Annotated in this window: 84 protein-coding genes (1 of these 84 running past the window's edge); 49 read left to right on the forward strand and 35 right to left on the reverse strand. The window is 40.3% G+C overall.

Annotated elements, in window-relative coordinates; genetic code table 11:
• Positions 1 to 40: the 3' end of a bifunctional methylenetetrahydrofolate dehydrogenase/methenyltetrahydrofolate cyclohydrolase FolD gene (gene folD / locus FHK89_RS02700; RefSeq protein WP_230656489.1), read on the forward strand. 812 nt of this gene lie to the left of the window's left edge; 40 of the gene's 852 nt are visible here — the last part of the coding sequence; its start codon lies off the left edge, out of view; its stop codon occupies positions 38 to 40.
• A gap of 49 nt (positions 41 to 89) precedes the next feature.
• Positions 90 to 3,011, forward strand: a complete 2,922-nt coding sequence (locus FHK89_RS02705) for an AAA family ATPase (RefSeq protein WP_230656491.1) — start codon at positions 90 to 92, stop codon at positions 3,009 to 3,011.
• Between the two features lie 105 nt (positions 3,012 to 3,116).
• Here FHK89_RS02705 and corA read toward each other — a convergent pair whose 3' ends face one another.
• Positions 3,117 to 4,277: a magnesium/cobalt transporter CorA gene (corA, locus tag FHK89_RS02710; RefSeq protein WP_230656660.1), complete on the reverse strand. Its 1,161-nt coding sequence runs from the start codon at positions 4,275 to 4,277 to the stop codon at positions 3,117 to 3,119.
• A gap of 202 nt (positions 4,278 to 4,479) precedes the next feature.
• Complete coding sequence (locus FHK89_RS02715; RefSeq protein WP_230656493.1) at positions 4,480 to 4,866, reverse strand: DUF2237 family protein; 387 nt, start codon at positions 4,864 to 4,866, stop codon at positions 4,480 to 4,482.
• Positions 4,867 to 5,636: 770 nt separating this feature from the next.
• On the opposite strand from FHK89_RS02715, the gene FHK89_RS02720 reads away from it, so the two are divergent.
• The 7 genes from FHK89_RS02720 to FHK89_RS02750 all read left to right on the forward strand — a co-directional run bounded on the left by FHK89_RS02720 (position 5,637) and on the right by FHK89_RS02750 (position 12,098).
• Positions 5,637 to 6,899, forward strand: a complete 1,263-nt coding sequence (locus FHK89_RS02720; protein WP_442966552.1) for an ATP phosphoribosyltransferase regulatory subunit — start codon at positions 5,637 to 5,639, stop codon at positions 6,897 to 6,899.
• A gap of 84 nt (positions 6,900 to 6,983) precedes the next feature.
• Positions 6,984 to 8,273, forward strand: coding sequence for an adenylosuccinate synthase (locus FHK89_RS02725; RefSeq protein ID WP_230656499.1), 1,290 nt, complete (start codon positions 6,984 to 6,986; stop codon positions 8,271 to 8,273).
• A gap of 127 nt (positions 8,274 to 8,400) precedes the next feature.
• On the forward strand, positions 8,401 to 8,847 hold the full coding sequence (locus tag FHK89_RS02730; protein WP_230656502.1) for a MaoC family dehydratase: 447 nt from the start codon (positions 8,401 to 8,403) through the stop codon (positions 8,845 to 8,847).
• A 73-nt stretch (positions 8,848 to 8,920) separates the two neighbouring features.
• Complete coding sequence (locus FHK89_RS02735) at positions 8,921 to 10,009, forward strand: ribonuclease Z (protein WP_230656505.1); 1,089 nt, start codon at positions 8,921 to 8,923, stop codon at positions 10,007 to 10,009.
• Between the two features lie 338 nt (positions 10,010 to 10,347).
• Positions 10,348 to 10,860, forward strand: a complete 513-nt coding sequence (locus FHK89_RS02740; protein ID WP_230656508.1) for a hypothetical protein — start codon at positions 10,348 to 10,350, stop codon at positions 10,858 to 10,860.
• 298 nt (positions 10,861 to 11,158) lie between these two features.
• A complete protein-coding gene (locus FHK89_RS02745; RefSeq protein ID WP_230656510.1) occupies positions 11,159 to 11,488 on the forward strand; it encodes a hypothetical protein in 330 nt (109 codons plus the stop codon).
• A gap of 151 nt (positions 11,489 to 11,639) precedes the next feature.
• Positions 11,640 to 12,098 carry a hypothetical protein gene (locus FHK89_RS02750; RefSeq protein WP_230656513.1) on the forward strand — a complete coding sequence of 153 codons (459 nt, stop codon included), beginning with the start codon at positions 11,640 to 11,642 and terminating at the stop codon, positions 12,096 to 12,098.
• A 193-nt stretch (positions 12,099 to 12,291) separates the two neighbouring features.
• Here FHK89_RS02750 and FHK89_RS02755 read toward each other — a convergent pair whose 3' ends face one another.
• The 9 genes from FHK89_RS02755 to mrdA all read right to left on the reverse strand — a co-directional run bounded on the left by FHK89_RS02755 (position 12,292) and on the right by mrdA (position 20,254).
• On the reverse strand, positions 12,292 to 12,717 hold the full coding sequence (locus FHK89_RS02755) for a ClpXP protease specificity-enhancing factor (RefSeq protein WP_230656516.1): 426 nt from the start codon (positions 12,715 to 12,717) through the stop codon (positions 12,292 to 12,294).
• 126 nt (positions 12,718 to 12,843) lie between these two features.
• A complete protein-coding gene (locus FHK89_RS02760; protein ID WP_230656519.1) occupies positions 12,844 to 13,482 on the reverse strand; it encodes a glutathione S-transferase N-terminal domain-containing protein in 639 nt (212 codons plus the stop codon).
• Positions 13,483 to 13,696: 214 nt separating this feature from the next.
• A complete protein-coding gene (locus FHK89_RS02765; protein ID WP_230656522.1) occupies positions 13,697 to 14,413 on the reverse strand; it encodes a cytochrome c1 in 717 nt (238 codons plus the stop codon).
• Entirely contained in the window at positions 14,413 to 15,618 is a 1,206-nt protein-coding gene (locus tag FHK89_RS02770) for a cytochrome b (RefSeq protein WP_230656662.1), read from the reverse strand. The genes FHK89_RS02765 and FHK89_RS02770 overlap by 1 nt, the downstream gene beginning before the upstream one ends.
• Positions 15,619 to 15,641: 23 nt before the next feature.
• The gene (gene petA / locus FHK89_RS02775; RefSeq protein ID WP_230656525.1) at positions 15,642 to 16,226 is read right to left on the reverse strand and encodes a ubiquinol-cytochrome c reductase iron-sulfur subunit; all 585 of its coding nucleotides are present in this window, start codon (positions 16,224 to 16,226) and stop codon (positions 15,642 to 15,644) included.
• Between the two features lie 273 nt (positions 16,227 to 16,499).
• The gene (gene rpsI / locus FHK89_RS02780; RefSeq protein WP_230656528.1) at positions 16,500 to 16,889 is read right to left on the reverse strand and encodes a 30S ribosomal protein S9; all 390 of its coding nucleotides are present in this window, start codon (positions 16,887 to 16,889) and stop codon (positions 16,500 to 16,502) included.
• A 10-nt stretch (positions 16,890 to 16,899) separates the two neighbouring features.
• Positions 16,900 to 17,328, reverse strand: a complete 429-nt coding sequence (gene rplM / locus FHK89_RS02785; protein WP_230656530.1) for a 50S ribosomal protein L13 — start codon at positions 17,326 to 17,328, stop codon at positions 16,900 to 16,902.
• A gap of 212 nt (positions 17,329 to 17,540) precedes the next feature.
• Positions 17,541 to 18,278: a 16S rRNA (guanine(966)-N(2))-methyltransferase RsmD gene (gene rsmD / locus FHK89_RS02790; RefSeq protein ID WP_230656534.1), complete on the reverse strand. Its 738-nt coding sequence runs from the start codon at positions 18,276 to 18,278 to the stop codon at positions 17,541 to 17,543.
• A 2-nt stretch (positions 18,279 to 18,280) separates the two neighbouring features.
• Complete coding sequence (mrdA, locus tag FHK89_RS02795) at positions 18,281 to 20,254, reverse strand: penicillin-binding protein 2 (protein WP_230656537.1); 1,974 nt, start codon at positions 20,252 to 20,254, stop codon at positions 18,281 to 18,283.
• Positions 20,255 to 20,793: 539 nt separating this feature from the next.
• On the opposite strand from mrdA, the gene FHK89_RS02800 reads away from it, so the two are divergent.
• The 7 genes from FHK89_RS02800 to FHK89_RS02830 all read left to right on the forward strand — a co-directional run bounded on the left by FHK89_RS02800 (position 20,794) and on the right by FHK89_RS02830 (position 28,253).
• Positions 20,794 to 22,125 carry a hypothetical protein gene (locus FHK89_RS02800; RefSeq protein WP_230656539.1) on the forward strand — a complete coding sequence of 444 codons (1,332 nt, stop codon included), beginning with the start codon at positions 20,794 to 20,796 and terminating at the stop codon, positions 22,123 to 22,125.
• A gap of 85 nt (positions 22,126 to 22,210) precedes the next feature.
• Positions 22,211 to 24,316, forward strand: coding sequence for a heme lyase CcmF/NrfE family subunit (locus FHK89_RS02805; protein WP_230656543.1), 2,106 nt, complete (start codon positions 22,211 to 22,213; stop codon positions 24,314 to 24,316).
• Complete coding sequence (locus tag FHK89_RS02810; RefSeq protein WP_230656547.1) at positions 24,309 to 24,914, forward strand: DsbE family thiol:disulfide interchange protein; 606 nt, start codon at positions 24,309 to 24,311, stop codon at positions 24,912 to 24,914. Before FHK89_RS02805 ends, FHK89_RS02810 begins: the two co-directional genes overlap by 8 nt.
• 32 nt (positions 24,915 to 24,946) lie before the next feature.
• On the forward strand, positions 24,947 to 25,531 hold the full coding sequence (locus tag FHK89_RS02815) for a cytochrome c-type biogenesis protein (protein ID WP_230656550.1): 585 nt from the start codon (positions 24,947 to 24,949) through the stop codon (positions 25,529 to 25,531).
• Positions 25,531 to 26,832 carry a c-type cytochrome biogenesis protein CcmI gene (ccmI, locus tag FHK89_RS02820; RefSeq protein ID WP_230656552.1) on the forward strand — a complete coding sequence of 434 codons (1,302 nt, stop codon included), beginning with the start codon at positions 25,531 to 25,533 and terminating at the stop codon, positions 26,830 to 26,832. The genes FHK89_RS02815 and ccmI overlap by 1 nt, the downstream gene beginning before the upstream one ends.
• A 106-nt stretch (positions 26,833 to 26,938) precedes the next feature.
• The gene (gene adk / locus FHK89_RS02825; protein ID WP_230656664.1) at positions 26,939 to 27,589 is read left to right on the forward strand and encodes an adenylate kinase; all 651 of its coding nucleotides are present in this window, start codon (positions 26,939 to 26,941) and stop codon (positions 27,587 to 27,589) included.
• 121 nt (positions 27,590 to 27,710) lie between these two features.
• On the forward strand, positions 27,711 to 28,253 hold the full coding sequence (locus FHK89_RS02830) for an alpha-ketoglutarate-dependent dioxygenase AlkB (protein ID WP_230656554.1): 543 nt from the start codon (positions 27,711 to 27,713) through the stop codon (positions 28,251 to 28,253).
• A gap of 70 nt (positions 28,254 to 28,323) precedes the next feature.
• Here FHK89_RS02830 and secB read toward each other — a convergent pair whose 3' ends face one another.
• From secB to rsgA, 4 genes are all read right to left on the reverse strand, one after another.
• Positions 28,324 to 28,779, reverse strand: coding sequence for a protein-export chaperone SecB (gene secB, locus FHK89_RS02835; protein ID WP_230656556.1), 456 nt, complete (start codon positions 28,777 to 28,779; stop codon positions 28,324 to 28,326).
• Positions 28,780 to 28,979: 200 nt separating this feature from the next.
• Positions 28,980 to 29,243, reverse strand: a complete 264-nt coding sequence (gene grxC, locus FHK89_RS02840; protein ID WP_230656558.1) for a glutaredoxin 3 — start codon at positions 29,241 to 29,243, stop codon at positions 28,980 to 28,982.
• A 166-nt stretch (positions 29,244 to 29,409) separates the two neighbouring features.
• A complete protein-coding gene (locus tag FHK89_RS02845) occupies positions 29,410 to 29,841 on the reverse strand; it encodes a rhodanese-like domain-containing protein (RefSeq protein WP_230656666.1) in 432 nt (143 codons plus the stop codon).
• Between the two features lie 253 nt (positions 29,842 to 30,094).
• Entirely contained in the window at positions 30,095 to 31,204 is a 1,110-nt protein-coding gene (gene rsgA, locus FHK89_RS02850) for a ribosome small subunit-dependent GTPase A (RefSeq protein ID WP_230656560.1), read from the reverse strand.
• Between the two features lie 159 nt (positions 31,205 to 31,363).
• Here rsgA and orn point away from each other — a divergent pair, with 159 nt between their 5' ends.
• Entirely contained in the window at positions 31,364 to 31,954 is a 591-nt protein-coding gene (orn, locus tag FHK89_RS02855; RefSeq protein ID WP_230656562.1) for an oligoribonuclease, read from the forward strand.
• 2 nt (positions 31,955 to 31,956) lie between these two features.
• Here the strand turns inward: orn and FHK89_RS02860 are convergent, their stop codons facing one another.
• The 4 genes from FHK89_RS02860 to FHK89_RS02875 form a co-directional block, all read right to left on the reverse strand.
• Positions 31,957 to 32,382: a DUF3368 domain-containing protein gene (locus FHK89_RS02860; RefSeq protein ID WP_230656564.1), complete on the reverse strand. Its 426-nt coding sequence runs from the start codon at positions 32,380 to 32,382 to the stop codon at positions 31,957 to 31,959.
• A gap of 83 nt (positions 32,383 to 32,465) precedes the next feature.
• Complete coding sequence (locus FHK89_RS02865; protein WP_230656566.1) at positions 32,466 to 32,735, reverse strand: UPF0175 family protein; 270 nt, start codon at positions 32,733 to 32,735, stop codon at positions 32,466 to 32,468.
• Positions 32,736 to 32,790: 55 nt separating this feature from the next.
• Entirely contained in the window at positions 32,791 to 33,729 is a 939-nt protein-coding gene (locus FHK89_RS02870) for a UDP-2,3-diacylglucosamine diphosphatase (RefSeq protein ID WP_230656568.1), read from the reverse strand.
• Between the two features lie 27 nt (positions 33,730 to 33,756).
• Positions 33,757 to 34,263: a peptidylprolyl isomerase gene (locus FHK89_RS02875; protein ID WP_230656570.1), complete on the reverse strand. Its 507-nt coding sequence runs from the start codon at positions 34,261 to 34,263 to the stop codon at positions 33,757 to 33,759.
• Positions 34,264 to 34,469: 206 nt separating this feature from the next.
• Between FHK89_RS02875 and FHK89_RS02880 the strand changes: the two genes are divergently transcribed.
• The 5 genes from FHK89_RS02880 (at position 34,470) to FHK89_RS02900 (ending at position 38,912) form a co-directional block, all read left to right on the forward strand.
• Complete coding sequence (locus FHK89_RS02880) at positions 34,470 to 34,844, forward strand: hypothetical protein (RefSeq protein ID WP_230656572.1); 375 nt, start codon at positions 34,470 to 34,472, stop codon at positions 34,842 to 34,844.
• Between the two features lie 131 nt (positions 34,845 to 34,975).
• Positions 34,976 to 35,188, forward strand: a complete 213-nt coding sequence (locus FHK89_RS02885) for a hypothetical protein (RefSeq protein ID WP_230656574.1) — start codon at positions 34,976 to 34,978, stop codon at positions 35,186 to 35,188.
• Positions 35,189 to 35,207: 19 nt separating this feature from the next.
• Positions 35,208 to 36,950: a glutamine--tRNA ligase/YqeY domain fusion protein gene (locus tag FHK89_RS02890; RefSeq protein WP_230656576.1), complete on the forward strand. Its 1,743-nt coding sequence runs from the start codon at positions 35,208 to 35,210 to the stop codon at positions 36,948 to 36,950.
• A gap of 192 nt (positions 36,951 to 37,142) precedes the next feature.
• Complete coding sequence (locus tag FHK89_RS02895; RefSeq protein WP_230656578.1) at positions 37,143 to 37,547, forward strand: hypothetical protein; 405 nt, start codon at positions 37,143 to 37,145, stop codon at positions 37,545 to 37,547.
• Between the two features lie 81 nt (positions 37,548 to 37,628).
• Positions 37,629 to 38,912: a TerD family protein gene (locus tag FHK89_RS02900; protein ID WP_230656580.1), complete on the forward strand. Its 1,284-nt coding sequence runs from the start codon at positions 37,629 to 37,631 to the stop codon at positions 38,910 to 38,912.
• Positions 38,913 to 38,958: 46 nt separating this feature from the next.
• On the opposite strand, the gene FHK89_RS02905 is transcribed toward FHK89_RS02900, so the two are convergent.
• The 7 genes from FHK89_RS02905 to FHK89_RS02935 all read right to left on the reverse strand — a co-directional run bounded on the left by FHK89_RS02905 (position 38,959) and on the right by FHK89_RS02935 (position 47,737).
• Complete coding sequence (locus FHK89_RS02905; RefSeq protein WP_230656582.1) at positions 38,959 to 39,405, reverse strand: PH domain-containing protein; 447 nt, start codon at positions 39,403 to 39,405, stop codon at positions 38,959 to 38,961.
• A gap of 184 nt (positions 39,406 to 39,589) precedes the next feature.
• Positions 39,590 to 40,858, reverse strand: a complete 1,269-nt coding sequence (locus FHK89_RS02910) for a PDDEXK-like family protein (protein WP_230656584.1) — start codon at positions 40,856 to 40,858, stop codon at positions 39,590 to 39,592.
• Positions 40,859 to 41,165: 307 nt separating this feature from the next.
• Positions 41,166 to 41,636 carry a DIP1984 family protein gene (locus FHK89_RS02915; protein ID WP_230656586.1) on the reverse strand — a complete coding sequence of 157 codons (471 nt, stop codon included), beginning with the start codon at positions 41,634 to 41,636 and terminating at the stop codon, positions 41,166 to 41,168.
• Between the two features lie 505 nt (positions 41,637 to 42,141).
• The gene (locus FHK89_RS02920) at positions 42,142 to 43,248 is read right to left on the reverse strand and encodes a helix-turn-helix transcriptional regulator (protein WP_230656588.1); all 1,107 of its coding nucleotides are present in this window, start codon (positions 43,246 to 43,248) and stop codon (positions 42,142 to 42,144) included.
• Positions 43,249 to 43,295: 47 nt separating this feature from the next.
• Positions 43,296 to 44,237 carry a PP2C family protein-serine/threonine phosphatase gene (locus FHK89_RS02925; protein ID WP_230656590.1) on the reverse strand — a complete coding sequence of 314 codons (942 nt, stop codon included), beginning with the start codon at positions 44,235 to 44,237 and terminating at the stop codon, positions 43,296 to 43,298.
• Between the two features lie 174 nt (positions 44,238 to 44,411).
• Positions 44,412 to 47,342, reverse strand: a complete 2,931-nt coding sequence (locus tag FHK89_RS02930) for a DUF3427 domain-containing protein (RefSeq protein ID WP_230656592.1) — start codon at positions 47,340 to 47,342, stop codon at positions 44,412 to 44,414.
• Positions 47,339 to 47,737 (reverse strand): (deoxy)nucleoside triphosphate pyrophosphohydrolase, encoded by a 399-nt coding sequence (locus FHK89_RS02935; RefSeq protein ID WP_230656594.1) that lies wholly within the window; start codon positions 47,735 to 47,737, stop codon positions 47,339 to 47,341. Before FHK89_RS02935 ends, FHK89_RS02930 begins: the two co-directional genes overlap by 4 nt.
• Positions 47,738 to 48,086: 349 nt before the next feature.
• On the opposite strand from FHK89_RS02935, the gene FHK89_RS02940 reads away from it, so the two are divergent.
• The gene (locus FHK89_RS02940) at positions 48,087 to 48,662 is read left to right on the forward strand and encodes a hypothetical protein (protein WP_230656596.1); all 576 of its coding nucleotides are present in this window, start codon (positions 48,087 to 48,089) and stop codon (positions 48,660 to 48,662) included.
• Positions 48,663 to 48,774: 112 nt separating this feature from the next.
• Here FHK89_RS02940 and FHK89_RS02945 read toward each other — a convergent pair whose 3' ends face one another.
• Together FHK89_RS02945 and FHK89_RS02955 are read right to left on the reverse strand one after the other, a co-directional pair.
• Entirely contained in the window at positions 48,775 to 50,454 is a 1,680-nt protein-coding gene (locus tag FHK89_RS02945) for an aminotransferase class I/II-fold pyridoxal phosphate-dependent enzyme (protein ID WP_329958678.1), read from the reverse strand.
• A 269-nt stretch (positions 50,455 to 50,723) separates the two neighbouring features.
• A complete protein-coding gene (locus FHK89_RS02955; protein ID WP_230656598.1) occupies positions 50,724 to 52,166 on the reverse strand; it encodes an aminotransferase-like domain-containing protein in 1,443 nt (480 codons plus the stop codon).
• 405 nt (positions 52,167 to 52,571) lie between these two features.
• Here FHK89_RS02955 and FHK89_RS02960 point away from each other — a divergent pair, with 405 nt between their 5' ends.
• The 3 genes from FHK89_RS02960 to FHK89_RS02970 all read left to right on the forward strand — a co-directional run bounded on the left by FHK89_RS02960 (position 52,572) and on the right by FHK89_RS02970 (position 54,824).
• Positions 52,572 to 53,492, forward strand: a complete 921-nt coding sequence (locus FHK89_RS02960; protein ID WP_230656671.1) for a DMT family transporter — start codon at positions 52,572 to 52,574, stop codon at positions 53,490 to 53,492.
• Positions 53,493 to 53,739: 247 nt separating this feature from the next.
• Positions 53,740 to 54,159 (forward strand): peptide-methionine (R)-S-oxide reductase MsrB, encoded by a 420-nt coding sequence (gene msrB / locus FHK89_RS02965; RefSeq protein WP_230656673.1) that lies wholly within the window; start codon positions 53,740 to 53,742, stop codon positions 54,157 to 54,159.
• Positions 54,160 to 54,341: 182 nt separating this feature from the next.
• Positions 54,342 to 54,824: a glutathione peroxidase gene (locus FHK89_RS02970; protein WP_230656600.1), complete on the forward strand. Its 483-nt coding sequence runs from the start codon at positions 54,342 to 54,344 to the stop codon at positions 54,822 to 54,824.
• A gap of 174 nt (positions 54,825 to 54,998) precedes the next feature.
• Here the strand turns inward: FHK89_RS02970 and leuA are convergent, their stop codons facing one another.
• Positions 54,999 to 56,762 (reverse strand): 2-isopropylmalate synthase, encoded by a 1,764-nt coding sequence (gene leuA / locus FHK89_RS02975; protein WP_230656602.1) that lies wholly within the window; start codon positions 56,760 to 56,762, stop codon positions 54,999 to 55,001.
• 512 nt (positions 56,763 to 57,274) lie between these two features.
• On the opposite strand from leuA, the gene FHK89_RS02980 reads away from it, so the two are divergent.
• The 3 genes from FHK89_RS02980 to argF all read left to right on the forward strand — a co-directional run bounded on the left by FHK89_RS02980 (position 57,275) and on the right by argF (position 60,027).
• Positions 57,275 to 57,787, forward strand: coding sequence for an Lrp/AsnC family transcriptional regulator (locus FHK89_RS02980; protein WP_230656604.1), 513 nt, complete (start codon positions 57,275 to 57,277; stop codon positions 57,785 to 57,787).
• Between the two features lie 277 nt (positions 57,788 to 58,064).
• Positions 58,065 to 58,949, forward strand: coding sequence for a class I SAM-dependent methyltransferase (locus FHK89_RS02985; RefSeq protein WP_230656606.1), 885 nt, complete (start codon positions 58,065 to 58,067; stop codon positions 58,947 to 58,949).
• Between the two features lie 160 nt (positions 58,950 to 59,109).
• Positions 59,110 to 60,027 (forward strand): ornithine carbamoyltransferase, encoded by a 918-nt coding sequence (gene argF, locus FHK89_RS02990; RefSeq protein ID WP_230656608.1) that lies wholly within the window; start codon positions 59,110 to 59,112, stop codon positions 60,025 to 60,027.
• A 268-nt stretch (positions 60,028 to 60,295) separates the two neighbouring features.
• Here argF and rpiA read toward each other — a convergent pair whose 3' ends face one another.
• The gene (gene rpiA / locus FHK89_RS02995; RefSeq protein WP_230656610.1) at positions 60,296 to 60,979 is read right to left on the reverse strand and encodes a ribose-5-phosphate isomerase RpiA; all 684 of its coding nucleotides are present in this window, start codon (positions 60,977 to 60,979) and stop codon (positions 60,296 to 60,298) included.
• A 142-nt stretch (positions 60,980 to 61,121) separates the two neighbouring features.
• On the opposite strand from rpiA, the gene FHK89_RS03000 reads away from it, so the two are divergent.
• The 11 genes from FHK89_RS03000 to FHK89_RS03050 all read left to right on the forward strand — a co-directional run bounded on the left by FHK89_RS03000 (position 61,122) and on the right by FHK89_RS03050 (position 70,827).
• Positions 61,122 to 62,168: a leucine-rich repeat domain-containing protein gene (locus tag FHK89_RS03000; RefSeq protein ID WP_230656612.1), complete on the forward strand. Its 1,047-nt coding sequence runs from the start codon at positions 61,122 to 61,124 to the stop codon at positions 62,166 to 62,168.
• 160 nt (positions 62,169 to 62,328) lie between these two features.
• The gene (ilvA, locus tag FHK89_RS03005; protein ID WP_230656614.1) at positions 62,329 to 63,882 is read left to right on the forward strand and encodes a threonine ammonia-lyase, biosynthetic; all 1,554 of its coding nucleotides are present in this window, start codon (positions 62,329 to 62,331) and stop codon (positions 63,880 to 63,882) included.
• A gap of 115 nt (positions 63,883 to 63,997) precedes the next feature.
• Positions 63,998 to 64,543 carry an energy transducer TonB gene (locus FHK89_RS14935; RefSeq protein WP_230656616.1) on the forward strand — a complete coding sequence of 182 codons (546 nt, stop codon included), beginning with the start codon at positions 63,998 to 64,000 and terminating at the stop codon, positions 64,541 to 64,543.
• 76 nt (positions 64,544 to 64,619) lie between these two features.
• Positions 64,620 to 65,051: an energy transducer TonB gene (locus tag FHK89_RS03015; RefSeq protein ID WP_230656618.1), complete on the forward strand. Its 432-nt coding sequence runs from the start codon at positions 64,620 to 64,622 to the stop codon at positions 65,049 to 65,051.
• 38 nt (positions 65,052 to 65,089) lie between these two features.
• Positions 65,090 to 65,515, forward strand: a complete 426-nt coding sequence (locus FHK89_RS03020) for an RNA-binding S4 domain-containing protein (RefSeq protein WP_230656620.1) — start codon at positions 65,090 to 65,092, stop codon at positions 65,513 to 65,515.
• A 90-nt stretch (positions 65,516 to 65,605) separates the two neighbouring features.
• The gene (locus tag FHK89_RS03025; protein ID WP_230656622.1) at positions 65,606 to 66,115 is read left to right on the forward strand and encodes a low molecular weight protein-tyrosine-phosphatase; all 510 of its coding nucleotides are present in this window, start codon (positions 65,606 to 65,608) and stop codon (positions 66,113 to 66,115) included.
• Positions 66,116 to 66,158: 43 nt separating this feature from the next.
• The gene (murB, locus tag FHK89_RS03030) at positions 66,159 to 67,268 is read left to right on the forward strand and encodes a UDP-N-acetylmuramate dehydrogenase (RefSeq protein WP_442966550.1); all 1,110 of its coding nucleotides are present in this window, start codon (positions 66,159 to 66,161) and stop codon (positions 67,266 to 67,268) included.
• A gap of 107 nt (positions 67,269 to 67,375) precedes the next feature.
• Positions 67,376 to 68,212 carry a YdcF family protein gene (locus FHK89_RS03035; protein WP_230656626.1) on the forward strand — a complete coding sequence of 279 codons (837 nt, stop codon included), beginning with the start codon at positions 67,376 to 67,378 and terminating at the stop codon, positions 68,210 to 68,212.
• Between the two features lie 494 nt (positions 68,213 to 68,706).
• On the forward strand, positions 68,707 to 68,919 hold the full coding sequence (gene ccoS, locus FHK89_RS03040; protein WP_442966551.1) for a cbb3-type cytochrome oxidase assembly protein CcoS: 213 nt from the start codon (positions 68,707 to 68,709) through the stop codon (positions 68,917 to 68,919).
• 134 nt (positions 68,920 to 69,053) lie between these two features.
• A complete protein-coding gene (locus tag FHK89_RS03045) occupies positions 69,054 to 69,917 on the forward strand; it encodes a sulfite exporter TauE/SafE family protein (RefSeq protein ID WP_230656630.1) in 864 nt (287 codons plus the stop codon).
• Positions 69,918 to 70,248: 331 nt separating this feature from the next.
• The gene (locus tag FHK89_RS03050) at positions 70,249 to 70,827 is read left to right on the forward strand and encodes a hypothetical protein (protein WP_230656632.1); all 579 of its coding nucleotides are present in this window, start codon (positions 70,249 to 70,251) and stop codon (positions 70,825 to 70,827) included.
• Between the two features lie 151 nt (positions 70,828 to 70,978).
• On the opposite strand, the gene accC is transcribed toward FHK89_RS03050, so the two are convergent.
• From accC to FHK89_RS03070, 4 genes are all read right to left on the reverse strand, one after another.
• Positions 70,979 to 72,331: an acetyl-CoA carboxylase biotin carboxylase subunit gene (accC, locus tag FHK89_RS03055; protein ID WP_230656634.1), complete on the reverse strand. Its 1,353-nt coding sequence runs from the start codon at positions 72,329 to 72,331 to the stop codon at positions 70,979 to 70,981.
• A gap of 143 nt (positions 72,332 to 72,474) precedes the next feature.
• A complete protein-coding gene (gene accB / locus FHK89_RS03060) occupies positions 72,475 to 72,897 on the reverse strand; it encodes an acetyl-CoA carboxylase biotin carboxyl carrier protein (RefSeq protein WP_230656635.1) in 423 nt (140 codons plus the stop codon).
• Between the two features lie 521 nt (positions 72,898 to 73,418).
• A complete protein-coding gene (locus FHK89_RS03065) occupies positions 73,419 to 74,792 on the reverse strand; it encodes an MATE family efflux transporter (RefSeq protein ID WP_230656637.1) in 1,374 nt (457 codons plus the stop codon).
• A gap of 178 nt (positions 74,793 to 74,970) precedes the next feature.
• The gene (locus FHK89_RS03070) at positions 74,971 to 75,444 is read right to left on the reverse strand and encodes an EVE domain-containing protein (RefSeq protein WP_230656640.1); all 474 of its coding nucleotides are present in this window, start codon (positions 75,442 to 75,444) and stop codon (positions 74,971 to 74,973) included.
• A 307-nt stretch (positions 75,445 to 75,751) separates the two neighbouring features.
• On the opposite strand from FHK89_RS03070, the gene hemW reads away from it, so the two are divergent.
• Complete coding sequence (gene hemW / locus FHK89_RS03075; protein WP_442966553.1) at positions 75,752 to 77,050, forward strand: radical SAM family heme chaperone HemW; 1,299 nt, start codon at positions 75,752 to 75,754, stop codon at positions 77,048 to 77,050.
• A gap of 159 nt (positions 77,051 to 77,209) precedes the next feature.
• Here hemW and FHK89_RS03080 read toward each other — a convergent pair whose 3' ends face one another.
• Positions 77,210 to 77,362, reverse strand: coding sequence for an entericidin A/B family lipoprotein (locus tag FHK89_RS03080; RefSeq protein ID WP_230656644.1), 153 nt, complete (start codon positions 77,360 to 77,362; stop codon positions 77,210 to 77,212).
• A gap of 167 nt (positions 77,363 to 77,529) precedes the next feature.
• Between FHK89_RS03080 and FHK89_RS03085 the strand changes: the two genes are divergently transcribed.
• The 8 genes from FHK89_RS03085 to FHK89_RS03120 all read left to right on the forward strand — a co-directional run bounded on the left by FHK89_RS03085 (position 77,530) and on the right by FHK89_RS03120 (position 89,805).
• The gene (locus FHK89_RS03085; RefSeq protein ID WP_230656646.1) at positions 77,530 to 78,111 is read left to right on the forward strand and encodes a tRNA (cytidine(34)-2'-O)-methyltransferase; all 582 of its coding nucleotides are present in this window, start codon (positions 77,530 to 77,532) and stop codon (positions 78,109 to 78,111) included.
• 106 nt (positions 78,112 to 78,217) lie between these two features.
• Complete coding sequence (locus tag FHK89_RS03090) at positions 78,218 to 78,661, forward strand: acyl-CoA thioesterase (protein ID WP_230656648.1); 444 nt, start codon at positions 78,218 to 78,220, stop codon at positions 78,659 to 78,661.
• Between the two features lie 202 nt (positions 78,662 to 78,863).
• A complete protein-coding gene (locus FHK89_RS03095; RefSeq protein ID WP_230656650.1) occupies positions 78,864 to 80,621 on the forward strand; it encodes an AMP-binding protein in 1,758 nt (585 codons plus the stop codon).
• 151 nt (positions 80,622 to 80,772) lie between these two features.
• Complete coding sequence (locus FHK89_RS03100; protein ID WP_230656652.1) at positions 80,773 to 82,518, forward strand: AMP-binding protein; 1,746 nt, start codon at positions 80,773 to 80,775, stop codon at positions 82,516 to 82,518.
• A gap of 89 nt (positions 82,519 to 82,607) precedes the next feature.
• The gene (locus tag FHK89_RS03105; RefSeq protein ID WP_230656654.1) at positions 82,608 to 84,230 is read left to right on the forward strand and encodes a carboxyl transferase domain-containing protein; all 1,623 of its coding nucleotides are present in this window, start codon (positions 82,608 to 82,610) and stop codon (positions 84,228 to 84,230) included.
• 208 nt (positions 84,231 to 84,438) lie between these two features.
• Positions 84,439 to 86,196: an AMP-binding protein gene (locus tag FHK89_RS03110; RefSeq protein ID WP_230656650.1), complete on the forward strand. Its 1,758-nt coding sequence runs from the start codon at positions 84,439 to 84,441 to the stop codon at positions 86,194 to 86,196.
• A 151-nt stretch (positions 86,197 to 86,347) separates the two neighbouring features.
• Positions 86,348 to 88,093 (forward strand): AMP-binding protein, encoded by a 1,746-nt coding sequence (locus FHK89_RS03115; RefSeq protein ID WP_230656652.1) that lies wholly within the window; start codon positions 86,348 to 86,350, stop codon positions 88,091 to 88,093.
• Positions 88,094 to 88,182: 89 nt separating this feature from the next.
• Complete coding sequence (locus FHK89_RS03120; RefSeq protein WP_230656654.1) at positions 88,183 to 89,805, forward strand: carboxyl transferase domain-containing protein; 1,623 nt, start codon at positions 88,183 to 88,185, stop codon at positions 89,803 to 89,805.
• Positions 89,806 to 89,887: the final 82 nt, after the last annotated feature.

Genomic DNA, 89,887 nt, shown 5'->3' on the forward strand with positions numbered 1-89,887 from the left:
TCGGCAAACGGTTGAAGCAGCAGAAAAAGCAGCAGGTTAAATATTCTGCCAATTGGTAATGAATAGGTTTTCACCATTTAGGAAATTTAATGAAAATTTTGCATTATAACGCATTAAATGGGCAAGAAATTCCCAATTATGACAAAGTATGTCAAGCCATTGCTGATGATGATTTTGGGCGTGCTGATGTCAAAAAAATTGGTGAAAACCTATATCGTGCCAAACTCAATCGTCAAGATCGGCTATTATTTGCCTTATATCAATATCAAAGCCAAACCTATGCGTTAATGCTAGAGTGGATAAAAAATCATGACTATGCGTCCTCTCGTTTTTTGAATCGAGGCGCACGTATTGATGAAGATTTGATTGAGGTGGTAAAAACGGTACCTGATACCAAGCAAGAATTGACCTATGTCAATCCAACCCACCAAGATTTCGCATGGCTGGGCAAATGTATCTCATTTGATGATGTGCAATACTCCATATATCAAAGTGCTGCACCTTTGGTAATTATTGGCTCAGCTGGTAGTGGCAAAACCGCTTTAATGCTCGAAAAAATCAAACGAATAAAAGGGAAGGTATTATATGTCAGTCTGTCGGCATATTTAGTCAAAAATGCTCAAGATTTATACCACAGCAATCATTATAGCAATGATGCCCAGCAAGTTGATTTTTTTAGTTATCAAGAATTACTAGAAAGTATTCATATACCATCGGGTAACCCTGTAGATTTTACGGTGTTTAGAAGCTGGTTTTTGCGTCACAGACAAGGCAGTGGTATTGATGATGCCCATAAGCTGTTTGAAGAGTTTCGGGGTGTATTGACCAGTACTGATATTGACCATGGTTATCTGTCTTATGAAGATTACCACAATCTAGGTATTCGTGAGTCTATTTATCTAGACAAAGAGCGGGAACAAGTATATCAATTATTTGAAAAATATTTAAAATTTGTTGGAATTACCAACACGCATCAAGACAGTACAAATAATGATATTGAGCGTGATGACGACCAGTATTACGATACCAATTTGGTGAGTCATGTTTGGCTTAACAAATTACAACCTACCTATGACTTTGTGGTGGTGGATGAAGTACAAGACTTTACCAACATCCAGTTGTATCTTATCTTGAGATTGCTTAGACAAAGTGGGCAGTTTTTGTTGTGTGGTGATGCCAATCAAATTGTGCATCCCAACTTTTTTTCGTGGAAAAAAGTAAAATCCCTTTTTTATCAGCAAAATGAGCTGCAAGGCGGCGATGAGTTGATTCGCATTTTGCATACCAATTATCGTAATGCCCCAGAAGTCACCAATATAGCCAATCGAATTTTGCAATTAAAAAATCTACGTTTTGGCTCGATAGATAAAGAAAGCCATTACTTAGTTAATAGTAATGGACAAGTACAGGGTCAAGCCTTGTTGTGGCAAGATAAGCCAGAATTATTGCAACAACTGAACCAAAAAACCCATAGATCTACCCAATATGCGGTGATTGTTTTACATGATAGTCAAAAAACAGCGGCAAAAAAATATTTTAATACTCCATTAATCTTCTCTATCCAAGAAGCAAAAGGGTTGGAGTATGAAAATGTTATTTTATATAATTTTGTTAGTGTAGAACAAACCCGATTTTCACACATTAGTGAAGGAATTGAGCCTCAAGAATTAGATGGTAAAGAATTAAATTATAGCCGTAATAAAGATAAAGCGGATAAATCACTTGAGGTGTATAAATTTTATATCAATGCCTTATATGTGGCATTAACACGGGCGATAAAAAATGTTTATTGGATAGAAAAAAATCATCAACATCCGTTATTTAATCTATTAAAAGTATCATTGACTCAAACAGAAAACTTAGATATCCAAGACAATGCTTCAAGTATTGAAGAGTGGCAATTAGAAGCACAAAAACTTGCCATGCAAGGTAAAACAGAACAAGCTGAACAGATTTGTCACGATTTATTACAACAACAAAAGGCAGATTGGATTGTTTATGATACAAAAAAACGGGATGATTTGCTAAAAAGAGCAGTGGTGCAACAAGAAAAGAAAGCGGGTATTGAATTATTAGAATATGCCCAAGTTTATGATAACTTAAATTACTATCATCTACTCAAAGTAATGGGATTAAAAGCAGCACAACGCCCCATGTATTTTAGTCATAAAAATTTATTACACAAACATTTTTATATTTATAGTAGTAATAATACCAATAATATTGAGAAAAAAGTGGATCAATACGGTATAGAATATCGTAATATGTTTAATCGTACCCCAGTTATGAATGCCGTCTGGGTAGGTAATGCCGCGTTAGTGACTCGGTTGGTGCAAAGAGGCGCTGACATAGATGCCGTCGATAATCAAAATAATAATGCGTTGCAAATTGCCTTAAAAAACTCGGTTGTTAGTTTGCGGGATAAAAAAGAGCATGATGAAAATTATCTAGAGGGAAAAATTAAATATGCTCAATATATCTTGCCAGAAATCTATGATGATATTGCCCCTGCCAGTATCAGTTTGCAAATTAAAGGGCAGTTGGTGAAATTAGAACAGCATTTAATGGAATACTTATTGGTTCATCTGATGCTAGTAATGCTGCCTAATAAAGTTTTTCAGATAACTAAGAATAAACAATATTTTTGTCCTGTATTTACCACTGCTGATATATTACAAGCAATTAAATATATTCCGAGCAGTATTCTACCAGAATATCGGCGCAAGCGAGCTTATATTGGTAGTGTGTTATCAAAAAATGAGGCTTCACGAGATGAGCTTTACAATCGGCGTTTATTTTATCGAGTCAATCGTGGAGAATATATCCTCTATCCAAAAATGAAAATAAAAATTAAAGATAAATGGGTGTCGATTATTGATATTGAAGACTATCATATAGCAGATAAAGAAATTTACAAAAAAATGTTATGGATGAATATTTATGATAAACATTTACTTGCTATGTTATTAAATGCAAATATAAAAGGACTTAAGACAGACATGCCAGTTTAGCCATAGATTGTATGTTTCAATATTGTAAACGTTATTGTATATTTGGGTTAGCCATTAGCTATTACAATTAGCCACTTGATAGTGGTTAACTATGACAGACTACCTTTACAGCCAGCCCGACTTTTTAAATTGATGGTATAAAATAGCACACACCGTCACGATGATGACTAGAATTAAAAAATAACCATACTTCCAGTGCAGCTCAGGCATATTATCAAAGTTCATGCCATAAATACCTGCCACTGCCGTTGGCACAGCCAAAATCCCCGCCCAAGCAGCCAATTTGCGCACCACCTCGTTCTGCCCCATGTTCACCATTGCCATATAAGTATCCATCGCCACACTGAGCATCTCATTTAGCCCATTGACTGCATCCATCGCCCGCAGCAGATGGTCATTGACATCGCGGAAATATGGTTTAGAGGCGTTGGGGAATGCTGCTACTAACTCATTTTTTTTATGATTGATAAAAAAATTACAAATATCTTGTACTGGTAGCATCACCGCGCGCATGTGTACCAACTGTGATTTTAATTCATACAAACTTTTGAGCGTCTCTTTACTAAATTCATAAGAAAAAATATTGCGCTCCTGCTCACGCAAATAGCTACCAAGCCTATCAGTAATTGGCAAATAATTATCCACAATAAAATCCAAAATCGCATGTAGAACAAAAATAGGACCTAAGCGCAATTTTTCAGGATGGAGATGGCAATGATGCCGCACCGCTTGATAAGAATGGGACGCACCTGAGCGAATGGTAATGATATAGTTTTTACCCATAAACATTGCTGTTGTACCATAACAAATCACATTGCCATCCAGCTTTGCTGTGCGTACCACCACAAATATCGTCTCGTTGCCATAGCTTTCTACCTTGGCACGCTGGTGGTCGGTAAATGCATCCTCAATCGCAAGCTCATGCAAATCAAACGCCTTTTGTACCTCGGAGACTGTTTCAAGACTTGGATTATGCAGTCCTAGCCAAATAAACTGATTATTATTGGTTAGCGTCTTACTCACCTCATCAAGCCCAATCTGCTCTAAATGCTTACCAGTCTTACGTGAATAAGAATAGCAATTAATCATCTCGTCCTTGCCAGATTGGTGTATCTCTTCTAGACGATCAGCTTTTGGGTCATATATAGGCAACATGTCATAACTGGGCTCTTCACCCCCCTCGATATCACCATAAAGAAAACTATTATCTGCCATCAAATGCGAATGTCTGGCTGCCAAATGCTTATGGCTACTTTGTGTACTCATTGCCGTTGGCGTATTTTTCGCCTCCGTTAGACTCAAATCCCCCTTATCTGAACTGGTAGAACCTGACATAATCTAACCCCTAAAAATAGTTACAGTCTCATATCTAAACGAATGTCTAAAATGCACAATCTACTTTCTACTTTGATAGGCATCGGCTCAAGCGGTGATGGATTGAGCGATTTATATGGTTTGCTTGTTCTTGTTAAAGGGCAAACTCTTTTAGCGTCTCTAAATCGACCAAATTTAGCAAACTTTCATGACATGCTTCAAGTTTGAGTGGGGGTGCAACCCCATGATTATAAGCTTCCACCCAACGTAGTGCACACAAGCACCAATAATCCCCAGGTTGCAAACCACCAAAGCCAAACTCAGGAATTGGTGTAATCAAATCATTGCCACGAGCAGCAGAAAAGTTTAAAAATTCACTGGTCATCTTAGCGCATACTGTGTGTTGCCCCGCATCACGCGCACCTGTATGACAAAAACCATTGCGAAAATAGCCCGTTAAAGGCGCAAAACAACAACTGGCAAGATTGCCACCTAACACATTGCGTTGATTAAATTCAGGATCGGGTAAATTGTGACTCATAACAAATACTCGCAACAAAAAAGGAGGATAACCCAAGTAATATGCCATCTGTGCATATTGATATGTGTTATTTTAACTTGATAAAATGAAGTGGATAAAACTGACCGCAAAATAGTAACATATCCTACCCTTACATGGGATGCTTTGCATAGGTTTTATATGTATAACGTCATTTTAAAGGGGTATGAGGTTAATAAGCGTTAACGGTTAAGTCAGCATCAAGTGAAATAGAAATTGAAACGTAACTATAAAACTAGCAACAAACGCATCAAAATATTGCCTAACCCTATGACAAAAACCTTGTCTATGCTAGACTAAATAATAAGAGTGCTTCACTAATATAGCTAATATAGTCTGCCTACGATAAATCCACCACGGTGTTAGCTACGCTTACTGTGCGACTTGTACTATCTGCGCTTGCTTGCCTTGTGGTGGCATTATATTAGATTGACGATAGCAATGGTGGCAAAATAGTTTGAAAATTATACTGCCCTGAATAAATGACAGCTCTATGTTCTTATCATAATTTAGCCACTAAATAAAAAAGAGGGCGGAGATGAGAACAAACATTAAGATATTTAGGCATCATCCATGTCAATGATGTTTATAATAATATTTTACTCACAGTTTTTCTTACATACTTTATTTTACTAATAACGCTTTGGTGTTCATACTGTTGCCCATTTCTATGAGAAATGACAGAGTATAACCACACCAAACAAGGATTGATTGTGTCTGATTTTTCCGATTCATCGAATACCAATACGCCAATACCAACTGTGCCGACTACCCATTTGACTGCTGTATCTGATACTGCCAATATTTGGTTATTACCCGATGGGGTGACAGATTTGCTATCAGATGAAGCGCAAAAGCAAGAAATGCTACGTTATAAGCTCACCCAGCGACTTGTACGCCATGGTTATGAGTTGTTATGCCCACCGATGATTGAATATACCGAATCATTACTTAATAATGCGTCAGAAGACCTAAAACGGCAAACCTTTAAAATCATCGACCAGCTCACAGGTAGGCTCATGGGAGTGCGGGCGGATATTACCCCACAAATCTTGCGTATTGATGCGCATTTAAATCAGCATCAAGATAGTCAGCACATTGCCCGTTATTGCTATGCAGGTCATGTGATTCATACTTTGCCAAGTGGACTATTTGGCTCACGCACACCGCTACAATTGGGTGCAGAGATTTTTGGTTGTGCCAATATTAGTGCGGATATAGAGCTATTAGATGTGCTGATAGCATTATTTGATAGTGTCGATATTCAAGCGACTTTGCATGTGGATATTGGGCAAGTGGCGATTTTTAAACGCTTGTGCCAATTAGCCAATCTAAGCGAGGGTAACGCCCAGCATATGATGAGTTTGTATGCCAATAAAGCCTTGCCTGAGCTAAAAGATTTTTGCCAACCATTACCACTTGGTGCTGATTTTTATGCGTTGGCTGCGCAAGGGCACGACATGACATTATTACGTAGTACGCTGTCTGCTACGGTACAACAAGATAGTATCATTACCGCAGCGATGGACGAGATCAGCCATATCAAACAGCATCTTGAGCAAACGTGGCAATGTCAGGTAAGTATTGATATCACTGAATTATCAGGTTATCACTATCATACGGGGCTGGTGTTTAATGTCTATCTCAACAATGAGTCACAGCCTGTTGCTCGTGGTGGACATTTTGAGGGTATGGTGATTAGCAGTCCACAAGCTATGCAAATACAATCCCAAACCCCTCGTCCTGCCACAGGATTTAGTCTAGATTTAACCCGTCTCCAAAACTATATAGACTTGCCAATACAGTCATTGGTGGTGGTGGATTATGAAAGTTATCAAAGCCTAGCTGATGATGTAAATAGCGAAAAAGCCAAACGCCTACAAGCGAAGATAGACGAGCTACGTGGCGAGTACAAATTTAGAGTGGTTAAGCCCTTAAGTGCTGAAGATAGTCAAGCTGATATGACTCATCGTTTAATATGGGTAGAGGGTGATTGGCAGCTAGAAGCCAAATAAGTCCAAATAAGTTCAGTCTAATTTTTATTTATTCTAATTTTTATTCATTTATAACCGTTTATTTATAACTCATAAGGAACAATCATGGGAAAGAATGTTATCGTTTTAGGTAGTCAATGGGGAGACGAGGGTAAAGGTAAAATCGTTGATCTGCTGACTGAAAAAGCCTCTGCCGTCGCTCGTTTTCAAGGTGGACACAATGCGGGGCATACCTTAGTTGTCGATGGCGAAAAAACTGTGTTGCATTTGATTCCATCAGGTATCTTGCGTGAAGGCGTGACCTGCTTTATCGGTAATGGCGTGGTGCTTGCTCCTGATGCACTATTAGAAGAGATTGCTGATCTTGAAGGTAAAGGCGTACCTGTACGTGAGCGTCTGCGTATTTCACCAAACTGTCCCTTAATTCTGCCTTATCATGTGGCACTGGATCAAGCACGTGAGAAAAAACGCGGCACAGGTAAAATTGGCACAACAGGACGTGGTATTGGTCCTGCTTATGAAGATAAAGTGGCTCGTCGGGCGATTAAATTGGCAGACTTGTTCCGTCCAGACTTAGAAGAAAAATTGCGTAACTTGATTGAATATCATAACTTCCAGTTAACACAATATTATAAAGTCGATGCCATTGATTTTGATGAAACTTTTGCATTGTGTCAACAATGGAAATCTGAGCTTATTGAGCTTGTCACCGATGTTGCCGAAGGTTTAGACCAATTGCGCCGTGCAGGTAAAAACTTAATGTTTGAAGGCGCACAAGGCACATTACTAGATATTGACCATGGTACGTATCCTTTTGTCACCAGCTCTAGCACCACAGCAGGTGGGGTTTCTACTGGTACAGGTATTGGACCTTTGTACTTAGATTATGTATTGGGCATCACCAAAGCTTATACCACTCGTGTGGGCTCAGGGCCTTTCCCAACTGAGCTGTTTGATGATGTGGGTGCACACCTTGCCAAAGTTGGACATGAATTTGGCGCAACCACAGGGCGTGCGCGTCGTTGTGGTTGGTTTGATGCCGAAAGCTTGCGTCGTGCGGTGGTGTTAAATTCACTATCGGGCATCTGTTTAACCAAGCTAGATGTGTTAGATGGCTTAGATGAGATTCGCATTGGCGTGGGCTATGAGTTGCCTGAGACTGAGTGTGCAGGGGCGCATGATGGCGAGTTTTATGAGTCAGTAACACCAAAATATGAGACATTGGCAGGCTGGAGTGAATCGACTGTTGGTATCACCAATTATGATGATCTACCAGAAAATGCCAAAGCGTATATTAAGCGCATTGAGCAGTTGATTGATTGCCCAGTAGATATCATCTCTACTGGCCCTGACCGTGATGAAACCATTGTATTACGTGATCCGTATGATGCGTAAAATGTTATCTTAAAATAAGATAAATGAAAAAAAGAACGGCATATTTGTCGTTCTTTTTTATATGTGTTAGGGTCAGTTTTATTCCCTAAGATTTTTAATAGAGAAAATTAGAAAAAGGAGTAGGTTGATGGATAAAGTATACTTAGAGGACTTAAAAGTAGGCGACACATGGACAAGCCGTGAAGTAGTGATGACTGCCGATAGCATCAAAGCCTTCGCCAAAGATTACGACCCTCAGCCTTTTCATTTAGATGAAGATGCTGCAAAAGATACTTTCTTTCAAGGCTTGGCTGCCAGTGGTTGGCATACGGCATGTATCACCATGCGCTTATTGGTAGAGATGCTGCCACTTGCCGATGGACTCATTGGCGCAGAAGCAAATCTACGCTGGCCTGCACCAACAAGACCTGATGATACACTGCATGTCGTGGCAAAAATCACCGATATCAAGCCATCTCGCTCTAAGCCAGACCGTGCTATCGTCAGTTGGCAAATAGACACCTTAAATCAAAATGGTGATTGTGCGCAAAGCTTTGGTTGTAAAATGTTGGTATTTCGCCGTCAGCAATCCTAAAATATCTATCACTTATCATTTATTAATAGATGATGAATAATACAAGCAGCATACGCAATAACAGGCAAACTCCATGTTACAACTCACCTTTTTGGGAACATCTGCAGGCTTACCTACCAAACATCGTAATGTCACAGGTTTAGCCGTTGAATGTGTCAATCACTATTTGGCAGGGGATAAACAAAACAGTAAGCACAAACGCCCGTGGGTATTAATTGATTGTGGCGAAGGGACACAGCATCAGTTATTACACACCAAGCTATCATTGCACCAGCTTACTGCAATTTGTATTACTCACATGCATGGAGACCATTGCTATGGATTGGCAGGTTTGCTGGCAAGTATGGCAATGGGAGGGCGCAAAACCGAGCTGACCTTAATTGCGCCACTTGCCATGAGCAAGCTACTTGACACCCTCACTATTACTACTGAGTTATATTTTCCGTTTAACATTGAGTTTATTGCCATTGAGACTTTGCTAGACAGTCAAAATGGACAAATAGATTTCCATTTTTCTGACCAGCATCAGCTTCATATCCAAGTTACCAAACTATCACACCGTACCCCAGCTTATGCGTTTAGCCTGACTCAAAGCCTAACGCAGCGCAAGCTTGACCATCAAGCCTTAGCACAAGCGAATGTCCCCGCAGGACCTTTATGGGGCAAAATCCAACAAGGCGAGGACATTAGTATAGATGGTCGCACTTTATCTGCCGACACTCTAAGCCATATCCATACCCAAAGCATCAAAATCATCATCGCAGGTGATAACGACACTCCAGAGCTACTTAGCAAGGCTTGCGATAATGCTACCTTATTGGTTCATGAAGCGACTTATACGCAAGCTGTTCTTGAGCGAATCCAACATAAGCAGCAAACAGGACAAATGGCAATCGACCCGATGCACAGTAGCGTCCAATCCATCGCTCAATTTGCACAAAGTGTTGAGTTACCCAATCTGATTTTGACTCACTTTAGCGCCCGCTATCAGCCTTACGAAGATACCGACAGTGATACAGCCAACATGGCACACATTCGGGCTGAGGCAACTGCGTATTATCATGGCAACCTGTGGCTTGCCAAAGACTTTGCTAGCTATCGTGTTGATGATAATGGAGTAAAACTTATTTCATCTCCAGAACCTGTAGCTCATAAGTCTTGATGAGTGTTATTTTGTTCATCACAGTATAATTTGCATAAAAATTGAATCATCAGTAGCCAATCCTGCTGTCCGCTTGTATCTACTCAGTTAGGCGGGGCAGTGACACAGTTTGCTGTGTTGCTGTTGCCTCGACACCATCGCAAAACTTAGTCACTGCAACCCGCCCAGCCGAGTAGTATACCGCTACCATCAGGGCTAGCGGTCACATCGGCTATCTATTTTATATTTATCGTTGTTCAGGGTTTAGCATGTTTTACGAACAGTAGTAGTTAGGTAAATGGTGCTTGGAATGTACCTTACGAACTGATATTTAAAAATGGAAAATAGGAGGTGCGATAATGATCGACAAATTAGATATTTACGCTCAAGCAGAAATTGGAAAATCGTTAGCAGGGTTTCAACTTGGTTCAAAGTTAGAGTTATATCTACCTTATATACATGAAACAATTGATGGTAAACAATTAGGATGGAATATAAATATCCCAGCTAATAATGAAGGTATTCTACTTTATGAATGGACAGCGTCATATGGGAGTGGTTATTCTATCTTCATCAAAAAGCCAAAAATAGAGTTGCTTTTTACGGATAAAGGAAATTTAAGTCATATTATTGTAGGACAAGGATATAAAGGAGAAATATTTGATGGCGTTAAAATTGGAGATAAGCTAGCTGATATAAAGCACGATTTAGTTGTAGATAATACTGAGCCACTACATTACTTATCAGATGGTCAAGGTGGAATAATTAGGGGAATTTATTATGCAGCAGGTGGTTTAGAATTAGCAGATGATCCTGATGCGATTATTGAAACTGTTTGTGTCTATAGTCAATTCAAGATAATACTGTTATAAGGAAAACGAGTGATGGTGTACAAGTAGTACTGCGAGCGAGTTTGACGACATAACAGTTTTGTATTGAGCCGACTATATGATGATAATCTTGATTAAACATTTTTTAGTAGTATGAATAAAGTATGAGCTATATCAGGAGGCTACTTGATAAGCATGCCACTGCAACCATCATCAGCCAGTTTAGGCATGAGAGAATCTAGACAGGTTTGGTTTGATTATTATCGTCAAGTCGCTTGAGTAAACTCTCTCAATTTGAGGTCTACAGTTTTGACAGCAGGGATCATTAAGGTGGTTTAAAATGTATTCAATTATGGTAGCTTTTAAAGAAACCAAAAGCCTTGAGTTTATAATTGGTTCTGCTATGTCCTTAAGCTTTATATATCAGCCTGCTAAAACTTTGAAACTTGATGTTATATTAATGATAGATGAAGATAAATATATTACCAAAATTAGTGACATAGATAGCTTTAAAAAAGAGATATATCAATTATATGATTTTTGGATAAATCCTGATTTTAAGATAAATAACTTAAGACCAATGGAGATTTTTATAAAAGAGTTGGAGGTTTTTTGTATAAAAGTAAACTCAATACCATCTAATGAAATAGATTATATAACTTTGTTTTAGTGTGACACTAATTATCTAGCCATTAAGTAGTTAATGATAATTATTATTAACTATCTAGTAGGTATTTGAAGGAACAGCATCTGATGATTTGCTTAACCTACTTGAGAATGCAAACATACCTTGTAAATTTATTGATAAATAGGAAAACAGTATGAGCAAGAAGATGGTAAATAAAGAAGAAGCATTTGATTTATTTCAGTATTGGCTTATGGATAGTCCTGACGCAATAGAAAGAATGATGGATAGACTGTCAGCAGAAGTCAAAAATCAGCTTGATTATTCTGTTGAATCATTGGATGTTTTAGAAGCCTATCTACTAAGTCAGTATGCTAGTATTGATGAAATCAAACAAGAACCACCTGACATATTAAATGGTTACGCTATTTATGTGGGTGATACGTTTAGAAAAGTAGCAAAGTCTCTAACTAAAAGAGAGCCTATTAAATGGACTATTGAGTTAGATGATACAGATAACGCTTATTATAATATCCCCATTATAAGATTAGGTGCTTACGTTAAGTGCCCACTGACACTTGTCACGTCTAGTTTGGATAGAAGACGTGGAAATTATATTTCTACCATTTTAAAGAATTTTCTCGAGGACTCATAAAAAATATGATTTGAAAGAGTTTAACTAATTGGCTTACCGATAAGCCATTGGTTACTTAAGCCAACTTAAAACCTATACATTTGTTACCAACTTTATAGATTATTATGTCTAACAAGCCCCCTACCAATTAATACTGATAGGGGGCTTGTTCGTGATAGCATCATAAATTTATTTTAATATCTATTTTAAAAAATTACTTCAGCACCTTAAGCCCTGCTGTATTTGTCCGTTTTGGTTTTTTATCAGCCGTCGCAGGTTTATCAGATTCTTCTGGTTGATAGTGGTCGTATTCATTGGGGTCAAAGAACATGCCTTGTGAATTTTCCCTAGCATATATGCCCATAACTGCCTGCATCGGTATCCACAAATCACGAGAAACGCCACCAAAGCGCGCGCTAAAGCTAATATATTCATTATCCATGTACATATTGCCTGTTGCACGACTGGCGATATTAAGCACGATACGTCCATCTTGTATGTGTTCAGTGGGAACAACCACATTATCAATGGTTGTATTGACCATTAGGTAAGGGGTCAGGTTATTATCTTCAATCCATTCATAAATCGCACGCACCATATAAGGGCGAGTAGGGGGTAATGATAAGTCTTGTTCAGACATGGTGAGTTTCCTTATTTAAAATGATGTAGAAAATGGATAATTTTAGAGTCAACTATAAAACAAATAACTATTTAATCACCATCATCAGTAGTTAAAAATAATGGTAAGTAATTTTTAATAGTAGTTTCAAGGTAAAATTATACCACTACCTTTAGCAATGCTTAGCTGAAAGCTTTGGCGTTCAAATATGCGCTGTTGATATTCTACCAAAGCTCGGCAAAGATGACTGGGTAGCTCAATCTCCATATTACCTAAATTATATAACAGTGGTGAAAGTAGGACGTCACACCAGCCATAGTTATCTGCCATAAAGTAGCTGAATTGTGCAAACAATGGTGACAGCGTTAATAAAGTATCACTTAAGCGTTTACGAGCAATGGCAGCTTGTTTTTCATTGATGCTATCGGCGTGAGTCAATAATATGCGCCCCAGCTTTATCCAATCATTTTGAATCCGCCAAGCCAATTGCCGATGTTCGGCGCGTTTTTTGGGTGTATCGGGTAGCAGTTTATAACCATGATAACGGTCTTCAAGATACTCAAAGATGACATTGATTTCATACAATGAAAAATCACGATGCACCAATACAGGTAAAGTATTATAGGGGTTTAATTCTGCCAAATCTTCAGGGCGTTCACTGTCTAATAATGATAAGTAGTGGGGGAGTTTTTTTTCTGCTAGTAATAGACGCACCACATGGCTGTCGTATGCATTATCAGCATACAATATGAGTTGACTGTCAGGAATGTCGTTTGGGTCAATCATAAAAGGCAATATCTAAAATGATTATTAATCAAGCATCGTAACCAAAGTTGTGACGATTAGCAATAGGGACTTGTAGAATATGGTAATTGCTGGTTATCAGAAGTAATTATACAACATCTCACCAAAACTGCTTGATAAAAGAAATAGCATAAAAAAAGGCGATGAATGCATCGCCTTTTTTGTTATTGCTATATTATATTTTTAATACTCAGTATTAATCTACATCTTTCCAGAATTCTTTATTGAGTAAGTATACTGGAATGAATAAGGCAGCTAAGAATAATAATACATAGAAGCCATAGGTTTGGCGATCATGACGAGCAGGTTCACCCATCCAAGTCATAAAGTTAACTAAGTCACCAACACGGCTACGGTATTCTTCTTCACTAAGCTGAGTTTGCAAATTGTGCAGTACATGCGGCATGGCAGCATTATGTAGTACTAAGTTATTTGCACCCCAAGGACGGCTTGGATCTTCATAAAAACTTAACAAGTAAGTATAAACCCAATCCTCACCACGTAGACGAGTCTCTAAAGACAAGTCTGGGGGCGGTGCACCAAACCAACCTGCTTGGGTATCAGGATTAATATCAGCTGTGATATGTTCACCAATCTGATCTGAGGTAACCAATAGATACTTTTCTACCAACTCAGGTGGTATCTCAAGGTCTTTGGCAACTCGAGAATAGCGCACATATTTTGCTGAGTGACACCCTACACAGTAGTTGACAAACATGGTTGCACCACGTTGTAGTGAGCCTTTGTTGGTAAAGTCAACAGGGGCTTTTAGGCATGATAAATGCTCTTCTACCCCTTCAGCATTGGTAAATGTACCACAACCATGACCACCTGCTGCCATTGCTGAGTTTGCACCCAAAAGTAGTGCTGCGCCTAGCCCAAAGCCAGTTAATGATTTAATAAGTGCTTTCATTAGTGACCTCCAGTGACACGTTCAGGTGGCTGCTTGCATTTCTCAATTGAGGTATAAATAGGCATCAATAAGAAAAACAAGAAGTATAAGATAGTACAAACACGAGCCAAAAGGGTTGCAGTAGGAGTGGCTGGTGTTGCACCTAAATAACCCAAAATTAAGAAACTAATAGTAAAGATAGTTAATGCAATTTTGGACAAAATACCTTTGTAACGTATCGACTTAACAGGAGAGCGATCAAGCCAAGGTAATAGGAACAAGACAGCAATCGCACCACCCATTGCAATGACACCACCAAGCTTATCAGGAACTGCCCGTAAGATGGCATAGAAAGGTGTGTAATACCATACTGGTGCAATATGAGGTGGTGTTTTTAGCGCGTTTGCAACTTCAAAGTTTGGTGGCTCAAGGAAATAGCCGCCACCTTCTGGGAAGAAGAAAATGACACTAAAGAAAATCATAAAGAAGACAACAATACCAACCATGTCATGCACAGTATAGTATGGATGGAACGGAACGCCATCTAGTGGTACACCATTTTTGTCTTTGAGTTTTTTGATGTCGATACCATCTGGGTTGTTTGACCCAACATGGTGCAATGCGACTAAATGCACGAATACTAAACCAACCAGTACTAATGGTATAGCAACAACGTGCAAGGCAAAGAAACGGTTTAGGGTAATACCAGAGATCAGGTAGTCACCTCGTACCCATTCGGCAAGACCATCACCAATGACAGGAATGGCAGCAGGTAGGTTCAAAATTACCTGAGCACCCCAAAATGACATGTTACCCCATGGTAATAAGTAACCAAAGAAACCCTCTGCCATTAAGCATAGGTAGATACCCATACCAATGAGCCAGATGAGTTCTCTAGGCTTTTTATATGAACCATAGAGTAAACCACGGAACATGTGTAGATAGACGACCACAAAGAATGCAGATGCGCCTGTGGAGTGCATATAGCGAATTAACCAACCGCCTTTAACATCACGCATGATGTATTCAACAGAGGCAAAAGCACCTTCTGCACTTGGATTGTACATCATTGTCAACCAGATACCTGTGACCAGTTGGTTGACCAGTACCACCATCGACAACACACCAAAAAAATACCAAAAGTTGAAGTTTTTTGGTGCATAGTATTTGGACATGTGGTATTCGTAGGTTTCTGTCGCTGGGAAACGTGCGTCTACCCAGTGCATCATCTTTTTACCAATACTCATGATTATGCCTCCCCAACCGTCAAGATAGTTCCATCTACTTTATATTCTGGGATAGGTAAGTTCAGGGGGGCAGGAACACCTTTGAATACACGTCCTGCTAGGTCATATTTTGAACCATGACAAGGACAAAAGAATCCACCAAACCAATCATTACCACCCAAGTCTGCTGCACCTACTTCTGGTCTAAAGTTTGGTGCACACCCTAAATGGGTGCAAACACCTTCACAGACCAAAACTTCAGGTGTACGTGCACGCTCAGTATTTTTACAATACTCAGGCTGTACAGATGCAGCAGATTCAGGATCACTTAACAGGGGAGCTACTTTGTCCAAAGTAGCTAACATTTCGGGAGTACGACGTACAACATAGATAGGTTTACCACGATATTTCACGACAACCATTTGTCCTGGCTCAATGGAACCTATATCTTGGCTAACCGGAGCGCCTGCTGCTTCAGCCTTGGCACTTGGATACCAAGAACGGACAAAAGGTGTCCCTACCGCTGCAACACCAACTGCGCCTATAGCGGCAGTTGAGGCAATCAATACTCTACGGCGTTTAACATTAACGCCTTCGGCATGGCTCATTAAAACTTCCTCCAGATGAATGAAATGGGAATATCCCACACTGGGTTTGTAACGCTATCGAAGGATGAAAAATAAAACATAGACCCAATCGTGAGGTCTATTGATAGGTTACATTAGCTGTGCCTTTTTTTGCTAATTGTGTCTATTCTAAGCTATTTTCGTTATAAAATAAATTATACCATTAAAAAATAAAAAAACCCTTGAGTCAACAAGGGTTTTTTATGTTTTATCGTAAAAATATAAGAATATCTGCGATTTCTCGTACTTTTTGGATTAACGTTTAGAGAATTGTGGACGTTTACGTGCTTTACGTAGACCCAATTTCTTACGTTCAACTTGACGAGAGTCACGAGTTACAAAGCCAGCTGCTTTTAGTGCAGGCTTTAATGTTTCGTCTGCTTCAATCAAGGCGCGAGTAATACCGTGACGAATGGCACCTGCTTGACCATTGATACCACCACCTTTTACAGTGATATAAGCATCATAGCTGTCAGTAGCATCTAACAATTCTAATGGCTGACGTACAACCATACGAGAAGTTTCACGACCAAAGTATTCATCTAGTGGTTTACCGTTAACAACAATGTTACCAGTACCTTTTGATAAAAATACACGAGCGGTAGATGTCTTACGACGACCAGTTCCGTAGTTAGTGTTTTCCATAAGTCTCTCCTTAGATATCTAATTCTTGAGGTTGCTGTGCTGCATGCGGATGTTCAGAACCTGCATATAGCTTCAACTTCTTGATGGTTGCATAACCAAGAGGACCTTTTGGCAACATACCACGTACTGCTTTATAAAGCACTTCTTCAGGCTTATGAGCAATCAGTTTGGTAAAGTTAGTCTCTTTGATACCGCCAGGATAACCGCTGTGGCGATAGTATTTTTTGTCTTGCGCTTTTTTACCAGTGACAGCAATCTTGTCTGCATTGATAACAACAATAAAGTCGCCAGTATCAACGTGAGGTGTAAAAGATGGCTTATGTTTACCGCGTAAACGTAGCGCGATTTGAGTCGCTAGGCGACCTAGTGTTTTGCCTTCAGCATCAACGACATACCAGTCGTGAACGACATCAGCGGGTTTGGCACTAATAGTTTTCATGATGAAACCTTAAGTTTAGAGTAGTTGAGAGTAGTTGGGGGAAACGGGGCTCTCAAAAAACAGACGAGCATTATAGGACTTTGGCTATAAACTTGCAATACAATTCATGTTGATTCGGCAAAAATAAGAATAATAATCCCAAAAAATCACTATTTTGTATCTTTTTATATTTTTAGGCATATTTAATGGTGCTATTTAAAGTGATTTTTAAATTAACTTTGTTGGTTAAGTTGTATTAATGATGCATTAATTTGTCCAACTTTGGTCTGTTTGATGATGTTTATTAAGGGGAATAATTCGGCTAGGGTATCTTGCAAAGGGCGAGTATCTTCGATATAAATTAAGCTTGTGCTATCAATATATTCGGCATTTATTAGTGCTGATAAGATGGGTTGCCATAGATTAAGCGCATAGGGGGGATCAATAAAGACAAGATCAAATCTAGAAGGGCTATCAGTTTGTATGATCTGTTTATTTATAAGCTGTTTATTACTGATAAGGGTCTGTGCTTCTCCATGAATAATATGATATTGATTGGATTCAAGTTTAAGCTGAGTAGCAGATTGTTGTAAACACTGTACTTGCTGCGCATTGGTCTCAATCAATGTTATCTGTGCTGCCCCTCGAGACAAAGCCTCAAAGCCCAAAGCACCACTACCTGCACAGGTATCTAGGACTTTGGCGTCATATATATAGGGAATTAGCCAGTTAAAAATGGTTTCTTTTAGGCGATCGGGTGTTGGTCGTAGACCGTCAGCACTGATAAATTTTAGATTGTGCCGTTTATAACGCCCACCAATGATTCTGACTTGGCTGCTTTGTTGTTTATAGGAACGCTCAGTTTTGCTACTGTTTTGTTTATAGGAAGATGGTTTTATGCCTTGTTTTCTGTGTTTAGCAAAAGCTGATTTCTTTATTTTTTGATGGGCAGATTTATAAGAAGATGTCATTTTTATTCTTGGCTCCCTTCAGCTGCTGAATTTTGTGTTTCAGCTTCTGCTTTTTCTTTAGCTTCTTCAGCGGCGCGGCGAGCTGCTTTTTCTTCTGCCTTTTTGGCTCTGTTAGCAGCGATTTCTTCTGCTGTGGGTGGCAATATAGGATCTGTTGGACGTTGCAGTATCCAGTAATCGAGTAATTTACGTGCAATCGGTGCAACCCAGCCACCATGACGTCCATTTTCAACAATCACGGCAACCGCAATTTGTGGATCTTCTACTGGTGCAAAAGTGACAAATAAACCATGATCCCAATGACGTTCGTCTAAAGCTGCTTCATTGTAGCGTTGACCTTGAGCAATGGATTTGACTTGTGCGGTTCCGGTTTTGCCAGCAATGCGATAAGTTGGGGTATAAATGCGTCTTGCTGTGCCATGCGAGACAGTATTTTCCATGGCTAAGTGCATTTTTGTCCAGTCAGATTCATCACCATTAAATTCAATTTTGCCATCAGGTTTTTCAATGGGTTGTACTTTAACTTTGCCTGTAGAGTCTTTGAGCAAGTGGGGAATAATATGCTGTCCTTTATTGGCAGTCATGGCGGTGGCAGCGGCTAATTGTAGTGGTGTGGCGAGAAAATAGCCTTGTCCAATACTAACAGAGATGGTTTCACCGGGTAGCCAGTCTTTATCATAGGTATCTTTTTTCCATTTTGGTGATGGCATCACTCCAGATTTTTCATTGGGCAGATCGATACCTGTAGGTGAGCCAAAGCCAAATTTAATCATCCAGTCATGTAGACGCTGAATACCCAGTTGATATGAGAGCTTATAGTAGTAAGTGTCTACTGATTCAGTAATGGATTTGGTTAGATTAACCGTGCCATGTCCGCTTTTTTTCCAGTCACGAAAGCGATGCGTATCACCAGGTAGGGTAAAGTATCCTGGATCATAAATGGTGCTATCCCAGTTCATTACGCCATAATGAATACCGCCCAAGCCTTCAAAGGGCTTAATGGTAGAGCCAGGTGGGTACATGCCTTGTAAGGCGCGATTATATAGTGGTTGATCAGGGTCATCACGCAGATCGCCATAATCTTTAAAAGAAATACCTGAGATAAAGGGGTTGGGGTCGTAGCTTGGGTTGCTGACAAAAGCCAGTACAGCCCCATCTTTGGGATCAATGGCAACGACTGCGCCTCGTCTGCCATTGAGCTCATCTTGTGCCACTTTTTGTAATCCATAATCTAAGGTTAGGTAAATATCATTGCCTGGAATGGGTAAGGTGGCATCAAGTTTGTTTAGCACTTCACCATGTACATTGGTCTCTACTGCTTGGTTGCCCGGTTGCCCTAATAACAAGTCCTCATAGTATTTTTCAATACCAACTTTGCCAATTAGATCCGTACCTGCATAACGTTCTTTATCCAAAGTTTTGGTTTCTTTATCATTGATACGCCCAACATAGCCAATGACATGGGCAAATAGTTCATCATAAGGATAGGTGCGGGTAAGTTTGCTTTGAATACTTACCCCTTTGAAAAAAGGTTTGCGCTCACTAAACTGTGCCACTTGTTGCTCATTGAGGTCAATTTGAATGGTGACAGGGTCGTTTTTATTTTTATCAATGCGTGCCAAGATGGCGGTGATATCATCGTCACTTAAATCAAAAATAGGTGCTAATAAAGTCAACGTTTGTTTTGGATCCTCGACTTCATCAGGACTGAGCATGGCAGTAAAAACAGGCTGATTGTCTGCTAAAATAATACCATTACGATCATAGATATAGCCACGACTTGGTGGATCAGAGATGAGTTTGATGCGATTTTTATCGGATTGGGTTTGATATTGATCGTAAGCATAAACTTGTAGATAGCCATATCTGGCAACCAAAATGGATAAACCTACCAAAATAAAAAAACTGGCAAAATATATGCGGTGGGCAAATATTTTGTTTTCTTTTTCGATCTCTGAAGCTATGGGTTTTTTCATGAAAAAAATATCACTATGGAAGAGCAGCGGGGCAGGGGATGACAAATTATGGAAAAGTTAGGGTTGAGATGGTTACTTAAATAAAATAATACAAATAAAAAATGATAAAGCCTAACTTTAAAAGTGTTTATTATAGCATTAACAACCATAACGCAAACATAGCATAAGGTTTTATCAAAAAACTGACAAAATTTGCGCTAATGTTTGTGGTTGTGAACGTAGTGTAATAAATCAGCAGTGATAATTGGTATTTGTGTATTTATTTTGACCAGTATCTCAAGCATATACCTAGCACCAGTAAATATGATAAAATCTAACGTTTAAATGATTTTGCCCATAGTTTACTATGGCGACTGTCACAAAAACATATTATTAAATGCCAATAATTTATCAATAATTAGCACTCAGTTGTTTTTATTAAGGTTTTTAATATATGGCTTTCAATTATTTTTTAATCTTTCGTTTTTTAATCTGTCATGGATGCTAAGTTGTGTTCTGAACTTAGACTTTTATCATAATACGAGGCTCATCAATCAATTATGTGGTCAACAATTTGGCAAACATTATCTGAGCATCCTGAATTTATTGCGATGCTGACCATTCCGCCAGTAACAGCTTTTGTGACATGGGTGCATGTGTGGATGGCATTGCAAATGCTATTTTATCCCATCAAGTTTTGGGGTATTAAAATTGCAAATATGCCCTTTGGATTGCCCGGTATTGGCTGGCAGGGTATTGTGCCACGCAAAGCAGGCAAAATCTCTGGTGTTATTGTCGATCAGACGTTATCTAAGCTAGGCTCGTTAGATGAATTTTTTCAGGCGATGGAACCTGAGGAAATGGCAGATTTTATTACTCAGTCTGTGGATGCAAATCTTGATGAGTTAATTGATGAGATTATGAATGAGCGTTCTGAGACGCTATGGAGTAATATACCTTTTGCGGTGCGGCGGCGTATTTATGCTTATGCGCATCAAGAGCTGCCTAATATCATGCAGTCGATGGTTGTTGATATGACCTATCAGATTGAAGATTTGGTGGATATGCGGCAGATGATTGTACGCACCATGGAAAACGATCGTCGCTTGATGGTGAAGATGTTTTTGAAAGTCGGTCAAAAAGAGATTGATTTTATTTGGCATATTAGCGCTTTGATTGGATTTGTGTTTGGCATCGTGCAGATGTTTATCTTTTTAATTTTACCCCAGCACTGGACTGTGCCTTTTTTTGCTGCTATTTGGGGTTTTATGACCAATTGGATTGCCATTTGGATGGTGTTTAATCCTGTCGATCCTGTGCCTGTCCGCTATATTAAGTTTTTCCGTACCTCTAAAAGTTTTCCTTTTATCATGCCACAAATGCCACATATTGCCACTTATCAATGGCAAGGTGGTTTTATGAAACGTCAATCTGAGGTTTCAGAGGTGTTTGCAGAGATTGTGGTGAATGAGTTGGTGACTTTAGAGAACATCATGAATGAGATGATGTATGGTAGCCGAGCTGCATTAACGCGTGAGCTGATGAAAGATCATTTATACGATGTGCTGGAATCACCTATCGTCAGTACCACGCTGCGTATTGGTTTGGGTCGGCGTGAGTTTGGGCAGCTTAAAAACTCCATTATTGATAAGTCTATTGATGCCACCATGGTGCCTATCCGTGATCCAGAGCTCAATGAAAGTCGAGCCAGTAAGATATTTGGTTTATTTCGTGATCGTCTCAATGCACTGTCTTCGCATGAGTTTCAAAATCTATTGCGACCAGCCTTTCGTGAAGATGAAACCACACTGATTATTTTAGGTGGTCTCACAGGATTTTTGGCAGGTTGGTTGCATTTGGTCTTAGTGTTTTTCCCGATGTCTGGTCATTAAGTTGTTGGTTTTTAGCGTTGATTTTTAATGTTGATTTTTTCGCTTGCAGCTTTAATCAATCTAGGCACAGAGTAATAGGTAATGTATGTTAATCACAGAGTTGGGATATTTTGCCCTGATAGCAGCGATGATGTTGGCGGTGCTACAGGTAGTTTTGCCAACGTGGGGCGTTGTGCGCTCGCAAGTTTCTTTGCAGCGGTTAGCACCCAGCTTAGCATGGGCACAGCTAGTGGCGATGTTATTCTCGTTTGTAGCACTGATGGCGGGCTTTTATTACAATGATTTTAGTTTGTTGTATGTCACTGAGCATTCTAATACTTTATTGCCGTGGTACTACAAGCTGTCTGCGACATGGGGTGGGCATGAAGGCTCTTTGTTATTGTGGTTGACCATATTGGCTGCATGGTGTGCTTTGGTGTCACTATTTAGTCGAGGTTTGCCATTATCCATGCGTGCACGTGTGTTGGTGATTTTGGCAGCCATTCAGCTAATGATGTTGATGATGCTTATTTTTACTTCCTCACCCTTTGATCGCACATTACCTAATTTGCCTATTGATGGTGCGGATCTCAACCCTGTATTACAAGATCCTGGGTTGATTGTGCACCCGCCTATTTTATATATGGGTTATGTGGGTATGGCAGTTCCTTTTGCCTTTTGTTTGGCAGCATTGTGGGCAGGGCGGTTAGATGCAGTGTGGACACGCTGGTCTCGACCGTGGGCATTGGCAGCATGGGGATTTTTAACGCTGGGTATCGCTTTGGGCTCATGGTGGGCTTATTATGAGCTTGGTTGGGGTGGCTGGTGGTTTTGGGATCCTGTTGAAAATGCCTCATTGATGCCTTGGCTGGCAGGTACTGCATTGATTCACTCATTAGCAGTGACAGAAAAGCGAGGCGTGTTTAAAGCATGGACAATCATGCTGGCTATCTTTAGTTTTGCATTGAGCCTGCTGGGTACGTTTTTGGTACGCTCAGGTGTGATCACCTCAGTACATTCCTTTGCTGCTGATCCAACTCGAGGTCTTGCCATCTTAATGATATTGGGTATGGTGATTGGTAGTGGACTGCTGATGTTTGCTCTACGTGGCTGGCGATTGACAGTGGAGAGTCACTATCAATTAAAATCACGTGAGACACTACTTATCATTAACAATATTATTATTTTAATTGCTACCTTAGTGGTGCTATTGGGTACGCTATATCCGATCATTGCTGATACCTTTGATTTAGGACAGGTTTCGGTAGGGCCTCCTTATTTTAATGCGTTGTTTGTACCCTTGACATGGCTGTTGTTATTAGTGATGGGTATGGGGGCAAATATTCGCTGGAAAAAAGACAGCCGACCATTTTTGGGTGTGGCGATGGTGATTGTGATTAGCAGTGCTTTATTGGCAGGTATTGTTACCTATTTACTCACACAAAGTTTGACTGTGCAGATATTCATTACCTTAGCTTTGAGTGGTTGGGTATTGGCATGGCTAATATATGATGTGGGTGATAAAACAAAACATGCCCCATCAAGACTGCAAGGTATTAAGAAACTGGCACCCAGTTATTGGGGTATGCAGATTGCTCATATTGGGGTATTGATATCTGCCATTGGTATTGGTGTGACCAGCCAACTAAGTGTTGAAAAAGATGTGGCAATGGCAGTGGGTGATAAGGTGGTTGTTGATATTGGTATTAGCCAATATGAGTTTGAGTTACGTGAGTTTCGTCAAGTGCAAGGCAGTAACTATGATGCCACACAAGCAGAAGTTAAAGTATCTCATGATGGTCAATATGTGACAACTTTATATCCAGAAAAACGCCATTATGTGGTCAGTCAGATGCCCATGACTGAGGCAGCGATTGATGCCAGCTTATTACGAGATGTTTATATTGCCTTAGGTGAGCCAATCAGTACGCAAACTACGCTGAATGCTCCCGCAAATCATAGCGCATCATTAGATGATAAGTGGGCAGTACGTATTTATGTCAAGCCATTAGTGCGTTGGTTGTGGCTGGGTGCATTGGTGATGGCATTTGGTGGTTTGCTGTGTTTATTAGATAAGCGTTATCGCTTTAAGCCAAGTCGACGCAACAGTAAGTCAGCATCAGCGACTAAACAAGATGCGAAGTTGGTTAATGATTCTGTAAGCCAGTTATCCTCTGAAAATACGATAAAATCAGGAGTGCGTCATGTCTGAGCCTGTTATGAAAAAATCTCAAGTAAAACTGTGGTTTTTAATTCCTTTTATCCTATTTTTGGCATTTATTGTGATGATGTTTTTTCGTTTAGGGAAATCCACAGAGATTATCCCCAGTAATGCGCTAAACAAACCTGTGCCTAGTTTTAGCTTGCCATTATTAGATGAGCGTAGTTTGACAGACAATGCGCCAGTGGTGAGCAATGCGGACTTACCAAAACAGCCTTATTTAATCAATGTCTGGGGCTCATGGTGTCCGACTTGCAAAATAGAGCATCCGTATTTGATGCAGCTAAAACAAGAGGGCATACCAATCGTTGGGATTAACTATAAAGATGAGCCACAAGAAGCGTTAGCTTATTTGAGCGAGCGTGGTGATCCATTTGCCATTAATATACAAGATTTGTCAGGTGGTTTTGCCATTGATTTGGGGTTAACAGGTGCACCTGAGACTTTTTTGGTGGATAAGCAAGGTAACATTCGTCAGCATATTGTTGGCGAAATTAATGAAGGAAACTGGCAGGATAGAATTCTGCCTTGTTTGCAGACTTTAAATAACACCACTGAGCAAAGCAAAATTGCTGAGGTATGTGTATGAAACCGTACCTATTAAAAATGATCATAACTTTTATGTTTAGCATGATGATGTCAATGTCATTGCTAAGTGTGAATACAGCCATGGCAGCCATAGATGTGTATGAGTTTGATACACCGCAGCAAGAAGCACAATATCGCGGTTTGATTGCTGAGTTTCGTTGCCCTAAATGTCAAAATCAAAACTTAGCAGGTTCAGATGCGCCCATTGCACAAGATTTAAAACAAAAAACTTATGAGATGGTAAAGGCAGGACAGAGTGATGCACAAATACGTGAGTATATGTATGATCGCTATGGCGACTTTATCAGCTATAAACCACCTGTGCGTCCCTCTACGTGGATATTGTGGTTTTTTCCACCCTTGCTATTACTATTGCTTGTAATGGGTTGGGTATGGCGCACCAAGCGTCAAAGTAAGTTAGCTGTGGTAGCACCCTCAACAACTCAGCACAAACAAATGCCAGCAGATAATGCTCATCAAAATACAGATGCTGAGCAGATAGAACGTGATCATAATACAGAGCAATCACAAGTTGCTTCAAAATTGACAGTTGAAGAACAAAAAGCTTTGGCAGCTTTACTGGCAGCACATGATACGCCTGATAAAGGAGATAAGTAATGGACAGTACCGCCATATTTTCTACTTTTGGGCTTTTTGTAACCTTGGCTATTACTTTAAGCGTGGTATTGGCTTTGATTGTGCTATTGCCTTGGTTACGTCCTCGTACTGGCTTAGATAATCAATTAATCAAAGTCAATATCGATGTATTTAAAGATCGATTGGCAGAGTTAAGTGCTGACTATCAAGCAGGGGCAATAGATGCCAGTAGCTACCAAACGCAAAAAACTGAACTTGAGCGGCAGTTATTACAAGCAACTTATGAGCAAGATGACACCCTATTGCCTGCCAATAAAAAAAGCCGCTTAATTATATTAATATGGTTGCCATTATTGATGGCAATGGGTTATGTCTTGGTGGCTGATAGAAGCAGTGTGTATACGCTTTGGCAGGCAGAAGATAGTGTGGGTCAGGTAGCAGATGATTTATTAACCTCCAAAATAGATGCTCCGCCTGACTGGGCGACAAAAGATAGTGTTGCGCTTATCTCTGCCATGCAGACCAATGTATATCGTCATGCGTATGATCCTGATCGCTGGGTGCGTCTCGCAGAGTTATTTGGTTCACTGCAAGCCGATCAGCAAGCAGTGGAGGCATTGTCTCGTGCACACCGCCTTGATCCACAAAATGATGCCATTGCCACCGCTTATGCACAGAGCAGTTTTTTTGCCAATGGCGGTATGCTTGATGCAGATAGCCATAAAGTATTGCAAGGTGTGTTGATGCGTCACCCTGATCATCAAGGAGCACAAATGCTGATGGCAATGGGAGAAGCACGAGCAGGTAACTATGAAGTGGCGCAAGCTTGGGTACGTAAACTGCGTGCCAATATAGCCAATAAATCAGGTGATCACAGTGCAGCTCTTGCCAGTCTTGATGAACTCAGTGAGACCATACGTGGACAGCAGCAGATGGCAGAAACGCAAAAACAATCACAAAAATCTTATGAAGTTGCTGTTAGTGTCAATAGTAACTTATTGCCTTTGATTCATGAATCAGATGTGCTATTTGTAAGTATCCGTGATGTCAATGGTGGCCCTCCATTTGCAGCAGTGCGTTTGCCAGCAGGACAGCTACAACAAGGTGGCATAACTACTGTGCAGATTGGTGATCAAGATGCTATGATGGCAGGGCGTGATTTATCAAGTGCGATCAACCAAGGGCTAAAACTGGTTGTTTCTGCTACAATTAGTGCAAGTGGTCAGGCGATTAGCCAATCAGGTGACTTGTCAGCAACACCTATTCCCTTGCAAGATGATGGAAATCAAATTAATATCGAGATAAATCAGCAAATTCCGTAATGGATCATCAATTAAGGAGTGTATTGGAGATGGACTTCTTTGTTGATTTTTTATTTAAAATTTTATATGACTTTTTTATTACTTAAATAAAGGATAGTTTATTATGATGCGTATAATTTTGCTTGGCCCTCCTGGAGCGGGTAAAGGTACTCAGGCTCAGTTTATTTCTAAAGAGTTTGATATCCCACAAATATCGACAGGTGACATGCTACGAGCTGCCATTAAAGAAGGGACAGAGCTTGGTAAACAAGCAAAAAGTATTATGGATGCTGGTGGCTTGGTGTCGGATGATCTGATTATCAACTTGGTCAAAGAGCGTATTGCTAAGCCTGATTGTGTGAATGGCTGTATCTTTGATGGTTTTCCACGTACCATTCCACAAGCAGAAGCTTTGGTTGATGCTGGTGTAGATATTAACCATGTGGTCGAAATCAGTGTGCCTGACGATGAAATCGTTAATCGCTTGTCTGGTCGTCGTTCACACCCTGCGTCTGGTCGTGTTTATCACATCAAACACAACCCACCAAAACAAGAGGGTATTGATGATGTCACAGGCGAGCCATTAGTACAGCGTGATGATGATAAAGAAGAAACCATTCGTGAAAGATTATCTACTTATCATCAGCAAACCTCAAGCTTGGTTGGTTTTTATCAACAAAAAGCTGAGCAAGGTGGTAATGCACCAAAGTATCATAAGTTTGATGGTACACAAAATATTGATGTGGTCAAAGAACAAGTATTGTCTGCTTTAAGATAATAAAATAGTATCTATTTGACTACTTATTGATATAAAAGCCCTGTTTTTTAACAGGGCTTTTTGTTTTAATTTGCAGTGTAGATAATAATTTGTATATTTGTATAAATGATGAGAAACAATAATGAATGATGTCATACCACATATTAAATTCTATCAAGATTTTTTAGATAATAAATTAGCAGAAGACTTATTTTTACAATTGGTAGCACAGACTGATTGGCATACACAAATGGCGACAAGATATACTGCTAGTTTTGGTGTGCCTTACACTTATTCTGGTATGACATACAAAACATTAGATATGCCTAAAAAAATAAGACAGATAGCACAGGTAATATCAGACTTATTAGCACTGGATATTAATAATTGCTTATTAAATTTATTAAATTATTACTTAAACGGTAGTAGTAAAATGGGATATCATTCAGATGATACTAGCCAATTAGTTTATGGTACGGGCGTAGCCATTGTGTCGCTTGGGGCTACACGAGAAATGTATTTTAAATATAAACAGGATAATACAATAACATACCAACAACGCTTAACATCTGGAAGTCTTCTTTATATGAATGACCATGTGCAACAGCATTGGTTACATGCCATACCAAAATGTGAAACAGATAAGGGGCGTATTAGTTTGACCTTTCGGCAAATAAAGGAATAAAAAAAGACCGCTTACAGTAAGCGGTCTTTTTGCTAAATTTTCTATACTACACTAGATTACATCTACTATATTAAGCATTGCCTTCGCCATCAGCTTCTTCTAATTGCTGCTGACTTTGTGCAAATGCTTGGTCAAAGTTAACTGGCGCAAGTAGTAACTGTGGGAAGCTACCACGAGTGACGATATCACTGATAACTTCACGCGCATAAGGGAATATAACATTAGGACAGTATGCACCTAGGATTTGTGCTAACTGCTCTTCAGGAATATTTTGTAGTAAGAAAATACCAGCTTGATGTACTTCAGCAACAAAAGCTGCTTTGTTATCATTTTTTGCGGTGACGCTGACGGTTAATACCACTTGATAGTGGTCATCATCAAGTTTTTCAGCATTGGTCGCTAGATTAATGTCCAACTCAGGCTTCCATTCTCTAGTAAAAACTTCTGCACCTGGTACTTCTAGCGACATATCTTTTACATAAATACGCTCTAGTGCAAGTTGTGGTTGGGCTTGTTCTTCAGCCATGAGAAACTCCTTATAATTAATTGGTTATGAAAAATTGTTAAAAATTGGTTATTAAGGTAAATTAAAATTTATGAATTTATATTTATAAATTTCCTTACTGACTTAGTATGTTTGTGTACAAACTAAGCCAAAAAATATAAAAACAGTCCTATTAATAATCAAATAGCATATTTATGATAGTTATTGATTTTGTAAACGATTTAACCGTTTAGCATTTCATCAAGTTTGCCTTCTTGATTAAGTTTGTTGAGTTCATCAAAACCGCCCACAAAGGTTTCGCCAATAAATATTTGTGGCACAGTACGGTAGTTATTGGTTTTTTGCATCAATGCCATTCGTTCCTCACGACTCATATCATGCATACCAATTTCTTCATAATCTACCCCTTTAGACTTTAATAATTGCTTGGCATTGGAGCAATAAGGGCAGATGGGGGTGGTGTATACCTTGACAGCAATACTCATAAAAATCCTTATAATATGAATAATAAAAGTGGAAAATCTTTAAAAGTTCTATTAGCTATTCTACAGTTTGTTATGATTCTCAACAAGACCATTTATTAATATCTGTGGCTAAAGTAAAGATGGGGGTAAGCCAAATAAAATTCAACTAAATTGGGCGGTTAAAATTCTACTTTTTTAGTTTTGCTTTGCCATCTACTACTTTTCCCTTAGCTGTCTTTGCGCCAACAAGAGGCATACCAGCAGCTTGCCAACCACCAATCCCACCATCTAAACGAAAGACATTGGGTTTGCCAATCAGTTGTACTGCTGCACTTGATTGTAATCCCATATCACAAATAACAATAATCGGTTCTTCAATCGCTTTTAACTCATCTAAATGGTCTTTTAACTGAGTGAAGGGTATGTTACGGCTGCCTTGAATATGTCCTGTATTAAATTTTTTATTGGCACGAATATCCACAAGTTGTGCATTTTGTGAGTTGACCATTAGCCCAAGCGTGTTTGGTGATATTTTCTTACCACTGCTCTTGTTCTCTAAGGTAAAAAACAACACGATGAGTACACCAAGTATGCCAAATAAAAAGGGGTGATTCCCCATAAACTCAAGCCAACGATTAAAATCCAAAATATTTCTCCAAACTTAATGCTAGATGTTAACTAGGTGTTAATAAGTCGCCATTATACCGATAAGCCCAATAAATTGCACCCACTCACCTTGTTAGCATGTCATGCTAATAACATGATATAGTCAAAGAACTACTAAACAGCTACGGTGTTGCCCTCGTTTGCTGTACTAACTGTACTGTCTTCACTCGGTCGCCTTGTATCTGTTTTAGTATTCTTCGTCTATATTAATAATGCTGGGTATCTGCCTCTTCTTGTAAGGTAACCAAACTCTCAACCCGCCGTTGTAATACCTCACCCTCTGCCACCGCTTGCCATAATGCACAACCTTTGCTGTTATGGGTATGTTTACAGTCTCGAAACTTACAACGCCCTGCTAGAGGAGCAAGCTCCACAAATCCTGCCAAAATATCATCGGGGGTTAAATGCCAAATGCCATATTCTCGAATACCAGGGGTGTCAACAATACCACCTTGATTTAAATCATCAGTAACAAATGGCAGTAATCGACTGGTGGTGGTGGTGTGTTGCCCCAATTTTGAGTTGGTTGAAATGACATTGACACTTTGTTCTGAGTTGGGTAGTAAAGCATTGATTAAACTACTTTTACCAACACCTGATTGCCCTGCAAAGATAACCATTTTATTTTTGATTTTATGTTCTAAATCTTGCAAGCTTTGTTGTTTATCCTCGCTGATAATTTTAACAGTTTCAGGACAATCTACCGAAGTTTTGACAGTATCATAGCCAAGCTGTTGATACTCGGTAAGCAGATTAGCAACCTCTTTGTATTGTGCTAATGATAATAAATCGGCTTTGTTTAATACCAATAGAGGCGTCACGTCGGCATGGTGGCAAACCACTAAATAGCGGTCTATCAGATTGGGTGCAGCCATTGGTAGGGGGGCAAATACAATGGCAAGGATATCAACATTTGCAGCTACTGGCTTGAGCTTATGATAGCGGTCAGGACGAGAAATCAGCGAACGTCTAGGTTGTACCGATTCAATGCGTCCCAGCCCTGTATTAGGGTCAGCAATCCAGCGTACGTTATCGCCTGTGGCAAGCATCGGAAGGTTGGTGCGGGCATGACAGCGCCAAATATCATGCAGTTCAATGGGTTGCCAAAAGGGTTCGGGTTCGCCATCGACAACATTTGGTTTTTGTGGTTGCTTAGCAGGCAGGCTGGTGACTTGTATTTCAAGCTGTTTGCCATAATGTGCCATTACCACACCATCAATTAAATTATTGGTATTATCGTCTTGATGGGCTTGTTGTTGCTTTTCAATACGGCGAATTTGTTGTTTGGAGAGTTTGCGCTGTCGAATTAATGCCATAATATCCTAGTAGTCAGAATTAGATAATAAGAGATAATGAAAATTGATGTAGAAAAACACAAGTGTAGCGTGAAAATTTGTTAACATATAGTCCTAAAGCGTTATTCGGCATTAATTAAGTCAGTAATAGTAGATAAATCAATAAAATTAGGATTATTTATGGCAAGTCATGACCACCCAAATAAAATTAAAATCAAAAATCAAGGCAAAAAAGGGCTGGTATGGATTGATTTGGAGATGACAGGGCTTGATACGCAAACTGATGATATTATTGAGATTGCCACCGTTGTCACCGATGAGGATTTAAATATCCTTGCTGAAGGCCCAGTCTTTGCCATTAAAGTCTCTGACCAAAAGCTTAATGGTATGGACGACTGGAACACCAAACAGCATGGTCAGTCAGGTTTGATTGACCGTGTGCGCCGTAGTAACGTTACTTTGGCACAAGCCGAAGCCGAAACCATTGCGTTTTTAAGTAAATGGGTAGATGAAGGTAAGTCACCGATGTGTGGTAATTCAATTTGCCAAGACCGTCGTTTTTTAGCGCGGCAAATGCCAGAGCTTGAGAAGTTTTTCCACTATCGCAATTTAGATGTATCTTCTATCAAAGAGCTGTGTTTCCGTTGGCGTCCCGATATCTTATCAAGCTTTGAGAAAAAAGGCAGTCATCTGGCATTAGATGATATTCGTGATTCGGTACGTGAGTTAAAGCACTATCGGGAGCATTTTTTTAAGTTGATGGATAAATAAGTTTAGCTTTCATTTGCAAGGTTAAGGGTGTGGGCTATTAATGCTTCTCCAATAAAAATTGGTGATCTGCTAAGTTCATCTATAAATGGACGTATTTGTTGAATATGTCCAAATTTCTTACCAAGAAGTAGTATGCCTAACGAACCTAAAACTCTAATATTTTGTTCATTTGCATAATGTCTGCCAAGCTTTTCGTCTATCAGTATATAGTCAGCATTGAGATGATGATAAAGAGAAAAGGCACTTAATTCACCTAAATCTAAAGTCCTTTCTAATTTATGAATATCTGAATTTTGAGGTATTTGTTGTAAATAAACTTTATTTGTTAAATAAGTTTCTAAGACTGTGGCAAAAGGTTTTCCTGTGACAGTGACTTCATTAAAAACTTCTGGGGTGACATATACTTCACAAAATAATTTATCTAACAAATATAAAATAAATATAAACAGTTACAAGTTGCTAAGGCAACTAATGGTGAAGCATCGCAAATAATAATCATCAAAAAACTCAGTTATTGTGGTTGAGCAAGATGTGCTAATGCCATTTCAACTTCTTGTGTTAGCTCATCAATAGACTCATAAGTCTGCCGACTGACGCCACGTTGTTGGCATTCGGTCAAAAATTCAACTTCTTCTAAATCAGCCCACCGACAAGCCCGTTTTAGGGTGACATTGCCTTGTCGATATTGGTCAATGATAAAATTTAAGGTCATCAATCCTGCAAGGTCAGCTTGGGCAAATTGTGTTGCCATATCATTAGGAATAGAGATGGTGATATCCATATAAATTATCCTTACATATTTGTATGGTAATAAGGCAAGTATGCAATAGTTTGTATTAAATCACAAACTTTACTAATTCAAATTCGCTATGTGGTGTTGGATTGTCATCAGTACCCGTTTTAGTGTTTGTTTTGATGTCTGTTTCAATGACCACGCCAATCACTGCCTCCACAAATTGGCGTGAACTGCCCAAATTGTGTACCCGCCAATCCCCTAACACATAACGCTGCTTGTTTTTTTGAGCATGCTTATTATTATCATCAATAGTATGAATGGCAGGGCGGTGGGTATGCCCATGAATAAGATGGTTAACGCCATTAACATCGTTGCCAATAATATTGTTAATATTACTGACCGCTTGGCAAACGGCTTGCTCATTAACGTCCATGATATAAGTTGCTTTTTTGGCATTGTCTGCTTGACTTTTTAAGCGTAGCTTTTCAGCAAGCTCAAGGCGTTTTTTTAAAGGTTTGCGTAGTAAATACCACTGTACTATTGGGTGGCGCATAAACTTACGAAAGCGTTGATAGCGTTTGTCATCGGTGCAAAGGGCGTCCCCATGCTCTAGTCGATAGCCATGCTCACCAACTTGTAAATGATATGGTTCCTGTATTAACTGCCCGCCAAAGATATTGCAAAATGTTTGTCCTAACAAAAAATCCCGATTGCCATGCATCACAAAAATTTGGCAGCCTGCAATACGCAACTGCTTTAGTTTGCTTACAATCGGTGTGAGCCAATGAGATTGTTTTTGCTTATCATTTAAGCTTAAATACACATCATCACCAATCCAAGCATCAAACCAATCTCCCAAAATATATAAGGCAGTTAAGTTTGGTAGCACTAATAAGTCATCAAGCAATGCCAAAAAAGCCTGCACCAAAACACGTTGGGCAGGCTGATTATTAGATAAATGTAAATCACTGATTAGCACCTGTTTTATGTCATGCGGACGGGTGGTAAGCAGATGATTATAATTAGCAAAGTTATTCATTTAACATAAATATTAATTGCTAATAGATTATTCACTAACAATTTTAGCATGATTGATAATAACAGGCTCTTTTGGTACATCGGCATGCATACTATAACGTCCAGTTGGTACGCCTTTAATTTTATTGACCACGTCCATACCATCAGTGACTTTACCAAATACAGCATATCCATAGGGGTCAACACCACCTTTATTTAATGATGTATTATTATTGACATTGATAAAAAACTGACTGGTGGCAGAGTTTGGGTCTTGGGTACGAGCCATGGCAATCGTACCAACTTCATTTTTTAGTCCATTATCGGCTTCATTTTTGATGGGCGCATTGGTCGGTTTTTGATTCATATTGATGTCCATACCACCGCCTTGAATCATAAAGCCATTAATAACACGGTGAAAAATCGTGCCGTCATAATGGCCTGAACGTACATAATCTAAAAAGTTTTCTACAGTTTTTGGGGCTTTTTCTTCATTAAGTTCAATAACAATCGCACCATAATTAGTATCTAATTCAACAACTGGCATATCTACCATGAGTCTATTCCTTATTGGTTTAAAATGGATTTTGTGTTTAAGCCGTCTTAGTCTAACGATTTTTTTCGGCTCTGTCATGTATCAGGCTGTTACAGAGTGGGGCAAACCTGATAGAATAACAATGACCAACTTATGATGGTTTTATAAATTAGGATAAAATGAACGTCAAACAAATATTAAACAACCAAATATAACGAGGAATGACCATGAGTGAAGCAAAAAAAGTAGTATTTATCGGCTGGCACCCAGATGCGATTGATTTTAGCAAAATCCCTAATCTAACAGCTGAAAAATTAATCGCCCAATTAGAAAAAGACCGTCAACAACTCAATGAATTGGGCTATGATGCTGAAATTTTGTTTATCGACTCACCACAAACTGCTTATGATACAGTGGCTGATGCAATGAAACAAACCCCTTATGATTGTGTGTTAATTGGGGCTGGCGTACGTCTGCCAGAGCCTCACTTTTTAGTGTTTGAAAAAGTGGTCAACGCGGTACATGAATATGCGCCACAAGCTAAAATTTGCTTTAATACCAGTCCGATGGATACTGCGGAATCAGTACAGCGTTGGGTGTAAATTAGTAGCTTGGTGTTTTTGCAAAATACTTGCAACATAGGAGGGCATAACAATGCAAACTATGCAACGAAATATGCTTGCCAGAGAGTGTTAAGCAGTAGATAGAAACTGCCAAAGCTGACAACTCTCTTATGTTTACCAAGCAAGGGCAGGTGGCAAGCTGTGCCACGATTGAGCCAGCTCAACAGACTATTGCACAGCAAAGCAACCATAACGATGCAAATAATCCACAGAAAAAACGCACATTATATGATTTATTTGCAGGCTATGTGGATGATGATATAGACATTGATTTTCAAGCAGGGCGTAAAGATAATTTGTTTCAAACATTTAAGTTTGATTAATATTAGGAGCTTTTATTTAATGAGCGACACAAAAAATAGCAACAGTAATAGTAGTAACAACGAAAAAAATGACTTTATTCGTCATATTATCCGTGAGGATTTGGCAGAACAAAAGTATTCACAAATCGTTACCCGTTTTCCGCCTGAACCAAATGGCTATCTGCATTTGGGGCATGTAAAGTCAATTTGTCTAAACTTTGGTGTTGCTGAAGAGTTTGCTGGTATTTGCCATCTACGTTTTGATGACACCAACCCTACCGCTGAAAAACAAGACTATATTGATAATATTGAAAAAGATGTGCAGTGGCTTGGTTTTGAATGGGCAGGCGAGCCTCGCCATGCCTCTGCTTATTTTGACCAGTTGCATGAGTGGGCAGTTAAGCTTATTAAGCAGGGCGATGCGTATGTGGATTTGCAAACGCCCGAGCAAATCCGTGACAATCGTGGCTCATTTGGCGAAGTGGGTAAGCCCTCACCGCAACGAGATGCCAGTGTTGAAGAGAACTTGCAACGCTTTGATGACATGAAAAATGGCAAATATGCTGAGGGCGAAGCAGTATTGCGTGCCAAAATTGATATGGCAAGCCCAAATATGAACATGCGTGACCCTGTGATTTATCGGGTGATGCACCAGTCGCACCACCAAACGGGCGATAAATGGTGTATTTATCCGATGTATGATTATGCGCACCCATTATCGGACGCTATTGAAGGTATCACGCATTCATTATGTACGCTAGAGTTTGAAGACCATCGCCCATTTTATGATTGGATAATAGAAAAAGTCGGTATTGACGTGCCACCACGCCAATATGAATTTAGTCGTCTGAATGTTGATCATACCTTGACCAGTAAACGTAAGCTCAAACAGCTCGTTGATGAGGGTATTGTTAGCGGTTGGGACGACCCACGTATGCTGACCATTGCTGGTATGCGTCGTCGGGGCTATACGCCAGAAGGCTTGCGAGATTTTTGTGAGCGGGTTGGTGTGGCAAAAGCTGATGGTGTGGTGGATTTTCGCTTACTTGAATTTAGTATCCGTCAATCATTAGAAACCACGACTGCTCGTGGTATGGCGGTATTAAAGCCGTTAAAAGTAACTATTACTAACTTTAGTGAGGCGGTGCAGGATTGGGAAACTCAAAAAGCGGATAGCGTCAATGCGCGTTGGGACGAGGACAATCAGGCATTGTGGCTAACGCAACCTTGCCACCCTAATGTCGATATGGGGGAACGAGAAATCCCGTTTACTCAAACTATTTATATTGACCAAAGCGATTATGAGCTTGAGCCACCCAAAGGTTACAAACGCTTATCCCCTGAAAAACCAGAAATCCGCTTGCGTAATACCTATGTGTTGGCGGTGACTGAGCATGTGACCGATGCGGCGGGCAATGTGGTTGAGCTAAAAGCAACCATCGACCCGACCACACTGGGTAAAAATCCTGAAGACCGTAAGGTAAAAGGGGTAATCCATTGGGTATCAGCAAGTTTGGGTGTGCCTGCGACAGTGCGTTTATATGAGCATTTATTTGCCATTGATGACCCAAGCAGTGCTAGTGATGTGCATCAGGCGTTAAATAAAAATTCATTAACGGTGCTTGATGCAGTGGTTGAACCATCACTTGCCAATGCAGATGCAGGTACTCGTTTCCAGTTTGAGCGTGAGGGCTACTTTATTGCTGATAGTGAAGAGCATAGCTCAGATAAACCTGTGTTTAATCAGATAGTTAGCTTGAGAGATAGTTTTAAGCCTGCTTAGATATTAGGCAGTATTTAGAGGTTATAGACAAAAGTTATAGAGATATCCTGTTATCAACTTTGATGGCAGGATATTTTTTTATTAATAGTCTTAGCTAGAACAAAAGCTTCTAGGTTGTATGCTATTTTATAGTGGTAAGTCAGTTTTTTATAACATCTGCTTTAATAAACTTATTGATTAAGGAATAAGACAATGCCACAATTACTTGAATTCATTGATAAAATCGCGCGTGATAAAGGGCGTGATGTGCTATATGTCACCTTTGATGTATCGAAACAAACCACACAAAACCCAGAAAGATGGGCGGTACGAAAAGAGCTGATGGCGTGGCTTGATACCAATGATATTGGCTATCAACGCTGTGGCAATGTGGCTCAACTTGCGATGATGGAATCTTATGAGGGGCAGTTATATATAGATGTGCCGTTTGATGAATCTGACCCACAATATATCAAAGTCAGAGACCACCTGGAATATAGCGATGCCGTACCAAAAATTGAGGGCGTATATTTTTGGGTGCTACCATTAGAAGATGCGATGCGTAATAAACACCATGATGAGCCGGGGTTTTGGGAGGATTGGGGGGATAATTTTTAGCCCAGATGTCTTTAATCCTATGTTTAGCTTTGTGTTAAATTCTCGTATAATTTGATAACAACCAAATAGGAGACAACAATCATGCAGATGGTCACAGGACAAAAAATTAAGTTTGCTGAGCTTGGTATTAACGATATTAACCAAACGTTTACCTTGGTTGTTGAGCTAATCATGAGCCATGCTGTGATTGATGTCGCCTGTTTTGGCTTGGATACAGGGCAACAGTTGGTCAGTGATGATTATATGGTGTTTTATAATCAGCCCCAAACGCCTTGTTCTGCGGTTAGCTTACAAGAGATAAACTCACAGCATCGTTTTGATATTAATCTTAATAAACTGTCTGCTAATATTGATTATCTGGTATTAACTGCTACCATTGATGGGCAACAAACCATGCGTCAGCTTGAACATGGTAAAGTATGGCTTGAGCAAGCGGGACAAACCATTGCTGAGTATGGGTTTGATGGTAATACGTTTGATAATGAACGGGCAGTGATGTTATTGCAAGTTTATCGAAAAAGTGATGTTTGGCGGATTAATGCGATTGGTCAAGGGTTTAATGGGGGATTATCTGCTTTGGTGACCCATTTTGGGGGAGAAGTTGCTGATGATACCCCAGCCACACCGCAATTATCCTCACACAGTCAACATCAATCCCAGACTATTCAGCCTAGTCTCTCTACTTCTACTACTCCCCCATCTCTTTCATCATCGCTTAATTTAACCAAAGTGACTTTGGATAAACCTGGAAGTGAACATCGAATCAATCTGACAAAAGGCAGTGTTGATAAGCTCATTGTTGAAGCGATATGGGTAGATAATGGCGACAGTAGTGCTGATAATGATGACCTAGATTTAAGGGTAGGGATACTGCCTCAGCAAGCAAAAGAGATGATTTATATTCATGCACCACAGCAGGTTGGTAGTTTTTCTACCATGCCTTATGTCTATCATCATGGTGATGTGCAAGTAGCGAGTATTGATGAGCCTGGTAAAGAAACGGTCACCGTCAACCCTGCGATTGCCCAACATTATGGTGGTAAAGTTGCCTTAGTCTTTTCCGTTTATTCGGCAATCGGTAATGGGGTGGTGTCCATCGCCTCATTACAGCCTAAAATGCGTATGCAATATCGTGACCAAGTGGTCGAATGTGTGTTTAATATCAAAGCCTCTCCAAAGGCAAAAAGTCGTTTTGTTTATACTTATGTCATTGGTATTGCCATCATTGATGAGCATGGCATCACCTTACAGCATTCTGGTGAAACCAGTAAACGTATGAGTGAGGCAACACCACGCCTTATTTGGCATGGTGATAAAGTAGAGATGAAAATAGATGGCAAATCAATGTTTAAAACACCTGTATAGAGAATGTATACTATACAGATGTTTAAACTTTAATTGAGTCGTTAAACTAGCCATTAAACATATCAATCTCTTGTACTCTGCGACTGCCTTTACCTCTACGGTCTTCAACTGCTTGGCGGATTTGTTGCCTTAGCTGTTCACCTTGACAAATGGCTTGCAGAATAATCAAGCTATCGGTTGCATCAGAGGTAAATAAAGTCAAATTACCGCGTCCGACCAAGCGCAATAAAAATGGACGCTCATAGCGCATGTCTTTGACTCGGTATAACTCAAGCTCATCAAACTGCTGGCTAAACACCCCTGTTTTAATTTGTAGGCGTTGATTGGTCAGCGTATATTTGGTGCTTTTTAATTGAATGATTTTCCACAGTAAAATAAACAGAGGAAAAACCAACCAAAAAAATAGCACACAAAAGATATAGGTCTTTAAATTTAGAAAGTGTGAAGGTTTACCTTGCCAGATAATAGTTTCAGTAGAGTTAGCGATAGACATAAAAGCTCCTTGTTAACCTTAGTGTATAAAAAGTGCGTAAAATAAAAGAAAGATAGGTTTAAATTGGCTATTAATGAGAGGGCATAAAAAAGCCCAACAGAGATGTTGGGCTTTCCCGCAATATTATTAGGCTGTCAGGTAGACACGAACGTTCCTAAGTTTTGTAACTGTTTGTAATCTAGAGTTATTTGATACAGTTATTTTCTTTAAGTAGCTGATAAATTGCATCAACTTCATCTATGATTTTTTCTGCCATTGTACCATCCTTTATCATTTGCCAAGGTTCACTTGAGTTCCACCAGTCATGGGGTTGAAACTCATACCAACCTGCCCAATGATTACATGATTCTGGATTTTTACTAATAAATTTTTCCCGAAATAATTTTTCAGTTTTTATAAACTCTTCATTGTCTTGATTATAGCTTTCTTCTTTTGAGTATATACCTAGATGAGGGCGGTGGAAATCAGTTCCTTCAAAGTCTAAATGGATTTCTATTTTATTATTGGGGATTAGGAATATAATTTTTTCATTTTTATTCCAGATTTTTAATTTGGTTGAGGTTAATTTATAAGGGCGTTCTTTGCTATTCTTAATGGCTTCTGATAGATCATTCTTCAGCTTTTGTATGAAGTAAATTTTCATTTGTTTAAGATTATGAAAGATTTTAAAGCTGGAATCTATAGAATATTTACTATCAATCATTAACTCTAATACTGCATTTTCTTCTGTCATATCTTGTACTCCTAAAAATTTTTGTTGGATAAATTTTATAAATTGACTAAGAAACTCATTGACACTATGATTTTGGCATTCAACTTGGCAAGCCTTTAACCAGTCAATTAATTGACTAAATTTTAAAGCAGTAAATTTTTTATTTTCTATCCATGTATTGAGAGTTTCTTCATCTACACTATAGATACTGGGATTACCAGAACTATACTCTTCATTGTATTCTTTAAGATAAACCATGTGCCAATTACCACGACTGCGTATTTCAATTTCCGACGCATAGTCTTTAAGCTGGTTTTTTTGGTCACCAGCATAAGGTTTATTTTCAATACAAATTCCATAATGTTGCTCATTTACAGTACAAGATAGGTAAATATCCATACGGCGATAGGTTTGACTTGCTCTTGTACCCTCTTCTATTGTGACACTGACCTTAGATAAGTTGTCTAAAAAAGGTTGCCAATTGATTTGGCTAACTGCTTGATTTGAAATATCAGGTAGGCAATGCTCAATAAATAGCTTTAAAAAAGTCTCTTTTTGGTCATGGCTACCTTGTGGGTTAAGTAAATCCGCTAAGATATAGCTAAGTCCTGTTTCATTGGTGCTGATATAGTCAAATACACTAAAGTTTGGAGCAAGTTGGCGACCATATAATTTTTGAGCAGATTGTAGCGTTTTAATTTCTATATTGACATTCTCTAGCAGGTTTTTAACATTATTCATAGGTTTTCCTTGTTTGTTGTATTTTTGGGTGGAGATTAAAAAAGAAACCGACTGTCAGTGTCTGGTGGTTAAGTTATGAGTGGTAAGGTGTCATTTGTAAAGTGTGATGGGCTGATTGATAAAAGGGGTGGTCGCCCTGCAACACGTAAATAGTAAAGCAGTATCTTTTCTGCCCCCTGCTTTTGGTGGGGACTTGACACTCACCCAGTCGATTCCAAACTGGTTATACTAGGCATTTGCAATAAATATACTGCAAATACGGTTTACATTATTATTATCGTGTGACAAATATATCTTATATTAGCCCTTAATCTAGCAGGTCAATGTGCCAGTTGTTTTCTTGGATTGTGATATTAAGGTGACGCATTTTCATAGAAATATCATCGGCTTGTTTTTGTAGGTCAGCTACAGGAACGGTCACTTTTATATTTTCCAAGTCATGGTATCTTTCTCCAAAATATGAATCGTGGGTTTTAGTGGTAGATTCAATGGTACTGGTCAGCAATTTATGGCGATTTCTTAACGTGTCACGCTCAGTAAGAAGCTTAAGCATGGTTCTTCCATCGCTGGTTTTTGCTAGGGTATTGGTGCGGTGAATCCGTTCCATTAGGTTATCTAGTTCATCAATGATCCTATTGGCTTTGACAATCATTTCATTGGGGTCAATGTTGGGGTTGCTTTCTTTATGAACCACCGAATTTTTTTGGATTATATTTTTGGTGTCGCTTAATTTTTTTTGCAAATCACCACGAATGATTAAAGCTTTAGCAAGTTTCATTATATTGCTCCTATTTGCTTATGGTAAATGGTTTATTAATAGTTTGATAAAATCTCAATGTCAGTTGACTAAAAATAATCTGCTAAACAATTAATTAACTAAATAGTCGTTATCATAATGATAATATTGTATATATTAATAACTATATCATTGCACCCTATAAGCTGTTAAATAATCCATTGTTTAATCTTTGCTAGCTACTCATCGTAACTTATGAATTATTATAACCAATATCCTAGAAAATGAGTTTCTAGCTATAAAAATAAATCCATTTTTTTTACTTTTTTAACCCCACTCTCAACTTTATTTTATAAAATCATATATGACCCCTCCCAAACCCTCCCCTTGAAGTAAGGGGAGGACTTAAAAACCAGTTCCTCTCCCTGAGGAGGAATATAGCGAAACACTGTTTCGCCCCGACGCAAGACAAGAGCTATACTCGCGTAGTAAGGGGGAGGTTAGGAGGGGGTCTTATAAGTTGAGAGTGGCGTACTTTTTTATTTTGCTATTTTTTATCGTCCGTTTGTTGATACAACTCCATTGCCTCTTGTAGTCTTGCATAAACCGTATCGCGTACATGCGTTGGCTCTAACACTACTGCCAGTTGTGACATTCCCACTAGCCAATCTTGCAGGCGAGTGGTATTGGCAACGGTGGCAGTGACTTTTTTGTAGGTATCGTCGATATCGGTGATGGTTTGGTCAGTGGATAAAGGGCGTTCATAGAGGTGCTGGCAAGCATAATGCTGTACCTTTAATACCAATTTTATTTGAATGTCTTCAGTGGGCTCTAATTTGCCCAGTTGTTTAAGATTTTTTAATGATAGCCCATCACGAGTGACCCAGTTTGGAATAGGTGTGTCAATAAGGCGGGCAGATTGAATGCGACAGACAGCAAAGTTTCGGTGTTGTTTTAATAAAACATCATCATCAATATGGTCATCAGCAGGGTTAAAGGCAGATAGGTACATCATGTTGTCAATAAACACTAGACCATGCGGATAAACAGTGCGGGTTTTGCCTTGTTGTTGCCATTTGTTGCAATAGCAGATTTCAAGGATTTGTTGATTGAGTAGTGCTTGATGTATGGTAGCAACAACATCATTATCAAGTGTAGGAGCATGAATCACACTGGGTAGGGTGATGAGGTGTTGTTGCCATTGTCCAAGAGTACTGATATTAAATTGCTGTTTTTGTTTTTTTTCAATTTGAGCAAGTTTTTTTTCAATGGTTTGCTGTAATGAGTTGGGTAAATAATGGGTGGTATAGTTGGCTAACATTTGCCAAAAAAACAGAGTTTCATTATTGATAATATCTAGGCTAAAGTTAGGGTTCATATAAAAGCGAGGTGTTTGCCCTTTAATTTTTGTTCCCCAAGCAGGAATACGTAATAGGGCATTATTTCTACCCATTAACTCGCTAAAGATAGTGTGCAGACTTACTAGGTCATTTTCTAAGGTTTTGCGTTCGGAGTCATATTTTTCATGATTGTTACCATAAGATTGCATTAATTCTGTGAGAGTTTTGGCTTTTTCTGGTTGACGCGGTAGTTGTTGATATAACAAAAATAAGCGTTCAGATTTTTTGTAATGAGCCAGTGGATAGGCGGACATATGAGTTTCCTTTTATTGATAAAATAATAACAGTTAATAGTTAACAGCTAATCAAATCGCACCACAATCGCAGTACCATTGTCATAGGCTCTGCCTTTGGAATGATAGACTTGATTTTTCAGGTCTTTAAGCCATGTATCAAGCTTGGTATCTGCATCAATGCTTTGCCAGTCTTGGCAGGGTACAAGGTCATGAATACCATCACTACAAATTAGCAAACAGTCGCCTGCTTGTACAGTTAGCGTTTGCTGTGTACCTTCGTTGCCAATATCTTCTAGATCATTGTCATTACCAAGCATAAAGCATTCAGTTAAGCCATACAAACTGCCTGCCATACCATCTTTGTTGTAGTCATCAGGGTTAACGGCTATGCCTTGCTCGTCAGCCTTTTGCTTGACCAGTTCATTGAGTAAGTTATGGTCACGAGTTAGCCACCGCCAGCCATTTGTGTTTTGGGTGTCTGTTAGCCGTTGCAAATACACCCGACTGTCACCCATATGCGTAATGGTGATGTTATAACTTTTATTGTTGTCATTATCGTTATTGTTATTATTGTTATGAAAGCTATTAGGGCAAGCTTGTACCATAGCTAAAGTAGCACAAGCACCCAACCATTTTGGGTTAAGTTTTTTGCCATTTTTGCAGATATTTTTGGGGTTATTTATCCATTGATAAATATCATCAATGCTGACGCTGTGCTTTTGTTGCCAAAGAGTGGCAATGGCTTTTACTACCGCTTTGGCACAGTGCTGTGAATAGTTAGAGCTGGCAACGCCATCGGATACCGCAAGGCAAAATTGCCCGTCAATGTCTTGTATTGGCATGATGCCTAGCGTTTCTTGATACCAATCATCTAAAAAGAAAAAGGCATCTTGTTGTAGTCCATTGCTGGCATTACCTTGAAAGGTGATAGCACAGGCTTGTACTGTTTTGATGCAGTCATGGTGATTGATGGGGGATAGGGAAGAGACTATAGGTGAGGTATTCATGAGTATTGCCTTATGGTGAGAGAACAAAGGGCGCATGGAGTAAAAATAGTATGTATTTAGATATTATATAGCACAACCTAGAAAAAAAACATCTAGGTTATGATTTGTTATATGTTATTTGTAAAATAAAGACAGATGAGGTGTAGAAAAATGGGGGAACGTATTTTTAAGAAGCTAATTATCAAGTAGGTAATGATAAATATCACTTCGAACCTCTGTGTGCATATCAAATTCGACTTTTACGACAGATTTACCAGAAATGGTGGTTTGCTCAAAGCTGTCTGGTCGTGGCGACATATCGCCCATATAGTAAAAATCACCGCCTTCACCATTGTGTTTTTTTATAAATAAAAGAATACGGCAATGCTGATTATTGTCTTGAAATAACTTGATTTCTGGGCTGTTTAGGGTGCGATTCGATTTGGACATCCAGCTTAATCTAGAGCTGCTGATAAATCTGTCTTCATATTTTATGCTATCTGCAATGTCATCAGCTTTATGATAGTTGATAAAAATGGGGCAGTTGCTTTTATCTGTGCTAACCATATAGCCACCAACATTTTGTGCCACTGGATTGGTGGCTGCGTTTAAAATTCTAAACACATCTTTACGTGAATATTTTTGATATAGCTGAAAACCATCAATAAAATCAGATCGTTTAAACTGCTCAGTGTATTGATAAATAGCGTAATCCGTGCTATCTGTTAAAAATTTTACCAATGTCTGATTGGCCAAGTAGGGAAGAAAATCTGGGTGCCAGATAAATTCATCACCATCAAGTTGCACAATATTAAAGCCATAGATTTCTTGTATGCTCTTTAATTGTTTGTTATGTTGTTCGGTGACAAATCCTAAGTTAAGATTATTAAGCACTGATGGTATGACGTTGGGATTCATCTGATAACCATATTGCTCTTTGATATTTTGCGCTAATGTATCCACTGTGATAGGTCGGTGTGCAAGTAGTTCACGCAATACCAAGCTTTCTTCAATACGCTTACTGTTATTAATTTCTTTGGCAAATGTCGTCAGTAGTTTGCTTTCATTGTTATTTAAAGTTGGTAGCGTCTCTGGCTCTTGTTGTTTTGCAAAATGGTAAAGAGAACCTGAATAGTCAACATAAGAGAAGGGATCACGCGAGCCATGTTTGACAAAATCCATCATCATCGGACTATGACCTAACTTAAGTTTGAGTAGGTCATAGTCTTTTGAAAGCTCTCTTTTTGTTTGTAAGTTGGTTGTATCAATGGCTTGATAGATACGCTCTTTTGCAATTTTATCAAAGCTGACGGTTGATGTACCGGGAAGATAAGCGCTTTCGGTTGATAATAAGCGACGCAGGGTATCTTTGTTATATGATTTATCACCATATAAAGCAATGGGTACCATAAAGTTATTTTTGTAGTTTCCAATAAAGTCGATGACAGTGAGATATTCTTTATTCGCTGCTTTTCTTAAACCACGGCCTAGTTGTTGAACAAAAATGATGGCCGATTGGGTGGGTCGTAACATCACAATTTGATTCACACAAGGAATATCAATGCCTTCATTAAAGATGCCAACAGAAAAAATATAATGCAGCCGCGTTTTGGGGTCATTAGATTCTAAACGCTCTATGGCGTGTTCGCGCTGGGCCTCTGAATGCTCTCCAGTAAGTGCCATCGATGGCAGGTTATGAGTACTAAAAATATCTGCCAGCGCCTTACATTCTTCAATGCTAGAGCAAAATACCAGCCCGCGTATTTCACCATTATCACAGCCATAACGCTGAATATAGTTTAAGATATGCTGAACACGCTCTTTGCTGACCAGCATATTGAGCTTAGAGGTATCATCTATCGTCTCTCCATTAACCGTCAGGTCGGTAACGCCGTAATAGTGGAAGGGTGCCAAAATACCCATCTCTAGCGCGGTGTGTAGGCGAATTTCATAAGCAATATTATGATCAAAAATTTCAAAAACATCATTATTATCAGTTCGCTCTGGCGTTGCCGTCATGCCCAAAAGAAATTGAGGCTTAAAATAATCCAATATTTTTTTATAAGTGGCTGCGCTGGCGCGATGGGTCTCATCAATGACGATATAATCAAAGGTGTCAGGTTGAAAGCGGGTTAAATGCGCCTCTCTAGAGAGGGTTTGTACGGTTGAGAATATATAATCACTGTCAATATCAGTATCTTGGCCACTATATAAACCAAAGGTTTTGTTATTTTTAAAAATGGTTTGATAGGTTTGTAATGCTTTTTTGGCAATATTGGCGCGGTGGACAATAAACAGTAAGCGGTTGGGGTTCATACTCAAGGCGTCAAACACTGACAGATACGTTTTTCCAGTGCCTGTCGCAGAAATCAATAATGCTTTGTTTTTATCTTGCCTACGTAGCGTTGCTAAGTTGCTTAAAGCTTCCTGCTGCATGATATTGGGTTCGATGGCATTATCTTGCTCTTGCCGCAATTCTTTTTTTATTTGTTGTGCAATCAATTGTGCTTTTTGATATTGCAACTCATAGTGTTCGATAAAATCAGGGGTAACCAGTTGTGCCGATTGAAATTCATGGGTAAATTCATCGATGGCTTGCTGAATAATAGCACCCGATTGGGTAGAGCTCACCTTTAAATTCCACTCTTTATTAGATGTTAAGGCATTAGCAGTTAGATTGCTGCTGCCAATGATTAAATGGTGAATATTAGCGGTACGAAATAAATAGCCTTTTGCATGAAAATTTGATGCTGTGGCAATACGAACGGTTAGATTTTTAAATGCTAATAATTCACGCAATGCTTCTGGTTGGGTGAAGTTAAGGTATTGTGAAACAAGTATGTGACCTGAAACTTTTTTTGTTTCAAGCTCTAGTAATTGCTGTTTAAGGCACGCAATACCACTGGTTGTGACAAATGCCACAGAAAACCAGAATTCATCACAAGTTTGTAAATGTGTACTGATTGAATTTAATACCTTTTTGCCTTGACCATCATTGGTAAGTAGCTCTGGCTTGAGGGTTTGTTTTGAAGCTTGTGTATGGTCTATAAAGCCAGAAATTAAAGCGTTTTGTAGTTCTTGAATGTGGCTGTTTGTGACATCATTATTCATAATATTAGTGCTCATGACATTATTGTTTTAAGCTGTTGCACAATTGGCAAGTCAGCGGCTGCCCAGTCAAGGGTATCAAGCTGTGTTATATCCAGCCAAAGTGCTTGTAGATGCTCATTTAATGTGAGAGTTTGGCTTTGGGTATGGCATATAAAAGCATGCATAATAATCTTAAAATCTGGATACTGATGCTTAACTGTTTGCAAAAAATCTGCGACAGTGATTGATATGTTTAGCTCTTCTTGGATTTCGCGAATTAAGGCTTGTTCAAGCGTTTCATCTTTTTCTAGTTTGCCACCAGGAAACTCAAATTTCCCTGAAAGATAGGCTAATTGATTGTTACCACGTTGCGCACATAAAATTTTCCCATCATGGATGATGATGGCAGCAACAACTTCGACGGTTTTCATTTATTTTCCTAATTAAAGATGAATGGTTTGTGTTTTGTTGTCTTTAGAACTTATAGGTAAAAAGTTATTATTGTGGGTTTTGAATACAGGTTCTAAGCATATATTAATAACAAAGATAAGTTAACAGAAAATATATAAAATTGGGTAGTTTGCGTGGAGAGTTTACGACAATAATTGTCGTTTATTTTAGGTGCTTGCATTAAGGCATTTGGGTTGATTAAGGTAGGTATGTTGGTTTTTAAGGTATTATTTAAAATATAACCTAACAAAATTTTATTGTTATAATAGCAATCATCATATTTCACTAAATTCATAATGTTTTATGGATAAAAAGTTCTAAGGATAAAAAATGCACCTAGATTGTTATTGTTGTAAAACGCACCCTTTAAAACCCACCAAGTTAGACTATGCCTTACCTGCACTGCGTTGTGAGGCGTGTCAAGGTACATATCTGGACTTGCTGACTTATCGTACATGGCTTGAAAATAACCTTGCTAATATTGAACAAGAAAAGATGGCACAAGAAAATACTGGCGATAAGACAGTCGCCATTGATGCGTTAACCAATAGTGAGGGGGCATTAATATGTCAGCGTTGTAGTAAATTTATGTTGAAATACCGCATTAATAATGAGCAGGATAATACCATCAATGTGTGTCATACCTGTGATGATGTGTGGCTTGATCAAGGCGAGTGGGAGCTATTAAAGCTGCTAAAAATTCAAGATAAATTGACCCAAGTGATGGGTGAGCCTTGGCAACAAGAGCTGCGTAATCAAGAGCGTGAGCAAGCATTTAAAAAACGCTATCAACAGCTTTTGGGCGAGGACTTTGAGCAAGTTGAGGCGTTTGCTACATGGTTACATAATCATCCTAAAAAAAGTGAAATTCAACATTATTTATCAGCGTTTAAACCTATAGCGTGATGAATGATTGATGAATAAATTACGTGGGTTAATTTATTAAATTGCTATATGACCCCTCCTAAACCCTCCTCTTGAAGATAAGGGGAGGGCTTAAAAGCAAGTTATTTATATTTTATTCCGTCCCAAATTCTCTGCGTTTTTTGGCAAAGAAGCGATCCAATCTGTCCATCGCATCTTCTAAATCAAGCAAATTGGGCAAAAATACCACTCTAAAATGGTCAGGTGCGTCCCAGTTAAAGCCTGTGCCTTGTACCATCAACACTTTTTCTTCTCGCAATAAATCCATCATAAACTGCATGTCATTTTCAATAGGATATACCTCAAGGTCTATCTTAGGGAAGCAGTAAAATGCGCCTTGTGGCATGGTACAAGAGATGCCTTTGATGGCATTAAGACGCTCAATTGCCATGGCGCGTTGTTTATATAGTCGTCCTGTCTCATTAGTGAGATCTTGCATACTTTGATAGCCACCCATTGCGGTTTGAATGGCATATTGTGCAGGCACGTTGGCACATAGACGCATCGAGGCAAGCATATCTAGCCCTTCAATAAAGTCGCTGGCATGGTCTTTTTTGCCCGATAGCATCATCCAACCTGCGCGAAAGCCTGCAATACGATGTGATTTTGACAGCCCATTATAAGATAAGATAAGCACATCATCACTTAGGGTACACATCGGTGTGTGGGTGACATTGTCATATAACACACGGTCATAGATTTCATCAGCCATGATAACCAGATTGTGCGCTTTTGCGATGGCAATGATTTCACGTAATTTATCATCGGAATACAATGCCCCTGTGGGGTTATTGGGATTAATCACCACGATACCTTTGGTTTTATTGGTGATTTTGGCTTTGATATCAGCAATATCAGGTTGCCAGTTATCTGCCTCATTACAACGATAATGCACTGCCGTACCCCCTGCTAAGTTTGCGGCGGCTGTCCATAGTGGGTAGTCAGGCATAGGAATTAATACCTCATCACCATCATCCATTAAGGCTTGCATGGTCATTACAATCAGCTCAGATACCCCATTACCCAGATAAACATCACGTACATCGACGGCGGATAATAATCCTTTGGCTTGATAATATTGCAAGATGGCTTTGCGGGCTGAGAAGATGCCTTGTGAGTCTGAATAGCCTTCGGCTTTGGTAAGATTCATTGCCACATCATGAATAATCTCTTGTGGGGCTTGTAGTTTAAAAGGTGCAGGATTACCAACGTTAAGCTTGATAATACGATGTCCTGCTGCTTCCATCTCCATGGCAGTTTTGAGCAAAGGACCACGAATGTCGTAGCAGACGTTTTGTAATTTGGTGGATTTTTTCAGTAAATGAGTAGATGAACTGGGTTGCATAGCAGTACCATAATGTTGTGATGTTGGTGAATTTGTGTTTGATGAATGTGGTTGTGCTTGGGTTTTTTTACCATTTTTAAGCTGAGTCGTATCTGAGGTATTAGGAGCGTCACCACGTAATAGATAGCCTTCGCTACAGTGTAAAATCTTGGCGAGTGTGGGCAGTTTTGAGGAGACAATACCATTAATGCCACGCTCCCAGTTAGAGATAGCACCCCGACTCACTTTTGCACCCGCTTTGGTCATTTGTTCGGCTAATTGCTCAGCGGTCAAACCTTGAGCGTGTCTGAGTGCCGCTAGGCGTTTGCCTTGCTCAATATATTCATGGCATTCAAGATTGCTACTTTCTGTTGTGGGTTCTGTTGTCGTTTCACCTTGCTTATCCTCAGTAGGGTTTGGCAGGGTGTCTGTATTTATGGGTGATTTCATAGTAAATCAATCAGTTAGTGGAGAAAATATAGACACAGTTATACAATTATCTAAATTTTTATGCAAGTATTTATTGCGCTATTTTGTAAAATTTCTAGCTTTCAATTTACTTTTAAATATAAATGCAAGAAAAACTTGCAAAGTCATTACCTTTTACTTGCTTTATTGCAATTTTTTGATAATAGAATAGAGTTGCGCCACACGGAACTTTATTTTTTTAAAGTTATATAGAGCCCTCCCAAACCCTCTCCTTGAAGTAAGGGGAGGGATTAAAAGCCAGTTTTCCCCATAACCTCAGCCAATACCTCAAATATACGTCCATCATTGCTCTGTGCCACATTAAAACGCATAAAATCCTCTGCATTTTGTGCTTGGCTAAAGGTATTGCCAGGGGCTAAGACGATACCGTGTGCCAGACATTGCCTTGCCAGCTCTGAAGCTCGGTTATGCTTGGGTAGCTTGCTGTCTGTAGGCAGTTGACACCACAAAAACATGCCTGCTTGTGGCAGTATCCAAGGGGTGATGCCAAGTTTTGCCAGTCGCGGCAATACATGGGTACGTGCTTGTGCTAAGCGGCTGTGCAAATGGCTTAAATGTTTGCGATAGCCACTGTCACTAAGTGCCGATAACACCACACTGGCAGCCAGTTGTCCACCACCAAAACCTGTGGCAATTTTTAAGTCCAGTAAGCCTTCTAAAAAACGGGGATTGGTGGTAATAAAGCCACAGCGCAGTGAGGCAGATAAGGTTTTAGAAAAGCTGCCAATATAAAATACCTGTGATGCGCCTTGTAATCCAGCTAAAGCGGCAAGTCGAGGCGCAGGGGTTATTTCAAAATCAGCAAAAATATCATCTTCAATAATATAAGTCCCTGCCGCTGATGCCAGTTGCAAGATATGATGCGCCGTTGTTGCGGATAAAGTTGCCCCTGTGGGATTGTGAATGGCAGCATTGGTGATATATAGGCGCGGTTTGTGTTCATTTAATATGTTGGCATAGGCGGTGACATCTGCACCATGAGCGGTATACGGCACACCAACTACTTTGACCCGATGCGCCCGTAGCAGGGCATGAAAATTAAAATAACACGGGTCATCTACCACAACAGTATCATTTGGGCGCAATAAATATCGGCAAATAAGGTCGATGGCATGAGTACCCGAATCGGTGAGCATGATTTGGGTAGGCTCAGCAGTGATGCCCACATTCGCCATACGTCGAGCGAGAAACTGGCGTAATTCAGGCTGACCCATTGGGGTGGCATAGTTGCTCATCACGCTGGCATCTGCTTTGGCAGCCCGCCTCAGTCCTCGGCGCATACCCTCTTCATAAAGCCAATCAGCAGGTAGCCAACCACAGCCGGGTTTGAGTGCTTCATCAGATGATTCCAGTGCTTGCCGTGATACCCAAAGTGGGTCAACCACACGGTCAAGTTTTGGTCCAATCTCTGCCAGTGAGAGAGGGGTAGTAGGCTCAGCCACATAAAACCCTGCCCCTGCTTTTGCATAGATGATGCCTTTAGTGACCAAGCGTTCATAAGCTTCTACCACGGTAGAAGGGGAGACTTGGTGTGTGTTGGCAGCGGCACGTACAGAAGGCAGGCGTGTACCGGGTAAATAGGACATGGTGGCAATTTTGGTTTTGACATCTGCCATTAGGGTTTCAATTTTGGTGAATCCAGAGTGCATACCGATTCCATCTTTAATTATCATTGATTGGTTCATTATCTTTTAGTTACCACTGTTTTTAATCACGCTTGTAAACTTGGGTTTGACCACATTAGGCTTTAACTGGGCTTGTGTTGTGCCTACCGAGTGTCTAGTGTGGCTGTATGGGTAGATGATACCAAACAGTTTGGCTAAATTGTATTGGATTGTACATGGTTGTGATAGCACACTTTTGTTTTAATCATCGAGGTTTTGTTGGTAATTGAGGTTTTGTTGATATTAGAAGCTTAGTAATACCAAGCCTAGTCAATACAAAATTTAAACATAAGCTAAAAATCTAAGGCAGCGATAATGAAACACCCAGTTAACAATCCAGTTCCAGTTCAGAAAAAATCAGAAATAACAGATACAACTATCAGCCAACCAGCCAGTGAGCCAAACACCAATGAGATGGCAAACACCAGTACACAAGACTGGAGAGGTTGGATAAGTGGCTTTATTGGGGTAGTTATTTTTGCAGGCTCATTACCTGCGACTCGCTTGGCAGTGATGGAAATTGACCCTATCTTTCTGAGTGCAGCCAGAGCCAGCATTGCTGCGTTGGTCAGTGGGGTGGTGTTACTGTGTATAAAGCAGCCATTACCAACAAAATCAGATTTGCCTGCATTAATGATGGTTGCATTTGGGGTGGTGATTGGATTTCCATTGTTTAGTGCCTTGGCATTGCAGTATGTGACGTCGGCTCATGCCATCGTATTTTTGGGTATTTTGCCTTTATGTACTGCCATATTTGCTGTGTGGCGTGGTGGTGAGCGACCCTCAAAGCAGTTTTGGTTATTTTCGGTGTTGGGCAGTGTTTGCGTGATGGGTTATGCACTATTTAGCAATAGCTCAGTTATCCTGACCTCAGTAAATGGCACACATAAGGCATTACTTGGGAGTTTATTAATGCTTGTAGCGGTGCTGACATGTGGTTTGGGTTATGCCGAAGGTGGACGTTTATCCCGTACATTGGGTGGCTGGCAGGTAATCAGTTGGGCGTTATTACTGTCTGCACCTATGATGCTGTTACTGGCATGGTGGACACTACCAAATAATTTGCAACAAATCAGCATGTCAGCGTGGGCAGGACTGCTATATGTGTCCTTATTTAGTATGTTTATTGGCTTTGTATTTTGGTATCGTGGGCTTGCATTGGGTGGTATCGCGGCGGTGGGGCAACTACAATTGCTACAACCATTTATGGGGCTTGCCCTTGCTGCCCTATTGTTGCATGAGACGGTGAGCTTTGCGATGCTGATAAGCACCCTCGGTGCGGTGTTGTGCGTGATGGGCGCAAAAAAAGAAGCAAAAAGAGGGGCAAAAAAATAGCAAAAGAAGGGGCAAAAACAAGTACAAAGAAATTTGCCAAATCTTAATTGCTTGTTTTTATTAGAAGTTGTTAGGATTTTGTGATTCTAAGTGTGGTTTTATGATGAGTTGATAATGGTTGGCGTACGCTGTTAATCTATAAAAACCAAAGCGAGTGTGGTAAGTTAGTCTCTAATATTTTAATGATATTTTAGGCACAGTTTAGGAGATAGATAGTATGACAGATAATTCACACAGCTCATCACAAATTAGTTCATCACAGCTTAGCTCTGAGCAGATTGCTCAACTTACCGATGCCGATTGGCGCGAACGCCTTGATGACGATGCGTATCATGTATTGCGTCAAAAAGGCACTGAGCGACCTTTTACAGGTATGTATACAGATAATAAAGATGAGGGTATTTATCGCTGTAAAGGCTGTGGGGCAAAGCTGTTTACGTCAGACAATAAATTTGACTCAGGCTGTGGTTGGCCAAGCTTTGATAAAACCATTGACGAGAGTGCGGTTGAAGAGCATTTAGACACCTCGCATGGTATGCGCCGCGTGGAGGTCACCTGTCGTAATTGTGGCGGGCATTTGGGGCATGTATTTCCTGATGGACCACAACAGACCACAGGTATGCGCTATTGCATTAACTCAGTGGCGATAGATTTAGATAAACAATAAAACCAACCTAAAATAGCCTAAGCAAAAATAAATTACAGACAATCTAATATAATTTCACCACAAGACAACTGAGTGCAGATAGTACACCCATCTAGCGAAGTTAACACCGGGGTGAATTTATAGTAGGCAGACTATAACCACGCATAACCAACAACACGTATAATAAATAATAGGAAAGTATTATGAGCAGTATCTATGATTTTAACGCCAAAGATATTACAGGACAGACAGTGAATTTTGCCGATTATCAAGGCAAGGTATTATTAATTGTCAATACCGCCAGTAAATGTGGATTAACGCCACAATTTGAGGGGTTAGAGGCGTTATATCAACAATATAAAGACGAGGGGCTGGTGGTGATTGGGTTTCCATGCAATCAATTTGCCAATCAAGACCCCGAAGATGCCCAAGCAATTGGAGCGTTTTGCCAAAAAAATTATGGGGTTAGTTTTCCAATGATGGATAAAATCGAGGTCAATGGCGATGAAGCACACCCTATTTTTGTTTGGCTAAAACAGCAAAAAGGAGGCGTATTACTTGATGCCATCAAGTGGAATTTTACGAAGTTTTTAATTGGGCGTGATGGACAAGTAATTGCCCGTTATGCCCCCACTACTAAGCCAGAAACGATTGCAGAGGATATTAAAAAAGCATTGGCAAAATAAGTGAATGGCTATTGATTTATTATTCATTATTCACTGTTATTTGCTGATTGATATTTTGTATAAAAAACCCCTCACTATCAAAAATGATAGCGAGGGGTTTTTGGCTTTAATGGCTTTAATAGTTTTGTTATTTCATCAAGGCCATCATAACCACTGACAGTGTCTATATCAGATTTATAACGCCTGAGCCAATGCCGATAACGCCCCTTTTAGCATCGCAGAGACAGTACTGGTACAGGTACCAACGCCTGAATAAATTTGACCATCAACATTGAGCTGAATATAGGCCACGGCATTGGCATTGGTTTTATCACTGCTACTATCATAGTCTTCATCAGGTTGTCTTTGTTGACTGATGGCGTGTTCAGAATAATTAGCAATATGTAAGCGTTTGCCAGTATGACGTGCCATGCCATCAATAAAGGAAGATAAAGGACCATTGCCTTTGCCATCTAGGGTGATGCGCTCACCATTGATATCCACTTCACCAGTAAACATCACTTCACCGCCTTTATTATTAACGCTGTAGTCGTGTAGGCTGAGGGCGGTTTGTGCAAGATAGGTGTCTTCAAAGGTCTGGATAATCTCTTCCGTTTTTAGCTCACGCGCCACTTCTTCGGCTTGATTTTGTACCACTTTACTAAAGTCAATCTGCATCCAGCGTGGTAGCTTAAAGCCATAATGACGCTGTAAAATATATGCCACACCGCCTTTACCTGATTGGCTATTAATGCGTACCACATCTTGATAAGTACGTCCAATATGAGCAGGGTCGATGGGCAAGTAAGCCACGTCCCAGACGTTTTCGGTTGCCTCTTTATTCCTCTCATTATAATCAAGCGATTTTTTGATGGCATCTTGGTGCGAGCCGCTAAAGGCAGTAAATACCAACTCACCCACATAAGGGTGGCGTGGGTGTAATGGCAAGTTATTACATTCACCGACTATCTGCGCAATCTCACTCATATTACTAAAATCAAGCTCAGGGTCGATGCCTTGGCTGTATAAGTTCATCGCCATCACGATGATATCCATATTACCTGTGCGCTCACCATTACCTAAAAGTGTACCCTCGATACGGTCAGCACCTGCCAATACCCCAAGCTCAGCGGCAGCAACTGCACAGCCTCTATCATTGTGGGTATGCAAGCTGACAGTAATTAGGTCACGCTGCTTTAGGTTGCGACAAAAATACTCGACTTGGTCAGCAAATAGGTTTGGCATGGAAGACTCGACGGTGGCAGGCAAGTTGATAATTACTTCTTGACCTGTTTCGGGCTGCCATACTTCTAGCACCGCATCACACACCTCAACGGCATATTCAGGCTCAGTTTGGCTAAAGCTCTCAGGAGAATACTGAAACACCCATTCGGTTTCGGGGTATTTTTCGGCATATTTTTTCAGCAAATTTGCACCATCAATGGCAATTTGCTTAATCTCTGCTAAGTTTTTGCCATAAACCTTGTCACGCTGCACACGGCTGGTTGAGTTATACACATGCACAATCGCTCGTCTTGCGCCTTTTAAGGACTCAAAAGTACGCTCAATTAAATGCTCACGTGCTTGTACCAATACTTGCAACGTCACGTCGTCAGGCACATGATTTTCTTCAATCAATTTGCGAGTAAAATCAAACTCAACTTGTGCTGCTGAGGGAAAACCAATTTCAATTTCTTTAAAGCCCACTTCAACGAGCAGCTTAAAGAAGGTCATTTTTTGTGGAATGGTCATAGGGTCAATTAACGCCTGATTACCATCACGCAAGTCTACGCTTGCCCAAATCGGTGCTTTGGTGAGGGTTTTGCTTGGCCAAGTACGGTCATCAAGCTTGGGTGCAAACGCAAATGGACGATATTTGCGAAAGTCAAAAGCGGCATTCTTTGGTTTAATTTTAGGCTCGACGATTGCTTGAGTGTTTGTTTGTGCTGGGCTGCTCATGGAAGTTCCTTAAATGAGTGGCGAATAATGACCACAGTACTTATGAATAAATAAAACTTTTAATAAATAAAAAATTGCTGTTATTAGGGTCTGTTAAACTTTCACCCTGTTAGGCTAATATCTATAAGGGAGACAGCTGTTTTTTACTTTCATGTAAAAATTGGCTAAATTTACCTTATTCTGCGTTAATGAACTTGTTAATATCCCGATATTACCTACGTTCATTGCCTTGACTAAGCCACCGTTTATTAAAATCAGTATCTCAATTTTTCCTATGAAGATGAATGTTCAACAGACCCTAGCAATATTGGTTTGTAGTCTATGAGCAAATTTGCATCACTTTGAATAAGACCACAGAACTGATTTTTGATTGTGAATATGATAACAAAAAGTGAATAGTGAAAAACGGCAAAATATTTATAAAATTCAGAGAATTTGATGGATTTATCTAATTTTTACGCTAATATTAGAGAATTACTTTAATTTTTCCTATTATTAATGGGTGTGAGTAGATGAAGACTGACCTATCTGTGCAAACAAGAGAAAAAAGTTTAGACAAGCCATTAGAGAAGCCACTGGATAAAGTTGATAAGCAATTATTGGCATTATTACAACAAGATGCCCGTTTAAGCATTACTGAGATGGCAGAATACGTCAATTTATCACCCACACCTTGTGCTAGGCGTATTAAGCAGTTAGAAGAGCAGGGGGTCATCACCGGCTATCATGCCCATACCAATGCACAAAAGCTTGGTTATAGTTTGGCAATTTTTATCGCTGTGGGTATGGATAAGCATACCGCAGAGCGTTTTGAGCAGTTTGAACAGCAAATCCAAAGTTTTGAAGAGGTGGTGAGCTGTAGTATCGTCACAGGGCGTAGTGAGGATTATTTAATCAAAGTGGTGGTGCGTGATATGGCACATTATGAGGAGTTTTTGTTGCATCGGCTCAATCGTATCGAAGGGGTGTCGCAAGTGCATACCAGTTTTGAGTTAAGAGAGGTGTTTAGCCGTTCAGTGATATAAATGATATGAGCGATATGAATGATATAAGTGATGAAGGGGTTTGTGAAAGTGAGATAAAACAGGGATAAAAAAGAGATAAACGCTGTAATTAATATATAAAAAATAGTTTCCTATATTACTATAATAACTCACTTTTATTTATTATTTTAACTTGTTACTCTATTTTTAGCGTTTGCAGTGACCTCTTGTTTCTAATGCATTTTTAATGCGTTTTTAATGTGTTTTAAGGGGGTGCTTATGTGTTTTTAATACCACTTATTGAGAGTAAAGCATTTTTATGAATCATAATAACGATATGGTAAGCCAGCCAGTTCAATCAGAGCAGTTAGCCGCCAAGTTAGACCAGACAACTTCATCAGACAATCAAACCCAACAATCATCTCAACTTAGCCATAATGAGAATGTTAATAAACAGTTTGGTGAGCGTGCCAATGCGTATCTAAGCAGTGCGGTACATGCTAAGGGACGTGAGCTACAATTAATGGCGCAAAAAGTAGCGCAAATAAACGCTGCCACTGTGCTTGATTTGGGCTGCGGTGCAGGGCATGCCAGTTTTGCCGTTGCTCCCCATGCCAAATCAGTAGTAGCATACGATTTATCTGGCGAGATGCTGACCGTGGTCGAGCAAGCAGCAGCAGATAAACAATTAACCAATATCAGCACCAGTCAGGGCGTGGTAGAAAAATTGCCCTTTGCTGATAATAGCTTTGATGTGGTGGTCTCACGCTTTTCTGCGCACCATTGGCAAGATGTGCTAGTAGCCTTGCAAGAAGCAAAGCGGGTATTAACCGCTGATGGGCTGTTTATCATGGTCGATGTGATTGCGCCGTCTAATCCTGCGGCGGATAGCTTTTTGCAAACCATTGAGCTGCTACGTGATACCAGTCATGTTCGAGATTACTCGCTTGCCGAGTGGCAAAGTTTTTTGAGCTTAACAGGATTTCGGGTAAATGAGATGCACACTCAGCGTCTGCCTTTGGATTTTGCTACTTGGATTGCCCGTATGCGTACGCCTAAGCATTTTGCAGTGGCGATAACGGAGCTGATAAAAACCAGTAGTCAGGAAGTCAAAACTTACTTTGATATTCAAGCTGATGGCTCATTTAGCAGTGATATGCTGGTGTTGAGCGCACAGCCTAATCATTTATCAGGGAGCATATAGGTTCACTTAATGGATATTCAGGCAAAAACATAATTTACATTGGTATTATTTTCGCTATACTGGAGCTTTGAGCAGTTATTTCTAATTTATCGATATATTATTAAGAAATTAATAGACTAAATTAATTGCAAACTGAACGATAGCAAAAAATAGGATAGCCATGAGCGTGCGTCATTTTTTAACCCTACTTGATCTCTCAAAAACCGAACTTGATCAGCTAATAAAACGGGCATGTGAGCTGCGAAAAATGCAGCATGCAGGCGAGATTTATCAGCCGTTTGTGGGGCGAACGCTGGGAATGATTTTTGAAAAATCCTCGACTCGTACTCGTATCTCGTTTGAAACAGGCATGGGGCAGTTTGGTGGGCAAGCGATATTTTTATCACCCAAAGATACCCAGTTAGGTCGCGGTGAGCCGATAGAAGATTCTGCTCGGGTGATCTCAAGCATGGTTGATATCATTATGATTCGTACCTTTGAGCATGAAAAGGTGCAAAAATTTGCTGAATATTCTTCGGTACCGATTATTAATGCACTCACTGATGAGTTTCACCCTTGCCAGTTATTGGCAGATATGCAGACCTTTTATGAGCATCGGGGCAGTATCGAAAATAAAACGGTGACTTGGGTTGGTGATGGCAACAATATGTGTTCCTCATTTATGCATGCAGCGCATCAATTTGGCTTTGAGCTGCGGGTAGCCTCACCTTATGGTTTTGAGCCTGATCCTGATTTGACCGAAAAATTTTCGCATTGTGTGACACTTATTGAAGATGTACAAGAAGCTGCCAAAGATGCACATTTAATTGTCACTGATGTGTGGGCAAGTATGGGGCAGGAAAATGAGCAAAATACCCGAGCCAGACGTTTTGCCCCCTATCAAGTCACGCCTGCGATGCTTGATAAGGCAGACCCTGAGGTGCTGTTTATGCACTGTCTGCCTGCCCACCGTGGTGAGGAGATTTCACATGACTTGCTTGATGACCCACGCTCGGTGGTCTGGGACGAAGCTGAAAACCGCTTACATGCGCAAAAAGCACTGATGGAATTGTTGTTGCAGGATAAAATCAAAGTTTAAATTTTATTTGATAGTCGATTTAACAAAAATAAAAAAGCCCCTAAAAAGAAAAATTTAGGGGCTTTTTGATTTTTAGTTTTGGTATTTAGAACCTGTATTCATAAGTCAAAATTAGGATATTTTTAGATTAAAATGGCGTAATATAAGGCAAATTTGGGGCAAATAGTTATTCTATTTAACCCAACATTTAACGCAGTAGTACGTCTATTTTAGGCAAAAAGCCACTATTGTGGGTTGTGAATACAGGTTCTCATAGACTTAGCTTAGATTAGCGTTTTAATGTCTCAACCCCACTGGCTTTGGCAAGCAATAATGTATCGGCTTGATTGGCAGCAAAGATACCATTACATACCACGCCAACGATGTTATTGAGTCGTTGTTCCATCTCACTGGGGCTAGTTATCTCAAGGTCATAAACGTCCAAAATCAAATTGCCATAATCAGTGACAAAGCCTTCTCGATACTCAGGTTCACCGCCTAATTTGACCAATTCCCGAGCCACATAAGAGCGTGCTTGTGGTAGCACCTCAATAGGAACAGGAAATTCACGTCCGAGGGTATCTACCCATTTGCTTTCATCAACCATACAGATAAACTTCTTGGAAGCGGCAGCGACGATTTTTTCTCGAGTTAATGCACCGCCACCGCCTTTAATTAGTTGTAAGTTTGGATTGACCTCATCTGCACCATCAATATACAAATCCAGCTCACCAACAAAGTTTAAATCCATCACTTCAATCCCCAATGCCTCTAGTTTTTCTTGGGTGACTTTAGAGCTGGCAACTGCGCCTTTTAAGCGAACTTTGGGCAATAAATCGATAAGGCAATTAACCGTACTGCCTGTCCCAACACCCAAAATCATACCATCTTCGATGTGACTAAGGGCAGCGGCGGCAACGGCTTGTTTGAGTTGTTGTTGGTTAGAGGCTTGATCAGATGATTGGTCGCTCATAAAGAAAAATCCTGTTATTGTGTGATAAAGATAGGTATCGATAAATTATAGAAAGCTATAGTTATTCTAGCCAATTTATGTAGATATTTCATCCATCAAGCAAATCTGGCTATGCATAAATTGATGTTAAAAAGGAATAACCATGCAAACTGATAACTGGATAAATAAAATATTTGACTGGGCAGATGAGTTTGAGATTGCAGATAATCAGCTATCCCGAGATAAGCAGCAATTATTACAAATGACTGAGTTAAATGTTCAAGATAATAATATTACTTATCTTCCTGATGAGATTGGCAGGCTGACTAATCTAACATTATTAAGTATTGGCTGGAATCAATTAACTGAATTACCCAGTAGTATCGATCAGCTTAATAATTTAATTTTACTAAATTTTGGACAAAATAATATTCGTGAAGTTCCTGAGTCTATTGGTAACCTTAAAAAGTTAAACTTCCTAAAAATGTATGACAATCAAATAACCAAACTGCCGAAATCTATTGGGCAACTTCATGATTTGATAGAGTTGGATATAAGTTATAATCAGCTAACTGACTTACCTCAATCTCTCATACAAATTAAAAATTTAGACTTATTGGATATTAGAAGTAACAACTTTACTAAAATTCCAAATTTTATTAATGAGTTTGATAATTTGGGATTCTTATCTATCAGTGACAATCCATTAATTGAATTACCAGAGTTTATTGGTGATTTTAACAATTTAGACTGGTTAGACATCAGTTCTTTACAACTAAAAGAACTACCAAATTTCATTAAAAAATTAACCAATCTTATAACATTAGATATTAGTGACAATAAATTAACAGAATTACCAGAATTTATTGCAAATCTTGTCAACTTGCAGGAAATTGACATTAGCGGTAATAAACTAAGTAGTTTACCTACTTGTATTAAGGGATTAAGGCATTTAAATGAAATAAATATCAATGATAATCAATTTAACCAAATCCCAGAAGTTATAACAAACATGGTTAATCTAACACAGCTTATACTCTGTAATAATCAACTAACGATACTACCTGAGTCTCTCACTAAACTTACAAAATTAGAATATTTGTGTGTTCAGGGCAACCCCTTAAATGAGCTGACACCGAGTATCAAAGCGTTTTTACAGACGATAGACTATGTGGATATTTTTCAAATTAAGCAAAAATTCAAACTCTGACGCCAACAGCGTACTTTTTTTGTCCTTCTTTTTTTGTCCTTTAACGCTCAGTTCCTTTATAATAGCCAGATTCACTATAGATGCTGTAAACACAGATAAATTATCAATTTTTTTAAGCACATAACTTTTTTTAAGCACATAATTTTAATTAGGACGATTTATGCTATCACGTTGGGTTCGAGCCATTTTGCAAGCTACGGTATACGATGCCGCTATCCAAACACCCCTTGATCATGCTCCCAAGTTATCACAACGCTTTGGTAATGACATTCGCTTTAAGCGTGAGGATTTGCAGCCTGTATTCTCTTTTAAGCTGCGTGGTGCATACAATCGAATTAGCCAGTTAAGTAAAGAGCAACAATCGCGTGGGGTGATTTGTGCCTCAGCGGGTAACCATGCTCAGGGTGTGGCGTATTCTGCTGCTAGACTTGGGTTAAATAACACCATTGTGATGCCAACTACTACCCCTGATATTAAGGTAAAAGCAGTAAAAGCGCTGGGTGGTAATGTCGATTTGTATGGTGATAGCTTTGATGATGCTAACCGCTATGCCATTGAACGTGCCGAAAAAGAAGGCTTAACTTTTGTACCACCTTATGATGATGAATTGGTGATTGCAGGGCAGGGGACGATTGGACTTGAGTTAACTCAGCAGTGGCGAGACATGGATTATGTGTTTGTCGCTGTTGGTGGTGGCGGTCTGATTGCAGGTATTGCCGCATTTTTGGGCGAAGTTGCTCCCCATGTCAAAGTGGTTGCTGTTGAGCCCGCAGAAGCAGCCAGTCTAAAAGCGGCATTGGCAGCAGGTGAACGAGTGCGTTTGCCACAAGTGGGGCTGTTTGTTGATGGCGCAGCGGTAGCGCAAATCGGTGAGCTACCCTTTGATGTGGTACGCACGCAAAAAAGCAACGGCAAAGGTATGGTGATTGAAGAAGAAGTGGTCACTTGTAGCAACGATGAAGTATGTGCGGCGGTCAAAGATGTGTTTGAAGAGAATCGCAGCATTGTTGAGCCAGCAGGGGCATTGGCAGTGGCAGGCATGAAAAAATATCTTGCCAAGCATGACATTCATGATAAAAACTGCATCGCTATTATCAGCGGTGCCAATATGAACTTTGACCGTTTGCGTTATATCGCTGAGCGTACCGAGATTGGTGAGAAAAAAGAGGCAATTTTTGCGGTCAGTATTCCTGAGCAAACAGGCGCATTTTTAAACTTCTGTCGCACCTTAAAAGGTCGCAATATTACTGAGTTTAATTATCGGGTGCGTAGTCGCCAATCCCCTGATTCGATGCAGCCTGCGGCAATTTTTGTCGGTATTGCTCTTAAAGAAGGCGATAAAGAGCGACAAATCATTGCCCAGTCTTTGGCAAAGGCAGGACATGATGCGCATGATTTGACTGAGGATGAAATCGCGAAAACCCATATTCGCTATTTGATTGGGGGACATCCTGATTTAAATGATGAGCAGTTATTTAAAGTGACTTTCCCTGAGCGTCCTGGTGCATTGCTTAATTTCTTAGAAAAATTGGGGCAGGATTTTAATATTACCTTATTCCATTATCGCAATCATGGGGCGGCAGAAGGTCGAGTATTGGTCGGTTTACAAGCATCTGATACCAGCTCACGTGCGTTGCAAGATGCGCTGCAAGATATTGGCTATGAATGTGAACCAGTTAATGATAATGTAGGTTATCAGTTATTTTTGCGTTAACTATAAGTTTTTGTGTTAAACACAATTGCCATAACATAGTGTGATTGTGTTTGCTTGAATGACTTATAACTTAAAAAATATAACTATTTAAAAAATATAACAAGGAATGTTTATTGTGAAGAAGTTAATGAGGTTATCATCTGTTTTGCTGGGTAGTATATTGATGTTTGGTATGACTGCGCAAGCAGAGCTGATTGATAATAGCAATACCCACACCCATACTGGCTTAGATAGTAAGGTGACTGCATCTAGTAACCAAAATGCTACTCAAAATAGGTCGGCACGTTTGTTACGAAATCCTCTTCATAGAGGTAGAAATCATACTAATAGCTCTATGGTATTTCGTCATTTACCAACGTGTGATTGTAATGAAAAAGGTCAGCCACTGCCACTTGATAGTTGTCGACGACAACAAATAAATATGACAGTAGCTATGGTAGTTGATGAGCAAGGAGAAGTAGTTGAAGCCTCATTAGATAAAAATAGTGGCATTGCTGCACTTGACAGAGCCATCGTTGAGGATATGAAACAAGCAAAATTCGCTCCCTTTATTGTCAATGGACAGCCTGTTATGGGCAAGGTAAAAATTCCCATACAATATGATCATACACCAGATATGCCCGCAAGCTGCTATGCTTTACGTGATAGTCTGCAAGAGTAAGAGTCGTCAGCATTGGGACAGTGATTACTTGCGCCATTAGAACGAGTAAAAATTAAACAAAACCAAGGAAAAAACTTTGAAAAATACAACATGGAGTTCAAAGATATTTATACGCAGTTTAATAGCGACTAGTTTAGTTGGTAGTAGTGTATTGGCACAAGCGGAACTGATTGATAGTTCGACTTATACCATTGGTACACAAGAGTTTCCATTAACAGGTGACAGATGGCTTATTAAACCTAAGTTTAGCTTTCCTCAACTTGCCATGAGAAGAATGAACCCAGGTGAGACTGATACGGTAACGTTACGTTTAACTGTGGATACTCAAGGTAATATTGAAAAGGCAGAAGTTGTTAAAAGTAGTGGTAATCTTCATGTAGATAGATTTGCTCGACAGCAAGTAAGAAGGGGTAAAATTCTTCCCTTTATACATGAAGGTAAGCTGGTAAAAGGGATGGTTACTATACCAGTAACTTATGTTAAGCCTAAATATGAATCTAGTGAATAATTAAAGTCTTAAATTTTAACCTGAGAACATACTAACTTATGACACAAAATAATCAACACTCTGATACTTCCAACAATCTAACCAAAGTCCGCCTTGATAAATGGCTATGGGCAGCCCGTTTTTATCGTACCCGCAGCCTTGCCAAGCAAGCCATCGAAGGCGGCAAAGTTCATTTTGATGGTAGTCGAGTCAAGACCAGTAAAGAGATTGGCGTGGGCGATGAGCTCACCATTCGCCAAGGTTCGGCCTCCTCAATGAATGAAAAAACGGTGCTAGTCAAAGCGTTATCGACCGAGCGGGGCAATGCGACCATTGCACAAACGCTTTATGAAGAGACCGAAGAGAGTATCAAACGTCGTGAGTACTACAGTGAGCAGCGTAAACTGGCAAATCTTGCTCGCCCTGATACTAAGCCTAATAAAAAGCAACGCCGTGAATTGCAACGCTTTAAGCATCAAGATTAGCATCCGCGGTATCAATACTTAGTAACTATCAATACTTAGTAATAACTATTAATGACCCTCTTTCATTGTTAAATCTATAAAGGTTTTGTTATGCCAATAAAAGTAAGTGCTCCAAAGTCTGTTCTATTGGTGTGTTTGGGTAATATTTGTCGTTCTCCCACTGCTGAAGAGGTATTGCGTCAAAAGGCAGCCGTAGAAGGTATGTCATTGACAGTCGATTCAGCGGGTACAGGAGATTGGCATATTGGCAAACATCCTGATGATAGAGCCATTGCCCATGCTAAGGCTTATGGCTATGCTATTAGTAAATTGGTGGCTCGCCAAGTTCAGCCTGATGACTTTTATCAGTTTGATTTAATTTTGGCAATGGATAAGCAAAACTTGCAGGATTTACAAGCCATCAAAGACCGCTTAATCAATGAAAATCCTGAGCAATCCGAAACATTAGCCAAATTGGTATTATTTAGTGAAGAAGACCCAATACATGCAGGTGAAGATGTACCAGACCCTTATTATGGTGGTGATGAGGCATTTGAACGCTGTATTGCCCATATTGAGTCAGGGGCGAATGCGTGGATAGAAAGTTGGAAAAGTTGCTAGTAAAACCTTATCAAAACATCAATGATAACCGTATTATCAGTGTATGCCAAATATGACCACAGTAAAGACGACCACACAACCCAGCATACAGACAGAAGTCGACTTGTCTACATATAATACGATGGCATTGCGTAGTGTGTGCCATACTGCTTATTTTTTGCAAAATGCAGCAGATGTGCAGGTGGCATTGGCAATGGCAGAAGCTCAGCAGTTGCCTGTTTTGGTGCTGTCAGGCGGTAGCAATGTTATTTTGCCAGATTATCTGCAAGCAATGGTGTTATTGCCTAGAATGCGTGGTATTGAGGTGATTACAGAAGATGCGCATCATGTTGATATCTCTGTGATGGCAGCAGAAAATTGGCATGAGTTGGTGGTTAGTTGTGTGCAAAAGGGCTGGTATGGACTAGAAAATCTTGCCTTAATTCCGGGTATGGTTGGTGCAGCGCCTGTGCAGAATATTGGTGCTTATGGTCGACAAATTGAGGATAACTTACTTAGCGTCACTGCTTATCATATACCATCAAAGCAGTGGCAAACATTAAGTAGGGCACAATGTGAGTTTGGCTATCGCGATAGTATCTTTAAGCAGCAAACAGGGCAGTGGTTGATTACTCAAGTAAACTTACGTTTACATAAAGATGCATCTATAACTCATGCTGGCTATGGTGATGTTAAGCAGTATGCTGAGACGTTAGCGGCAGCAGCAAATAGAGAGCAGATTAATCCTGGTGATGTAATGGCAGCTATCATTGCCATTCGCCAAAGTAAATTACCAGACCCTAAGCAGCTACCTAACTGCGGCAGCTTTTTTAAAAACCCCATTATTAGTACGGCGCAATTTGAAAAATTACAGCAACAGTATCCTGATGTAGTGGGATATGTGGTATCACCCACCCAAACTAAAATTGCAGCAGGTTGGTTAATTGATAATGCAGGATTAAAAGGGCAGGGAATACCGCCTATTTTGACTCATGATAAGCAAGCGTTAGTTTTGACCAATCATGCTCCTCGGTTGGAGATAAAGCATGCAAGTCAGCAAGATATTTTGGCAACTCAAAGCTATATTCAGCAACAGGTTTTTTCCCGTTATGGTATTACTTTACAGCGTGAGCCAGTTTGGATAGCCTCTGATGGCTCGGTTATTGAGCAGTAGTTTCTATTTGTAGTTTCATTTATTGTGAATAGTTGTTGCTGTATTTTAGTTAGACAGTTAATTGAAAATCATCATTTACTTAGTGTTAATAAAGAAAATATTAGCGTATGCGTCAGCAGTTTTTACAGCGATTTCGTTTATCCAAAAATGATGGCTCTGCCCGCCGACGGTGTTGCAGGTGGTGGCTTGGTGGCTCAGTGATGGTGGTAGGCTTAATAGCCGCTAGCGCATTGACCCCAGTATTTTCTAATATGGGTTTGTTAATTTTGCAGCGGTTACCTGTACCCCTTCCTGATACTGACAATCCCAATTCTACTAGCAGCAGCACGGCCACTGAGACTAATACTAATCATAAAATTGATACTGAGCCAACTGCATATATTGTCTTGGGTGGTGGTTTGACCGAACAAGAAGGCAATAGTGAGTCAGATAAGCACTCAGCAGATGAATCTTCAATTGTTATTAATCAATATACCCGTAGCCGTTTACAGACAGTCTTACAGCATTATCAACAGCACCCTTTACCCATTATTTTATCGGGTGTGGAGTCACCGTGGATGCAAGATTGGCTGGCAGTACAAGGTGTCACCAATGTGGTGAGTGAAAATGCCAGTATGAATACGTGTGAAAATGCCCGTTTTACTGCCAAGCGTCTCGCCATTAAGCACGCTTATTTGGTGACAGATGCCTATCACATGCGCCGTGCACAGCGGCAATTTGCCCTAAATGGGGTGTATAGTATTGCGCTGATTGCGGCGATGCCTGAGCCTAAAAGCTGGCAGGATTGGCGGGTAAACTTGCGCCATTCTCGTCGTACCATCTATGAATTGGCTGCTTATATGCGTGATATTATTCAGCCACAAGATAATTGCCGTCACGCACATACAGTGTCTATGCAGACATTAATGAGTAGTCGTAAACCGCAGGATATAAAGTTATTTTAATGCTTGCAATTAAAGATGATAGGGACATTATCAATGTATCTTATAAGTTCTCTAAGTTTATGATTGCTGTTTATATTCAATCCCTTTCTTCTGTTGTAGGACTGATGCAATCTTATAGATTGTCGGCGACTGGTAAACATTGTTTTTTATCAAGTGGGCTGGTTGTACGTAGTTTCAGAGGCTCAATATAATTTCCAGTCGTTTTATCAGGCTAATATTGTGTTTTTGCGTAAGTCCTATCGATGTTGTTTATATTGTCAACAGAGTTAAAAGAAAACTCAGTAGTTTGAATAAATATTAAATACACACTTTTTGTAAGGCTTTAAAGTGATACAATATTTGAATAGGAATAAAGATATTCTTATGGTGAGTTGTGACTATAAAAACTGCCAACAAAACGATGTGATTTATCTTGGGTCTATATCACCTTATTGATTTATTATTGGTTTATTCAAGCTTCTATTTACACAATACCAGAGGGCACTATGGTTAGCATGTATTTATTAATTCCCCTTAGCCTAATGTTATTTGTTGTGGGTATTTGGGCGATTCGTTATGCAGTAAAGTCCAACCAATTTGAAGATTTGGATAATGCGTCGCAGCGTATCATTTTAGATGATAGGCAAGAGCGTCGCCAAAATTTAACACAAGCCACTCAAAGTACGAAAGAGCAGCCATCACCTAGTAAACCACACTCCAAACAATAAGTGTAATGACATACTCAGTCTAACGTTGGTGCAGTTAAGTGTATATGATTCACACATGCTGCAAAATTTAGCAAGGTATGAAGATGGGATAACATTTGCTTTCGTGCATTACTTTTGATTTTGGAGTCATCATTATGTCTTTTGCTTTATTAGCAGCTGCCTTTGCGATGGGATTGTTTGGTTCACCACACTGTTTAGGTATGTGTGGTGGGCTGGTAACTGCCTTTGGGCTATCAATGCAAAATGTCAGTGCCCGTAAACGTCGAGCTTTGATAGCCACATATCATTTTGGTCGTTTAAGTAGCTATGCGTTGCTAGGGTTGCTTGCAGGTTTGATTGGTACAGTATTGCTTGCGCCAATTATGAATAATAACTGGCCTCGAGTACTATTGGGCATGATGTTGGTATTTATTGGTATGGCAATGTTGGGCGCACCCTTTTTAAATAAGCTTGAAAAAGTGGGCATGCGCTTTTGGCAAAAGCTATCACCCATTCGTCAAAAAGTATTTCCATTGACTACGTTTCCACGTGCGTTGGCAGCTGGTTTGCTTTGGGGATTTTTGCCTTGTGGTCTTGTGTATGGTGCATTATTGATGGCAGTGGTGGGGCACAGTGCGCTGACAGGTGCGGCGTTAATGTTTACCTTTGGCTTGGGTACGATTCCTATGTTGGTTGCTACCCATGAAGCGGTGGCATGGATGCGTAATCATATTGGACGATTGCGTTTGCGGCAGATGAATGGTGCCTTGATGGTGGTTTCTGGGTTGGCAGTTATTGCTGTACCAGTGATGATGAGTACCATGCATGGTGGACATCATCATGGCGGACATCAAGCAGGTATGGCATCTATGCAGCATAACCATGATATGGCTGATCACTCAATGCATGACATGGCATCGGATATGGATAGTGATATGCATACAGATCATGAGATGTCGCACATGGATCACATGGAAGGTATGGATCATATGCAGCATGAGCACCATCATTCACATTAATCAGCCATTCTATTACGATAGTATACCTCACTCTCAACTTCAACCCCCTGCTAGATTCCCCCTTTCTTAAGGGGGAGGGTTTGGGAGGGGGTATATATCAATTTAGTAAAATAAGTTGAGAGCGAGGTATAGGATATAAAATAGACAGTCACTGCACTGAATGATGCTGTTGTTAAATTTATCTCATACTTTAGTGTCTATAGATCGGAGTAAGTTTTGACTATACGACACTTGTTGACGTATAGAAATGACTGTTTTATGAAATACCTTGTAATAATTTGCATTTGACTTTAAGCTAAAGCCAATATTTTTAATCATGGTATTAGATGATATGGAAAGCTTATCTCTTGCATCACTGTCATTGGCATCAATATTGGCAAGTGTATCTGCTGGTACAGATAATGAGCCAGTAAGCCAGTCTGTTATCGAGACACACATAAGTCCAGCAATTGCAGGCTCATGGGTGTTGCAGTTGCCGACACCTTCACAATCTGCCCCATCTTCTCAGCATACCCAGTTATCTGAGGGAGATTTATTAGGTGTGGATATTAATCAGGCACAAAGTGTTGTGTCAGAGGTGATTACCATAACCCCGACTAAAACACCATCTCAAGCAGAATGTAAAGAGGCTTATACTTTTGCTGCAGATAATATCATGTGGTCTGTCAGTGGTGCGGAGTGGACGTATGGACGTTATGTGTTAAGTCATCAGGAGGAGGGATTACCTCTGATTGCAATTAATACTTTATATGATAATAATGAAGTGGATTGTTCAGGTAATCAAGTCGACCAAACAGGTGAAATGATGTTGGCATTTGTGGATTATCAATCAGATGAGCCTTATATGTATTGGTGTGCAGACAAAGAAGGTAAAGATTGTTTTATGACATTTAAAAAGCAATTGCCATAAGTGATTAGTGACTAAAGCAAATTTGAGTAAAAGAAGTAAAATTAAGTAAAAAGAAGCACAAATCTGTGCTTCTTTTTTTATGAATATGAATACCTGATGGTTATTGATAGACAGAAGTTATACCACACATGCCTTACAGGTTATGAGCAGGCTATGAGGTGGCAGTTTTTTTAAGCAGGTGCTTTTCTAAGTAATGGATATTTTGTGCTTGTTTGACAAAATCTTCATCAGGTAATATCACATCACGGTGCAGCGGTATATTGGTATTAATACCACTGATAATCAGCTCATCTAAGGCATGGCGGGTTTTGGCGATGGCTTGTTGGCGTGTCTGTCCGTGACAGATAAGTTTGCCCACCAAAGAGTCGTAAAATGTGGGAATGTGGTAGTTTGGATATAGGTGCGAATCAAAACGCACGCCTGCACCACTGGGTGCAAATAGCTGCGTGACCTCGCCCGGTGACGGTACAAAGGTGGCAGGGTCTTCGGCATTGATACGACATTCAATGGCATGCCCATGCATCACAATTTCATTTTGGCGATAAGACAGACCATATTCTGAGGCAATTTTAAGCTGTTCAACCACCACATCAATGCCAGTAATCATCTCCGTGACAGGGTGTTCGACCTGCACACGCGTGTTCATTTCGATAAAAAAGAATTCATCATTTTCAAATAAAAACTCAAATGTGCCTGCGCCGCGATAGCCAATTTGCTCGCAAGCTTTGACACATGCTTGCAAGATAGGTTCACGTACATCATCTGGAATGTCAGGGGCAGGGGCTTCTTCTAGTACCTTTTGATGGCGACGCTGCAATGAGCAATCACGGTCATACAAATGAATGGCATTGCCATGTCCATCGCCAAGCACTTGTACTTCAACGTGACGAGGGTTTTGCAAATAACGCTCCATATACACACTGTCATCACCAAACCATAGCTCAGCTTCTTGCTTGGCTGCTTGTACTTGGGTCTTGATTTCATCAAAGCGTTCAACAATGCGCATACCACGTCCACCACCACCAGCGGCTGCTTTTATTAATAGTGGAAAGCCAATATTTTTTGCTTGCTCTTCGGCATTGTGAATGGTCACAGTACCTACTGAGCCGGGAACAGTGGGTACACCTGCTTTTTTCATCGCATGAATGGCAGATATTTTATTACCCATTAAGCGGATATGGTCGGGGTGAGGGCCAACAAAGGTAAGTCCTGCTTCCTCAATTTGCTCTGCAAATTCAGCATTTTCGGACAAAAATCCATAGCCAGGGTGAATGGCATCTGCACCTGTTACTTCTGCTGCGGTTAATATCGCATTGATATTTAGATAGCTTTGGTTGGCATTGGGTTTGCCAATACATACCGCTTCATCAACAAAGCGTAAGTGCATTAAGCTCTCATCAGCAGTTGAATAGACACCAACGGTTTGTATCCCTAACTGTTTACACGCACGTACGATACGTAGTGCAATCTCGCCACGATTGGCAATGAGTAGTTTTTTTATCATTTGCTAAACTCTCTCATTAGCATTTCCCTGTCAATGCAAAGTCATTTGTGCAAAATCCATGACATTGATATTTGTCCTATGTTCATGGTTGCTAAAATAAAATGCTGTGTTTGAATTATTTGAGTAAGAATAAGGCGATAAGGTTAGTTTTTATAACGTACAACAGGCTGCCCAAATTGCACCACATCACCATTTTCGACCAATATTTCTTCGATAATACCACTTTGAGTGGCTTCTAGTGGATTCATGATTTTCATCGCCTCGATGATGCCTAAGGTATCGCCAGCCTTGACTGTCTGTCCAACTTTGACAAAAGGAGGGTCATTAGGGCTTGGTGCGGCGTAAAACACACCAATCATTGGTGCAGTCTCGACATTGCCTGTTTTAGCCGCACTTTTTGGGGTAGCAGTAGGAGCAACTTCTACAGTAGGTGCGGACATCATGGTTGGCGGAGTAGCGTAATGGCGAGTAAGGCTAATACGCTTCTCACCAGAGGCTACCTCCATGCTAACTAAGTCCTTTTCTTCCATTAGCTCTATCAAAGTACGAATTTGTTCAATATCCATTGTTTTACCTGTAATCATTGGTAGCCGTTTTGAACCGTTATATGGGTTATGTCATTGTCATTACTACTAAACTACGAACTTATGCTTATATACGCTTAACCTTGGTTGTTACATGACATTGGTTTTCACGTAACATGTAACATTGTCACTATAAAGATTATCACTATTTATCTGCTGCCTATATTTAGGTATGAACACGATAGACTGTCATATATATGTGAAAAATGTACTATTGTGCTGCCACAAATGTACTTATCTTATGCAGATAATGCTTCAATGATAAGTTTTATAATATGCCTGATTTATAGCAAAATTAGTAGTCAGATTGTATAAGATAAACTTTTTCAGTACAGTTGTACACTATCTAGACGATATAATAACCGCAAAAAGGGTGTATATACCATATTGTAACAAAATTTTTCATAAAAAACTTGACTTAACTATTCGCTAAGCAGTGAGTAATATGTATTAGTGACTGTTTTTTATTTGTATATAGGATTTTATATATATGGTTAAGCAGATTATTGATATAAATTGGCAAATAGACTGCGTTGGCGATGACGTAAGCGCAAGGAGAGCAAGACGGCTGCTAAAAATAAACCAGTGACCAGTGCTATCCAAAATCCTTGTACCCCAACTGTGGTATAGCGTACCAGATAAATCCCCAATGGTAAGGCGACGAGCCAATAACAAAATAAAGTAATCCACATTGGTATTTTGGTGTCTTGCATACCACGTAGAATACCAGCAACATTCACCTGCCAACCATCAAAAATTTGATAAGCAATGGCATAAATCAGTAGGTGCATTGCCAAATGTTGTACCTCAATATTTTTGGTAAAAGCGGCGGCAAGTTGTGGTCGTAAAAACCAGACACTGACCATACTGATACAGGCAATCAGTACTGTCCATATAAGCCCTGTTTGCTGCACATGACGCAATGCCAGCCAGTTTTTTTCACCATAACGATTGGATACCATGATGGTGAGTGCCATGGCAATAGAGATGGGGAGCATAAACAATTGCGAAGTGACTGATAATGCGGCTTGGTGGGCAGCTACTGCAAGCTCCCCTAGCGGACTAATCACCAGTGATGCAAGGCTAAACAAACTGGCTTCAAAAAAGATGGCAATGCCGATAGGCAGACCTAAATGAAACAGTTTGCGTATTTGTATTGGATTGGGTCTGGTAAATGAATGAAAAAAGCGGGTAGAGGCAAAAGTAGGGTTAGATGACCAATGCAAATAAGCCGCGAGTAATGCCACATTAATCCAAAGTACCAAGGCGGTGGCAATACCACAGCCAGCCCCGCCCATGGCAGGAATAACACCAAAGCCACCATGAATAAAGAGATAGTTTAATGGAATGTCGGTTGCTAGCCCGATTAAACTAATCACCGTCACAGGCTCAGGACGAGATAAAGCTTCACAATAGCTGCGCAATACGGCATAGCAAGCAATGGCAGGAAAACCAAAAGATACCCCATGCAAATACTGCGTCGCTTTTGGCTGAATATTATCGGGTACACCAAGCACGCCTAATACATTTGGCATCAAATTAACAATCACAAACCCCATCAATCCAATGACCAAAGCTGACCATAAAGACTGCTGAGTGATGTGGGGTATGTGATGATGATTATCTTGTCCTAAGGCTTCACCAATGAGTGGAGTGGTGGCAATTAAAATACCTGTTGCCAATAAAAACAGGGGTAGCCAGATGCCTGAGCCGATAGAGACGGCTGCTAAATCTAGGGCAGAGACTCGCCCTGCCATGATGGAATCAATCACCCCCAATGCTGCTTGAGAGAATTGGGTAATCAAAATTGGCAATGCCAATATCCAAAGACGACGACTATATTGGCGAAACTCTGCCCATGATAAAAGTGTGTGCATAACAATAACCGATTTATTTGTGTTTAACCGTTTTAAATATTGATAGGGATTAAACCAACTTTATTTTAATAAGTGATAAAACGAAAAAAATTATGACTATAAATAAGCTGAGCGAAGATAGAAAGTTATCTATCTTCGCTCAGCTTCAAGTCTTTAGGTGATATTTATCAAGCAATAATTATAATAATCCTTTTTGTTCTGCCAATTGCATAATCGCTTGCCAATGCTTTACTTGTAATGGCATCACAGAGAGACGAGAGCCTTTTTGGGTTAATAGGCAATCATCAAGTTGTGGCAGTGTTTTTAGCTCAGATAATAATAAAATATCGCTAAAGGCTTGTTCAAATTGCACATCGACCAAATACCAACGTGGGTTATCTTCAGTGGATTTTGGGTCGTAATAGTAACCACATTCTGGGTTAAATTGTGTTGGGTCAGGATAGCCTGTCGAGGCAATGCTCATGATACCAGCAATACCAATTTTCTTCGTATTAGAATGATATAAAAAGGCTTTGTCACCCACTTGCATCGCATCACGCATAAAGTTACGTGCTTGATAGTTGCGCACGCCGTCCCAAGGCTCACACCTCACTTGCTGCAAATCATGGATACTAAATGAGGTGGGTTCTGATTTCATTAACCAGTATTGCATGACTTGCCTCGTGAAGATTGAAAACGTCTTTGTTTTAGTAAATTAGTTAAGCAAACCCTGTAAGCAAAATAGCTTCAATGGTTTAGGTGAGATAACGCAGTTTAAGATACTTAATATATTTACCTTAAGATATTTGGGGGTATTCATAATAGCTGATTCAGCGTATCCTAGCGTTTATTTTTTAATTTACCTATCTTTTTAAGCTTTTTAAGTTAAGCTTTTTAAGTTGTCCATTTTGCTTGGGTGTATGCAAACAGCCCAATGTTTTAACTTTTCGCTATTATAGCAAACCTATCACCAATATATGATGAATATGTACTTAGACAGCCACAAGCCATCACAGCCATACCCATTATCGCATCAGCTTGATATTACTCAGATTCCATTAGCACTTTATATTCATATCCCATGGTGTGTGCGTAAATGTCCCTATTGCGATTTTAACTCGCATCAAATCTCTGCCCCTGACAAAGATTTGTATCATCGTTATGTTACTGCGCTGATGGCAGACATTGACTCGCAGCTGCATTGGTTACAGGGACGACAAATCAGCAGTATTTTTATTGGTGGTGGCACGCCCTCATTATTACCGATTCAGCAGTATCAACGCTTATTTGACTATTTACAAAAGCGTTTGCCCTTTGCTGATGACATAGAAGTGACGATGGAGGCCAATCCTGGTACGCTTGAGCATGCGCCTTTTGCCGAGTATTTAGAAGTAGGTATCAATCGTCTGTCTATTGGGGTACAAAGTTTTGTTCCGCATCATCTTAGTAAGCTTGGGCGTATTCATAATCCACAGCAGGCAGAAAATGCCATTAAAGCGGCTCGGCAGGCAGGGTTTGAGCGTATCAATGTTGATTTGATGTATGGATTGCCGTCACAAACGGTAAGTGAAGCAGTCACTGATTTGCAACAAGCGCATACAGCAGGCGCGACGCATTTATCATGGTATCAGCTTACCATTGAGCCAAATACTGTCTTTTATCGGCAAACCCCTGTATTGCCTGATGAAGACATGCTGGCAGATATTGAGCAAGCAGGGCGAGCACAATTAATAGCGATGGGCTATGATAATTATGAAGTCTCAGCATGGTCAGGGCAGACGGATAAGCCATGTCGTCATAATCTAAACTATTGGCAATTTGGTGATTATTTGGCGATAGGGGCAGGGGCACATGGTAAAATCAGTTTGCAAACAGACAAATGGCAAGCAGAACACTTACAACCTTCACAAGGAATTTATCGTTTTAGCCGTTCACGTCTGCCCAAAGATTATATGAATTTTGATAAAGCACCTAAGCTGGTCGGCTGGCAAGCCATTACTGATGAAGAGATGGCAAGTGAATTTATGATGAATGCTCTACGCTTGACTCAAGGTGTGCCAAAAGCCATGTATGGTGAGCGCACAGGTCAAGATATTGCAGTGATTGAACCAATATTACAACAGTTAATACAGCAAGGATTATTGCTTGAGACAAAAGCTGATGCGCTAGGCAAAAATAAAAAAAATGGGCAATTAGAGATAACACAGGTAGAAACAAACATAGTGGCAACGGCATTGGGTCAGCGTTATCTAAATCATGTGCTGCAAGCTTTTTTGTAGTAGGGTAGGGTCTGTTAAACTTTCACCCCGTTTTCCTATGAAGATGACTGTTCAACAGCACCTACTTTAATAACAAAAAAATACAAAAAAACCTGCCATGTTGACAGGTTTTTTAAGCATTAATAATGCTAATAAAAAGGTTTAGAAGCTCAATTTGGCTTATAACTCTTCTTTAATTTTATCTTCAGTTTTGTCCGCAGTTTTGGTCACGCCATCACCTGCTTTAGAGATGTCTTTACCCAAACCTTTAAAAGTATTACAGCCAGTTAAAACAATCATCGCAGCGATAGAAGCAAGAATAACTTTTTTCATCATTCAATCCTTAATAATAGTATTGTTAAGAGTTAGTAAAACCTAGCTTTTGCCATTTAATTCTGATGACTCATTAGGTTATGATTATCATAGTAAAAATGATAATATCATCAAAGTGATAAAATGTAAGTAATTATAATTATTTGTATTTTAAGGCTGATCATATCATGAATATTCATGTTGTTTTAGTACAACCAAAAATTCCTAGTAATACGGGCAACATCATACGACTTTGTGCCAATGTGGGGGTACAACTGCATCTGGTGAAGCCACTAGGCTTTGATTTAGCAGATAAAAAACTACGCCGCGCAGGACTGGATTATCATGAATATGCCAGTCTTTTAGTGCATGAAAACTGGGCTGAGGCTCGGCAAAGTTTGACTGAGCATGGTTGCCAAAAAATTGTGGCATTAACCACCAAGTTAAGTCGCAGTTTTTATGAATATGACTTTGGGGTATCCCCTAAGCAAGAACAAAGCCCTCAGCAACAAGCAACCATAGCCCCTACAGTCATCACTACTACCGCATTGGTATTTGGCTCGGAGACGGCAGGATTGGCAGAAGAGGTACGCGCTGATATTGGTAGCGATAACTGGCTAAGATTGCCAATGCGTCCTGATTCTCGTAGCCTAAATTTGGCAAATACAGTGGCAATTTGTGTCTATGAGTTATGGCGACAACAAGGTTTTATTGGTGATGTGGGTGCCAGTGTGGGTTATGATGATTTAACCCCTTATGACCCTAAGTAGTTATTGTTAATTATTTTTTACATTAATCGTTATTAATGAGCAACAGCAAGCAGTGATCGTTGAGAGTGGCGTAATTGTAACAAGGTATATAACAAGGGAATAGAAAATGAATGACAAAATATTTGCGACTGGGCGTAGCGCAGTACATAGTTGGCAGTGTGACCACATGGGGCATGTCAATATTCGTACTTATAATGACATGTTTGAAGAATCCATTTGGCATGCGTTCAATCATATAGGCATTACCCCCAGTGTATTGCGCCAAGGTGAGATTGCGATGGCGACGGTTGAACAAAATCTGCGTTATTTTAAAGAGTTGTTGGCAGGTGATGTGGTTTATATTGAGTCTTATATTGATAAGGTCAGTAAAAAATCAGTGACTGTGGTGCAGGATATGTATAACGCTGAAACCAATGAGCGTTGTGCAAGTTGTAGCATTACGGCGGTTTGTATTGACCCTATCATGCGTAAGTCTCGCTCTTTTCCTGCTGATATTTATGCCAATGCCATGAATTTAGTTGATGCCCCCATCTCAGGTAATGCCTCTTAATATGTAAATATCATTAGATGATACGATTTGTATCGTTATTATAAAGTTAGTGATTGACAGTGCCAATTAATGAGAGTTATATTAAAGTCATATACAAGGAGTATGATATGTTTTTGGTAGAGTATCATTAGGATATTCAGACTAAAGGCGTATTCTAGCTAGTATCAATTCATAAATAGAATATAAATTGAAAGGATTCATGATGACTGCCAAACTTTCTACTAATAACATCTTAGAGACACTCACCCATATCAATATGGGCGCAAAGTCTGCCAACGCACCTCTCACCATGAGCCATGATAAAGGCCCACAAGTGCCTTTGATTGAGGCGACCATTGGTGATTTTTTTGATGCCATTTGTGACAAATACCCTGAGCGTGAAGCCTTGGTGGTGCGTCAGCAAAACATTCGCTGGACGTATCGGCAGCTGCAACGCAAGGTCAATCAGCTTGCCAGTGCCATGATTGAGATGGGGCTTGAGGTGGGCGACCGTTTGGGCATTTGGTCACACAACAATGCAGAATGGCTGTTGCTACAGCTTGCTACTGCAAAGGTTGGGGTGATTTTGGTGAATATTAACCCTGCTTATCGCACCTTTGAGTTGCAATATGCGTTAAATAAATTGGGCTGTTCGGTATTGGTGCTGATGCGTCACTTTAAGAGCAGTGATTATGCACAGCTTATCCGTGAGCTATGCCCTGAGATTTATCACAAGCCATATCATCAACTTGATTTGGTAGAAATTCCGACCGTTGAGCGTATTATCTGGATTGATGAGCCAGATACTGATGAAACCTTTGGCTTTATGCAGAAGTTTTCTAATTGGCTTGCTGAAGGCGATGCCGATGACCCCCGAGTGGCTGCGCGTCAAGCAACCCTTAAAAATACCGACCCGATTAACGTACAATTTACCAGTGGCACAACTGGCACACCGAAAGGGGCAACACTGACTCACCGCAATATTTTAAATAACGGCTATTTCATCGGTGAGGCGATGAACCTAACCCATGAAGACAGGCTATGTATTCCTGTGCCGTTATATCACTGCTTTGGTATGGTGCTGGGCAATTTGGCGGTGCTGACCCATGGCGGTTGTATGGTTTATCCAAATGATGGTTTTGACCCATTAACCGTATTGCAAACGGTTGAAGAAGAGAAGTGTACAGGTTTGCATGGTGTGCCAACCATGTTTATTGCTGAGCTTGACCACCCTGATTTTAAACAATACGATTTGTCCAGTTTGCGTACAGGGATTATGGCAGGCTCAAGCTGCCCGATTGAGGTGATGCGTCGGGTGATTAATGAGATGCACATGAATGAGGTTACCATCGCTTATGGTATGACCGAAACCAGCCCTGTGTCTTGCCAGACCAACGAGCATACTCCATTAGAGAAGCAAGTCTCGACCGTGGGCTTGGTACAACCTAATATTGAGGTGAAAATTGTTGATACCGAAACAGGCGAAGTTGTGCCGATTGGAGAAACAGGTGAGCTATTAACTCGCGGCTATTCGGTGATGAAAGGCTATTGGGGCAGTCGCTTTAAGACCAAAGAGGCAATCCAAGATGGCTGGATGCACACAGGCGATTTGGCAATCATGGACGAAGAAGGCTATATTAAAATTGTTGGACGTAGTAAGGATATGGTTATTCGCGGTGGTGAGAATATCTATCCTGTGGAGATTGAAAACTATCTATACCGCCATCCAAAAATCCGTGATGTGCAGATTGTCGGTGTCCCAGATGACCATTATGGCGAAGTATTAGCAGCGTGGATTATCGCTAAAAAAGATGCTGAGCTGACCGAAGAGGAGGTTAAGCAATTCTGCCGTGATAACATTGCCCATTATAAAGTGCCAAAATATTATCGCTTTGTTGAGGAATATCCGATGACCATCACTGGCAAAATTCAAAAATTCAAAATTGTTGAGGCAATGAAAGAAGAATTAGGACTTTCCTAGGCTAAGGGGCTAAGGTTGGTTTGTATAGAGTTAGAAATCACTTGCCGCTAAACTTTCCTATCATGGAAAGGTTAAGGAGAGTTTGGTTGCAGTGATAAAGTGGTAGATTTGTCAAGTTGCAAAGAGCAAAAAAGTATTGAAAGGATTTATAATGGCAGAGACTATATTTATTGATGACATTGCTAGCGTGGAAATGGGTGCAAAATCAGCGAATACGCCACTAAAAATGAGCCATGATAAAGGCCCTAAAATACCCCTCATTGAAGCCACTATTGGCGATTTTTTTGATGCTATTTGTGACAAATATCCTGAACATGAAGCACTGGTTTCTTGTCATCAAGGTATTCGCTGGACATATCAGCAGCTACAAGAGAAAGTCAATCAACTAGCTAGCGCTATGATAGAAATGGGGCTTGAAGTAGGTGACCGTTTGGGTATCTGGTCGCATAATAATGCTGAATGGCTACTGGTACAGTTGGCGACTGCAAAAATTGGCGTTATCTTAGTTAATATTAATCCAGCCTATCGCAGCTTTGAGCTGCAATATGCCCTTAACAAGTTAGGCTGTTCTACCCTAGTATTGATGCGCCATTTTAAAACCAGTGATTATGCAAAAATTATCCATGAGCTTTGCCCTGAGATTTATCACAAAGATTATAAGCAGTTGGATCTAGTTGAGATTCCTACCATTGAGCGTATCATTTGGATTGATGAGGCTGATACAGATGAAACGTTTAACTTTATGCAAAAGTTTTCTGAATGGATAGCAGAAGGTGATGCCAATGACCCCCGAGTTGCCGAGCGTCAAGCAAGATTAAAAAATACTGACCCAATTAATGTGCAGTTTACCAGTGGGACGACAGGTACACCCAAAGGGGCAACCCTGACCCATCGTAATATCTTGAATAATGGGTATTTTACTGCTGAGACACTGGGTTTTACTCATAAGGATCGACTATGCTTACCACTGCCGTTATATCACTGCTTTGCGATGGTGCTTGGTAATATTGCGACGTTTACTCATGGTGGGTGCTTGGTCTATCCTAGTGAAGCTTTTGATGCAGTTAGTGTGATGCAGGCGATTGAACAAGAGCGTTGCACAGCCATGCATGCAGTACCAACGATGTTTATTGCTATGCTTGATCATTCAGACTTTGAGCAATATGATTTGTCATCATTGCGTACTGGTATTATGGGGGGATCGAGCTGTCCGATTGAGCTGATGCGCCGAGTTATGAGTGACATGCATATGAGTGAGATTACCATTGCTTATGGTATGACAGAAACCAGTCCTTTATCTTGTCAAACCACCAAGCATGTATCGATAGAAAGAAGAGTCTCAACTGTTGGCTTAGTTCAGCCAAATATAGAAATCAAAATTGTCGATACGCAGACGGGTGAAGTTGTACCGATTGGAGAGACAGGAGAAGTGTTAACGCGTGGTTATTCAGTGATGAAAGGTTATTGGGGTAGCCGTTTTAAGACCAAGCAGGCTGTTCAAGATGGCTGGATGCACACTGGCGATTTAGGTGTTATGGACGAAGAGGGATTTATTAAAATCGTCGGACGTAGTAAAGATATGGTGATTCGTGGGGGTGAGAACATCTATCCTGTAGAAATTGAAAACTATCTATATCGTCATCCGAAAATTCGTGATGTACAAGTTGTTGGTGTACCAGATGACCATTATGGCGAAGTATTGGCTGCATGGATTATTCCCAAAAAAGGTGTCACATTGACGCAAGAGGAAGTGCAGCAGTTTTGCCGTGATAACATTGCTCATTATAAAGTACCAAAATATTATCGCTTTGTTGAAGCGTACCCAATGACAGTCACTGGCAAGATTCAAAAGTATAAAATTACTGAGATGATGAAACAAGAGTTGGGGATAAAATAGGGTTTTTAAATTTATCTCTGCTCAAACTTGATCCAAGACTTAATACTATTAACCCGATTACATCAATTAAATAAAGAAAAAGAGCATTTATGACTTCTGTAATTACCAGCAAATTGAGTGTTAATTCTGCCGAATTTGGGCAAAATGCGGCTGCCATGCAAGCGGTGGTTGATGATTTATATGCACATCTAAAAACCATTGCTGTTGGTGGCTCAGAGCGGGCAAGGGCAAAACATCTGGCTCGCGGCAAATTATTGCCCCGTGAGCGGGTTGAGCAATTGCTCGATGCGGGCACGCCATTTTTAGAAATCTCGCCGATGGCAGCATTTAATATGTACGATGCTGATATTCCTGCGGCAGGGCTGATTGCTGGTATTGGGCGTATTGCAGGTGTCGAGTGTATGATTGTGTGTAATGATGCCACGGTTAAAGGTGGTACTTATTATCCAATGACAGTGAAAAAACACCTGCGAGCACAAGAGATTGCTAAAGAAAATAACTTGCCATGTGTCTATTTGGTGGATTCAGGGGGAGCAAACTTACCCAACCAAGACGAAGTATTCCCTGATAAAGAGCATTTTGGACGTATCTTTTTTAACCAAGCCAATATGTCAGCAGCAGGTATACCACAAATTGCGGTGGTGATGGGTAGCTGTACCGCGGGTGGGGCGTATGTGCCAGCGATGAGTGACGAGTCGATTATTGTCAAAGAGCAAGGCACCATCTTTTTGGGAGGGCCACCACTGGTCAAAGCTGCCACAGGTGAGGAAGTCAGTGCTGAGGATTTAGGTGGTGGTGATGTGCATACCCGCTTGTCGGGTGTGGTCGATTATTTGGCACAAAATGATGCGCACGCATTGTCATTAGCACGAGATATTGTGGCTAATTTAAATCGTCCTACCAAGCAGACTGTCAATCAAACTTTTAACCAAATCAGCCCCCGTCCACCTAAGTATGATGCCAAAGAGCTATACGGCATCATTCCCACCGATACTCGCAAACCGTTTGATATTCGTGAAATTATTGCTCGTATTGTCGATGCCAGTGAGTTTGATGAGTTTAAAGCACGTTTTGGTACGACGTTGGTATGTGGCTTTGCCCATATTGAAGGTATGAAAGTGGGTATCATTGCCAATAATGGTATTTTGTTTAGTGAGTCAGCACAAAAAGGCACTCATTTTATTGAGCTGTGTTGTAAGCGCAAAATTCCGTTGGTATTTTTGCAAAACATCACGGGCTTTATGGTCGGGCGTAAATATGAAAATGAGGGCATCGCTCGCCATGGGGCAAAAATGGTGATGGCGGTGGCAAATGCCAATGTACCGAAGTTTACAGTGATCGTTGGTGGCTCATTTGGGGCAGGCAACTATGGTATGTGTGGACGTGCGTATAGCCCTCGCTTTTTGTGGATGTGGCCCAATGCCCGTATTTCAGTGATGGGGGGTGAGCAGGCTGCCTCCGTATTGGCAACGGTAAAACGCGATAATTTTGAGCGTAAAGGCGAGACTTGGAGTATGGAGGACGAAGAAGCCTTTAAAGCCCCCATTCGTGAGCAGTACGAAGCTCAAGGACACCCATATTATGCCACGGCTCGCTTATGGGACGATGGCATCATTGACCCTGCCGATACCAGACAAGTATTGGCGTTGGGGTTAAGTGTCGCTTATAACGCGCCAATTGACGATACCACGTATGGTATTTTTAGAATGTAAAGTTAATATATCTTACTCACAACTTTAACTCCCTCCTAGCCGCTCCCTTATTTTAAGGGCAGGGTTTGGGAATTAATGAGAGTTATATTAAAGTCATATACAAGGAGTATGATATGTTTTTGGTAGAGTATCATTAGGATATTCAGACTAAAGGCGTATTCTAGCTAGTATCAATTCATAAATAGAATATAAATTGAAAGGATTCATGATGACTGCCAAACTTTCTACTAATAACATCTTAGAGACACTCACCCATATCAATATGGGCGCAAAGTCTGCCAACGCACCTCTCACCATGAGCCATGATAAAGGCCCACAAGTGCCTTTGATTGAGGCGACCATTGGTGATTTTTTTGATGCCATTTGTGACAAATACCCTGAGCGTGAAGCCTTGGTGGTGCGTCAGCAAAACATTCGCTGGACGTATCGGCAGCTGCAACGCAAGGTCAATCAGCTTGCCAGTGCCATGATTGAGATGGGGCTTGAGGTGGGCGACCGTTTGGGCATTTGGTCACACAACAATGCAGAATGGCTGTTGCTACAGCTTGCTACTGCAAAGGTTGGGGTGATTTTGGTGAATATTAACCCTGCTTATCGCACCTTTGAGTTGCAATATGCGTTAAATAAATTGGGCTGTTCGGTATTGGTGCTGATGCGTCACTTTAAGAGCAGTGATTATGCACAGCTTATCCGTGAGCTATGCCCTGAGATTTATCACAAGCCATATCATCAACTTGATTTGGTAGAAATTCCGACCGTTGAGCGTATTATCTGGATTGATGAGCCAGATACTGATGAAACCTTTGGCTTTATGCAGAAGTTTTCTAATTGGCTTGCTGAAGGCGATGCCGATGACCCCCGAGTGGCTGCGCGTCAAGCAACCCTTAAAAATACCGACCCGATTAACGTACAATTTACCAGTGGCACAACTGGCACACCGAAAGGGGCAACACTGACTCACCGCAATATTTTAAATAACGGCTATTTCATCGGTGAGGCGATGAACCTAACCCATGAAGACAGGCTATGTATTCCTGTGCCGTTATATCACTGCTTTGGTATGGTGCTGGGCAATTTGGCGGTGCTGACCCATGGCGGTTGTATGGTTTATCCAAATGATGGTTTTGACCCATTAACCGTATTGCAAACGGTTGAAGAAGAGAAGTGTACAGGTTTGCATGGTGTGCCAACCATGTTTATTGCTGAGCTTGACCACCCTGATTTTAAACAATACGATTTGTCCAGTTTGCGTACAGGGATTATGGCAGGCTCAAGCTGCCCGATTGAGGTGATGCGTCGGGTGATTAATGAGATGCACATGAATGAGGTTACCATCGCTTATGGTATGACCGAAACCAGCCCTGTGTCTTGCCAGACCAACGAGCATACTCCATTAGAGAAGCAAGTCTCGACCGTGGGCTTGGTACAACCTAATATTGAGGTGAAAATTGTTGATACCGAAACAGGCGAAGTTGTGCCGATTGGAGAAACAGGTGAGCTATTAACTCGCGGCTATTCGGTGATGAAAGGCTATTGGGGCAGTCGCTTTAAGACCAAAGAGGCAATCCAAGATGGCTGGATGCACACAGGCGATTTGGCAATCATGGACGAAGAAGGCTATATTAAAATTGTTGGACGTAGTAAGGATATGGTTATTCGCGGTGGTGAGAATATCTATCCTGTGGAGATTGAAAACTATCTATACCGCCATCCAAAAATCCGTGATGTGCAGATTGTCGGTGTCCCAGATGACCATTATGGCGAAGTATTAGCAGCGTGGATTATCGCTAAAAAAGATGCTGAGCTGACCGAAGAGGAGGTTAAGCAATTCTGCCGTGATAACATTGCCCATTATAAAGTGCCAAAATATTATCGCTTTGTTGAGGAATATCCGATGACCATCACTGGCAAAATTCAAAAATTCAAAATTGTTGAGGCAATGAAAGAAGAATTAGGACTTTCCTAGGCTAAGGGGCTAAGGTTGGTTTGTATAGAGTTAGAAATCACTTGCCGCTAAACTTTCCTATCATGGAAAGGTTAAGGAGAGTTTGGTTGCAGTGATAAAGTGGTAGATTTGTCAAGTTGCAAAGAGCAAAAAAGTATTGAAAGGATTTATAATGGCAGAGACTATATTTATTGATGACATTGCTAGCGTGGAAATGGGTGCAAAATCAGCGAATACGCCACTAAAAATGAGCCATGATAAAGGCCCTAAAATACCCCTCATTGAAGCCACTATTGGCGATTTTTTTGATGCTATTTGTGACAAATATCCTGAACATGAAGCACTGGTTTCTTGTCATCAAGGTATTCGCTGGACATATCAGCAGCTACAAGAGAAAGTCAATCAACTAGCTAGCGCTATGATAGAAATGGGGCTTGAAGTAGGTGACCGTTTGGGTATCTGGTCGCATAATAATGCTGAATGGCTACTGGTACAGTTGGCGACTGCAAAAATTGGCGTTATCTTAGTTAATATTAATCCAGCCTATCGCAGCTTTGAGCTGCAATATGCCCTTAACAAGTTAGGCTGTTCTACCCTAGTATTGATGCGCCATTTTAAAACCAGTGATTATGCAAAAATTATCCATGAGCTTTGCCCTGAGATTTATCACAAAGATTATAAGCAGTTGGATCTAGTTGAGATTCCTACCATTGAGCGTATCATTTGGATTGATGAGGCTGATACAGATGAAACGTTTAACTTTATGCAAAAGTTTTCTGAATGGATAGCAGAAGGTGATGCCAATGACCCCCGAGTTGCCGAGCGTCAAGCAAGATTAAAAAATACTGACCCAATTAATGTGCAGTTTACCAGTGGGACGACAGGTACACCCAAAGGGGCAACCCTGACCCATCGTAATATCTTGAATAATGGGTATTTTACTGCTGAGACACTGGGTTTTACTCATAAGGATCGACTATGCTTACCACTGCCGTTATATCACTGCTTTGCGATGGTGCTTGGTAATATTGCGACGTTTACTCATGGTGGGTGCTTGGTCTATCCTAGTGAAGCTTTTGATGCAGTTAGTGTGATGCAGGCGATTGAACAAGAGCGTTGCACAGCCATGCATGCAGTACCAACGATGTTTATTGCTATGCTTGATCATTCAGACTTTGAGCAATATGATTTGTCATCATTGCGTACTGGTATTATGGGGGGATCGAGCTGTCCGATTGAGCTGATGCGCCGAGTTATGAGTGACATGCATATGAGTGAGATTACCATTGCTTATGGTATGACAGAAACCAGTCCTTTATCTTGTCAAACCACCAAGCATGTATCGATAGAAAGAAGAGTCTCAACTGTTGGCTTAGTTCAGCCAAATATAGAAATCAAAATTGTCGATACGCAGACGGGTGAAGTTGTACCGATTGGAGAGACAGGAGAAGTGTTAACGCGTGGTTATTCAGTGATGAAAGGTTATTGGGGTAGCCGTTTTAAGACCAAGCAGGCTGTTCAAGATGGCTGGATGCACACTGGCGATTTAGGTGTTATGGACGAAGAGGGATTTATTAAAATCGTCGGACGTAGTAAAGATATGGTGATTCGTGGGGGTGAGAACATCTATCCTGTAGAAATTGAAAACTATCTATATCGTCATCCGAAAATTCGTGATGTACAAGTTGTTGGTGTACCAGATGACCATTATGGCGAAGTATTGGCTGCATGGATTATTCCCAAAAAAGGTGTCACATTGACGCAAGAGGAAGTGCAGCAGTTTTGCCGTGATAACATTGCTCATTATAAAGTACCAAAATATTATCGCTTTGTTGAAGCGTACCCAATGACAGTCACTGGCAAGATTCAAAAGTATAAAATTACTGAGATGATGAAACAAGAGTTGGGGATAAAATAGGGTTTTTAAATTTATCTCTGCTCAAACTTGATCCAAGACTTAATACTATTAACCCGATTACATCAATTAAATAAAGAAAAAGAGCATTTATGACTTCTGTAATTACCAGCAAATTGAGTGTTAATTCTGCCGAATTTGGGCAAAATGCGGCTGCCATGCAAGCGGTGGTTGATGATTTATATGCACATCTAAAAACCATTGCTGTTGGTGGCTCAGAGCGGGCAAGGGCAAAACATCTGGCTCGCGGCAAATTATTGCCCCGTGAGCGGGTTGAGCAATTGCTCGATGCGGGCACGCCATTTTTAGAAATCTCGCCGATGGCAGCATTTAATATGTACGATGCTGATATTCCTGCGGCAGGGCTGATTGCTGGTATTGGGCGTATTGCAGGTGTCGAGTGTATGATTGTGTGTAATGATGCCACGGTTAAAGGTGGTACTTATTATCCAATGACAGTGAAAAAACACCTGCGAGCACAAGAGATTGCTAAAGAAAATAACTTGCCATGTGTCTATTTGGTGGATTCAGGGGGAGCAAACTTACCCAACCAAGACGAAGTATTCCCTGATAAAGAGCATTTTGGACGTATCTTTTTTAACCAAGCCAATATGTCAGCAGCAGGTATACCACAAATTGCGGTGGTGATGGGTAGCTGTACCGCGGGTGGGGCGTATGTGCCAGCGATGAGTGACGAGTCGATTATTGTCAAAGAGCAAGGCACCATCTTTTTGGGAGGGCCACCACTGGTCAAAGCTGCCACAGGTGAGGAAGTCAGTGCTGAGGATTTAGGTGGTGGTGATGTGCATACCCGCTTGTCGGGTGTGGTCGATTATTTGGCACAAAATGATGCGCACGCATTGTCATTAGCACGAGATATTGTGGCTAATTTAAATCGTCCTACCAAGCAGACTGTCAATCAAACTTTTAACCAAATCAGCCCCCGTCCACCTAAGTATGATGCCAAAGAGCTATACGGCATCATTCCCACCGATACTCGCAAACCGTTTGATATTCGTGAAATTATTGCTCGTATTGTCGATGCCAGTGAGTTTGATGAGTTTAAAGCACGTTTTGGTACGACGTTGGTATGTGGCTTTGCCCATATTGAAGGTATGAAAGTGGGTATCATTGCCAATAATGGTATTTTGTTTAGTGAGTCAGCACAAAAAGGCACTCATTTTATTGAGCTGTGTTGTAAGCGCAAAATTCCGTTGGTATTTTTGCAAAACATCACGGGCTTTATGGTCGGGCGTAAATATGAAAATGAGGGCATCGCTCGCCATGGGGCAAAAATGGTGATGGCGGTGGCAAATGCCAATGTACCGAAGTTTACAGTGATCGTTGGTGGCTCATTTGGGGCAGGCAACTATGGTATGTGTGGACGTGCGTATAGCCCTCGCTTTTTGTGGATGTGGCCCAATGCCCGTATTTCAGTGATGGGGGGTGAGCAGGCTGCCTCCGTATTGGCAACGGTAAAACGCGATAATTTTGAGCGTAAAGGCGAGACTTGGAGTATGGAGGACGAAGAAGCCTTTAAAGCCCCCATTCGTGAGCAGTACGAAGCTCAAGGACACCCATATTATGCCACGGCTCGCTTATGGGACGATGGCATCATTGACCCTGCCGATACCAGACAAGTATTGGCGTTGGGGTTAAGTGTCGCTTATAACGCGCCAATTGACGATACCACGTATGGTATTTTTAGAATGTAAAGTTAATATATCTTACTCACAACTTTAACTCCCTCCTAGCCGCTCCCTTATTTTAAGGGCAGGGTTTGGGTGGGGTCATATA

Origin of the sequence: Psychrobacter sp. I-STPA10, from assembly GCF_021012795.1 — a bacterium.
GTDB lineage: Bacteria > Pseudomonadota > Gammaproteobacteria > Pseudomonadales > Moraxellaceae > Psychrobacter.

Excerpts from the sequence above, each read along its gene's own strand:
- FHK89_RS02705 (WP_230656491.1), top strand. The coding sequence starts at position 90 with ATGAAAATTTTGCATTATAACGCATTAAATGGGCAAGAAATTCCCAAT.
- corA (WP_230656660.1), bottom strand. The coding sequence starts at position 4,277 with ATGAGTACACAAAGTAGCCATAAGCATTTGGCAGCCAGACATTCGCAT.
- FHK89_RS02715 (WP_230656493.1), bottom strand. The coding sequence starts at position 4,866 with ATGAGTCACAATTTACCCGATCCTGAATTTAATCAACGCAATGTGTTA.
- FHK89_RS02725 (WP_230656499.1), top strand. The coding sequence starts at position 6,984 with ATGGGAAAGAATGTTATCGTTTTAGGTAGTCAATGGGGAGACGAGGGT.
- FHK89_RS02730 (WP_230656502.1), top strand. The coding sequence starts at position 8,401 with ATGGATAAAGTATACTTAGAGGACTTAAAAGTAGGCGACACATGGACA.
- FHK89_RS02735 (WP_230656505.1), top strand. The coding sequence starts at position 8,921 with ATGTTACAACTCACCTTTTTGGGAACATCTGCAGGCTTACCTACCAAA.
- FHK89_RS02740 (WP_230656508.1), top strand. The coding sequence starts at position 10,348 with ATGATCGACAAATTAGATATTTACGCTCAAGCAGAAATTGGAAAATCG.
- FHK89_RS02745 (WP_230656510.1), top strand. The coding sequence starts at position 11,159 with ATGTATTCAATTATGGTAGCTTTTAAAGAAACCAAAAGCCTTGAGTTT.
- FHK89_RS02750 (WP_230656513.1), top strand. The coding sequence starts at position 11,640 with ATGAGCAAGAAGATGGTAAATAAAGAAGAAGCATTTGATTTATTTCAG.
- FHK89_RS02755 (WP_230656516.1), bottom strand. The coding sequence starts at position 12,717 with ATGTCTGAACAAGACTTATCATTACCCCCTACTCGCCCTTATATGGTG.
- FHK89_RS02760 (WP_230656519.1), bottom strand. The coding sequence starts at position 13,482 with ATGATTGACCCAAACGACATTCCTGACAGTCAACTCATATTGTATGCT.
- FHK89_RS02765 (WP_230656522.1), bottom strand. The coding sequence starts at position 14,413 with ATGAAAGCACTTATTAAATCATTAACTGGCTTTGGGCTAGGCGCAGCA.
- FHK89_RS02770 (WP_230656662.1), bottom strand. The coding sequence starts at position 15,618 with ATGCACTGGGTAGACGCACGTTTCCCAGCGACAGAAACCTACGAATAC.
- petA (WP_230656525.1), bottom strand. The coding sequence starts at position 16,226 with ATGAGCCATGCCGAAGGCGTTAATGTTAAACGCCGTAGAGTATTGATT.
- rpsI (WP_230656528.1), bottom strand. The coding sequence starts at position 16,889 with ATGGAAAACACTAACTACGGAACTGGTCGTCGTAAGACATCTACCGCT.
- rplM (WP_230656530.1), bottom strand. The coding sequence starts at position 17,328 with ATGAAAACTATTAGTGCCAAACCCGCTGATGTCGTTCACGACTGGTAT.
- rsmD (WP_230656534.1), bottom strand. The coding sequence starts at position 18,278 with ATGACATCTTCTTATAAATCTGCCCATCAAAAAATAAAGAAATCAGCT.
- mrdA (WP_230656537.1), bottom strand. The coding sequence starts at position 20,254 with ATGAAAAAACCCATAGCTTCAGAGATCGAAAAAGAAAACAAAATATTT.
- FHK89_RS02800 (WP_230656539.1), top strand. The coding sequence starts at position 20,794 with ATGTGGTCAACAATTTGGCAAACATTATCTGAGCATCCTGAATTTATT.
- FHK89_RS02805 (WP_230656543.1), top strand. The coding sequence starts at position 22,211 with ATGTTAATCACAGAGTTGGGATATTTTGCCCTGATAGCAGCGATGATG.
- FHK89_RS02810 (WP_230656547.1), top strand. The coding sequence starts at position 24,309 with ATGTCTGAGCCTGTTATGAAAAAATCTCAAGTAAAACTGTGGTTTTTA.
- FHK89_RS02815 (WP_230656550.1), top strand. The coding sequence starts at position 24,947 with ATGTTTAGCATGATGATGTCAATGTCATTGCTAAGTGTGAATACAGCC.
- ccmI (WP_230656552.1), top strand. The coding sequence starts at position 25,531 with ATGGACAGTACCGCCATATTTTCTACTTTTGGGCTTTTTGTAACCTTG.
- adk (WP_230656664.1), top strand. The coding sequence starts at position 26,939 with ATGCGTATAATTTTGCTTGGCCCTCCTGGAGCGGGTAAAGGTACTCAG.
- FHK89_RS02830 (WP_230656554.1), top strand. The coding sequence starts at position 27,711 with ATGAATGATGTCATACCACATATTAAATTCTATCAAGATTTTTTAGAT.
- secB (WP_230656556.1), bottom strand. The coding sequence starts at position 28,779 with ATGGCTGAAGAACAAGCCCAACCACAACTTGCACTAGAGCGTATTTAT.
- grxC (WP_230656558.1), bottom strand. The coding sequence starts at position 29,243 with ATGAGTATTGCTGTCAAGGTATACACCACCCCCATCTGCCCTTATTGC.
- FHK89_RS02845 (WP_230656666.1), bottom strand. The coding sequence starts at position 29,841 with ATGGGGAATCACCCCTTTTTATTTGGCATACTTGGTGTACTCATCGTG.
- rsgA (WP_230656560.1), bottom strand. The coding sequence starts at position 31,204 with ATGGCATTAATTCGACAGCGCAAACTCTCCAAACAACAAATTCGCCGT.
- orn (WP_230656562.1), top strand. The coding sequence starts at position 31,364 with ATGGCAAGTCATGACCACCCAAATAAAATTAAAATCAAAAATCAAGGC.
- FHK89_RS02865 (WP_230656566.1), bottom strand. The coding sequence starts at position 32,735 with ATGGATATCACCATCTCTATTCCTAATGATATGGCAACACAATTTGCC.
- FHK89_RS02870 (WP_230656568.1), bottom strand. The coding sequence starts at position 33,729 with ATGAATAACTTTGCTAATTATAATCATCTGCTTACCACCCGTCCGCAT.
- FHK89_RS02875 (WP_230656570.1), bottom strand. The coding sequence starts at position 34,263 with ATGGTAGATATGCCAGTTGTTGAATTAGATACTAATTATGGTGCGATT.
- FHK89_RS02880 (WP_230656572.1), top strand. The coding sequence starts at position 34,470 with ATGAGTGAAGCAAAAAAAGTAGTATTTATCGGCTGGCACCCAGATGCG.
- FHK89_RS02885 (WP_230656574.1), top strand. The coding sequence starts at position 34,976 with ATGTTTACCAAGCAAGGGCAGGTGGCAAGCTGTGCCACGATTGAGCCA.
- FHK89_RS02890 (WP_230656576.1), top strand. The coding sequence starts at position 35,208 with ATGAGCGACACAAAAAATAGCAACAGTAATAGTAGTAACAACGAAAAA.
- FHK89_RS02895 (WP_230656578.1), top strand. The coding sequence starts at position 37,143 with ATGCCACAATTACTTGAATTCATTGATAAAATCGCGCGTGATAAAGGG.
- FHK89_RS02900 (WP_230656580.1), top strand. The coding sequence starts at position 37,629 with ATGCAGATGGTCACAGGACAAAAAATTAAGTTTGCTGAGCTTGGTATT.
- FHK89_RS02905 (WP_230656582.1), bottom strand. The coding sequence starts at position 39,405 with ATGTCTATCGCTAACTCTACTGAAACTATTATCTGGCAAGGTAAACCT.
- FHK89_RS02910 (WP_230656584.1), bottom strand. The coding sequence starts at position 40,858 with ATGAATAATGTTAAAAACCTGCTAGAGAATGTCAATATAGAAATTAAA.
- FHK89_RS02915 (WP_230656586.1), bottom strand. The coding sequence starts at position 41,636 with ATGAAACTTGCTAAAGCTTTAATCATTCGTGGTGATTTGCAAAAAAAA.
- FHK89_RS02920 (WP_230656588.1), bottom strand. The coding sequence starts at position 43,248 with ATGTCCGCCTATCCACTGGCTCATTACAAAAAATCTGAACGCTTATTT.
- FHK89_RS02925 (WP_230656590.1), bottom strand. The coding sequence starts at position 44,237 with ATGAATACCTCACCTATAGTCTCTTCCCTATCCCCCATCAATCACCAT.
- FHK89_RS02930 (WP_230656592.1), bottom strand. The coding sequence starts at position 47,342 with ATGAGCACTAATATTATGAATAATGATGTCACAAACAGCCACATTCAA.
- FHK89_RS02935 (WP_230656594.1), bottom strand. The coding sequence starts at position 47,737 with ATGAAAACCGTCGAAGTTGTTGCTGCCATCATCATCCATGATGGGAAA.
- FHK89_RS02940 (WP_230656596.1), top strand. The coding sequence starts at position 48,087 with ATGCACCTAGATTGTTATTGTTGTAAAACGCACCCTTTAAAACCCACC.
- FHK89_RS02945 (WP_329958678.1), bottom strand. The coding sequence starts at position 50,454 with ATGAAATCACCCATAAATACAGACACCCTGCCAAACCCTACTGAGGAT.
- FHK89_RS02955 (WP_230656598.1), bottom strand. The coding sequence starts at position 52,166 with ATGATAATTAAAGATGGAATCGGTATGCACTCTGGATTCACCAAAATT.
- FHK89_RS02960 (WP_230656671.1), top strand. The coding sequence starts at position 52,572 with ATGGCAAACACCAGTACACAAGACTGGAGAGGTTGGATAAGTGGCTTT.
- FHK89_RS02970 (WP_230656600.1), top strand. The coding sequence starts at position 54,342 with ATGAGCAGTATCTATGATTTTAACGCCAAAGATATTACAGGACAGACA.
- leuA (WP_230656602.1), bottom strand. The coding sequence starts at position 56,762 with ATGAGCAGCCCAGCACAAACAAACACTCAAGCAATCGTCGAGCCTAAA.
- FHK89_RS02980 (WP_230656604.1), top strand. The coding sequence starts at position 57,275 with ATGAAGACTGACCTATCTGTGCAAACAAGAGAAAAAAGTTTAGACAAG.
- FHK89_RS02985 (WP_230656606.1), top strand. The coding sequence starts at position 58,065 with ATGAATCATAATAACGATATGGTAAGCCAGCCAGTTCAATCAGAGCAG.
- argF (WP_230656608.1), top strand. The coding sequence starts at position 59,110 with ATGAGCGTGCGTCATTTTTTAACCCTACTTGATCTCTCAAAAACCGAA.
- rpiA (WP_230656610.1), bottom strand. The coding sequence starts at position 60,979 with ATGAGCGACCAATCATCTGATCAAGCCTCTAACCAACAACAACTCAAA.
- FHK89_RS03000 (WP_230656612.1), top strand. The coding sequence starts at position 61,122 with ATGCAAACTGATAACTGGATAAATAAAATATTTGACTGGGCAGATGAG.
- ilvA (WP_230656614.1), top strand. The coding sequence starts at position 62,329 with ATGCTATCACGTTGGGTTCGAGCCATTTTGCAAGCTACGGTATACGAT.
- FHK89_RS03020 (WP_230656620.1), top strand. The coding sequence starts at position 65,090 with ATGACACAAAATAATCAACACTCTGATACTTCCAACAATCTAACCAAA.
- FHK89_RS03025 (WP_230656622.1), top strand. The coding sequence starts at position 65,606 with ATGCCAATAAAAGTAAGTGCTCCAAAGTCTGTTCTATTGGTGTGTTTG.
- murB (WP_442966550.1), top strand. The coding sequence starts at position 66,159 with ATGCCAAATATGACCACAGTAAAGACGACCACACAACCCAGCATACAG.
- FHK89_RS03035 (WP_230656626.1), top strand. The coding sequence starts at position 67,376 with ATGCGTCAGCAGTTTTTACAGCGATTTCGTTTATCCAAAAATGATGGC.
- ccoS (WP_442966551.1), top strand. The coding sequence starts at position 68,707 with ATGTATTTATTAATTCCCCTTAGCCTAATGTTATTTGTTGTGGGTATT.
- FHK89_RS03045 (WP_230656630.1), top strand. The coding sequence starts at position 69,054 with ATGTCTTTTGCTTTATTAGCAGCTGCCTTTGCGATGGGATTGTTTGGT.
- FHK89_RS03050 (WP_230656632.1), top strand. The coding sequence starts at position 70,249 with ATGGAAAGCTTATCTCTTGCATCACTGTCATTGGCATCAATATTGGCA.
- accC (WP_230656634.1), bottom strand. The coding sequence starts at position 72,331 with ATGATAAAAAAACTACTCATTGCCAATCGTGGCGAGATTGCACTACGT.
- accB (WP_230656635.1), bottom strand. The coding sequence starts at position 72,897 with ATGGATATTGAACAAATTCGTACTTTGATAGAGCTAATGGAAGAAAAG.
- FHK89_RS03065 (WP_230656637.1), bottom strand. The coding sequence starts at position 74,792 with ATGCACACACTTTTATCATGGGCAGAGTTTCGCCAATATAGTCGTCGT.
- FHK89_RS03070 (WP_230656640.1), bottom strand. The coding sequence starts at position 75,444 with ATGCAATACTGGTTAATGAAATCAGAACCCACCTCATTTAGTATCCAT.
- hemW (WP_442966553.1), top strand. The coding sequence starts at position 75,752 with ATGAATATGTACTTAGACAGCCACAAGCCATCACAGCCATACCCATTA.
- FHK89_RS03080 (WP_230656644.1), bottom strand. The coding sequence starts at position 77,362 with ATGAAAAAAGTTATTCTTGCTTCTATCGCTGCGATGATTGTTTTAACT.
- FHK89_RS03085 (WP_230656646.1), top strand. The coding sequence starts at position 77,530 with ATGAATATTCATGTTGTTTTAGTACAACCAAAAATTCCTAGTAATACG.
- FHK89_RS03090 (WP_230656648.1), top strand. The coding sequence starts at position 78,218 with ATGAATGACAAAATATTTGCGACTGGGCGTAGCGCAGTACATAGTTGG.
- FHK89_RS03095 (WP_230656650.1), top strand. The coding sequence starts at position 78,864 with ATGACTGCCAAACTTTCTACTAATAACATCTTAGAGACACTCACCCAT.
- FHK89_RS03100 (WP_230656652.1), top strand. The coding sequence starts at position 80,773 with ATGGCAGAGACTATATTTATTGATGACATTGCTAGCGTGGAAATGGGT.
- FHK89_RS03105 (WP_230656654.1), top strand. The coding sequence starts at position 82,608 with ATGACTTCTGTAATTACCAGCAAATTGAGTGTTAATTCTGCCGAATTT.
- FHK89_RS03110 (WP_230656650.1), top strand. The coding sequence starts at position 84,439 with ATGACTGCCAAACTTTCTACTAATAACATCTTAGAGACACTCACCCAT.
- FHK89_RS03115 (WP_230656652.1), top strand. The coding sequence starts at position 86,348 with ATGGCAGAGACTATATTTATTGATGACATTGCTAGCGTGGAAATGGGT.
- FHK89_RS03120 (WP_230656654.1), top strand. The coding sequence starts at position 88,183 with ATGACTTCTGTAATTACCAGCAAATTGAGTGTTAATTCTGCCGAATTT.